102 protein-coding genes and 1 riboswitch (2 of these 103 only partly in view) are annotated in these 113,652 nt (G+C 73.1%); of the genes, 45 read left to right on the top strand and 57 right to left on the bottom strand.

The genetic code is table 11. The features are described 5' to 3' along the window. The 5 genes from ACGFZF_RS18945 to ACGFZF_RS18925 all read left to right on the top strand — a co-directional run. Positions 1–3,059: the 3' portion of a discoidin domain-containing protein gene (locus ACGFZF_RS18945; RefSeq protein WP_393555484.1), read on the top strand. The gene continues 1,228 nt to the left of window position 1, outside the view; the window shows 3,059 of its 4,287 coding nt (coding positions 1,229–4,287); the start codon falls outside the window, past its left edge; it ends in the stop codon at positions 3,057–3,059. Positions 3,060–3,684: 625 nt separating this feature from the next. Further along, entirely contained in the window at positions 3,685–5,100 is a 1,416-nt protein-coding gene (locus tag ACGFZF_RS18940) for an extracellular solute-binding protein (RefSeq protein WP_393555482.1), read from the top strand. Between the two features lie 123 nt (positions 5,101–5,223). Beyond that, the gene (locus tag ACGFZF_RS18935; protein WP_393555480.1) at positions 5,224–6,183 is read left to right on the top strand and encodes a carbohydrate ABC transporter permease; all 960 of its coding nucleotides are present in this window, start codon (positions 5,224–5,226) and stop codon (positions 6,181–6,183) included. 16 nt (positions 6,184–6,199) lie between these two features. After that, the gene (locus ACGFZF_RS18930) at positions 6,200–7,075 is read left to right on the top strand and encodes a carbohydrate ABC transporter permease (protein WP_393555478.1); all 876 of its coding nucleotides are present in this window, start codon (positions 6,200–6,202) and stop codon (positions 7,073–7,075) included. Positions 7,076–7,201: 126 nt separating this feature from the next. Further along, complete coding sequence (locus ACGFZF_RS18925; protein WP_393555476.1) at positions 7,202–8,806, top strand: glycoside hydrolase family 13 protein; 1,605 nt, start codon at positions 7,202–7,204, stop codon at positions 8,804–8,806. 106 nt (positions 8,807–8,912) lie between these two features. Here the strand turns inward: ACGFZF_RS18925 and ACGFZF_RS18920 are convergent, their stop codons facing one another. Then, positions 8,913–9,812, bottom strand: a complete 900-nt coding sequence (locus ACGFZF_RS18920) for a substrate-binding domain-containing protein (RefSeq protein ID WP_393555474.1) — start codon at positions 9,810–9,812, stop codon at positions 8,913–8,915. A 382-nt stretch (positions 9,813–10,194) separates the two neighbouring features. On the opposite strand from ACGFZF_RS18920, the gene ACGFZF_RS18915 reads away from it, so the two are divergent. Continuing rightward, positions 10,195–12,237 carry a glycosyl hydrolase family 28-related protein gene (locus ACGFZF_RS18915; protein WP_393555472.1) on the top strand — a complete coding sequence of 681 codons (2,043 nt, stop codon included), beginning with the start codon at positions 10,195–10,197 and terminating at the stop codon, positions 12,235–12,237. A gap of 80 nt (positions 12,238–12,317) precedes the next feature. Here ACGFZF_RS18915 and ACGFZF_RS18910 read toward each other — a convergent pair whose 3' ends face one another. Continuing rightward, entirely contained in the window at positions 12,318–13,925 is a 1,608-nt protein-coding gene (locus ACGFZF_RS18910) for an MFS transporter (protein WP_393555470.1), read from the bottom strand. Positions 13,926–14,062: 137 nt separating this feature from the next. Here ACGFZF_RS18910 and ACGFZF_RS18905 point away from each other — a divergent pair, with 137 nt between their 5' ends. From ACGFZF_RS18905 to ACGFZF_RS18895, 3 genes are all read left to right on the top strand, one after another. Next, positions 14,063–14,503 (top strand): MarR family winged helix-turn-helix transcriptional regulator, encoded by a 441-nt coding sequence (locus ACGFZF_RS18905; RefSeq protein WP_393555468.1) that lies wholly within the window; start codon positions 14,063–14,065, stop codon positions 14,501–14,503. Between the two features lie 96 nt (positions 14,504–14,599). Next, positions 14,600–15,067, top strand: a complete 468-nt coding sequence (locus ACGFZF_RS18900) for a PadR family transcriptional regulator (protein WP_393555466.1) — start codon at positions 14,600–14,602, stop codon at positions 15,065–15,067. 177 nt (positions 15,068–15,244) lie between these two features. Continuing rightward, positions 15,245–15,904 carry a DUF4232 domain-containing protein gene (locus ACGFZF_RS18895; protein WP_393555464.1) on the top strand — a complete coding sequence of 220 codons (660 nt, stop codon included), beginning with the start codon at positions 15,245–15,247 and terminating at the stop codon, positions 15,902–15,904. Between the two features lie 89 nt (positions 15,905–15,993). Here the strand turns inward: ACGFZF_RS18895 and ACGFZF_RS18890 are convergent, their stop codons facing one another. The 3 genes from ACGFZF_RS18890 to ACGFZF_RS18880 form a co-directional block, all read right to left on the bottom strand. Next, positions 15,994–16,542, bottom strand: a complete 549-nt coding sequence (locus ACGFZF_RS18890; RefSeq protein WP_393555462.1) for a GNAT family N-acetyltransferase — start codon at positions 16,540–16,542, stop codon at positions 15,994–15,996. Positions 16,543–16,610: 68 nt separating this feature from the next. Continuing rightward, positions 16,611–16,988: a toxin Doc gene (locus ACGFZF_RS18885; protein WP_393555460.1), complete on the bottom strand. Its 378-nt coding sequence runs from the start codon at positions 16,986–16,988 to the stop codon at positions 16,611–16,613. 4 nt (positions 16,989–16,992) lie between these two features. Further along, positions 16,993–17,244 (bottom strand): antitoxin MazE7, encoded by a 252-nt coding sequence (locus ACGFZF_RS18880; protein ID WP_393555458.1) that lies wholly within the window; start codon positions 17,242–17,244, stop codon positions 16,993–16,995. 296 nt (positions 17,245–17,540) lie between these two features. On the opposite strand from ACGFZF_RS18880, the gene ACGFZF_RS18875 reads away from it, so the two are divergent. Genes ACGFZF_RS18875 through ACGFZF_RS18855 form a run of 5 tightly spaced genes read left to right on the top strand, consistent with a single transcriptional unit; the run spans position 17,541 to position 24,518 of the window. After that, entirely contained in the window at positions 17,541–19,025 is a 1,485-nt protein-coding gene (locus ACGFZF_RS18875) for an aldehyde dehydrogenase family protein (protein ID WP_393555456.1), read from the top strand. Between the two features lie 16 nt (positions 19,026–19,041). Then, positions 19,042–20,562, top strand: coding sequence for a GMC family oxidoreductase (locus ACGFZF_RS18870; RefSeq protein ID WP_393555454.1), 1,521 nt, complete (start codon positions 19,042–19,044; stop codon positions 20,560–20,562). After that, positions 20,562–21,605 (top strand): glycine betaine/L-proline ABC transporter ATP-binding protein, encoded by a 1,044-nt coding sequence (locus ACGFZF_RS18865; protein WP_393555452.1) that lies wholly within the window; start codon positions 20,562–20,564, stop codon positions 21,603–21,605. Before ACGFZF_RS18870 ends, ACGFZF_RS18865 begins: the two co-directional genes overlap by 1 nt. Beyond that, on the top strand, positions 21,602–23,554 hold the full coding sequence (locus tag ACGFZF_RS18860) for an ABC transporter permease (RefSeq protein WP_393555450.1): 1,953 nt from the start codon (positions 21,602–21,604) through the stop codon (positions 23,552–23,554). The genes ACGFZF_RS18865 and ACGFZF_RS18860 overlap by 4 nt, the downstream gene beginning before the upstream one ends. Before the next feature lies 1 nt (position 23,555). After that, the gene (locus tag ACGFZF_RS18855) at positions 23,556–24,518 is read left to right on the top strand and encodes an ABC transporter substrate-binding protein (protein ID WP_393555448.1); all 963 of its coding nucleotides are present in this window, start codon (positions 23,556–23,558) and stop codon (positions 24,516–24,518) included. A gap of 66 nt (positions 24,519–24,584) precedes the next feature. On the opposite strand, the gene ACGFZF_RS18850 is transcribed toward ACGFZF_RS18855, so the two are convergent. The 14 genes from ACGFZF_RS18850 to ACGFZF_RS18785 form a co-directional block, all read right to left on the bottom strand. Beyond that, a complete protein-coding gene (locus ACGFZF_RS18850) occupies positions 24,585–25,838 on the bottom strand; it encodes a mannosyltransferase family protein (RefSeq protein ID WP_393555446.1) in 1,254 nt (417 codons plus the stop codon). A gap of 81 nt (positions 25,839–25,919) precedes the next feature. After that, positions 25,920–26,330: a hypothetical protein gene (locus ACGFZF_RS18845; protein WP_393555444.1), complete on the bottom strand. Its 411-nt coding sequence runs from the start codon at positions 26,328–26,330 to the stop codon at positions 25,920–25,922. Next, entirely contained in the window at positions 26,323–26,820 is a 498-nt protein-coding gene (locus ACGFZF_RS18840) for a SigE family RNA polymerase sigma factor (RefSeq protein WP_356604689.1), read from the bottom strand. Before ACGFZF_RS18840 ends, ACGFZF_RS18845 begins: the two co-directional genes overlap by 8 nt. Before the next feature lie 118 nt (positions 26,821–26,938). After that, positions 26,939–28,108 (bottom strand): PP2C family protein-serine/threonine phosphatase, encoded by a 1,170-nt coding sequence (locus tag ACGFZF_RS18835; RefSeq protein WP_393555442.1) that lies wholly within the window; start codon positions 28,106–28,108, stop codon positions 26,939–26,941. Between the two features lie 212 nt (positions 28,109–28,320). Further along, entirely contained in the window at positions 28,321–29,565 is a 1,245-nt protein-coding gene (locus ACGFZF_RS18830; protein WP_393555440.1) for a cytochrome P450, read from the bottom strand. After that, positions 29,562–30,791, bottom strand: a complete 1,230-nt coding sequence (locus ACGFZF_RS18825) for a cytochrome P450 (RefSeq protein ID WP_393555438.1) — start codon at positions 30,789–30,791, stop codon at positions 29,562–29,564. Before ACGFZF_RS18825 ends, ACGFZF_RS18830 begins: the two co-directional genes overlap by 4 nt. Beyond that, the gene (locus ACGFZF_RS18820; protein ID WP_393555436.1) at positions 30,788–31,417 is read right to left on the bottom strand and encodes an ATP/GTP-binding protein; all 630 of its coding nucleotides are present in this window, start codon (positions 31,415–31,417) and stop codon (positions 30,788–30,790) included. The genes ACGFZF_RS18825 and ACGFZF_RS18820 overlap by 4 nt, the downstream gene beginning before the upstream one ends. Beyond that, positions 31,398–31,751: a DUF742 domain-containing protein gene (locus ACGFZF_RS18815; protein ID WP_393555434.1), complete on the bottom strand. Its 354-nt coding sequence runs from the start codon at positions 31,749–31,751 to the stop codon at positions 31,398–31,400. The genes ACGFZF_RS18820 and ACGFZF_RS18815 overlap by 20 nt, the downstream gene beginning before the upstream one ends. Next, a complete protein-coding gene (locus ACGFZF_RS18810; RefSeq protein ID WP_030690508.1) occupies positions 31,748–32,149 on the bottom strand; it encodes a roadblock/LC7 domain-containing protein in 402 nt (133 codons plus the stop codon). Before ACGFZF_RS18810 ends, ACGFZF_RS18815 begins: the two co-directional genes overlap by 4 nt. Then, entirely contained in the window at positions 32,146–33,918 is a 1,773-nt protein-coding gene (locus tag ACGFZF_RS18805) for a sensor histidine kinase (RefSeq protein WP_393555432.1), read from the bottom strand. Before ACGFZF_RS18805 ends, ACGFZF_RS18810 begins: the two co-directional genes overlap by 4 nt. Positions 33,919–34,399: 481 nt before the next feature. Continuing rightward, a complete protein-coding gene (locus ACGFZF_RS18800; protein WP_393555430.1) occupies positions 34,400–35,050 on the bottom strand; it encodes a hypothetical protein in 651 nt (216 codons plus the stop codon). Positions 35,051–35,215: 165 nt separating this feature from the next. Continuing rightward, positions 35,216–35,644, bottom strand: coding sequence for a DUF6114 domain-containing protein (locus ACGFZF_RS18795; RefSeq protein WP_393555429.1), 429 nt, complete (start codon positions 35,642–35,644; stop codon positions 35,216–35,218). After that, positions 35,635–36,258, bottom strand: a complete 624-nt coding sequence (locus ACGFZF_RS18790; RefSeq protein WP_356604671.1) for a DUF6230 family protein — start codon at positions 36,256–36,258, stop codon at positions 35,635–35,637. The genes ACGFZF_RS18795 and ACGFZF_RS18790 overlap by 10 nt, the downstream gene beginning before the upstream one ends. A 164-nt stretch (positions 36,259–36,422) precedes the next feature. After that, positions 36,423–37,244 (bottom strand): MerR family transcriptional regulator, encoded by an 822-nt coding sequence (locus ACGFZF_RS18785; protein WP_393555427.1) that lies wholly within the window; start codon positions 37,242–37,244, stop codon positions 36,423–36,425. A gap of 249 nt (positions 37,245–37,493) precedes the next feature. Here ACGFZF_RS18785 and ACGFZF_RS18780 point away from each other — a divergent pair, with 249 nt between their 5' ends. The 3 genes from ACGFZF_RS18780 (at position 37,494) to gap (ending at position 40,528) form a co-directional block, all read left to right on the top strand. Further along, positions 37,494–38,276 carry an SDR family oxidoreductase gene (locus ACGFZF_RS18780; RefSeq protein ID WP_393555425.1) on the top strand — a complete coding sequence of 261 codons (783 nt, stop codon included), beginning with the start codon at positions 37,494–37,496 and terminating at the stop codon, positions 38,274–38,276. 105 nt (positions 38,277–38,381) lie between these two features. Further along, the gene (locus ACGFZF_RS18775; protein ID WP_393555423.1) at positions 38,382–39,338 is read left to right on the top strand and encodes a GlxA family transcriptional regulator; all 957 of its coding nucleotides are present in this window, start codon (positions 38,382–38,384) and stop codon (positions 39,336–39,338) included. A 191-nt stretch (positions 39,339–39,529) separates the two neighbouring features. Further along, positions 39,530–40,528, top strand: a complete 999-nt coding sequence (gene gap, locus ACGFZF_RS18770; RefSeq protein ID WP_356779064.1) for a type I glyceraldehyde-3-phosphate dehydrogenase — start codon at positions 39,530–39,532, stop codon at positions 40,526–40,528. Positions 40,529–40,724: 196 nt separating this feature from the next. On the opposite strand, the gene ACGFZF_RS18765 is transcribed toward gap, so the two are convergent. Further along, on the bottom strand, positions 40,725–41,609 hold the full coding sequence (locus tag ACGFZF_RS18765) for a LysR family transcriptional regulator (protein ID WP_393555420.1): 885 nt from the start codon (positions 41,607–41,609) through the stop codon (positions 40,725–40,727). 86 nt (positions 41,610–41,695) lie between these two features. Here ACGFZF_RS18765 and ACGFZF_RS18760 point away from each other — a divergent pair, with 86 nt between their 5' ends. Together ACGFZF_RS18760 and ACGFZF_RS18755 are read left to right on the top strand one after the other, a co-directional pair. Further along, positions 41,696–42,613, top strand: a complete 918-nt coding sequence (locus ACGFZF_RS18760; RefSeq protein ID WP_393555418.1) for an EamA family transporter — start codon at positions 41,696–41,698, stop codon at positions 42,611–42,613. 136 nt (positions 42,614–42,749) lie between these two features. Beyond that, positions 42,750–43,472, top strand: coding sequence for a nitroreductase family protein (locus ACGFZF_RS18755; protein WP_393555416.1), 723 nt, complete (start codon positions 42,750–42,752; stop codon positions 43,470–43,472). A gap of 176 nt (positions 43,473–43,648) precedes the next feature. Here ACGFZF_RS18755 and ACGFZF_RS18750 read toward each other — a convergent pair whose 3' ends face one another. Both ACGFZF_RS18750 and ACGFZF_RS18745 read right to left on the bottom strand, forming a co-directional pair. Continuing rightward, positions 43,649–45,202, bottom strand: a complete 1,554-nt coding sequence (locus ACGFZF_RS18750; protein WP_393555414.1) for a glycerol-3-phosphate dehydrogenase/oxidase — start codon at positions 45,200–45,202, stop codon at positions 43,649–43,651. After that, positions 45,199–45,798, bottom strand: a complete 600-nt coding sequence (locus ACGFZF_RS18745) for a TetR/AcrR family transcriptional regulator (RefSeq protein ID WP_393555412.1) — start codon at positions 45,796–45,798, stop codon at positions 45,199–45,201. The genes ACGFZF_RS18750 and ACGFZF_RS18745 overlap by 4 nt, the downstream gene beginning before the upstream one ends. 75 nt (positions 45,799–45,873) lie before the next feature. On the opposite strand from ACGFZF_RS18745, the gene ACGFZF_RS18740 reads away from it, so the two are divergent. From ACGFZF_RS18740 to tpg, 4 genes are all read left to right on the top strand, one after another. Next, positions 45,874–47,469 (top strand): FAD-binding oxidoreductase, encoded by a 1,596-nt coding sequence (locus tag ACGFZF_RS18740; protein WP_393555410.1) that lies wholly within the window; start codon positions 45,874–45,876, stop codon positions 47,467–47,469. A 50-nt stretch (positions 47,470–47,519) separates the two neighbouring features. Then, positions 47,520–48,401 carry a diacylglycerol/lipid kinase family protein gene (locus tag ACGFZF_RS18735; RefSeq protein WP_393555407.1) on the top strand — a complete coding sequence of 294 codons (882 nt, stop codon included), beginning with the start codon at positions 47,520–47,522 and terminating at the stop codon, positions 48,399–48,401. A 300-nt stretch (positions 48,402–48,701) separates the two neighbouring features. Beyond that, positions 48,702–50,996: a telomere-associated protein Tap gene (gene tap, locus ACGFZF_RS18730; protein ID WP_393555405.1), complete on the top strand. Its 2,295-nt coding sequence runs from the start codon at positions 48,702–48,704 to the stop codon at positions 50,994–50,996. A 6-nt stretch (positions 50,997–51,002) separates the two neighbouring features. Next, complete coding sequence (gene tpg / locus ACGFZF_RS18725; RefSeq protein WP_356604643.1) at positions 51,003–51,560, top strand: telomere-protecting terminal protein Tpg; 558 nt, start codon at positions 51,003–51,005, stop codon at positions 51,558–51,560. A 114-nt stretch (positions 51,561–51,674) separates the two neighbouring features. On the opposite strand, the gene ACGFZF_RS18720 is transcribed toward tpg, so the two are convergent. After that, positions 51,675–52,208, bottom strand: coding sequence for a hypothetical protein (locus tag ACGFZF_RS18720; protein ID WP_393555403.1), 534 nt, complete (start codon positions 52,206–52,208; stop codon positions 51,675–51,677). Between the two features lie 166 nt (positions 52,209–52,374). Between ACGFZF_RS18720 and ACGFZF_RS18715 the strand changes: the two genes are divergently transcribed. Both ACGFZF_RS18715 and ACGFZF_RS18710 read left to right on the top strand, forming a co-directional pair. Further along, on the top strand, positions 52,375–52,668 hold the full coding sequence (locus ACGFZF_RS18715) for a YkvA family protein (RefSeq protein WP_393555401.1): 294 nt from the start codon (positions 52,375–52,377) through the stop codon (positions 52,666–52,668). Positions 52,669–52,869: 201 nt separating this feature from the next. Continuing rightward, positions 52,870–53,712, top strand: a complete 843-nt coding sequence (locus tag ACGFZF_RS18710) for an endonuclease I family protein (RefSeq protein WP_393555399.1) — start codon at positions 52,870–52,872, stop codon at positions 53,710–53,712. Between the two features lie 98 nt (positions 53,713–53,810). On the opposite strand, the gene ACGFZF_RS18705 is transcribed toward ACGFZF_RS18710, so the two are convergent. The 10 genes from ACGFZF_RS18705 to ACGFZF_RS18660 form a co-directional block, all read right to left on the bottom strand. After that, entirely contained in the window at positions 53,811–55,172 is a 1,362-nt protein-coding gene (locus ACGFZF_RS18705; RefSeq protein ID WP_393555397.1) for an amidohydrolase, read from the bottom strand. Positions 55,173–55,357: 185 nt separating this feature from the next. After that, positions 55,358–56,644, bottom strand: coding sequence for an amidohydrolase family protein (locus tag ACGFZF_RS18700; RefSeq protein ID WP_393555395.1), 1,287 nt, complete (start codon positions 56,642–56,644; stop codon positions 55,358–55,360). 170 nt (positions 56,645–56,814) lie between these two features. Then, on the bottom strand, positions 56,815–57,492 hold the full coding sequence (locus ACGFZF_RS18695) for a GntR family transcriptional regulator (RefSeq protein ID WP_393555393.1): 678 nt from the start codon (positions 57,490–57,492) through the stop codon (positions 56,815–56,817). 291 nt (positions 57,493–57,783) lie between these two features. Then, positions 57,784–58,041, bottom strand: a complete 258-nt coding sequence (locus ACGFZF_RS18690) for a hypothetical protein (RefSeq protein WP_393555391.1) — start codon at positions 58,039–58,041, stop codon at positions 57,784–57,786. Further along, the gene (locus ACGFZF_RS18685) at positions 58,028–58,312 is read right to left on the bottom strand and encodes a DUF6400 family protein (RefSeq protein WP_393555389.1); all 285 of its coding nucleotides are present in this window, start codon (positions 58,310–58,312) and stop codon (positions 58,028–58,030) included. The genes ACGFZF_RS18690 and ACGFZF_RS18685 overlap by 14 nt, the downstream gene beginning before the upstream one ends. Before the next feature lie 236 nt (positions 58,313–58,548). Next, entirely contained in the window at positions 58,549–58,923 is a 375-nt protein-coding gene (locus tag ACGFZF_RS18680) for a PRC-barrel domain-containing protein (RefSeq protein WP_393555387.1), read from the bottom strand. Between the two features lie 207 nt (positions 58,924–59,130). Further along, positions 59,131–59,778, bottom strand: a complete 648-nt coding sequence (locus tag ACGFZF_RS18675) for an alpha-ketoglutarate-dependent dioxygenase AlkB (RefSeq protein ID WP_393555385.1) — start codon at positions 59,776–59,778, stop codon at positions 59,131–59,133. Between the two features lie 72 nt (positions 59,779–59,850). Next, positions 59,851–60,078, bottom strand: coding sequence for a hypothetical protein (locus ACGFZF_RS18670; RefSeq protein ID WP_147975991.1), 228 nt, complete (start codon positions 60,076–60,078; stop codon positions 59,851–59,853). A gap of 147 nt (positions 60,079–60,225) precedes the next feature. After that, a complete protein-coding gene (locus ACGFZF_RS18665; RefSeq protein ID WP_393555383.1) occupies positions 60,226–61,461 on the bottom strand; it encodes a nitric oxide synthase oxygenase in 1,236 nt (411 codons plus the stop codon). A gap of 168 nt (positions 61,462–61,629) precedes the next feature. Then, on the bottom strand, positions 61,630–62,952 hold the full coding sequence (locus tag ACGFZF_RS18660; RefSeq protein WP_393555381.1) for a diacylglycerol/lipid kinase family protein: 1,323 nt from the start codon (positions 62,950–62,952) through the stop codon (positions 61,630–61,632). Between the two features lie 475 nt (positions 62,953–63,427). On the opposite strand from ACGFZF_RS18660, the gene ACGFZF_RS18655 reads away from it, so the two are divergent. The 3 genes from ACGFZF_RS18655 (at position 63,428) to ACGFZF_RS18645 (ending at position 65,993) form a co-directional block, all read left to right on the top strand. Continuing rightward, the gene (locus tag ACGFZF_RS18655; RefSeq protein ID WP_393555379.1) at positions 63,428–64,255 is read left to right on the top strand and encodes a class I SAM-dependent methyltransferase; all 828 of its coding nucleotides are present in this window, start codon (positions 63,428–63,430) and stop codon (positions 64,253–64,255) included. Between the two features lie 267 nt (positions 64,256–64,522). Further along, a complete protein-coding gene (locus tag ACGFZF_RS18650; RefSeq protein ID WP_393555377.1) occupies positions 64,523–65,173 on the top strand; it encodes a hypothetical protein in 651 nt (216 codons plus the stop codon). Positions 65,174–65,324: 151 nt separating this feature from the next. Continuing rightward, on the top strand, positions 65,325–65,993 hold the full coding sequence (locus tag ACGFZF_RS18645) for a class F sortase (protein WP_393555375.1): 669 nt from the start codon (positions 65,325–65,327) through the stop codon (positions 65,991–65,993). A 348-nt stretch (positions 65,994–66,341) separates the two neighbouring features. Here ACGFZF_RS18645 and ACGFZF_RS18640 read toward each other — a convergent pair whose 3' ends face one another. From ACGFZF_RS18640 to ACGFZF_RS18630, 3 genes are all read right to left on the bottom strand, one after another. Next, a complete protein-coding gene (locus ACGFZF_RS18640) occupies positions 66,342–67,712 on the bottom strand; it encodes an NAD(P)/FAD-dependent oxidoreductase (protein ID WP_393555373.1) in 1,371 nt (456 codons plus the stop codon). Positions 67,713–68,008: 296 nt separating this feature from the next. Continuing rightward, positions 68,009–69,049 (bottom strand): serine hydrolase domain-containing protein, encoded by a 1,041-nt coding sequence (locus tag ACGFZF_RS18635; RefSeq protein WP_393555371.1) that lies wholly within the window; start codon positions 69,047–69,049, stop codon positions 68,009–68,011. Positions 69,050–69,165: 116 nt separating this feature from the next. Further along, a complete protein-coding gene (locus ACGFZF_RS18630; RefSeq protein WP_393555369.1) occupies positions 69,166–69,657 on the bottom strand; it encodes a GNAT family N-acetyltransferase in 492 nt (163 codons plus the stop codon). 536 nt (positions 69,658–70,193) lie between these two features. Between ACGFZF_RS18630 and ACGFZF_RS18625 the strand changes: the two genes are divergently transcribed. The 3 genes from ACGFZF_RS18625 to ACGFZF_RS18615 all read left to right on the top strand — a co-directional run bounded on the left by ACGFZF_RS18625 (position 70,194) and on the right by ACGFZF_RS18615 (position 73,699). Beyond that, positions 70,194–71,054, top strand: coding sequence for a hypothetical protein (locus ACGFZF_RS18625; protein WP_393555367.1), 861 nt, complete (start codon positions 70,194–70,196; stop codon positions 71,052–71,054). A 43-nt stretch (positions 71,055–71,097) separates the two neighbouring features. Continuing rightward, positions 71,098–71,769 (top strand): DUF2278 family protein, encoded by a 672-nt coding sequence (locus ACGFZF_RS18620; protein WP_393555365.1) that lies wholly within the window; start codon positions 71,098–71,100, stop codon positions 71,767–71,769. A 406-nt stretch (positions 71,770–72,175) separates the two neighbouring features. Next, complete coding sequence (locus tag ACGFZF_RS18615) at positions 72,176–73,699, top strand: AMP-binding protein (protein WP_393555363.1); 1,524 nt, start codon at positions 72,176–72,178, stop codon at positions 73,697–73,699. A gap of 158 nt (positions 73,700–73,857) precedes the next feature. On the opposite strand, the gene ACGFZF_RS18610 is transcribed toward ACGFZF_RS18615, so the two are convergent. From ACGFZF_RS18610 to ACGFZF_RS18575, 8 genes are all read right to left on the bottom strand, one after another. Then, positions 73,858–74,385: an NUDIX hydrolase family protein gene (locus ACGFZF_RS18610; RefSeq protein WP_393555627.1), complete on the bottom strand. Its 528-nt coding sequence runs from the start codon at positions 74,383–74,385 to the stop codon at positions 73,858–73,860. Positions 74,386–74,595: 210 nt separating this feature from the next. After that, on the bottom strand, positions 74,596–75,168 hold the full coding sequence (locus ACGFZF_RS18605) for a dihydrofolate reductase family protein (RefSeq protein ID WP_393555361.1): 573 nt from the start codon (positions 75,166–75,168) through the stop codon (positions 74,596–74,598). A 258-nt stretch (positions 75,169–75,426) separates the two neighbouring features. Next, the gene (locus ACGFZF_RS18600) at positions 75,427–76,455 is read right to left on the bottom strand and encodes a helix-turn-helix domain-containing protein (protein ID WP_393555359.1); all 1,029 of its coding nucleotides are present in this window, start codon (positions 76,453–76,455) and stop codon (positions 75,427–75,429) included. Positions 76,456–76,594: 139 nt separating this feature from the next. Beyond that, a complete protein-coding gene (locus ACGFZF_RS18595; protein ID WP_393555357.1) occupies positions 76,595–78,211 on the bottom strand; it encodes an ArnT family glycosyltransferase in 1,617 nt (538 codons plus the stop codon). Further along, on the bottom strand, positions 78,208–79,206 hold the full coding sequence (locus ACGFZF_RS18590; protein ID WP_393555355.1) for a glycoside hydrolase family 26 protein: 999 nt from the start codon (positions 79,204–79,206) through the stop codon (positions 78,208–78,210). The genes ACGFZF_RS18595 and ACGFZF_RS18590 overlap by 4 nt, the downstream gene beginning before the upstream one ends. After that, entirely contained in the window at positions 79,206–80,810 is a 1,605-nt protein-coding gene (locus tag ACGFZF_RS18585; protein ID WP_393555353.1) for a glycosyltransferase family 2 protein, read from the bottom strand. The genes ACGFZF_RS18590 and ACGFZF_RS18585 overlap by 1 nt, the downstream gene beginning before the upstream one ends. Before the next feature lie 363 nt (positions 80,811–81,173). Further along, positions 81,174–82,097 (bottom strand): NADP-dependent oxidoreductase, encoded by a 924-nt coding sequence (locus ACGFZF_RS18580; RefSeq protein ID WP_393555351.1) that lies wholly within the window; start codon positions 82,095–82,097, stop codon positions 81,174–81,176. 353 nt (positions 82,098–82,450) lie between these two features. Further along, positions 82,451–83,023: a TetR/AcrR family transcriptional regulator gene (locus ACGFZF_RS18575; protein WP_393555349.1), complete on the bottom strand. Its 573-nt coding sequence runs from the start codon at positions 83,021–83,023 to the stop codon at positions 82,451–82,453. Between the two features lie 140 nt (positions 83,024–83,163). Between ACGFZF_RS18575 and ACGFZF_RS18570 the strand changes: the two genes are divergently transcribed. Together ACGFZF_RS18570 and ACGFZF_RS18565 are read left to right on the top strand one after the other, a co-directional pair. Then, entirely contained in the window at positions 83,164–83,955 is a 792-nt protein-coding gene (locus ACGFZF_RS18570; RefSeq protein ID WP_393555347.1) for an SDR family NAD(P)-dependent oxidoreductase, read from the top strand. 196 nt (positions 83,956–84,151) lie between these two features. Further along, positions 84,152–84,655: a GNAT family N-acetyltransferase gene (locus tag ACGFZF_RS18565; RefSeq protein ID WP_393555345.1), complete on the top strand. Its 504-nt coding sequence runs from the start codon at positions 84,152–84,154 to the stop codon at positions 84,653–84,655. An 89-nt stretch (positions 84,656–84,744) separates the two neighbouring features. Here the strand turns inward: ACGFZF_RS18565 and ACGFZF_RS18560 are convergent, their stop codons facing one another. Further along, positions 84,745–85,161 carry an HGxxPAAW family protein gene (locus tag ACGFZF_RS18560; protein ID WP_393555343.1) on the bottom strand — a complete coding sequence of 139 codons (417 nt, stop codon included), beginning with the start codon at positions 85,159–85,161 and terminating at the stop codon, positions 84,745–84,747. A gap of 96 nt (positions 85,162–85,257) precedes the next feature. Between ACGFZF_RS18560 and ACGFZF_RS18555 the strand changes: the two genes are divergently transcribed. Further along, positions 85,258–85,737, top strand: coding sequence for a MarR family transcriptional regulator (locus tag ACGFZF_RS18555; protein WP_393555341.1), 480 nt, complete (start codon positions 85,258–85,260; stop codon positions 85,735–85,737). Between the two features lie 92 nt (positions 85,738–85,829). Beyond that, positions 85,830–86,465: a VOC family protein gene (locus ACGFZF_RS18550; protein WP_393555339.1), complete on the top strand. Its 636-nt coding sequence runs from the start codon at positions 85,830–85,832 to the stop codon at positions 86,463–86,465. Between the two features lie 77 nt (positions 86,466–86,542). Here the strand turns inward: ACGFZF_RS18550 and ACGFZF_RS18545 are convergent, their stop codons facing one another. Continuing rightward, positions 86,543–87,340: a DUF3626 domain-containing protein gene (locus ACGFZF_RS18545; RefSeq protein WP_393555337.1), complete on the bottom strand. Its 798-nt coding sequence runs from the start codon at positions 87,338–87,340 to the stop codon at positions 86,543–86,545. Between the two features lie 473 nt (positions 87,341–87,813). Here ACGFZF_RS18545 and ACGFZF_RS18540 point away from each other — a divergent pair, with 473 nt between their 5' ends. The 3 genes from ACGFZF_RS18540 (at position 87,814) to ACGFZF_RS18530 (ending at position 91,018) form a co-directional block, all read left to right on the top strand. After that, entirely contained in the window at positions 87,814–89,442 is a 1,629-nt protein-coding gene (locus tag ACGFZF_RS18540; protein ID WP_393555335.1) for a right-handed parallel beta-helix repeat-containing protein, read from the top strand. Positions 89,443–89,587: 145 nt separating this feature from the next. Then, positions 89,588–90,247 (top strand): TetR family transcriptional regulator, encoded by a 660-nt coding sequence (locus ACGFZF_RS18535; protein WP_393555333.1) that lies wholly within the window; start codon positions 89,588–89,590, stop codon positions 90,245–90,247. Positions 90,248–90,448: 201 nt separating this feature from the next. Beyond that, the gene (locus tag ACGFZF_RS18530) at positions 90,449–91,018 is read left to right on the top strand and encodes a hypothetical protein (protein WP_393555331.1); all 570 of its coding nucleotides are present in this window, start codon (positions 90,449–90,451) and stop codon (positions 91,016–91,018) included. A 46-nt stretch (positions 91,019–91,064) separates the two neighbouring features. On the opposite strand, the gene ACGFZF_RS18525 is transcribed toward ACGFZF_RS18530, so the two are convergent. Further along, positions 91,065–92,189 carry an alpha/beta fold hydrolase gene (locus ACGFZF_RS18525; RefSeq protein WP_393555329.1) on the bottom strand — a complete coding sequence of 375 codons (1,125 nt, stop codon included), beginning with the start codon at positions 92,187–92,189 and terminating at the stop codon, positions 91,065–91,067. 84 nt (positions 92,190–92,273) lie between these two features. Between ACGFZF_RS18525 and ACGFZF_RS18520 the strand changes: the two genes are divergently transcribed. The 3 genes from ACGFZF_RS18520 to tsaD all read left to right on the top strand — a co-directional run bounded on the left by ACGFZF_RS18520 (position 92,274) and on the right by tsaD (position 95,453). After that, positions 92,274–93,275, top strand: a complete 1,002-nt coding sequence (locus tag ACGFZF_RS18520; protein ID WP_393555327.1) for a helix-turn-helix domain-containing protein — start codon at positions 92,274–92,276, stop codon at positions 93,273–93,275. Between the two features lie 149 nt (positions 93,276–93,424). Continuing rightward, entirely contained in the window at positions 93,425–94,333 is a 909-nt protein-coding gene (locus ACGFZF_RS18515) for an alpha/beta fold hydrolase (protein ID WP_393555325.1), read from the top strand. Between the two features lie 49 nt (positions 94,334–94,382). After that, a complete protein-coding gene (tsaD, locus tag ACGFZF_RS18510) occupies positions 94,383–95,453 on the top strand; it encodes a tRNA (adenosine(37)-N6)-threonylcarbamoyltransferase complex transferase subunit TsaD (RefSeq protein WP_393555323.1) in 1,071 nt (356 codons plus the stop codon). Positions 95,454–95,579: 126 nt separating this feature from the next. Here tsaD and ACGFZF_RS18505 read toward each other — a convergent pair whose 3' ends face one another. From ACGFZF_RS18505 to ACGFZF_RS18480, 6 genes are all read right to left on the bottom strand, one after another. Next, a complete protein-coding gene (locus ACGFZF_RS18505; RefSeq protein WP_393555321.1) occupies positions 95,580–96,365 on the bottom strand; it encodes a sulfite exporter TauE/SafE family protein in 786 nt (261 codons plus the stop codon). A 241-nt stretch (positions 96,366–96,606) separates the two neighbouring features. Continuing rightward, positions 96,607–97,593 (bottom strand): methylmalonyl Co-A mutase-associated GTPase MeaB, encoded by a 987-nt coding sequence (gene meaB / locus ACGFZF_RS18500; protein ID WP_393555319.1) that lies wholly within the window; start codon positions 97,591–97,593, stop codon positions 96,607–96,609. Positions 97,594–97,597: 4 nt separating this feature from the next. Continuing rightward, the gene (gene scpA, locus ACGFZF_RS18495) at positions 97,598–99,772 is read right to left on the bottom strand and encodes a methylmalonyl-CoA mutase (protein ID WP_356609439.1); all 2,175 of its coding nucleotides are present in this window, start codon (positions 99,770–99,772) and stop codon (positions 97,598–97,600) included. Further along, complete coding sequence (locus ACGFZF_RS18490) at positions 99,772–101,589, bottom strand: methylmalonyl-CoA mutase family protein (RefSeq protein ID WP_393555317.1); 1,818 nt, start codon at positions 101,587–101,589, stop codon at positions 99,772–99,774. Before ACGFZF_RS18490 ends, scpA begins: the two co-directional genes overlap by 1 nt. A gap of 141 nt (positions 101,590–101,730) precedes the next feature. Beyond that, positions 101,731–102,288, bottom strand: a complete 558-nt coding sequence (locus ACGFZF_RS18485; protein ID WP_393555315.1) for a GNAT family N-acetyltransferase — start codon at positions 102,286–102,288, stop codon at positions 101,731–101,733. A gap of 154 nt (positions 102,289–102,442) precedes the next feature. Continuing rightward, a complete protein-coding gene (locus ACGFZF_RS18480; protein ID WP_393555313.1) occupies positions 102,443–102,733 on the bottom strand; it encodes a hypothetical protein in 291 nt (96 codons plus the stop codon). A gap of 41 nt (positions 102,734–102,774) precedes the next feature. Then, positions 102,775–102,957: riboswitch (cobalamin riboswitch) on the bottom strand. A gap of 222 nt (positions 102,958–103,179) precedes the next feature. On the opposite strand from ACGFZF_RS18480, the gene ACGFZF_RS18475 reads away from it, so the two are divergent. The 3 genes from ACGFZF_RS18475 to ACGFZF_RS18465 all read left to right on the top strand — a co-directional run bounded on the left by ACGFZF_RS18475 (position 103,180) and on the right by ACGFZF_RS18465 (position 105,927). After that, the gene (locus tag ACGFZF_RS18475; protein ID WP_393555311.1) at positions 103,180–103,557 is read left to right on the top strand and encodes a VOC family protein; all 378 of its coding nucleotides are present in this window, start codon (positions 103,180–103,182) and stop codon (positions 103,555–103,557) included. Positions 103,558–103,876: 319 nt separating this feature from the next. After that, entirely contained in the window at positions 103,877–104,989 is a 1,113-nt protein-coding gene (locus ACGFZF_RS18470; protein ID WP_393555310.1) for an ABC transporter substrate-binding protein, read from the top strand. Positions 104,990–105,231: 242 nt separating this feature from the next. Beyond that, positions 105,232–105,927, top strand: a complete 696-nt coding sequence (locus tag ACGFZF_RS18465; RefSeq protein ID WP_393555625.1) for an HNH endonuclease — start codon at positions 105,232–105,234, stop codon at positions 105,925–105,927. A gap of 155 nt (positions 105,928–106,082) precedes the next feature. Here ACGFZF_RS18465 and ACGFZF_RS18460 read toward each other — a convergent pair whose 3' ends face one another. Both ACGFZF_RS18460 and ACGFZF_RS18455 read right to left on the bottom strand, forming a co-directional pair. After that, complete coding sequence (locus ACGFZF_RS18460) at positions 106,083–108,845, bottom strand: tetratricopeptide repeat protein (protein ID WP_393555308.1); 2,763 nt, start codon at positions 108,843–108,845, stop codon at positions 106,083–106,085. A gap of 224 nt (positions 108,846–109,069) precedes the next feature. Further along, positions 109,070–109,495 (bottom strand): ATP-binding protein, encoded by a 426-nt coding sequence (locus ACGFZF_RS18455; protein ID WP_393555306.1) that lies wholly within the window; start codon positions 109,493–109,495, stop codon positions 109,070–109,072. 217 nt (positions 109,496–109,712) lie between these two features. On the opposite strand from ACGFZF_RS18455, the gene ACGFZF_RS18450 reads away from it, so the two are divergent. Continuing rightward, complete coding sequence (locus tag ACGFZF_RS18450; protein WP_393555304.1) at positions 109,713–110,138, top strand: DUF3592 domain-containing protein; 426 nt, start codon at positions 109,713–109,715, stop codon at positions 110,136–110,138. A gap of 328 nt (positions 110,139–110,466) precedes the next feature. Here the strand turns inward: ACGFZF_RS18450 and ACGFZF_RS18445 are convergent, their stop codons facing one another. Both ACGFZF_RS18445 and ACGFZF_RS18440 read right to left on the bottom strand, forming a co-directional pair. Beyond that, complete coding sequence (locus tag ACGFZF_RS18445) at positions 110,467–111,303, bottom strand: hypothetical protein (protein ID WP_393555302.1); 837 nt, start codon at positions 111,301–111,303, stop codon at positions 110,467–110,469. A 186-nt stretch (positions 111,304–111,489) separates the two neighbouring features. Continuing rightward, positions 111,490–113,652 carry the 3' portion of a serine hydrolase gene (locus tag ACGFZF_RS18440; RefSeq protein ID WP_393555300.1) on the bottom strand. The gene runs 99 nt beyond the window's last position, so the window shows 2,163 of its 2,262 coding nt (coding positions 100–2,262); its start codon lies off the right edge, out of view — the gene reads right to left on this strand; the stop codon is at positions 111,490–111,492.

Genomic DNA, 113,652 nt, shown 5'->3' with positions numbered 1-113,652 from the left:
CGCCGACCGCGCCGGCGAACCTCGCCCTCACCGAGCCCGCGTCGGGCCAGGTCAAGCTGGTCTGGAACGCCTCCTCGGACAACACCGGTGTCACCGGTTACGACGTCTACGCCAACAACACGCTGCGCGGCAGCGTCGCCGGCAACGTCACCACCTACACCGACACCCAGCCGGCCTCGGCCACCGTGACCTACCACGTGCGCGCGAAGGACGCCGCCGGGAACCAGTCGGCCGACAGCAACAAGGCGACCCGCAACGGCACCGGCGGTACCGGCTCCAACCTCGCGGTCGGCAAGGAGATCGCCGCCTCCTCCGTGGTGCACACCTTCGTCGCGGCCAACGCCAACGACAACAGCACGAGCACCTACTGGGAGGGTGCGGGCGGCAGCTACCCGAACACCCTGACCGTCAAGCTGGGCTCGAACGCCGACGTCGACAGGGTCGTCCTCAAGCTCAACCCGGACGCGTCCTGGGCGACCCGCAGCCAGACCGTCGAGGTCCTGGGCCGCGAGCAGAGCGCCTCCGGCTTCGGCGGCCTGGTCGCCTCGAAGAGCTACACCTTCGACCCGGCGAGCGGCAACACCGTCACCATCCCGGTCTCGGCCCGCGTGGCCGACGTCCAGCTCAGGTTCACCGCCAACTCCGGCTCCTCCGCCGGCCAGGTCGCCGAGTTCCAGGTGATCGGCGTCGCGGCGCCCAACCCGGACCTGGAGGTCACCGGCCTGACCGCCTCGCCGGCCGCGCCGGTCGAGTCGGACCCGATCACGGTCAGCGCCACCGTCCGCAACAGCGGCCCGGCCGCCGCACCGGCCAGCACGGTCGCGCTGCGCCTGGGCGGTACCAAGGTCGCCACCGCGCAGGTCGGCGCCCTGGCCGCCGGCGCGCAGACGACGGTCAGCGCCTCCGTCGGGGCGCGCGACGCCGGGAGCTACCAGCTCAGCGCCGTCGCCGACGAGGCGAACGCCGTCATCGAGCAGAACGAGTCCAACAACACCTTCACCAGCCCGACCGCTCTGGTGGTCAAGCCGGTGTCCAGCTCCGACCTCCTCGCGGCCGCGGTGACGACGTCGCCGTCCAGCCCGGCCGCCGGTGACACGGTCACCTTCAAGGTGGCGGTGAAGAACCAGGGCACCCAGGCCAGCGCGACGGGCAGCCACGGCGTCACGCTCTCCCTGGTCGACTCCAAGGGTGCCACCGTCAAGACGCTGACGGGGGCCCACTCCGGCGCCGTCGCCGCCGGCGCCACGGCCGAGGTGGCCCTCGGCCCCTGGACCGCGGTCAACGGCTCGTACACCGTCCGGACCGTCGTCGCCGACGACGCGAACGAGCTGCCGGTCAAGCGGGAGAACAACACCGCCACCCAGCCCCTCTTCGTCGGCCGCGGTGCCAACATGCCGTACGACATGTACGAGGCGGAGGACGGCACCGCCGGCGGCGGCGCCCAGGTCGTCGGCCCGAACCGGACCGTCGGCGACATCGCGGGCGAGGCGTCCGGCCGCAAGGCCGTCGACCTGGACGCGACGGGCGAGTACGTCGAGTTCACCACCCGCCGTCCGACCAACACCCTGGTCGCCCGCTTCTCCATCCCCGACGCGCCGGGCGGCGGCGGCATCGACGCCACGATCGACGTGTACGTCGACGGTGTCCTGAAGAAGGCGATGCCACTGACGTCGAAGTACGCCTGGCTGTACGGGGCCGAGACCGCCCCCGGCAACTCCCCGGGCGCGGGCGCCCCGCGCCACATCTACGACGAGGCGAACCTGCTCCTCGGCGAGACGGTTCCCGCGGGCTCGAAGATCAGGCTCCAGAAGGACGCCGCGAACACCTCCACGTACGCGATCGACTTCGTGAACCTGGAGCAGGTCGCGCCGGTGGCCAACCCGGACCCCGCCACCTACACCGTGCCCGCGGGCTTCACCCACCAGGACGTCCAGAACGCGCTCGACAAGGTGCGGATGGACTCCACCGGCACGCTGGTCGGCGTCTACCTGCCGCCGGGTGACTACCAGACGGCGAGCAAGTTCCAGGTGTACGGCAAGGCCGTCAAGGTGGTCGGTGCCGGTCCCTGGTACACGAGGTTCCACGCGCCCTCGACGCAGGACAACACCGACATCGGCTTCCGGGCCGAGGCGGCGGCGAAGGGCTCGCTCTTCAAGGGCTTCGCGTACTTCGGCAACTACACCTCGCGCATCGACGGTCCCGGCAAGGTCTTCGACTTCGCCAACGTGTCCGACATCGTCATCGACGACATCTGGAACGAGCACATGGTCTGCCTGTACTGGGGCGCCAACGCCGACCGGATCACGATCAGGAACTCCCGGATCCGCGACATGTTCGCCGACGGCATCAACATGACCAACGGATCCACCGACAACCTCGTGACCAACAACGACGCCCGGGCCACCGGTGACGACAGCTTCGCGCTGTTCTCGGCGATCGACGCCGGCGGCGCGGACATGAAGAACAACGTCTACGAGAACCTGACCTCGACACTGACCTGGCGGGCCGCGGGCGTCGCCGTCTACGGCGGGTACGACAACACCTTCCGCAACATCCACATCGCGGACACCCTCGTCTACTCCGGGATCACCATCTCCTCACTGGACTTCGGCTACCCGATGAACGGCTTCGGCACCACGCCGACGACCTTCGAGAACATCTCGATCGTGCGGGCCGGCGGGCACTTCTGGGGCTCGCAGACCTTCCCGGGCATCTGGGTCTTCTCCGCCTCCAAGGTCTTCCAGGGGATCCGGGTCAACCACGTCGACATCGTCGATCCGACCTACAGCGGAGTGATGTTCCAGACGAACTACGTCGGCGGGCAGCCGCAGTTCCCCATCAAGGACACCGTGTTCTCGGACATCTCGATCACGGGCGCGCGCAAGAGCGGTGACGCCTACGACGCCAAGTCCGGCTTCGGGCTGTGGGCCAACGAGATGCCCGAGTCCGGACAGGGCCCCGCCGTCGGGGAGGTGACCTTCAACGGCCTGAGGATGAGCGGCAACGCCGTCGACATCCGCAACACGACGTCCACCTTCAGGATCAACGTCAATCCGTAGCGGCTCACCGGGGGGAGCCCGTCCGCGCGCGGTGAGGTCGGTGCCGGTGGCTTGCAGCTGCTTGCACCGGCCTTGCGTGACTGTGTGTGCCCTCGTACGCGCCTTCGGGGGTGCCGTGACGGGGTCGGGACCCGTCATTCGACGGCCGCGGGCCACCGAGGCGCCCCAGGGGGCCTCGTCGGGCCCTGGCCGACGGGGCGGCGCCGCGGCCGAGTTGGGGAGGCCGGTGGGGCCGCCGGTGTGTCCGGGCACCGGGGCGCCGCCCCGGGAGGGGTGCGCCGTACCGGTTCCAGGTGTGCCGTCGTGCTGTGGCGGGAGCGGGGCCGGCGGGCCCCGCTCCCGCTTCGTCGTGAAAGGCAGGTCTCCGGCCCCGACGGCCTCTGTTTCCGGGGGTGTACGGCCCGCTCCGCCCGTGGAACGGGTGGGTGCTCCCGTTCGTCCGGCCTGCCCTCGTGCTGTCTGCTTCGTAAGCCGTGATCCGCGCTGTCCTGCTGTCGACTGTCAGGCAATTACGAAATCAGCGCGATATCTTGCGTTCACTTGTTGGGGATGGTTGAGTGTGCGGCGCCCCACAACGCACCGGCGGTGGGGTGACCTCCACGTTCATGCCCGAAGGGGACCACCCATGAGAAGTGCCCGGTTCCGCCGTACGCGCCGCGCCAGCGCGGTCACCCTCGTCTCCGCGCTCACGCTGACCGCTCTGGCCGCCTGCGGCACGAGCAGCAGCAACAACGGCAGCGGCGGTTCCGAGGGCGGCGGGTCGTCCGACCCGGCCGCCCCGCTGGACCCGAAGACCAAGGTGACGCTCACCATCGACTGCATGCCTCCCACGGCGAAGGCGGCCGAGCTCAAGGAGTGGAAGGAGGACGTCGCCGAGTTCAACAAGACGTACCCGAACGTCACCATCGAGGGCCGCTCCACTCCCGGCCAGTGTCTGGAACCCCCGCGCTTCACCGCGATGCTCAAGGCAAAGTCGCAGCCGGACGTGTTCTACACGTACTTCACCGACCTGCCGCAGGTGCTCGACAACAACGGCGCCGCGGACATCACGGCGTACGTCAACGACAAGAGCGTCCCGCTCCTGAAGGACATCGACCCGAACGTCCTGGGCTCCCTCAAGCAGGACGGCAAGCTCTACGGCCTGCCCACCAGCAACTACACCATGGGCCTGCTCGTCAACCGCAAGCTCTTCCAGCAGGCCGGCCTGAACCCGGACATCCCGCCCCGCACCTGGGACGAGGTCCGCTCCGCCGCCAAGAAGATCGCGGGCCTGGGGAAGGGCATCGCGGGCTTCGGCGAGTACAGCGCCGGCAACACCGGCGGATGGCACTTCACCGCGCAGATGTACAGCCGCGGCGGCGAGGTCGTGGACGCCGGTGGCAAGAAGGCCGCGTTCAACAACGAGATCGGCAAGGAGGTCGCCGAGAACCTCCACGCCATGCGCTGGGAGGACGACAGCATGGGCAAGACCCAGCTGCTCCAGTGGGGCGACCTCCAGAAGCAGATCGCCACCGACAAGCTCGGCATGTTCCTCGCCGCGCCCGACGACATCGCGTACATGGTCCAGCAGTTGGGCGCCAAGTACGAGAACTTCGGCATGGGCCCGATCCCCGGCGAGAAGAGCACGCTGGCCGGCGGCAACAACTACATGATCAAGCAGGGCATATCCGGCGACAAGATCAAGGCCGCGGTCGCCTGGCTGAACTTCAAGAACCTCACCGTCGGCAAGGGCCAGTTCGCCTGGTCCCGCACCAAGCAGGACGGTCTGCCCGTCGGCGTTCCGCAGCCCAACTTCTGGCTGAACGAGTCCAAGACCACGGACGACGCCGCACGTGTCGAGCACGCGACGATGCCGGTCGCGAACTTCAAGTCGTTCATGGACAACCCCGTCCCGGGCAAGGCCGAGCCGCCGAAGGCCCAGGAGGTCTACAAGGTCCTGGACAACGTGATGTCGGGGATCCTCACCAACAAGAACGCCGACATCGCCAAGCTCCTCTCCACCGCCGAGACGCAGGTCAACCAGGTCCTCGCCAACGGGTGACCGGACACCGGCGGCGGGCGGCCGGTCCCGCCGCCCTCCGCCGGTCCGCCGCCCCGCAGGGGGCGGCCCGCACCCCGACCTCCGCACGACGACAACCCGGCAGACCAGCACCAAGGAGCGACGATGTCGGCCCCCAGCCTGACCCCGAGCAAGACGGGATCCCCCCGCCACTCCCCGCCGCGCGAGGCGGGCCCCGCCCCCACCGGCGGGCGGTTCGCCAAGAGCCTGCGGCGCAACCTCACCGCGCACGGATTCCTCATCGGTGCGGTCGTCTGCTTCGCCGTCTTCTCCTGGTACCCGATGGTCAGGGAGTTCTTCCTGGCCTTCCAGAAGACCGAGAGCGGCCGGACCACCTGGGTCGGACTGGACAACCTCACCACCGTCTTCAACGACCCGGCCTTCTGGCAGGCCTGGCGCAACACCCTGCTCTTCACGGTGCTCGCACTGGTCTTCGGCTTCGCCGTCCCGTTCGTCGTCGCCCTGGTCATCAACGAGTTCCACCACGGCAAGGGCTACCTGCGGCTCCTCGTCTACCTGCCGGTCATGCTGCCGCCGGTCGCCTCGGTCCTCCTCTTCAAGTACCTCTACGACCCCGGGTACGGCCTGCTCAACGAACTGCTCCGGTTCCTCCACCTGCCCGAGCAGCAGTGGCTCCAGGACCCCGACCTCTCGATGCTCTCCGTCGTCATCGCCTCGACCTGGATGAACATGGGCGGCGCCGCGCTCATCTACCTCGCGGCCCTCCAGGGCATCCCCGGGGAGCTGTACGAGGCCGCCGAACTCGACGGCGCGGGCATCCTGCGCAAGATCTGGCACGTCACCATCCCGCAGACGCGCCTCATCCTCTCGCTGATGCTGCTCATGCAGATCATCGCCACCATGCAGGTCTTCGTCGAACCGTTCCTGCTCACCGGCGGCGCCGGCCCCGAGGGATCGACCACGACCGTCGTCTACCTCATCTACCAGTACGCCTTCAACTTCAACAACTACGGTGCCGCCGCGGCGCTCGGCCTGCTCCTGCTCGTACTCCTCGCCGGATTCTCGGCGGCGTACGTCAAGCTCAGCCGCGCCGAGGACGAGTAGATCCGGGGAGACCAGCATGTCCACACGCACACTCATCTCACCGGCGCAGCTCGCCCGCCCCCGCGGCAAGGCCGTCTACCGGACCGTCTTCACCCTGGTCGTCGGCGGCTTCACCCTGGCGTTCCTCGGCCCGCTCTACTGGATGGTCTCCAGCGGCTTCAAGGACACCCAGGAAGTCGTCCAGACACCGCCGACCCTGGTCCCCGGATCGTTCGCGCCGGAGAACTACAGCCGCGCCTGGGAGGTCATGGACCTCTCCACCCTGCTGTTCAACACCCTCTACTACGCCTTCGGGGCACTGGCCTTCCAGCTCGTCCTCGACGTCGCGGCCGCCTACTCGCTCTCGAAGCTCCGGCCCGTCCTCGGCAAGGCCGTGCTCGGCATGATGCTCGCGACGCTGATGATCCCCGCGACCGTCCTCGTCGTGCCCCAGTACCTGACCGTGCTCGACGTGCCGATCGTGGAGCGCAACCTGCTCAACACACCCTGGGCGATCTGGCTGCCCTCGGTCACCAACGCCTTCAACATCTTCCTGCTCAAGCGCTTCTTCGACTCCATCCCGAAGGAACTCCTGGACGCCGCGTCCATGGACGGGGCGTCCCCGATGCGCACGCTGTGGTCGATCGTGCTGCCCATCTCGCGGCCGATCCTGGGAGTGGTGTCCATCTTCGCGGTCGTGGGCGTCTGGAAGGACTTCCTCTGGCCGATGCTCACCCTGCCCGACCCGTCGAAGCAGACGCTCAACGTCGGCATCTACTCGCTGTCCAACGGCGTCCCGGTGAACGTCCTGATCGCGGCCCTCACCATCGCCTCGCTGCCGACGCTGCTCATCTTCCTGGTCTTCCAGCGCAACATCATGAGCGGTCTCACCGCCGGCGGTCTCAAGGGCTGACCCGGCGCACCGCGCCGCAGCCGACACCGCCTCCGCACCCAGAAGCCTTCGCCGCCGGCCCGTCCCATGCCCCGCAGCAACCGGGCCGGCGGCGAAGAACCCCGACCTGCCCGAAAGGACCGTCACGTGGCAGCCCCTCACTCGTCCCGCACCGAAGACTGGTGGCGCGACGCCGTCATCTACCAGGTGTATCCCCGCAGTTTCGCCGACGGTGACGGTGACGGAACCGGGGATCTCGCGGGAGTCCGGGCGAGACTGCCCTACCTCGCCGAACTGGGCGTCGACGCCGTCTGGTTCACCCCGTGGTACCTCTCCCCACTGGTCGACGGCGGGTACGACGTGGCCGACTACCGCACCATCGACCCCACGTTCGGCACACTGGCCGAGGCGGAGAAGCTCATCGCCGAGGCCCGCGGACTCGGCATCCGGGTGATCGTCGACATCGTCCCGAACCATGTCTCCGACCAGCACGCCTGGTTCCGCGCGGCGCTGGACGCCGGCCCCGGCAGCGCCGAGCGCGAGCTGTTCCACTTCCGGCCGGGCCGCGGCGAGCACGGCGAACTGCCGCCCAACGACTGGCCCTCCCAGTTCTCCGGACGGACCTGGACCCGCGTCGATGACGGGGAGTGGTACCTGCACCTCTTCACCCCCGAACAGCCCGACCTCAACTGGGCCCACCCGGCGGTCCGCCGTGAACACGAGGAGGTCCTGCGCTTCTGGTTCGAGCGCGGTGTCGCCGGCGTTCGGATCGACTCCGCCGCGCTGCTCGCCAAGGACCCGGCACTGGCCGACTTCGAGGAGGGCGTCGACCCCCACCCGTACATCGACCAGGACGAACTCCACGACATCTACCGCTCCTGGCGCGCGATAGCCGACGAGTACGGCGGCGTGTTCGTCGGCGAGGTCTGGCTCCCCGACTCCGAGCGCTTCGCCCGCTACCTGCGCCCCGACGAGCTGCACACCGCCTTCAACTTCAATTTCCTCTCCTGCCCCTGGGAACCGGACCGGCTGCGCCGGACCATCGACGACACCCTGGCCGAGCACGCCCCGGTCGGCGCCCCCGCCACCTGGGTGCTGTGCAACCACGACGTCACCCGGACCGTCACCCGATACGGCCGCACCGACACCGGCTTCGACTTCGCCACGAAGACCTTCGGCACGCCCACGGACCTCGGCCTCGGCACCCGCCGCGCCCGCGCCGCGGCCCTGCTCACCCTCGCCCTGCCCGGCTCCGTCTACGTCTACCAGGGCGAGGAACTGGGCCTGCCCGAGGCCGAGATCCCCCTCGACCGCATCCAGGACCCCATGCACGCCCGCTCCGGCGGCACCGACCCGGGGCGCGACGGCTGCCGGGTCCCGCTGCCCTGGTCCGCCGAGGCGCCCTCCTACGGATTCGGCGCGACGACCGAGCCGTGGCTGCCGCAGCCCGCGGACTGGGCCGAATACGCCGTGGACCGCCAGCACACCGACCCGGACTCGATGCTCACGCTCTACCGCGAGGCCCTGCGGCAGCGGCGCAGCGGCGCGGGGTTCGGGGACGGCCCGCTGAACTGGCTGCCGGCCCCGGACGGCGTCCTCGCCTTCGCCCGGACCGACGGCCTGGTCTGCGTCGTCAACCTCGTCGCGAGCCCCGCGGACCTGCCGCCGCACGACGAACTGCTGCTCGCCAGCGGTGCGCTGGACGCCGACGGACGGCTGCCCGCGGACACGGCGGTCTGGCTGCGCAGCTGACCCCGGCCGCCCGCCACCGCTCCCTTCGTCCTCCCGCCCTGCCCGCGCCTCCCGACAGGGGCGCGGGCAGGGTTTCGGCGTGCCCGGCGTGCCCGGCCGTTCGGCGTCAGGCGGCGGGAGCCCGGGGGCGGCCGGTGGACTCACGGACGATCAGCTCGGGATCGATCACGGTCTCGTCCGCGGACGCCGTCGGCGTGTCCATCTGCGCGCAGAGCAGGTCCACGGCCGCGAGCGCCATCACCTCGACCGGCTGCCGGATCGTCGTCAGCGGCGGGCTCGTGCACTTCATGTACAGGGAGTCGTCGTAGCCGACCACCGACACGTCGTGCGGGACGTGCAGCCCGGCCCGCCGTACCGCCCGGATGGCGCCCAGGGCCAGCGGGTCGCTCGCGCACAGCACCGCCGTGACACCCGCCCGCAGCAGCGGCGCGGCCACGGCCTGACCGGCCTCCAGCGAGAACGCCGTCCGCGCGACGAGGGACGGGTCGACCCCGAGCTCCCGGGCCCGTACCGCCTTGCGTTCGGAGGGCAGATGACTGCGCGGGCCCAGGATCAGCCCGATCCGCTCGTGGCCGAGCGAGGTCAGGTGCCGCCAGCCGAGTTCGGTCGCGGTCTCGTCGCAGCACACCACCCGGGGAAAGGGCAGTCCCGGCACGCCGGCGTTGAAGAGTGCCACCGGCAGGCTGAGCCGGGCGAGTCGGCGGTAGTGCTCGTGCGGCGCGTCCGCGAACGCGTAGTGCCCGCCGGCGAAGACGATCCCGGAGAACCGCTGTCGGAGCAGGAAGTCGACGAACGCGGGCTCGGAACTCCCGCCGCGCGACTGCGCGCACAGGACGGGGGTGAAGCCCCGCCGGGTCAGTTCGGAGCTGACGGCCTCGGTGATCGCCGGGAAGACGGCGTTCTGCAGGTCCGGTGTCACGAGCCCGATCAGCCGGGGGCCGGTGGGACGGTGACGTGTCATCGCGGTCGCACGGATCGGCCGCAGGCGCGGTCCGGGAAGGGTCATGGGGAGTCCTTGCGGCGGGGAGCGGGAGCGGGAGCGGGAGCGGCGAGCCGGGCCGGAGAGAGCCGGACCGTTCGGGCGGGGCGGGTGACGGGCGGGACAGCGAGGCCGGGGCCCTTTCGTACGGGAACGGGGCGACCTCGGCCCCCGACGGGGGCGCCCGGCGCCTCAGCGGTGGAGGAGGGCGAAGAGCCCGCGGCGGGAGCGAATGCCGTACGAGCCATCGATGGCTGCAACAGTGATTCACTATGCCGCAGAATTCTGCTGTGGTTACGCAATTTTGCGACCAAAGTCTTGTGGAGTGCGAGGCGCGGCCCTAATGTCCCAACGCCGCCGGTGTGCCGTACGCCGCGCGATCCTCACCGCCCGACAGAAGCGAGCCCCGATGTTCCCGAGCCGCGCCCCCTCCCGCGCCCGCACCGGCAGGAGAACCACCGTCCTCGTCTGCGCTCTCCTCGTCCTCGGGGTGACGGTCGACGGCGTCGCCACCGCCTCGTCCACGCCCCGCCCCGGATCACCCGCGGGGACGGGACCGGTCGTGACCCGGGCGGCCCTCGACCCGGCCCTGGTCGAAGGACGCGGCGCCGACGTCGCCTTCGACGAGCAGGAGGCGGAGAACGCCCGGACCGACGGCACCGTCGTCGGACCCGACCGGACGCCGTACACCCTCGCCTCCGAGGCGTCCGGCCGCACAGCGGTCCGGCTCACCCCGGGCCGGTACGTCGAGTTCGTCCTGCCCCGTGCGGCCAACGCCCTGACGGTCCGTTACAGCATCCCGGACGCCCCCGAGGGCGGCGGCATCACCGCGCCCCTGGACGTCACGGTGAACGGCGGTCACCGCCGGGTCATGACCCTCACCTCCCAGTACTCCTGGCTGTACAACCAGTACCCCTTCACCAACGACCCCCGCGCGGACCTGCTCCACCCCGACTGGTGGACCACCGAGTGCTCCTGCGTCCCGGCGGCCACCTCGCCGACACCGGCCTTCGGCAAGCCCTTCCGTCCCACGCACTTCTACGACGAGCAGCGTCTGCTCCTGGGCCGGACCCACCGCGCCGGAGATCGCGTACGCCTGACCGTCCCCGAGGGGAGCCCCGCCGCCTGGACCGTCATCGACCTGCTCGACACGGAGCTGGTCGGACGCCCGCACGTCGACCTCCGCGCGGTCGACGTCCGCGCCTTCGGCGCCGACCCGACCGGCCGGCGCGACGCCGCGCCCGCCATCGAACGGGCCATCGCCTTCGCCAAGCGCACCGGGAGGAGCGTTCACCTGCCGCCCGGCACGTTCCAGGTCAACCGCCACATCGTCGTGGACGACGTCACGATCACCGGCGCCGGCAGCTGGTACACCGTCGTCAAGGGCCGCCAGGTCGCCCTGGACCCGCCCGCCCCCGACGGCTCGACCCACACCGGGGTCGGCTTCTACGGCCGGAGCGCGGCGGAGGGCGGAAGCCGCGACGTCCACCTGTCCGGCTTCGCGATCGAGGGCGACGTGCGCGAGCGCGTGGACACCGACCAGGTCAACGCCATCGGCGGGGCGATGAGCGACTCGACCGTCGACGGCCTCTACCTGCACCACACCAAGGTCGGCCTCTGGTTCGACGGCCCGATGGCGCGGGTGAAGGTCACGAACAACGTCATCGCCGACCAGATCGCCGACGCGCTCAACCTCCACACCGGCGTGACCGATTCCGAGGTCCGCAACAACTTCGTCCGCAACACCGGCGACGACGGCCTGGCCATGTGGTCGGACCGGACAGCCGACGCGAACAACACCTTCGCCCGCAACACCGTCCAGTCGCCGACCCTCGCCAACGGGATCGCGATCTACGGAGGCCGGGACAACACCGTCAGCGGCAACCTGGTCGCCGACCCGGTCCGCGAGGGCAGCGGGCTGCACGCCGGCTCCCGCTTCGGCGCCGAGCCCTTCACCGGGACCCTCCGCTTCACCGGCAACACCGCCGTGCGGTCCGGCACGCTCGACCTCAACTGGAAGATCGGCCTCGGCGCGATCTGGTTCTACGCCCTCGACCGGAGCATCGACGCCGACGTCCGGGTCACCGGCGACCACTACCTCGACAGCACCTACAACGCGATGATGCTGGTCAGCGAGTTCGGCGTGAAGGACGAGGTCGACATCCCGGCCGTCCACTTCAAGGACGTACGCGTCGACGGAACCGGCACCTCCGTGCTGAGCGCCCGGGTCAAGGGCTCCGCCACCTTCGAGAACGTCGACGCGCGGGGCGTGGGCGCCGTCGCCGTCAACAACTGCGGCTCGTTCAACTTCCCCGCCACCGGGTCGGAGTTCGGTCTCACCGACCGGGGCGGCAACGACGGCGGCTGGCTCGCCGACCGGCTGCTGCCCAACACCATCACCTGCGACGACCGCCCGCCCGTGGTGGTGCCCCCGCCGCCGTCCCGCTGGTGAACCGCACGCGGGCGCCCCGCCGGAGCATCTCCGGCGGGGCGCCCGCGTCCTGCTCGGTCCCCTCGTCCCCGGACCGCAGGTCAGCGCACCGAGGCCGCCCCGGCGGGCTCGGCCGTTGCGCCGGCCCCGGCCGGATCACCGGTCGCGGCCGTCACGGCGGCGACGTCCTCGCCCTCGGCGCCGTCCGTGGTCTTCGTACCCTCCGTGTGCCGCGCGCTCGCGGCGACGGGAGTCGGCGCGGCGGTGGCCTCGGCCCGGGGGCCGTGCTGCCCGCGCAGGCCGAACCGGGCTATCACCGCGACGAGCGCGAAGGCGACGGCCCCGATGCCGAACGTGAGCGTGAAGCCGGACTCGGCCGGCAGCGGCGGTACGCCCGCGGGCAGGTGCTCGACGGTCTTCGAGGCCAGGATCGTGGTGACGACGGCGCTGCCGATCGCGCTGCCCGTGGAGCGGGAGATCGAGTTGATGCCGTTGGCGATGCCGCTCTGGTGGTGCGGGACGCTCGACATGATCACGGCGGGCATGGCGGCGTAGCCGAAGCTGACGGCCGCGCCGACGACGAGACCGGCGCCGATCACCGAGAAGGTGTGGCCGTGGTCGAGGGCGAGCCAGGCGAAGCCGACCGCGCCGAAGGCGGCGGCCAGGCCGAGCGCGAACCGGGGACCGCGACCGCGGACGATCCGGCCGCCGACGGGGGAGGCGAGCAGCGAGACGATCGCGCCCGGCAGCAGGAACTCCACGGAGGCCCGCAGGATGGACGCGTCGAAGCCGAAGCCGGTGAGCGCCTGGGGCATCTGCACGAGGTAGGAGACGCCCAGGAAGTTCGCGAACATGCCGAAGCCGACGAGGATGCCCGCGAGGTTGGCCATCAGCACGGGGCGGTGGACGAACATGCGCATGTCGACGAGCGGCTCGCGGACCTTGCGCTCGACCAGGACCCACAGGGCGGTGACCACGACCGCGCCGGCGAAGCTGCCCAGCGTCCGGCCGGAGGCCCAGCCCCACTCGTGGCCCTGGGAGATCGGCAGCAGGAGCAGCAGCAGCGCGACGCCGAGCGTCAGCGCGCCGAGGAAGTCCGTGCGGCCACCGGTCTTGTGCCGGGTCGCCGGGACGAGGAAGAGGACGGCGAGAAGGGCCAGGACGGCGAAACCGGTCGCCATCCAGAAGGCGTCGCGGTAGTCGGCGCCGGCGCCGGAGGTGAGCAGGCCGGTCGCGACGAGGGCCAGGCCGCTGCCGAACGCGAGTGTGCCGCTGACGAGCGCCATGGCTCCCGGCAGCTTCTGCGGGCGGACCTCCTCGCGCAGGACGGAGAGGGCCAGCGGGAAGATCGCGGTGGCGGCGCCCTGGAGCACCCGGCCCAGGACCAGCAGGGGCAGGGACGTCGCGAGCGCGGCGACGACGGATCCCGCCACCATCACCACGAGCACGCCGACCAGGGTGGGCTTCTTGCCGTGCTGGTCGCCGAAGCGGCCGAGCAGCGGCGTGAAGACCGCCGCGGACAGCAGCGTGGCGGTGGTGACCCAGCTGACCTCGGCGGTCGAGGCGCCGAGGTCGTCGCGGATCAGTCCCAGGATCGGGACCGGCAGGGTCTGCATCATCGACACGACCATGGCGGCGAGGCTCAGGGCGAAGACGACGATCGTCTCGCTCCTGCGCCCGGCGGTGACGGAGGCGGAGGCGGGGCTCATGGCGGAGGGGACCTTCTCGAAGATTCAGGGCGTAGATGTTTGAGAACATCAAGTACTTCGTCGACGGTAGAGGTCGATAGTTAAGGAGGTCAAGTAAACAATTGATAATGTGAAGCATCGGTCGTACCCTTGCCCGTATGAGCGCCACCGCCCCGCAGGCCCCGACCAAGCTCCAGCTCCTGGAACTGCTCGCCGTGATCGGCACCGCGCAGTGGCGCGACTTCGCGACCGCCGCCGCCCGCCACGGCCTGACCTCCACCCAGGCCAAGGTCCTCGCGCAGCTCGACGGCCCGGTGCCCATGCGCGGCCTCGCCACCCGGCTCGTGTGCGACGCGTCCAACGTCACCGGGATCGTGGACCGCCTGGAGGCCCGCGAACTGGTCCGGCGTGAGGCCGACCCCTCGGACCGCCGTGTGAAGAACGTCGTCGCCACCGACGCCGGCCGCGACGTCATCCGCCGCGTGCGCGAGGAGATGCAGGCCACGCACACCGCGCTCGACACCTTGGACGAGGCCGAGAGCGCCACCCTCCACGCCCTGCTGGAGCGCCTGCGCCCCACGATGGAGAAGAACGCCTGAGCCGTCCGCCGGCGGCACCGTCCGCCGCGGGCCCGGCCCACCCCTCGTCCGACCGTGCGCGCCACCGCGCCGGCGGCGCCGCGATACGGTCGCCGCATGCCCGAAGCCCGGTTGACCACGCCCTCGTTCCTCGTCCTCGGCATCGTCGACAAACCGGGTGAGGCGAGCCCGTACGACGTCAAGGTCGAGGCCGCCCGGACCGTCGCCCCGTTCTGGTCGATGCCGCACGCGCAGGTGTACACGCAGTGCGACCGCCTCCTGGAGGCGGGCCTGTTCTCGGAGACCCGGCAGAGCGGCGGGCGCAACCGGCGGCTGATGCGTCTCACCGACGCCGGCCGCGCCGCGTTGCGCGGCTGGCTCGACGACCCCGCCTTCGTGCCCGTCGAGGCGCGCGAACGCGGCATCCTCAAGCTCTGGTTCGGCGCGCGCCCGCAGGACCTGGCCCCGTGCAGCTCGACGAGCACCGCCGCACCCTGGCCGCCTACGAGGAACTCGCCGACGAGGTGGGGGAACTGCTCACCTCGGGGCAGCGGGGCGCGCTGGAGTAAGGCGGCCGGGAGCTGACGGCGGGGGCGGCCCTGCTGTCCGCCGTCGTGCCATGGCCGGCCCGGGGTGTGACGCGCGGATGACCGTGGTGATTTCGGCAAGACATCGTCACCAACCTGTGAAGTTTCTGCGGGACGCTGGAGCTCAGCTCGGCTCCATCGCGCAGTTCGCGCTTCACCATCGGGGGACACCATCATGAGCACCGTTCGCAGAGCAGCCGCAGTCCTCGTCGCCGTGTCCGCGCTCGCCCTGACGGCCTGTGGGCCGACCGACGACGGCGCGGCCGGCTCGGGCGGCGGAGCCGGCAGCCCGTCGGTGACGCCGACGAAGACCGCGACGCCGACGAAGGCCCCGCTCCCGTCGAAGCCGGCGACCCCCTCGGCGACCCCGGACAAGGGGACGTCCGGGGGCGGCGGCGGATCGTCCACCGACCCGGACTACGACGTCTTCCCGTGCAGCACCTTCGACGTGACGTTCACCGCGAGCCTGGCGGAGCCCACGACCAGCAGCTACCTGCTGAAGATCACCAACAAGGGCGGCAAGCCGTGCCGGGTCCTGGGCCACCCGGTCGTCACCTTCGGCGACCTGGACGGCCAGGCCACCGAGCGGGGTACGGCCCCCGGGATCGAGGAGGCGATCAGGCTCGCGCCCGGCCAGTCCGCCTACGCCGGCCTCATGGGCGGCCCCAAGGACGGCAAGGGCAAGACGGTCGACTCGATCCGGATGACGATGACCACCGACTCGGACCTGGAGCAGAAGCCGCTCAAGGCGTCGACCCCGGGTCTGAACGTCTCGCCGGACAAGAACTCGGTGACGGCCTGGATGACGAACGCGGAGGACGCGCTCAGCCTCTGAGCACCCGCGGGGCCGCCCCGGTGCGGGCTTCGGTCCGTACCCCGCCCGGGGTCGAGCCCCGCGCGGGCGCGCGGCCCCGGCCTCCCGCGTCACGCCCCCGCGATGGCCGGCCGGTCGATGCGGTAGACGTAGTGCAGCCGGTCGTCGACCGGGTTGTCCGGTTCCAGCTCGCCCTCGGCGACCCGGACGAAGCCGGCCTTCTCCAGGGCCCGCCAGGACGCCCGGTTCGCCGCCACGACGGGGACGACGACGGCGGGGCACTGCGGATGGTCGCGCCAGGTGCGCGCGACCATGGCCCGGACGATCCGGGGGCCGAGGCCCTGCCCGGTGCACGCCGGGTCGCCGATCAGATAGTCGACGGTCGCCGCGGCCGGCGGCACCTCCATCACCCCGGCCATCTCCTCCAGGTACTCCGGATAGTCGCCCCACAGGCACCGCTGCACCAGGCCCACCGGGGTGCCCTCCAGCAGGGCGAGCCAGTCCTCGGCGGGCTCCTCCCCACGGGCGACCGGCCCGAAGTCGCGGGCCACGGCGGCGGCGGACGTCTCGTGGTTCCACCAGCGGGCGACGTGCGGCTCCGCCAGCCACCGCCGGAGCAGGGGGAAGTCCGCCTCGGTGACCCGGCGCCAGGTGATCATGACGACTCCTCGGACATCGACACTCCTCCACGGCGGTCGCCGCAGGGCTTCCGGGCGATCCGGATCTCTCAGGGCAGGCGCCAGGACCGGAGGCGGTCGGCCACCCCGAACACGTCCAGGCGCAGCGCGCGGATCTCGTGGATCAGGTCGCGCCACGGCTCGTAGGCGGTGTCGACGCGTTGCCCGGAGGCCTCCAGGTAGGCGACGGCGAGACCGTAGCCGTACAACTCGTTGCGGGCGGGCAGCGGCCGGAGCAGGACGCACTCCTCCAGGAACACCGCGGCCCGCCAGAAGGCGTCCGGGTCGGCCCGGTCCAGGCGCGGCGTGTTCACCCGGTGCCGGGTGGCCATGCCGACCAGCACCGACAGGTCGTCCACGGTCAGATCCGCGCGGAGGATGTCCTCCTGGCGGGCCAGGAGCCAGCGGTGGTCGACGAGCAGCTCCACCGGATCAGGCCGCCCGGGAGACCGGGTGGCCGGCGGCCTCGGGGAGCCCGCCGAAGTCGGTGTCGAAGCGGTCCGCGACCCCCGGCGCGGCGATGGCGCGACGGAACGCGGCGGTCGCCGTGTCCAGCTGCCGCTCCTGCTCCTTCTCCACGGCCAGCTGCGCCAGGTAGTCCTTCATCGACATGCCCGCGCCGTCGGCCAGGGCCTTGAGCCGGTCCCGCGTCGCGTCGTCGATCTTGACGGTCGTGTCAGCCATGAGCCGAGTATGCCGCGCGGTATACGGGCGCGGCTACCGCCTTCGCCGCTTCACTCCGGCCACCGGGCCCGACCCGTCCTGGCCCCCCGCCCCGACCGTCACCCCGCCCCGGCCGGTCCGGGGCTCTCGGCCCCGGCCCGCACGTCCGCGCCGCCGTCCTCGCCCCGGCTACCCGGAGTGACGAACGCCACGTTCGCCGAGTCGTCGCGCATGGATCCCGGCCCCAGGGGCAAGCGCCCCCGGTCGCCCACCCGCACTGGTGGGGGACGTAACGGGAACGGAAGGCAGAACGCGACGTGTCGGACCAACGAACCATCCACATCGACGGAGAGTGGCGAGCCGCCGCCTCCGGCGCCACGCGAGAGATCCTCGACCCGGCCGACGCCACCACCCTCGCGGTCGTGGCCGAGGGCGGGACGCAGGACGCCGACGCCGCGATCGCCGCCGCACGGAAGGCCTTCGACCAGGGCGCCTGGCCGCACACACCCGTCGCCGAACGCGCCGCGCTGCTGCGCCGCGTCGCCGACCTGCTCCAGCGCGACCGGGAGAGCATCGGTCTGCTGGAGAGCCGCGACGCCGGAAAGACCCTGGAGGAAGGACGCGTCGACGTCGACTGCGTCAGCGACGCCTTCCGCTACTTCGCCGACCTGGTCATCGGCGAGGGCGGCGGCCGGGTCGTCGACGCCGGCTCGCCCGACATCCACAGTGTCGTCGTCCACGAACCCGTCGGGGTGTGCGCCCTCATCACCCCCTGGAACTACCCCCTGCTCCAGGCGAGCTGGAAGATCGCCCCGGCGCTGGCCGCGGGCAACACCTTCGTCGTGAAGCCGAGCGAGCTCACCCCGCTCACCACCGTCGCGCTGCTCGGCCTGCTCGCGGAGGCCGGCCTGCCGTCCGGCGTCGCCAACCTCGTCACCGGCCCCGGGGGCACCGTCGGCGCACGGCTCGCCGAGCACCCCGATGTCGACCTCGTCTCCTTCACCGGCGGACTGGTCAGCGGCACGCAGGTGATGCGTGCCGCCGCCGACGGCGTCAAGAAGGTCGCCCTGGAACTCGGCGGCAAGAACCCCAACGTGGTCTTCGCCGACGCCTGCACGACCGACGAGGGCTTCGACACCGCCGTCGACCAGGCCCTCAACGCCGCGTTCATCCACAGCGGCCAGGTCTGCTCGGCCGGCTCCCGCCTCATCGTCGAGGAGTCGCTGCGTGAGCGGTTCGTCGCCGAACTCGCCCGCCGCGCCGACCTGATCCGCCTCGGCCGCGGCACCGACCCGGGCGTCGAGTGCGGCCCCCTCGTCTCCGTCCGGCAGCTCGCCCGGACCGAGGAGTACGTCGCCTCCGCCCTCGCCGAGGGCGCGGTCCTGCGCGCCGGCGGCCGGCGCCCCGAGGGCCCCGGCCACTTCTACCGCCCGACCGTCCTCGACCACTGCCACCGCGGCATGCGCGTCGTCCGCGAGGAGGTCTTCGGCCCGGTCCTGACCGTCGAGACCTTCCGCACCGAGGACGAGGCCGTCGAACTCGCCAACGACACCGAGTACGGCCTCGCCGGCGGCGTCTGGTCGGCCGACGCGGCCCGCGCCCGCCGCGTCGCCGGCCGGCTGCGCCACGGCACCGTCTGGATCAACGACTTCCACCCCTACCTCCCGCAGGCGGAGTGGGGCGGCTTCGGCAAGAGCGGCATCGGCCGCGAACTGGGCCCCGCCGGGCTCGCCGAGTACCGCGAGACCAAGCACGTCTACCAGAACCTCGCCCCGCGCCCCGTGCGCTGGTTCGCGGGCTGAGCCGGGAGAGCACACCATGAGCACCACGTACGACTACGTCATCGTCGGCGGCGGCACCGCCGGGTCCGTCCTGGCCCGCCGCCTCACCGACGACCCCGACGTCACCGTCGCCGTCATCGAGGGCGGCCCCTCCGACGTCGACCGGCCCGACGTCCTGACCCTGCGCCGCTGGATGGGCCTGCTCGGCGGAGACCTCGACTACGACTACCCCACCACCGAACAGCCCCGGGGCAACTCGCACATCCGGCACAGCCGCGCCCGGGTGCTCGGCGGCTGCTCCTCGCACAACACCCTCATATCCTTCAAGCCCCTGCCGTCCGACTGGGACGAATGGGCCGAGGCCGGCGCCGACGGCTGGGACGCGCAGGCCATGGAGCCGTACTTCGACCGGCTCCTGAACAACATCGTCCCGGTCGACGAGAACGACCGCAACGCCATCGCCCGCGACTTCGTCGACGCCGCGCAGGGTGCCCTCGGCGTGCCCCGCGTCGAGGGGTTCAACAAGGCCCCCTTCCACGAGGGAGTCGGATTCTTCGACCTCGCGTACCACCCCGAGGACAACAAGCGCTCCTCCGCCTCCGTCGCCTACCTCCACCCCGTCATGGACCGGCGCCCCAACCTCCGCCTGATGCTGGAGACCTGGGCGTACCGCCTGGAACTCGACGGCACCCGGGCCCGCGGCGTCCACGTGCGCACCCAGGACGGCGCGGAACTCCTCGTCGAGGCGCGCCGCGAGGTCCTCGTCTGCGCCGGAGCCGTCGACACCCCGCGGCTGCTCCTCCACTCCGGCATCGGCCCCAAGGCGGACCTGGAGGCGCTCGGCATCCCCGTCGTGCACGACCTGCCGGGCGTCGGCGAGAACCTGCTCGACCACCCCGAGTCGGTCATCGTCTGGGAGACCCACGGACCCATCCCGGAGAACTCCGCGATGGACAGCGACGCCGGACTCTTCGTACGGCGCGACCCCGCGTCCCCGGGCCCGGACCTGATGTTCCACTTCTACCAGGTCCCCTTCACCGACAACCCGGAGCGGCTGGGCTACGAGCGGCCCGCCCACGGCGTGTCGATGACCCCGAACATCCCCAAGCCGCGCAGCCGCGGCCGGCTCTACCTCACCAGCGCCGACCCCGAGGTCAAACCCGCCCTGGACTTCCGCTACTTCACGGACGAGGACGACTACGACGGCCGCACCCTCGTCGACGGCATCAAGATCGCCCGCGAGATCGCCCGCAGCGAACCGCTCGCCGGCTGGCTCAAGCGCGAGGTCTGCCCCGGGCCCGAGATCACCGACGACGAGGAACTCGGCGCCTACGCCCGTCAGGTCGCCCACACCGTCTACCACCCCGCCGGCACCTGCCGCATGGGCGCCACCGACGACGCACAGGCCGTGGTCGACCCCGACCTGAAGGTGCGCGGCCTCGACGGCCTGCGCATCGCCGACGCGTCCGTCTTCCCGACGATGCCCGCCGTGAACCCGATGATCGGCGTCCTCATGGTCGGCGAGAAGTGTGCCGAACTCCTGGGAGGTCATGCCTGATGAACACGCCGTCCGCCTTCTCCGTCCAGAACCTCTGGAAGGTCTTCGGACCCAGGGCCGACCGGGTCCCCGGCTCCGAACTGGCCGCCCTGCCGCCCGCCGAACTCCGCGAGCGCACCGGTTGCACCGCCGCCGTCCGGGACGTCTCCTTCGACGTCCACCAGGGCGAGGTCTTCGTCGTCATGGGCCTCTCCGGCTCCGGCAAGTCCACCCTCGTGCGCTGCCTGACCCGGCTCATCGAGCCCACCTCCGGCAGCGTCGCCATGGAGGGCGAGGACGTCCTGTCCATGGACAGGTCCCGGCTGCGCGAACTGCGACGCCACCGCGCCTCGATGGTCTTCCAGCACTTCGGCCTGCTGCCGCACCGCTCGGTGCTCGACAACGTCGCCTACGGCCTGGAGATCCAGGGGATGGGCCGCGCCGAGCGCCGCGCCAAGGCCGCCGAGGCCGTCGACAAGGTCGGCCTCGGCGGACTGGAGGACCGCAGGCCCGGCCAGCTCTCCGGCGGCCAGCAGCAGCGCGTGGGCCTCGCCCGGGCGCTCGTCGTCGACCCCGAAGTGCTCCTGTTCGACGAGCCGTTCAGCGCGCTCGACCCGCTGATCCGGCGGGACATGCAGGAGGAGGTCGTCCGCCTGCACGGCGAGGAGGGCCGCACGATGGTGTTCATCACCCACGACCTCGGCGAGGCCCTGCGCCTGGGCACCCGCATCGCCCTGATGCGCGACGGCCGCATCGTCCAGCTCGGCACCCCCGAGGAGATCGTCGGTTCGCCCGCCGACGACTACGTCCGCGACTTCGTCCGTGACGTCCCGCGCGAGCAGGTCGTCACCGTCCGCAGCGCCATGCGGCCGCCCTGCGGCGACGAGGCCGACCACGGCCCCGCCCTCGCCCCCGGCGCGACCGTCTCCGAGGCCATCGAGGCCGTCGCCCGCAGCGGCGGCCCGGTCCGGGTCCTCGACCAGGGCCGCTGCGTCGGCATCGTCGACGACAGGGAACTGCTGTCGGTCGTCGCCGGTGTCCCGACCGGGAAGGCGGCAGCATGACCGCAGCCGTCAGTGCGCCCCTGCGCGAGTCGGGCGCGGTCTCCCGCGCCGCCCTCCGCAGGTACCTGCCCCTCGCCGTCGCCGTCGTCGTGCTCGTCCCGCTGGGCGTCCTGCTCGCGGGCGGCGGCAGCTGGCCCGCCTCCCTCACCGTCGACCTGTCCGGCCCGCTCGGCCGGACCGGCGACTGGATCATCGACAACCGCGACGACCACCCCGTCTTCCTGTACTTCCTCGGCCACGTCAGCAACGGCGTCGTGCTGTCCGTCCGCGGCGTCTACCTGCTCCTGCTCGCCGCCGGCTGGGCCGGCGTCACCGCGGCCGGCGGCCTCATCGCCTGGCGCGTCGCCGGACCGCGGCTCGCGCTCACGACCGTCGGCGCCTTCGCCGTCTGCGGCCTGCTCGGCATGTGGGTTCCCACCATGCAGACCCTGGCCCTCATGGTCGTCGCGGTCGCCGCGTCCGTGCTGGTCGGCGGCGTCCTCGGACTGGCCGCCGGCCTCTCCGACCGGACCTTCCGCGCCCTGCGCCCGGTCCTGGACACCATGCAGGTCCTGCCCGCCTTCGCCTACCTGCTGCCGGTCGTCCTCGTCTTCGGCATCGGCGTCCCCGCCGCCGTCCTCGCGACCGTCGTCTACGCCGCCCCGCCGATGGCCCGCCTCACCGCGCTCGGCCTGCGCGACGCCGACCCCGGCGTCCTGGAGGCCGTGGACTCGCTCGGCGCGACGGGCCGTCAGCGGCTGCTCAGCGCCCGGCTCCCGCTCGCCCGCAAGGAACTCCTCCTCGGCGTCAACCAGTCGATCATGATGGCGCTGTCGATGGCCGTCATCGCCTCCGTCATCGGCGCCGGCGGACTCGGCGACCGCGTCTACCAGGCCCTCGCCTCGGTCGACGTCGGTGCCGCCCTCGCCGCGGGCATCCCGATCGTGCTCCTCGCCGTCGTGCTCGACCGCACCGCCGGCGCCGCCGGCGCCCGGATCGGCGCCGCACCCCGCACCTCCGCCCTGCGCGGGTGGCGCGGCTGGGCCGTCGCCGCCGGCGCCGCGACCGCGGTGGCCGTCGCCGGCCGCCTCGCGGGCCGCGCGACCTGGCCGGGCACCTGGCACCTCGACATCGCCGAACCCGTCAACAGGGTCGTCGACTGGATGACCGCCCACCTCTACTCGGGTGTCCCGGTGATCGGCGGCACCGCCGACTGGGCCGCCCACTTCACCCAGTGGGTGCTCGACCCGCTGCGCTCGGGCCTCCAGGCACTGCCCTGGTGGGCGGTCCTGCTGCTCGTCGGCGTGCTCGCCCTGCTGGTCGGCACCTGGCGAACCGCCCTGACCGCCGTCCTCGCGATGGCCGGCATCGGCGTCCTGGGCGTGTGGGACGCCTCGCTCGACACCCTCTCCCAGGTGCTCGCCGCCGTCGCCGTCACGCTGGTGATCGGCTTCGCCGTCGCGATCGCCGCCGCCCGCAGCACCCGCGTCGAACGCGCGCTGCGCCCCGTCCTGGACGTCTTCCAGACCCTGCCGCAGTTCGTCTACCTGATCCCCGTCGTCGCCCTCTTCGGCGTCGGCCGGGCCCCGGCGATCGCCGCCGCCGTCGTCTACGCGCTGCCCGCCGTCGTCCGCATCACCACCCAGGGACTGCGCGGCGTCGACCCGGTGGCCCTGGAGTCCGCCCGCTCGCTCGGCGCGACCGGATTCCAGCAGCTGCGCCAGGTCCAGCTGCCGCTCGCCCGCCCGGCCCTGCTGCTCGCCGTCAACCAGGGTGTCGTCCTGGTGCTCGCCGTCGTCATCATCGGCGGCCTGGTCGGCGGTGGCGCCCTCGGCTACGACGTGGTGTTCGGCCTCGCCCAGGGCGACCTGGCCACCGGGCTCGTCGCGGGTGCCGCGATCGTCTGCCTGGGCCTGATGCTCGACCGGGTGACCCAGCCGACCCGGACCACCCCCGACAAGGAGGCCTGACATGCGACTTCCGATCATCGCCGGAGCCGCCGGACTCGGCCTGCTCGCCGTCGCCGTGACCGGCTGCGGCGCGGCCGACATGACCAAGCAGGCCTCCCCGTACGCCGCCGCGCAGGGCGCCCGGACCGTCACGCTCTCCACCCAGTCCTGGGTGGGCGCGCAGGCCAACGTCGCCGTCGCGCAGTACCTGCTGGAGCACGAACTGGGCTACCGGGTCGACACCGTGCAGGTCGACGAGGTCCCCGCCTGGGACGCGCTCAGCCAGGGCCGCGTCGACGCGATCCTGGAGGACTGGGGCCACCCGGACCAGGAGAAGCGCTACGTCGACGACAAGAAGACCATCGTCCGCGGCGGCGACCTCGGAGTCACCGGCCACATCGGCTGGTTCGTCCCGACGTACTTCGCCGAGGCGCACCCCGACGTCACGGACTGGAAGAACCTCGACAAGTACGCCGACCGGCTCCGCACCCCCGAGAGCGGCGGCAAGGGCCAGCTCCTGGACGGCTCTCCGTCGTACGTCACCAACGACAAGGCGCTGGTGAAGAACCTGGACCTGGACTACCAGGTCGTCTTCGCCGGCTCGGAGGCTGCGCAGATCACCCAGATCAAGCAGTTCGCCAAGGAGAAGAAGCCGTTCCTCACCTACTGGTACAAGCCCCAGTGGCTGTTCCAGAAGGTGCCGATGACGGAGGTGAAGCTGCCCGCCTACAAGGAGGGCTGCGACGCCGAGCCGGACAAGGTGGCGTGCGCCTACCCGCACACCCCGCTGCAGAAGTTCCTCAACAGCGGATTCGAGCGGAACGGCGGGAAGGCCGCGGCGTTCCTGAAGAACTTCCGCTGGACCACCGAGGCACAGAACGACGTCTCCCTGATGATCGCCGAGGAGAAGCTGTCGCCCCGGGAGGCGGCGAAGAAGTGGGTCGAGGCCAACGAGTCGACCTGGAAGGCATGGCTGCCGAAGTAGCCACGCACGGGTGCGTGCCCGGCCGCGACCGGCCGGGCACGCACCCGTGCGCCGTACCGCCCTGGCCTATCCGGCCCAGCGCCCCGACATGAACGCGACGGCGTAGACCACGGACAGCGGCACCGTCAGACACAGGTACACGACGGAGAACCGCGGCCGCCGGTACGCCCATCCGGCCAGCGCGATCCACAACGGCCACCACAGGAGGCTGGCCCGCGGCACCGACGTGTACCAGTACGAGGTGCCGAGCGCCCAGAGCGTGAGGGCGACGTACAGCGCCTCGGGCCAGCTCCGCCGCCGCACCAGCAGCCCCAGCAGCGCGAGCCCGACCAGCATCGCGGCCAGCTCCGCCTGGAACATGAACGCGTAGGGCGTGGTCATGGTCTGCCCGAACGCCCCCTCCCAGGTCTGGGACCACGCCGACCAGGGGGAGTGGAAGTCGCGGTACCAGCCGCGCTCCTGCGCGTGCTTCCACGCCATCCAGTCGCCCGTCTCGGCGTGGAGGTACCACGTGTACAGCGCCGCGGGCACGGCCGGCAGCACCAGCCACGGCGCCCGGCGCCGATGGCGTCCGTCGGCCCGCGCCACGAGCAGGAAGTGCAGGGCGATCCCGGCGGCGAGGAACAGCCCGCTGACCCGGACCGTCGTCGCCAGCGCCGTCAGCACGGCCGCCACGGCCCACCGGTGACGCTGCGCGGCCAGCCACGCGGGCAGCGCCAGCGCGAGGAACAGCGCCTCGGTGTAGCCGACGGCCAGGAAGATCCCGCAGGGCGAGGCGAGCAGGAACAGCACCGTCCGACGCCCGCCCTCGGCGTCGGGCAGCCACGGTCTGGCCAGCCGGGCCAGGGCGACCACGGCCACGGCCCCCGCGGCGAAGGAGATCAGCAGGCCGGCCGCGGTCCAGTCGCCCACGACGACGTGCACCGCCCGCAGCAGCAGCGGAAGACCGGGGAAGAACGCCTCGCGGTTGTCGCCGCCGCCGGGCCCCGGGTCGGCGGGGAAGTAGCCGTCGCGGGCGATGTGCAGATAGTGGCCCCAGTCCCAGTGCTCGAAGGGAGCCAGGAGCCCGGCCGGGACACGGCTCCCGGAATCGGCGGGGAACAGCAGGCGCGTGCAGTGGGCGACCACCCAGACACCGGCCCGTACGGCCAGATACAGGGTCAGCACCTCGCCGTCGCCTGGCTGGAGCCGGAGGACGCGGCGGACGTGTCCGGCGGTACGCCCGGCCGGCCGCGCCGCCGGCGCGGGAGCGGACCTCGGGGGCCGGAGGGGGGTGGCGGCGGGCGTGCGCGCACGCGTTCCGGGCGGGTGGAGCGTCATCGGGAGGGGCTCTCTCGGGTGTCTGCGGGCATGCTCGACCGCCCCGCGTGCGGGGTGGACGAGCATGCCGGGTGAGGGGGGTCAGGGCCGGGTGGTGACGGAGCCGCCGGGCGGCGGCTGGGTCCGCGTACCGGAGGGAACGCCACCGGGCGGCGTCGTGCCGGGCGTCGTGGAGTTGCCGGTGGCGGGCGTGTCCGGCGGCGCGGAGGCGGTCGCGGACGGTGCGAAGGTGGGCAGCTCCGACTCACCGGGCGACGGGGTGGTGGCGGGCACCACCGGCGCCGGCCGGTTCGTCACGAGTGCGGCCGTCGCGGCGCCGCCGCCGGCCAGGACGAGACACGCCGCCGCGGCGACTCCGGCGAGCCGGCGCCGCCGGGCGCGCCGGCCCCGCTCGGCGATGTGCCCGAACGGCGGGGCGGCGGCCCTCGCCTGCCCCGAGTCGGCCGCCTGCCGGAACAGCTGCCGCAACGGGTCGTGATGGGGCTCAGGCACCGGGGGCCTCCTCGATACGCGGGTCCTGCAGACGATCGGCCAGCGCGGTGCGGGCGCGGCCCAGATGGGTCTTGACGGTGCTGGCGGACATGCCGGTCTCGGCGGAGATCTGCTCGACGGTCAGGTCGCACAGGTAATGCAGCGTCACGGCCCGGCGCTGCCGGTCCGGAAGCCCGCGCAGAGCGTCGACCAGCGCCACCTGCTCGGGGCCCGGCCCGGCGACCTCCACCGGAGCGTCCCGGCGCCGCCAGGCGTCCGCCGACCGCCGCCGGACCCGCCACCGGCTCACCGCGAGCCGCCAGGCGACCGTCCTGATCCAGGCCTCCGGCCGCCCGTCCCGATCCAGCTGCCGCCGCCGTCCCCAGCCCCTGACGAACGCCTCCTGCACGACGTCCTGGGCCTCGTGCAGGTCACCGAGCATCACGTACAGCTGGCCCGTCAGACGGGCCGCCGTCTGGGCGTAGAACTCTTCGAACTCCTCGACGGTCAACAGCCACTCCCGGATCTCTCTTGCTTCACCCCGCATACGCCCCTGCCACGGCGTCCGGTCGACACGGACGAGCGAGAACGTCCGTGATGCCCGTCACACCCGGCCCCGGGCGCCCCGGTCACGTCTGGGGGTGCCACTCCGCGAGCAGGATCGTGGCGTCGTCCATGAGATGGCCGTTCTGGTGGCCGAGGATGGCGCGGATCAGCCGGCGCAGCGCCTCGGGCGCCGGCTGGCCCGCCGCCGCCGCCCGGACCACGGTGTCGACCAGGCGTTCCTCGCCGAACAGCTCGCCCCCCTCGGAGCGGGCCTCGGTGACGCCGTCGGTGTAGATGAGGATCTGGTCGCCCGGTTCGAGCTGCGCGTGGTGGAGCGTCGGGGGAGTCCACGCGGGGTGGGGCCCCAGACCCAGCGGCAGGTCGGCCTCACGGGTGAGGGCGCCCGCCACGATGTGCTGGTTGCGGATCAGCAGCGGTGCCGGATGTCCGCAGTTGACCCAGGAGAAGCGCCCGGTGGCGACGTCGAGATCGGCGAAGACCGCGGTCAGCAGCCGCTCGGGGACCCAGCGGGTGAGCGTCCGGTCGACCGCGGCGGTGATGTCGGTGAGTCTGCGGCCACGGCGGCGGGTGGAGCGGCAGCCCGCCAGGGCGAGTGCCGCGGACAGCCCCGAGGCGGCGTCGTGACCCATGGCGTCCACGACCGTCAGGTGCAACCGCCGCTCGCCCAGGGCGTGGTCGAAGGCGTCACCGCCGATCTCGTACGCGGGCTCCATGACGGCGCTGGACGTCACGGCGCGGGTGCCGACGGTCCGGGGCGGGGTGAAGGCCCACGCGAGCTCGGCCTGCAGGGTCATCGGACGGGTCCGCACCAGCCGCTGGAGGGTGTCGCTGAACGTGCTCTTGGAGACGACCAGCAGCGCGGTGACGGAGGCCAGCGACCGCCCGTGCGCGAGGTCGGGCACGTCGGTGCCGGTGCCGGTCAGCCGCAGCACGCCGATCCGCTCGACGCCGTCGATGAGCGGCAGCCACAGACACGCGGGGTCGCTGCCCGTCTGGGGTGTCTCGGTGCTGTAGGCCCGTCCGCCGAGCGTGCCCTCCACCCCGAGGCGCGGCGCCTGGACGTCGAGGGGCACGAGATGGGTCTGCTGGACGTCCGCCAGGTAGACGTCGGCGGCCTGGAGCCCCATGGCCAGCGCCACGTCCCGCAGCAGCCGGGCGATGTCCCCCGGGGCGGTGTGGTGCGACTCCTCCAGGAGACCCGCGAGGAGCGCGTGGAAGCCGGAGTCGTCCACGGACCCACCTCCTCGGCCGCGCCGGGCGGGCGCACTGCGGGTGCCTTCCCGACCCTACGCGGGCCCGACCGCGGCCGCACTCCTCCGCGGCCACGCGGGGGGCGCCGGGCCGGGGCCGCCCGCACCGTACGCGCCACCACCACCGCCCGCGCCCCGGAACCGCTCCGGGGCGCGGGCGGCCGTGTCGGACCGCCGGGGGTCCTGCGCCGAGGTCAGGTCAGGACGACCGGGAGGTCGAACAGGTCGTTCTGCGTGACGACCGGCTTGTTCCGCAGTTCCTCGCGCGGCACGGCCAGTCGCAGCTCGGGGAAGCGGGCGTACAGCGCCGGCAGCGCCACCGACGCCTCCAGCCGGGACAGCGCCGCGCCCGGGCACACGTGCGGGCCGTGACCGAAGGAGATGTGCCGGTTCGGCGTACGGGTCACGTCGAAGGAGCCCGCCGTCGGGCCGTGCTGGGTCTCGTCCCGGCCGATCGCGCCGAACGAGACGATCAGGGCCTCGCCCTCGGGCAGCACCCGGTCCCCGACCTCGATGTCCTCGGTGGCGAACCGGAACAGGACGTGCGAGGTGGGCGTGGACCAGCGCAGGGTCTCCTCGATCACGTTCTCCCACGGCACCTCGCCCTTGAGGACCAGGGCACGCTGCTCCGGGTGCGTCTCCAGGGCCACGACGGCGTTGACGATCAGGCTGATCGTCGTCTCGTGCCCGGCCGCCACCATCAGCTGGAGGGTGTTGGTGATCTCCTCCGTGGTGAGCCGGTCGCCGCCCTCGGACGCCTCGATCAGCGCACTCGTGAGGTCGTCACCGGGCGCTTCGATCTTGCCCGCCACGATCCCCGCGAACAGGGTGCCCAGGTCCGCCATCATCTGCGGTACCTCCTCGGGCGGGGTCTGCGTCGAGAAGAACTTGTCGAACAGGGCCTTCATCCGCGGGTGGTCGGCGCTGTCGACCCCCATCAGTTCGCCGACCACGTTCATCGGCAGCGGGTACGCGAACTCGGCCTTCAGGTCCACGACGTCACCCGCCGGACGCTCCGCCAGCCGGTCGAGCATGCCCTCGGTCAGGGCCTCGATGCCGGCCCGCAGACGCTCCACCCGGCGTGCGGTCAGCGCCTGCGCGACCAGCGAGCGCAGCCGCCGGTGCTCGTCGCCGTCGACGGTCAGCATCGACCTGCCGGGGTTGGCGAGACCGATGAGCGGCCAGTCGAGGGGTATCTCGCCGCGCTGCCAGGCGCCCCACACGTCGATGTCCTTGACCAGCCGGGAGTCGGTGAGCAGCCGCCGCGCCTCGGCGTGGTGGGTGACCGACCAGCAGGCCACCCCGCCGGGCAGGACGACGCGGGCCAGCGGCCCGGCGGCGCGCAGCCGGGCGCTCTCGCCGTCGAGGTCCGCGACGAACGGGTCCAGGGTGAGTGCGTCGGTGCCGGACGCGGCGGTCGGGTCGTACGGGCAGCTCATCTCGATGCTCCAAGGGCGGGAGTCGGGGTGTAGGTCACGGGGAGCGCGGTCAGGCCGCGCAGCCAGGGGGAGGGGCGTCGGCTGAGGGCGTCCGCGGAGACCGCCAGGTCCACGTCCGGCAGCCGGTCGAGCAGCACCTCGATGCCCGTCCGGGCGATCGTCTCGGCGACCTCCTGGGCGGGGAACGGGCAGCGGTGCTCGCCGTGGCCGAAGGAGAGGTAGGCGTTGTTGCCGCCGGTCAGGGCCCCGGAGTCGGTCCGCACGTGCGGGTCCGAGTTGGCGGCGGCCAGGCCCAGCAGCAGCAGGTCGCCGCGGCCGATCCGGCGTCCGCCGAGCCGGGTGTCGCGCGAGGCCCAGCGGCCGGCGACGTTCTGGGTCGGCGTGTCCTCCCACAGGACCTCGTTCATCGCCTCGCCCACGCTGTGCCGGCCGCCGGCCAGCGAGGCGGCGAACCGGTCGTCGGTGAGCATCAGGCGCAGGGAGTTGCCGATCCAGTCGGCGGTGGGCTGGTGCCCGGCGGCCATCATCACCATGAGGTCCTGGGCGACCTCCTCCACCGTGAACCCGGACCGGTTGCCGAGCATCCGGGAGGCCACGTCGTCACCCGGCGCCTCGGCCTTGGCGGCGAGCAGCGCGAACATCGATCCGGCCAGGTGGCGCTGGCCCTCCAGCGCCCCCTCCTGGCCGTTGATCATGTCGTTCATGGCCGTGACCAGCCCGGGGCCCTGCTCGTCGGCGAAGCCGTAGACACTGGCCAGCACCCGTACCGGCAGCAGCATCGCGTACTCGGCGATGATGTCGCACGAGCCCTTGCCGCACAGCCCGTCGATGAGCTCGTCGGCGAAGTGCTCGGCCCGCTCCCTGAGGACGAACGGGTCGATCGCCTCCAGCGCCCCGGAGACGACCCCGGCGCGCTCGCGGTGGCGCTCGCCGACCGTGTACAGGATGGACGGCTGCTTGCGGCCGATCATGGGCAGCAGGGGCCAGTCGTCGGGGATGGCGTCCCACTGGTTCCACAGCTCGGAGTCGCGGGAGTAGAGCACCGGGTCGCTGGTGACCTGGTGCAGTTCCCGGTACCCGAGGACCAGCCAGGCGGGGACGTCCCCGTCCAGCACGACGGGGGCGACGGTCCCGTGGTCGCGCCGGATCTGCCGGTACAGCTCGACCGGGTCGGTCTGGAACCGGGGCCCGCTCAGCGGGACGGGCGGGGCGTCGGGAAGGGTCACGGGGCGGGCTCCGGGATCGGCTGGGGGGTCGGCTGGGGGTCCGAGGCGATGACGGTCCGCAGGTGTTCGAGGAGCGAGATCAGGACCTGCTTGCTGGACTCGCGGGAACGCGCGTCGCAGAAGACCAGGGGGACCCCGTCGGCGAGGTCGAGGGCCTCGCGGATCTGGGCCGGGGTGTGGGCGGGGCCACCGAAGTCGTTGCAGGCGACGACGAACGGGGTGCCGTGGTGCTCCAGCCGGTCGATCGCGTACCAGGAGTCGGCGAGCCGCCGCGTGTCGACGAGCACGACCGCGCCGAGGGTGCCGGAGAACAGCCGGTCCCACAGGAACCAGAACCGCTCCTGGCCGGGCGCGCCGAACAGGTAGAGGACGTTGCGGGCGTCCAGCGAGATCCTGCCGAAGTCGAAGGCCACGGTGGTGGCCGTCTTCTCGGTGACGCCGGCGGTGTCGTCGACGCCCTCGCCGGCCTGCGTCATCGTCTCCTCGGTGTTCAGCGGACGGATCTCGCTGACCGAGCGGACCATGGTGGTCTTGCCGACTCCGAAACCGCCGACGACGACGATCTTCAGTCCGTTGTCGGCGGTGCTGTGCAGGGTCTGGCGCTGTTCAGAGGTTACGGAGTCCAACGAGCACCTGCTCCAGGATGTCGGGATCGGGAAGGCGGTACGAGTCGCGGGGATGCCGTGCGCTGATCCGGCCGGTGTCGTGGAGGTCGGCCAGCAGGATCCGCGTGATCGAGACCGGCAGGCCCAGTCCGGCCGCCACCTCCACCACGGCCGTCGGGAAACGGCACATGCGCAGGATGCCGGCGTGCTCGGACTGCATGCCGGGGACGGGGTCGCTCTCGGAGACCACGAGGGTCACCAGGTCGAACGCGTCGGATCCGGCGCGGCTGCGGCCGCCGGTCAGGGTGTAGAGCCGGTCGGGGGAGTCGTCCCGGCCCGGTCTGCCGCCGCTCATCCCCGGGGCCTCGCGACGAGGTACTCGCCCAGCTGCTCGACCAGCTCCGACATGTTGTGGCCCACCAGCCCCGCGTCGGCGTCCTCGTCGGCGACGAGGGCGAGATGGGCGCCTTCGCCCGCCTCCACGATGAAGAGGATGCCGCCGTAGAACTCGGCCATCGCGGAGCGGACCCCGCCGGTGCCGTCGCCGAACTCCACGGAGGCACCGTGCGACAGGCTCTGGATCCCCGCGGCGATCGCGGCCAGCTGGTCGGCCTGGTCGACGGAGAGCTCGGGGGTGCGGCAGAGCTTGAGGCCGTCGCGGGAGAGCACCAGGGCGTGACGGGTGCCCGGGGTGCGTTCCAGCAGGCCCTCCAGGAGCCAGCTGAGCTTCTCGTCGGTGGTGGTGCCGGTCATTGCGGATTGCCTTCCGGGAGCGAGGAGTTCGAGGACGTCGGCGTCTGCGGGGCGGACGTCCGGACGGCCTGGTCGGAGGATGCGGACGGGCTGGCGGCGCTTTCTTCGGCCGCCGGACCGGCCGGGGCGCGACGGGATCCGGCGACCGAGGAGGTCTCCTCGGTCCGGGAGGCGTCGACGGGCCCGGAACCGGCTGCGGTACGGGAGGAGTCCTCGTCCGACGGGAGCCGGTCGGCCGAGGTGCCCGGCTCGGCCGCGGTGCCCCGGACCGCACGGCGGAAGGTGCCGAAGCGCGTCGCGGCCCCGGCGGCGGCGGCGCCGCGGGATCCCCCCGAGCGGGCCTTCTCGGCGGCGGCCTCCGGCCCCTCGGGGTGGGCCTGCGCCAGCGCCCGTCCGCGACGGCGCTGTGGCAGGCCGCTCTCGCCGAACCGCGGATGGTCGCCCGTGCTCTCGGACGCCGTGTCGTGGACGGTGTCGGGCTCGGAGTCCGCGACGGGGGCGGTGGCGTGCGCGTCGTGCCCCGTCGGCGGCGTCGGGGCGGGGGCCGGCTCGGTCGCCTGCCTCGGGAGTGCCGCGGAGGCCGACACCGCCCGGCCGGACACCGGGGGCAGGGCGTCGGCGGGGGAGGGCTCCAACGGCAGCCGGGTGATGAGTTCCTGGGGGAGCATCAGCAGCGCGCCGGTCCCGCCGCGGGCCGAGGGACGGAACGACACGGTGAGGCCGTGCTTGCGCGCGAGGCGCCCCACCACGGCCAGGCCGAGCCGCGTGCCGGACAGGCCGGCCAGGTCCTGGGTCTCCGCGCCGACCGCTGCCTCCGCGCGCCGCAGCTGCACGTCGCTCATCACCAGGCCGCTGTCCTCGACGGCGACGATGATCCCGGCCGGGACCTCCTCGACGTAGACGTGCACCTCGGCGGTGGGGGGCGAGAAGTTGGCCGCGTTGTCCATGAGTTCGGCCAGCGCGTGCATGACGCCCTCGGCGGCGTGACCGGCGACGGCCGCGTCGCTGCTGGAGTGGAGCCGGACGCGCTGGTAGCCGCCGATCCGCCCCATCGCGCCGCGCAGGATCGACTCCATGACGATCGGGCGGGCCCAGCGCCGGCCGGAGCGGGCGCCGGTCAGCACGGCGATGGAGTCGGCGAGCCGACCCGCCTGGGCGGTGCGGTGGTCGAGGTGGAGCAGGTCCGTCAGCACGTTCTCGTCGGCGTGCCGGTGTTCCATCTCCCGCAGGTCGGCCAGCATGCCGGTGGCGAGTGCCTGCATCCGCCCGGCGGCGTTGGCCGCCGCCGCCATCGCGGCGGACCGGCCGGACTCCGCACGGCGTAGCCGCGACTCCAAGCGCTCGACCTCGGCGGTCCGTTCGCCGGTGAGCTTCTCGATCGCGGTCGTATGGGCGCGGACCAGCTCCTCCGCCTGCGCGGCCCGGGCCGCTTCCGAGGCGGCCGCCTCCGCCGCGTACCGGGCTTCGAGGGCCGCCGTCGTCCGTTCCAGGTCGCTGGTGCGGCGGCTGAAGTACGCGTCCCGGGAGGCGATCTCGGCGGCGAGGGTCTCGGCCCGCCGGCTCAGCGTGCGGGAGGTCCGCCCGTACCAGGTCACGGCGAAGGCCGCGGCGGAGAGCAACAGGACCCCGCAGGCGGCGAACCAGCCCACCGCGGGACGGACCTCGGCCGGTGCCGCGGTCGCCGCCGCCGTGGCGAGCGCACCACCCGCGGCGGCCGTCAGCAGGGAGGCGATCAGGGCAGGGCGGAAGGGAGTGGACGACGCCGACATCAACCAGACTCTCGGGAGCGGGCACACACGGGAAGGAGGCCTGACGACGGCACTATAGGTGAGTAGTTGATCAGGTGAGAACTCTCCTGACCGGATCGGTATTCATTCCTGGGCATACTTTGCCGCAGGTGTGAGCAAGTGGGTCCGAATGCGCTCACGCCGGGGCGACGCGGTGCGGATCGCCCGATTCGCAGGCCATCCGGCGGGCTGCCGAGGCGCTCTGATGCACCGTCATCACGAGGCCGAAGCTGATGCTCCGTCATCACCGGTGTCCGTCCGGGCAGGTCCGGGCCCGGGGGAGAACATCGCGGACGCCCGGGCCCGCGCCGGCGCCCCGCGACGCGCGGGTGTCATGCGCGGTACGCCAGCGGGCACGCCGTGCGCCGTCGTACGGCCCCGTTCCCTGACCGCACGACGGCGACGTGCCCGCCCTGCTCCCCGACCCGGTGCCGGAGTCCCGCTCCGGCCGGGCCGAGGAGTCCTACGGGGTGACGGTGATCTGCTGCGTCGGGTCGGTGGTGTCCGTGACCTTGTAGACGGCGTTGAACGTGGAGGTCGTCGCGCTCGTCGGGCAGCCGAACCCGCCGGTGACCGTGACCGGGACCGAGGCGTTGGTGAAGGTCAGCGTGGACGGGGAGCCGTTGGCCCAGGTCCCCGGCACGCTCGCCGCCGCGGTGGGGGCGGCCACGACCGTACACGAGGCCAGGCCGGAGGTCTGGACCACGAGGCCGCCGGTGGGGACGGACATGGTGGCCGTGACGGGGGCGCCGTCCTGCATGGAGACCGCCCAGCCGCCACTGGTCGTCACGGTCGGCGTGACGCCGGGCAGGCTCGCGGTGCAGGAACTGTAGGTCGGGGCGGAGATCGGTGAGGAGACCGGGCCGGCGGGGTTGTGGTTGCCGGGGGCGGCCGGGACGGAGCCGGTGGAGACGGAGACCGTGCAGGTCACGGTGACCGACCCGGCCTTGAGGGTGGCCTTGCCGCTGAGGGTGGCCTTGAACGCGTGGCCGGCCGGGGTCACGGTGGTCGGGCCGGCCAGCGGTAACGGGGCGGCGGTGGCGGAGGCGGCGCCGAGCGTCAGCGTGCCTGCGGCGATCAGTCCGAGGGCGAGGGACGTGTGCGTGCGGCTCATGAGTGTGCTCCTTGGGGATGGTCGTGCGGTGTGGGGATGGTTGCGGTGCGGATGCGTACGGGACCCTCGTCGGGCCCGGCCCCGCCGCCCGCGGCGGAACCCGATGGCGGCTCGGGTTCGCGTGCCGGTGTCCGGACGGACGCGGATCCCGGGCCCTGACACCCCCTAGGACACCGAGGTCGGATCGGACTCGGCCTGGGCGGCGGACCCGGCCGGGGTGCCGGGTGCGCCGCGCCCGGGGACGCGCGGCTGCCAGGCGAACATCAGGCCGCCGCCGAGGATCCCGAGCAGCGTCCCGATCAGGAAGCCGCCCAGGTTGGAGAGCACCAGCGCGGCGGTGGCGATGAGGGTGGTGACGATCCCGGCGAGGGCGCGGTAGTGCGGAGCGAACCAGACGGACACGCCCAGCACGATCATCACGAGACCCATCAGGACGGACGGGATCCCCGCGACGCCCTGGGTGAGCATGACCTTCAGGGGGGCGAGCGGCAGGGCGCAGATCTCGGCGCCGGCGAGTGCGGCGACGAGACCGCCCCAGAACGGACGGCTGCGGCGCCACCGCCGGAACCGCGTCCGCAGGGGCGTCAGAAGCATTCCTTCTTGCCCTTGCTGATCTTCAGGTCCAGGCCGGAGAGGGTGAAGGTGCCGGCGTTGGTCGCCCACGCCGTCTGCCGGAGATCGGTGATGCGCACGGTGTCGGCCTGCTGCGAGAACAGGTCCTGCATGCCCTGCGCGTCGTCCGGCCCCTTGTCGAGGGTGGACGCGTCACGGCCGATCTCGATGTTCGTGAAGCTCGCGTTGCCGGAGAGCTGGGTGGCGTCGACGAAGAGGTTCGTCGCCTCGACCGGGGTCTTGCGGCCGGCCGTCAGATTGAGCGAGACGTCGCCGATCACCGGGAGCGAGGTGACCACCGACTGGCACAGGCTGTTGAGTTCGGCCTTCTTGATGGCGGTGACGGCGACCGGGATGAGTTCGTCGCGGGCGTTGACGTCCACGCTGCCGTACTGGACGAAGCCCTCGCCGTCCAGGCTCTCGGCGGAGACCTTGAACTGCTGGCCGGACACGGCGAAGGAGGCGGCCAGTGCCCCCTGGGCCAGGGCGATGCCCAGGCCGGCGGTGACGGCGACGGCCGGGACGGTCAGGACGGCGAAGCGCCGCCATCTGACTTTTCCGTCGCCCGAGTCGTGCTCCGCTAAGTCGTGCTCCATGTCGGATCCCCTCGCGTGAGTGGGTGCAGTGGAGTGCGAACCGGTCGGCACGGGTGTGATCACGGCGTGCGTGATCGTTACTCGCCGGTATGACCGTGGAGTTGAATGTAAGAGTGCCAATGGTGGTTGGCAAGGTTGCGCGAGCGCCCCCTTTCGGCCAAGTCCTACTGCTCCGTACGCAGGAGCGCGGCGACCTCCGCCTCGACGCGGCGGGCCATCGCGCGCGCGAACTCCGCGGCCACGACCTCTCCCGCCACCGGGCGCAACGCCCCGGCCGCCTCCGCGACGTGATCCAACTGGGCGGCCGAAAGCCGCTCCAGTCCTTCCGGGCCGATGACGTGCCGCCGGAAGAGCGCGACGAACCGGTCCGCGAGCGCCGCGGCCTGTGTCTGCACGAAGTCCCCGGCGTCGAGGATCTCCGCCAACGGCACCCCCTGCCGCACCAGGGTCAGGGTCGCCTCCAGCAGGCGCCGGCTCGGGAACGTGACGGTGTCCCCGTCGACCCGTACGTACTCCAGGGCCGCGGCCCGCCGGGTGTCCTGCGGCGTCGCGGCCGGGCCGAACATCTCACGCAGCTCGGCGAGACCGACGGTGACCGGTTCCTCCTGCACCCAGTCGCGCGTCATCTCCCGCTCCACGCCCAGCAGTTGGCTGATCCCGCCGCCCTGCTCCCAGGCCGCCAGCAGCTCGGCGATCCCGTTCACCGTGTACCCCCGGCCGAGCAGGTCGTCGATCAGCCGGAGCCGGGCCAGATGGTCCTCGGAGTACCACGCGATGCGACCCTCGCGCCGGGGCGGGGGAAGCAGACCGCGCTCCTGGTAGTACCGCAGGTTCCGGACCTTCACTCCGGCCGCTGTGGCCAGTTCCTCACGGCGGTATCGCGCGCCGCACACGCCCCGGTCGGCCTCCGCCGTCCCCGTCTCCGCCCCGGCCCCCGCGCCCGCCGTGCCGTCCGCCGTGGTCCGACCTGCCAGTTCGCTGCTCACCCCGCCGAGCCTAGTGCCGCGGGGCGGGCGGCTGCCGACGGATTCGGCCGATGACATCCGACCCGCGTGATCCGGCCTGCGTGGCCGACGCGCGCCGGTCCCCGCGGACGCCTCGCGAACCGGCCCGGTACGCCCTCGCACAACGCCCTCTTCCAGGATCGCGCTCCGTCCCCCGCCGACCCGGTAAGGGGCGTCCGGGGGTTGAAATGCGCTTGCGTCGCCGGGAGCGGTCGCGAACGATCCCGTGCCATGACGTCCTTTCAGGAACAACAGCACGCGGAGGCACGGCCGTTGGCGCTGATCACCGGCGTCGGCCGCAGCGTCGGCATCGGCGCGGCCATCGCCCGGCGTCTCGCGGAGTCCGGCTGGGACATCGCCTTCACCTACTGGACCCCGTACGACGCGCGCATGGCGTGGGGCGTCCAGCGCGGTGCGAGCGAGGCGATCTCCTCGGACCTCGCCGAGGCCGGCGCGGCCACCGCCGCCGTCGAGGCGGACCTGGCGGACCCGGAGGCGCCCGCCCGTGTCTTCGACGAGGCCGAACGCCGCCTCGGACCGGTCACCGCACTCGTGATGTGCCACTGCGAGTCGGTCGACTCGGGCCTGCTCGACACCACGGTCGAGAGCTTCGACCGCCACTTCGCCGTCAACACCCGCGCCACATGGCTGCTGATCCGCGAGTACGGCCGGCGCTTCAGCGGCCCCCACGGCACCGGCCGCGTCGTCAGCCTGACCAGCGACCACACGGTGGGCAACCTCCCCTACGGCGCGAGCAAGGGGGCCCTGGACCGGATCACCCTCGCCGCGGCGCACGAGCTCGCCCACCTCGGTGTCACCGCCAACGCCGTCAATCCGGGGCCGGTGGACACGGGCTGGATGAGCGACGACCTGCGCGACGTGGTCCGCCGCCGGACACCGCTCGACCGCCTCGGCACCCCGCGCGACACCGCCCACCTGGTCGACTTCCTGTGCTCACCGCAGGGTCAGTGGGTCAACGGACAACTGCTGACGAGCAACGGCGGACTCTCCTGACCGCGTCCGGCCGGGCGGCCGCCCCTCCGACCCCTCCGTGACCTTCGACGGCGACCCGGGGCGGCTCGGGGCGCGCCGCGGCGCGGGCTGCGTAGGCTTTCGCTCGTGTCCGACTCCGACTTGTTCCGTGTGGCCGTCCTCGTGCTGGAAGGGGCGAAGCCGCTGGACGTGGGTATCCCGGCGCAGGTCTTCACGACCCGCGGGAGCATGCCCTACGAGGTCCGGGTGTGCGGGGCCGCCCCCGGACTGGTGACGGGCGGCGACGGCCTGTCGTACGCGGTCGCGCACGGCCTGGAGGCCCTCGCGTGGGCGGACATCGTCTTCGTGCCGGGATACCGCTTCCCCGACCGGGACGATCCGCCGCCCGCCGTGGTGGCGGCACTGGTCGCCGCGCACGAGCGGGGCGCGCGGCTGGCCGCGATCTCGACGGGCGCGTTCGCCCTGGCGGCGACCGGCCTGCTGGACGGGCGGCGCGCCACGACGCACTGGCACTACACGCGGGCGCTGGCGGCGCGGTATCCGCAGGTCCGGGTGGACGAGAACGTGCTCTTCGTGGACGAGGGCAGCGTACTGACCTCGGCCGGCGCCGCTTCGGGCATCGACCTGTGCCTGCACATCCTGCGCGGGGACCTGGGGATCGCCGCGTCGAACCACACCGCCCGCCGCCTGGTGGCGGCTCCGTACCGCAGCGGTGGCCAGGCGCAGTACGTGCCGCGCAGTGTTCCGGAACCACTGGGGGAGCGGTTCGCGGCCACCAGGGAGTGGGCCCTCTACCGGCTGGGCGACCCGCTGACGCTGGAGGTCCTGGCACGCCACGCCGGGGTGTCGGCGCGGACGTTCTCCCGCCGGTTCGTCGAGGACACCGGGTACACGCCGATGCAGTGGGTGATGCGGGCGCGCGTCGACATGGCGCGCGAGCTGCTGGAGCGGTCCGAGCGCGGCGTCGAGCAGATCGCCGCGGACGTGGGACTGGGGACGGGCGCGAACCTGCGGCTGCACTTCCAGCGGATCCTGGGCACCTCACCCAGCGAGTACCGGCGCACCTTCGCCCGCGGCGAGTAGGGGGTGACCCGCCCCGCCGGCCTCACGGCCGCGCGGATCGGACAGGACAGCCCCTGGCCCCGCCCGCCCGGACGAGCGCCACGGCGCACGCCGCGAGGCTGGCGCGATCCTTGCGGAGGGTGGCGATCTCGCCGCTGTCGGGGAGGGCGCGGGCGCGCGAGGGTGGTGGTCGAACCGAAGGGACACCGCTCATGACTCGCATTGCCATCAATGGATTCGGCCGCATCGGACGCAACGTGCTGCGAGCGCTGCTGGAGCGCGACAGCAGCCTCGAGATCGTTGCCGTCAACGACCTGACGGAGCCTGCCGCGCTGGCACGGCTGCTCGCCTTCGACTCGACGTCCGGCCGGCTGGGCCGCCCGGTCTCGGTCGACGGCGACACCCTGATCGTCGACGGGCGCCGCATCAAGGTGCTGGCCGAGCGTGAGCCGGCCCAGCTGCCGTGGGCCGAGCTCGGTGTCGAGATCGTGGTGGAGTCGACCGGCCGCTTCACGTCCGCCAAGGCGGCCCGCGCCCACATCGACGCCGGTGCGAAGCGGGTGCTGATCAGCGCCCCGGCCGACGGCGCCGACATCACGCTCGCGTACGGAGTCAACTCCGACGCCTACGACGCCGACCTGCACACCATCGTCTCCAACGCCTCGTGCACGACGAACGCGCTCGCGCCGCTCGCCTCGGTGCTGGACGACCTGGCCGGCATCGAGCACGGCTTCATGACGACGGTGCACGCCTACACCCAGGAGCAGAACCTCCAGGACGGCCCGCACCGCGACCCCCGCCGCGCCCGCGCCGCCGGTGTCAACATCGTGCCGACCACGACCGGTGCGGCCAAGGCGATCGGCCTCGTGCTCCCCAACCTCGACGGCAAGCTGTCCGGCGACTCGATCCGCGTCCCGGTGCCGGTGGGCTCGATCGTCGAGCTCAACACGACGGTCGCCCGCGACGTGACGCGCGAGGACGTGCTCGCCGCGTACCAGGCGGCGGCCGAGGGCCCGCTGAAGGGCGTGCTGGAGTACTCGGACGACCCGCTGGTCTCGTCCGACATCACGGGCAACCCCGCCTCGTCGATCTTCGACTCGGCGCTCACCCGCGTCGAGGGCCGCCACATCAAGGTGGTCGCCTGGTACGACAACGAGTGGGGCTTCTCCCACCGCGTCATCGACACCCTGGAACTGCTCGCCGGCCGCTGACGCGAGCCCGCGGCGCCGCCCTCGGGGCGTGGCCGCGTGCGGTGGTCCCCCCCGTGTGCTCCGGCCGGTTCCCGGCCGGAGCACACGTGCGTGAGGGCGGGCCCCCTCGCGACGAGCGCCCGTCGCGACGCGGCGTGCCCCTCACCGCGGGCCCGCCCGCGCCGGCCGCCCGCCGCCGGGTCCAAGCCCGCGCCGGTCACTCCACGGCGGGTCCCGGGATGCCGAGAGCGGCGAGGAACGCGCTCGCCGCGGGGGTGCGGCCGGCGCGGCTCCACACGACGTGCTCGACCCGGGTCGGCGCGTCGGTCACCTCGATGGTGGTGACGCCCGCCAGCCGGCGGACGAAGGCGTGCGGGAGCATGGCGATGCCGAGCCCCTGCCCGACGAGCCGGGCCAGGAAGTCCGCGTTCGTCACCTCGTAGGCGACGTCGCGGCTGAGGCCGGCGGCCGAGAAGGCCAGGTCGGACTGGACGCGGCCGGCCGTCCCGGCCGGCAGGTCCACGAACACCTCGCGGGCGAGACGGCGCAGGTCGACCGCCGTCTCCCCGGCCAGCGGATGACCCGGCGCGACGACCGCCACGAGCCGGTCCCGGGTGAGTTCCGTGGAGTCGACGCCGTCGAGCCGCGCGGTGGTGGGGAGCCCGAGGAAGGCCACGTCGAGGTCGCCCTCCTCGACCTGGTGGGTGAGTTCGTCGCTCGCACCGACGCGCAGACTGATCCGGACGTCGGGGTACCGCTCATGGAAGTCGCGCAGGGCGCCCGCGATGTCCACGGCCGTGACCGTCGGGATCAGGCCCACGGCGAGCCGCCCGCGGACCACTCCGACCGCCGCGGCCACCTCGGCCGTCGCCCGCTCGGCCGCCTCCAGGCACTGGCGGGCGGCGGGGAGGAACGCCTCGCCCGCCGGTGTCAGCCGCACGCGGCGACTGGTGCGTTCGAAGAGCCGGGCACCGAGTTCCCGTTCCAGGCGGGCGACTTGGTGGCTGAGGGCCGACTGGACCACCAGGCACCGTTCGGCGGCCCGGGTGAAGCTGTTCGTCTCGGCCACCGCGATCACGTACCGCATCTGCTGAAGCTCCATGCAGGCATCATCCATCGCGGATCGCGATCGATGTGCTGACACACATGTGTTGGACTCATCGATCACCGCGGATCGAGACTGCGAGCATGACGAGCCCCACCACCCCGCAGCTCCTCGGCGCCGCTGCGCGAGCCGATCTGCCGCGCACTCTCCTGACGGCGCTCGCGCCCCTGACCTGGGGCACGGTCTACGTCGTGACCACCGAGCTCCTCCCGCCCGGGCACCCGTTGTTCGCGGGACTCGTGCGCGCCCTGCCCGCCGGCCTGATCGCGCTCGCCCTCACCCGGACGATGCCGAGCGGAGCATGGTGGGGCAAGGCCGCGGTGCTCGGCGTCCTGAACATCGGGCTGCTCTTCCCGCTCCTCTTCGTCGCGGCCGAACGCCTGCCGGGAGGTGTCGCCGGCACCCTGGCGGCGGCGCAACCGCTGATCGTCGTCGTCCTGGCCGTGGCCGTCCTCCACCAGAGGCTGTCCGCGTGGCACCTGCTCTGGGGCGCGGTGGGCCTCGCCGGGGTCGGTCTGGTGGTGATCGGCCCGAGCGCGGCGTTCGACACCGTCGGGGTGTCGGCCGGCCTGGGGAGCGCGGCCACGATGGCGCTGGGGGTGACGCTCACCAAGCACTGGGGGCGCCCGGCCGGGGTCACTCCCACCACCTTCGCGGGCTGGCAACTCACCGCGGGGGGAGTCTTCCTGCTGCCCCTCACGTGCTTCGTCGAAGGGGCGCCGCCCCCGATCGGGCCGGCCGCCGCGCTGGGCTACCTCTGGCTGGGTCTGGCCGGCGGGCTGATCTCCTTCGTCCTGTGGTTCCGCGGCATCGCCGCCCTGCCGGTCACCTCGGTCGCGGTCCTCGTCCTGCTGTCACCGCTCGTCGCCACGATCCTGGGGGCGGTTCTGCTCGCCCAGACCTTCGGCCCCGTCCAACTCGTGGGCTTCGCGCTCTCGCTCGCCGCGATCGTGGCGGGGCAGCTCCCCGCGGCCACCGCCGGCCGCGGACGCTCCTCGTGACGGTCGCCGGCATCGGCACCGCCACGGGACGCTTCGGCTGAACAGGTGTCAAAGAGGTTCAGGGCTCTAGTAGTCGGTGCTGTCGACGGTCGATCACCAGTACCCAGAAACCACTCACGCTCGTACACTTTCGATCATGAACTCCCCTCTCCCTGTCGACGAGTCGACGGACCCGGCGCTCTTCGCCACCATGTCGACCATGCGGGCGATGCGCCGCCTCAAGCCCGAACCGGTGCCGGAGGACCTGCTCGACCGGCTGATACAGGCAGCCGTCTGGGGCCCCAGCGGGGGCAACATGCAGCGCTACGAATACGTGGTCGTCACGGATCCGGCTGTCATGGCCTCCCTGGCGCCGCTGTGGAAGCGGTGCGTGGACGCCTACCTCGCGACGACGGGGAAGTACGCCCCCGACGGCATGGACGAGGCCGCCTACGGGCGGATGGTCGCCGCCATCGAGTACCAGCGCGACCACTTCGCCGAGACGCCCGCCCTGATCATCCCCTGCTACCGGTTCCCGGAGCCGAGGATCGAGCAGGAGGGGCTGCTGCGCTACGCCGAGGAGCTCGGCGCGGAGGCGACGGCCCGGATGGGGAAGACCCAGGAACGCTTCGCCGCGCTGGCCGAAGGATCCTGTGTCTACCCCGGCGTGCAGAACATGCTGCTCGCCGCCCGGGGCCTGGGGCTCGCCGCCAACATCACCATCTGGCACCTGATGCTGGAGGAGGAGTGGAAGGCGGCCCTCGGCATCCCGGAGGACATGAACACCTTCGCCGTCATCCCGGTCGGCCGGCCCCAGGGCAGGTTCGGCCCGGTCAGCCGCCGCCCCGTCGCCGAGGTCGTCCACCGGAACCGCTGGTAGCCGCGGAGGCGCCGGGCCCCGGGCGCGGGCGGGCGGTGCCCGCGCCCAGGGTCCTCGCGTACCTCCCCGGGCGACGAGCGCCCAGGGGGTGTCTCGCCGGTACCGCCGGGTTCACGGCGTGAGCGACAGGACACCCCCGGGTCCGGTCCGGGCGGTCTTCGAGGACCGGCACGCGGTCAGGACGCGAGGACGTCGAGCGCCGCCTTCTCCGCGACGGTCCGGTCCTCCGCCACGAGGCCGATGCGGGTGCGCCGGTCGAGGAGGTCGGACACGTCGAGCGCGCCTTCGTGGCGCACGGCCCACACCAGCTCCGCGACGGTGACGGGGTGGCCGGGCACGACGGGACGGGCCAGCTCGGGGTCCGCCGCCCCCAGCGCGTGGACGGCGGGTGCCTCGGTGCCGTAGCGGCGTACGAGCCGGGCCGGGACGTCGAGCCGGGCGAGCCGCGCGGGGCGGTCGGCGCCGACGAGGGGGACGGACGTGGTGCGGCAGGGGCGCGCGTCGAGACCTCGTGCCTCCACGACGGCGTCGACCACGTCCTGGGCCATCCGCCGGTACGTCGTCAGCTTGCCGCCGACGATCGTGACGACGCCGTCCGGCGAGGTGAGGACGGCGTGCCTGCGGGAGATGTCGGCGGTGCGCCCGCCCGGGCCCTGCGTGTCGAGGAGGGGGCGCAGACCGGCGAAGGCCCCGACCACGTCGCCGCGGTGGAGGGTGACGTCGAGCGCGGAGCCGAGGACGTCGAGCAGGAAGCCGATGTCGGTCTCGGGGACCTCCGGCACGTCCGGCACGTCGCCGTCGACGGGCTCGTCGGTGAGACCGACGTAGACGCGGCCGTCCCCCTGCGGCAGGACGAGGACGAAGCGGTTGGCTTCGCCGGGGATCGGGATGTGCAGGCCGGCGGAGAGCCGGCCGAGGTCCTCGGAGCGCAGCACGAGGTGGGTGCCGCGCGAGGGCCGCAGCCGTACGTCGTCGACGAGGCCGCCCGCCCAGACACCCGTGGCGTTCACGACGGCGCGGGCGCGGATGCGCAGCTCCTCGCCGGTCGTCTCGTCGCGCACCAGCGCGCCGTCGCCGGTGAGTTCGAGCGCGCGGGTGCGGGTGAGGATGCGCGCCCCGTGGGCGGCGGCGGTGCGGGCGATCGCCGTCACCAGACGTGCGTCGTCGGTGAGTTGGCCGTCCCAGGAGAGCAGTCCGCCGCGCAGCCCGGTGGGGCGCAGGGCCGGGGCGAGGTGCCGGGTCTCGACGGCGGACAGCGTGCGCGGCGCGGGAAGCGTGGCGCGCGACGTGCGGGCGGCGACCCGCAGCATGTCGCCCGCGACGAAGCCGGCCCGGGCGAGGGCGGCCTGGCCGCGGCTGACGAGCGGGGTGAGCGGCAGGACGAAGGGCTGCGCGCGGACCAGGTGGGGGGCGGTGCGCTCCATGAGGACACCGCGTTCGACGGCGCTCTCGTGGGCGACGTCGAGCTGACCGGTCGCCAGGTAGCGCAGGCCGCCGTGGATCAGCTTGGAGCTCCAGCGGGACGTGCCGAACGCGAGGTCGTGGGCGTCGATCGCCGCGACGCGGAGCCCGCGGGTGGCCGCGTCGAGCGCGGCGCCGGCGCCGGTCGCGCCGAGTCCGACCACCAGGACGTCCACCTCCGCGCCGTCGGCGAGTCCGGCCAGCTCGCGGCTGCGGCGTCCGGCGTCCAGCGAGGAACCGGGCAGGGCGGGGCTGCTCGTGGGGTTCATGGGCTGAGGGTCCTCTCCAGCAGGGTGCGCAGCTCTCCGAGGAAGGCGGCTTCGCTCAGTTCGGGATCGGTCTCTTCGGTCATCGTGCGCAGCGAGAGCGTGAAGGACTGGACGACGAGCAGGAGGGCCCGCGCCTGGAGGTCCGTGTGCGCCCGGCGTACGGAACCGTCCTCGTGGCCTTCGGTCAGCGCCGTGACGAGGAGGTCGAGAAGGGCCTCCTGGCTCGCGCCCCGGCGGTCGAGGATGTACGGCAGCAGCAGTTCGGGGTCGACGTCGAGGATCTTGTGGAAGAGCGGGTGGGCCCGGAAGGCCGCGGCTCCCGCGACGAGTCCGTCGACCATCCGCTCCAGGACGGGGCGGCCGTCGTCGGAGCCGGGCATGGCGCCGGCCGCCACGGCGATCCACTCACGGGTCATCAGGTCGCCGACGAGGCTGCGCACGTCGGGCCAGCGCCGGTAGAGCGTCATCCGGGACACGCCCGCGCGCCGGGCGACGTCGGTCAGGGTCGTGCGCCGTACGCCGACGGCGAGCACGCAGTCGCGTGCCGCGTCGAGCACGGGATCTGCATCCGAGTGGTTGTGACGAATGGGCGTCATCTGTCACAGTGTAATGCCAGTGCGGGCCGAGCGGCAGCACCCGTCCGTGAAACAGACCGTGAGGAAGTTCTCGAAGTGGACATGTTGTGGAGTGGCTGGGGCGACCCGGCCAAGGCGGCCCCCCTGCCCGACGCGGTGACCGGACTGTTGCGCGACCTGCTCGGCGTCACCCCCCGCGAGGACGGCCCTTCGGTCCTCGACGCGATCGACGTCCCCGCTTCGGCGTTGACCGACAAGGCGCGGGACGCGCTGCGGGAGGCCCTCGGCGCGCAGGACGCCCTGCGCGAGGACGCCGAGAGCCGCATCCGGCACACCCGCGGCAAGTCGACGCCCGACCTGCTGCGCATCCGCGCCGGCGAGGTCGACGACATCCCGGCGGCCGTGGTCCTCCCGGACAGCCACGACGAGGTCCTCGCCGTCCTGCGCGCCTGCGCCGCGCACGGCCTGTCCGCCGTCCCCTTCGGCGGCGGCACGTCCGTCGTCGGCGGACTCGCCCCCGACACCGAGCGGCCCTTCGTCGCGCTCGACCTGCGCCGCCTCGACGCGCTGCTGGCGATCGACGAGGTGTCCCGTACCGCGACCCTGCAGCCCGGCCTGCGCGGACCGCGGTGCGAGGAACTGCTCAACGAACAGGGCTGGACCCTCGGCCACTTCCCGCAGTCCTTCGAGTGGGCGACCGTCGGCGGCTTCGCCGCGGCCCGCTCCAGCGGCCAGGCCTCCGCCGGATACGGCCGCTTCGACGAGATGGTCCTCGGCCTGACCGTCGCCACCCCCGAGGGGACCCTGGAGACCGGCCGGGCCCCCCGCTCCGCCGCCGGCCCCGACCTGCGCCAACTCGTCCTCGGCTCCGAGGGCGCCCTCGGCGTCATCACGGCCGTGACCGTGCGCATCCGCCCCCTCCCGGCCAGGCGGGTCTACGAAGGCTGGCGCTTCGCCTCCTTCGAGGCCGGGTCCACCGCACTGCGCCGCCTCGCCCAGGACGGCCCGCGCCCCACCGTGCTGCGGCTGTCCGACGAGACCGAGACCTTCATCGGCCTCGCGCAGCCGGACGCCATCGGCGCCGCCGACGCCCCGCAGAGCTCGGGCTGCATGGCGATCGCCGGATACGAGGGCACCGAGGAGGAGACGGCGGCCCGCCGCGCCGCCGCCCGCGAGATCCTGCTCGCCTGCGGCGGCGAGTACGTCGGCGAGGAGCCGGGCGACCGCTGGGAGCACGGCCGGTACAACGCGCCCTACCTGCGCGACGCGCTCCTCGACGCCGGCGCGTTCGCGGAGACGCTGGAGACCGCGGGATTCTGGTCCACGCTGCCCGGGCTCTACGCGTCGGTGCGCGAAGCGCTCACCCGCACGCTGACCGAGGCCGGCACCCCGCCCCTGGTCATGTGCCACATCTCGCACACCTACGAGAACGGCGCGTCGCTCTACTTCACCGTCGTCTCGGCCCAGGGCGAGGACGCCGTCGCGCACTGGGAGCCGGTGAAGCGGGCCGCCAACGACGCCATCCTGGCGGCCGGCGGCACCATCAGCCACCACCACGGCGTGGGCACCGACCACCGCGACTGGTACGCCCGCGAGATCGGCCCCCTGGGGATCCGCATGCTGCAGGCCGTCAAGGCCGAGGTCGACCCGTCCGGCGTCCTCAGCCCCGGCGTCCTCATCCCCGTCCGCTGAGCCGCCCCGCCCGTCCGCCGATCCCCATCTCCCGTCCGGAGGCTCGATCCATGCGACAGTTCACCGCCGTCGTCAACCCCACCGCAGGGGGCTCCAGCGGGACGGCCGCCCTGCTCCCGCTGGCCCGGCTGCTGCGCGAGGCGGGCGCCCGGCTCGACACCGTGTACAGCCGCAGCCTGGACCACGCGCGGGAACTCGCCCAACGGGCGGGAGAGCAGGGGCACGTCGTGCTCGCCGTCGGCGGCGACGGGATGGCGGGCTGCGTCGGTGGCGCGCTCAGCGGCACCGACACGGTGTTCGGCCTGGTGCCCGCGGGGCGCGGCAACGACTTCGCCCGCGCCCTCGGGCTGCCCACCGACGCCCCGCGACTCGCCGAGGTCCTGCTCCACGGCACGCCGCGGGCCGTCGACACCATCGAGGTGGAGTCCGCGGCGCACGCGCGGCTCTCCGTCCTCGGAAGCGTGTACGCGGGCGTCGACGCGGTCGCCAACCGCCATGCCAACGCCTCCCGTCTGCTGCGGGGCGCGGCGTCGTACTACGCGGGCGGCCTGCGCGCCGTCCTCGCCTGGCGGGCGGCCGGGTACCGCATCACCGTCGACGGAGAGGAGTACGAACGTGCCGGCTACACCGTCGTCGCGGCGAACTCCGGCTACTACGGCTTCGGCAGGAACGTCGCTCCCGGCGCGCGTCTCGACGACGGAGTGCTGGACGTCGTCGTGATCGGCGACGCCCCCAAGCGGCACTTCTTCGCGACGATGAACGAGCTGAAGACGGGCGCCCACGTGCACCGTCCGCAGGTCGAGATCCTGCGCGGCAAGGAGATCCGCATCGAGGCGGACCGCCCGATCCCGTACGGCGCGGACGGCGAGGTCGACGCGACCCTGCCCGTGACGGTCCGGGTCCAGCCGGGCGCGCTGCGGGTCCTGGCCTGACGGACCCGCCCGCGGCCGACAGTTCCCCCCACGGGACCGGCCTCCCGTCCCCACGGACGGGAGGCCGGCGTTCCACGGCCACGGACCACCCCGGGAGGCCACCGCGCGTACCGGGCGATGACGTACGTCCTCCCCGAGGACCGAGGCGACGGACCTCGGCGCCGCCCGGGGCGGCCGTGCCGCACCCGGCGCACCCGGACGGCGGAACGGATTCCTCCACGACAGGTACGGATGGCGTACGCCCCGCGTACGCCATCCGTACGGTCGGAGGGGTAGGGTCACGCCTCAGGAGGTGCTTACGTGTCCGAGTTGTTCGACGCGGTCGACGCACTGGTCGCGTCCCGCTCCCCGCTCCCGGCACCGGGGGAGCGCAGGCGGCTGCGCCTGGCCCACGGTCTGACGCTGGACGAGGTGGCCGCGGCCCTCCAGGTCCGCCGGGCCACGGTCAGCGGCTGGGAGGCCGGCAGGACCGAGCCGAGGCCGCCGGAACGAGACGCGTACGCCCGCCTCCTGGGCAGCCTCGCCCGGCTCTACCCCGCACCCGACCCCGCGGCCCCCGCGCAGGAGCCGGAGCGCCCGCCGGCCGCCGAGGCACCCGCCCCGTCGCCGGCGTCCCCGACGGCGGCCGCGCCCCCCGCGGTCGAGCCCGGCCCCGGGCCGGTCCCCGCCGCCGAGGAACCCGCCACGTCCGGGTCCGATCCCGCCGCGCCGGCGGCCGCTCCTCCGGCGCCCCCCGCCGCCGTCTCGCCGCCCGCCGAGGCGCGGCCGTCCGCGCCCGCGCGCCGAACGCCCCCGCCCCGCCCGGCCGAGAGGCCGCGGACCGCGAAGTCCGCCCCGCGGACCGCCCCCGCCGGCGCCGGTGACGACCCCCGGTTCGCCCACGGACCGCTCGCGGTCCTCGACGCCGACGCCGACGGCCGGGTGTCGGCCTACTGCGTGGGGGGTCTCGTCCTCGACGTCCCCGCGGGTTCCCTGCCGTCCCTGGTCGAGTGGACCCTCGCCGAGGCGCGGCTCGGCCAGCCCCGCCTCTCCGGGCCGGGCCGGGACGCCGACCCGCTCCTCGTCCTGACGCGGTCCGCACTCGAACGCTTCGGTCTGCCGACGGAACTCACCGACGAGGAGCGGCTGGCCGGACGGCTGCCGGAAGGACACCAGGCCGTCGGTCGACTGGCCCGTGCGGACTGGAAGCTGACCCGGCGGGGCTTCGGGCCCTGGGCACGGATCTACCGCCCCGCACAGGGCTCGACCCGCGCCTGCGTGCAACTGTGCATCCCCTCGTGGGACGCGCTCGACCCGCGCCACTGGGGCGACGCCGCCGATCTGCCCCCGGCCGAACTCGCCCAGCTCCTGGGGATCTACGCGTCCCGCGTCATGACCCCGCGCGGCTCGACGGCGGTGACCGGCCTGGAACTGATGACCGCCGTCCACCCGCCGACCCGCGCCTCCGCCCCGGACGCCGCCGGCGTGCGGCACCGCGAGCACAACCCCGGCTCGCTGGGCACGGAGCCGGTCGACCCCGCGCCGTGCGAGGCCCCCGACGGACACCCGCTGCTCGCCGACCTCCCCCGGTTCCACCAGCGGACCGCCGCCGAGACCCTCAGGGAGGAGGCGTACGACTGGGCCCGCCCGCTCACCGACGCCGAGTGCCTGCGCCGCAACCTGGTGGGGATCGACGTCAACATGGCCTTCGCCGCCGGTGCCAACGGCCTGGTCGTCGGTCTCGGCGCGCCGACACACGTGCGGCGGCCGCCGTTCGACCCGAAGCTGCCGGGTTCGTGGCTGGTCGACCTCTCCCATGTCGACCTGTCCAGGGTGAGGTCGGGCAAGGAGTGGGTGGAACTCGACGGCGCCCTCCTGCCCAGCCCGTTCACGCCGACCGGCGAGCACCCCGAGGGGCCGGCCTGGTACGCGACGCCCACGGTCGCCTACGCCGTCGAACTCGGCTACGAGGTCTCGCCGGTCGAGGCCTACGTCCGGTACGACAACGGCCGCTATCTCGACGGCTGGTACGGCCGCCTGCGCGACGCCTACGTCGCCACCATGGCCGACCTCGGCGTGCCGGCGGACGCGTCGCCGGCGGAGTTCCTGACCGCGATGGACGGCCACCGCCTGCGCGACCCGCAGCTCGCCCTCGCGGTGTCCGCGATCAAGGCCACCGTGAAGGGCGGCATCGGCAAACTCCGCGAGCGCCCGCGCGGCGAGGGCTGGACGCCCGGCAAGCCGTGGCGCGCCCTCGCCCGGCCGACCTGGCGCCCCGACATCCGGGCCGCCGTCATCTCCCGTACGCGCACCAACATGCACCGCAAGATCGTCAAGCACGCGGCGTTCACCGGGCAGTACCCGGTCGCCGTCCTCTCCGACTGCGCCGTCTACGCGGTCGACGGCGAAGGGCCGCTGGACTTCCTGCCCTACCGCGAGGGCAAGCCGCTGCCCGGCGGATGGCGGCTCGGCGTCTCACCCGGCATGGTCAAGCACGAGGGCACCCAGAGCGTGCTGTGGGGCGAAGGGATCCGCGAGCAGTACGACGCTCCGGAGCTCAACCTCGCCCGCTACATCAAGGACGGCACCGTCACCGGCACGGACAACGGGGAGTAGAGCGCGATGAGCATGTTCGGCGACGGCCTGGACAAGGCGGTGCAGTCGGCGTTCACCCGCCCCGCTCCCAAGTCGGCGGGCGCGCAGATGCGTTACCTGGTACGACAGCTCAAGGGCACGCGGGCCGTCGCCGCGCTCCTGGCCGTGTCCCAGCGCCAGGTCGAACGGTACGTCGCCGGCACCGCGAAGCGCCCCCGGCCCGACCTCGCGGCCCGACTGGAGGCCGAGGTCAAGGCCCGCTGGCAGCCGCAGATCCGCGCCAAGGCCCGGCAGCAGGCCGCCACGACCACCGGCATCGTCCTCGACACCCGCGCCCGGCTCGGCTACACCGCCCCGATCGGCTCCACCGACCAGGACCGCGTCCGCCATCTCACCGTGGCCCTGCCCCCGCAGCACGCCGCCCGCCTCCTCGACGCCCAGGACCAGGGCGCCGGCGACGAGCAGCTCCGCCGGATCGCGGCCGAGGCACTCAAGGAGGTCTACTTCCAGGACGGCGGCCGCCGCGCGGGCTCGCTCGAAGAGGTCCGGTTCACCGACATCCAGCACCTCGAGTTCGGCCTGTGACCCGCAGGGGCGACCGCCGTCGGCTCCGTCCGGGTGCGCCGCGGACCCCGGAGGAGGAGACCGCGAGGAGCCCGCGCGCCCCTCGGCGTGCTCGGCGGATCGCGGCCGGTTCGGTCAGTGCCCGGCGGAGGCCTTGACGAGCGCGACCGCCAGCCCGATCGCCGCGTCGACGGCACCGCCGAGCAGGGCGAAGGCGGCGCCGCTGCCCATCCGGAGGCCGCCGTACCAGCCCCAGACGAAGAGGCTCGCGACGCTGACGCCGGCGGACGCGACGAGGGCGGTGTCGAGCGACATCACGTCCAGGGCCGCCGCGCCGACGAGTACGAGCGGCCCCACCGCGGACAGCAGCAGGGGGCTGTCGACCCACAGCATCCGCCGCAACTCCGCGCCGGAGGCGAGCCGGCCGTGCACCACGCGGTGCGCCTGCTGATCGGCGACGAGCGCCGCCAGCCACAGGCCCACGGCCGCCGTCGCCACGGTGGCCGCGGCCCCGGCGGTCGAGGGGTGCTCGGCCACGGACAGGCCGATGACCACGGAGATCATCGTGATGGTCGCGTACAGCCGCTCCTTGAGCCGCTCGGCAGCGGCCTGCGGGTCATCGGCCGGGACGGACGCGTGCCCGGTCCCTTCGATGTCGTCCTGCTCCATCCCGTCAAGGTAGGCCGTCGCCCCGACTCGCCCTGACGTCGTGTCGGAGCGTGTCGCCGGCACGGCGGCGGGTCCGCGCCGGTGGGGCTCCCGGCTCCGGCCTGATCGGCAAGACACCGACACCCCCCAGGGCGCTGGCCCGGCCGCGACAGGGTAGAAGTGCGCCATGGACAGTGAAGTCTGGCTCATCGTGGCCGTGGTTCTCGCGCTCGTGACGGCGGGGTTCGCGGCCGTCCTGCTCGTACGCGTCTTCCGCGCCCGCAGGCTGCTGGTCGACGCCGGCGTGCCGCTGCGCTCCAAGGCGTTGTTCTGGACGGCGGTGCTGTACACGATCTCGCCGGTCGACCTGATCCCCGACCCGGTCTACCTGGACGACATCGGCGTGCTCCTGGTGGCCCTGCGGGCCCTCCACTCGGCCGCTTCCGGCGTGCGGTCCACCGGCAGGGACCTGCCGGGCTGACCGTCCCGGGGTGTGTGGCGGGGCGTTCACGGTGTCGGCACAGGATGGGTGCGGACCGTCCACTCGCGGATGGTCGGGACATGCCAAGCTCGATGGCTCGAACGTTCCGTCATGATCCGCCTGCCGGGCACCACGTGGAGGTCGGCCGCGCCGACACCCGAACGAGGTGCCCGCCGAGAGGGAGAGGACACCCCCCACTTCATGTCCGCTCACCACAAGCACCGCCCCTGGCGGCGCCCCGTCCTGGCCGTCGTCGCGGCCGCGGCCGTCGCCGTACCCGCCTCGGCCTTCGCCACCGGCGCTCCGGCCGGCGCCTCCCCGTCCGGTGGCCGCGCGGCCCCGACGGCGGCCGAGGCGCTGGACGACAGCTACTACGAGGGCGCCGTCGGGAAGACCGGCGACGAGCTGAAGACCGCCCTGCACGCGATCATCAGCCAGCAGACCAAGCTCTCCTACGACGAGGTCTGGGACGCGCTGCAGACCACCGACGAGGACCCGGACAATTCCGGCAACGTGCTCCTGCTCTACTCCGGTCGCTCACAGGCGAAGGCCGCGCACGGCAGCGGCGCCGACGACTGGAACCGCGAGCACGTCTGGGCCAAGAGCCACGGCGACTTCGGCACGGCGACCGGACCCGGCACCGACATCCACCACCTGCGCCCGGAGGACGCCTCCGTCAACGCCACCCGCGGGAACCTGGACTTCGACAACGGCGGCGACCCGGTCGAGGAGGCCCCCGGCAGCAAGGTCGACGGCGACTCGTTCGAGCCGCGCGACGCCGTCAAGGGCGACGTCGCCCGCATGATCCTCTACATGGCCGTCCGGTACGACGGATCCGACGGCTTCCCCGACCTCGAACCCAACGACCGGGTCGGCAACGGCAGCGCGCCCTTCATGGGCAGCCTGACGGCCCTGCGGCAGTGGAACGACGCCGATCCGCCGGACGCGTTCGAGAAGGCGCGCAACGAGCGGATATTCGGCATACAGAAGAACAGGAACCCCTTCGTGGACCATCCCGAATGGGTCGCCGCGATCTGGAAGTAGTCCGCACGGCCTGACGCGCACCCGGTCCCGGCGGTCGTCCGCCACGACCGGGTGCGCGCGGTCCTCCGTCCGGGGCCCGGGCCCGGACAGGACACCCCCTAGTCCAGGAACGCGCCGTCCCGGGCCACGACCACGCCGCCGTGCACGACCATGTCCCTGCGGGGCATGTCGACGACGACCTGAGGCAGGCACTCGCCGCGCACGAGGACGAAGTCGGCCGGCGCGCCGGGTTCGAGGTCGGCGTGGGCGAGGCCCATGACGTCCGCGCCGCCGTGCGCGGCGACGCGGTAGCAGTCCGGCAGCTCCTCGTCGAGACGCACGTCCGTCACCCACCCGAGCAGCTGCGCGCGGTGCAGCATGTCGGCGTTGCCGAACGGGCTCCAGGAGTCGCGCACCCCGTCGGAGCCCAGACCGACCCGCACCCCGTGCTCGCGCAGCCTGGCGATCGGCAGGACCAGGGAGTCGGACGGTGCCACCGTGGTCAGCGCGATGTCCTGCTCGCCCAGGTCCGCGGCGATCGAACCGAGTTCGCGGTCCGACAGGCCGGGCAGGCAGAACACGTGGCTGACGGTCACCTTGCCGGCGAGGGACAGGGCGCGGGTGCGCGCGACGATGCCCCGCATGGCCGCCATCCCCTTCTCGCCCCGGTCGTGCAGATGGATGTCCACACCGATGCCATGGCGGTCCGCGATGCCGAAGACGAGGTCGAGCTGCTCGTCGAGGGCGTCGTCGAAGCCGATCGGGTCGATGCCGCCGATCATGTCGATGGCGCCCGTGCGCGCCGCCTTCTCCAGCAGCTGCGCCGTGCCCGGGGTGCGGATGACGCCGTGCTGGGGGAAGGCCACGATCTGGACGTCGAGCGCGTGACGCAGCCGTTCCCGGGCGTCCGCCAGGCCCTCCACCCCGGCCAGCCCGTAGGCCGGGGCCACGTCGGCGTGGGCGCGCATCGCCCGTGTGCCGCGCGTGACGGCGTGGGCCATCAGACCGTACGCGCGCTCCGCGACGGGGCGGCGCTGGCTGTGGAACAACTCCACGTCCTGGGCGACGTAGTCGGCGATCCCGCTCGCCGGCCGGCGCGAGACCCAGGAGCCGCCCCAGGTCGTCTTGTCGGGGTGGATGTGCGCGTCCACGAGGGACGGAAGGGCGATCCTGCCGCCACCGTCGACGATCTTCGCGCCGCGCGGCGCGGGGGAGTCCGAGACACGGCCGTCGACGACCACGAGGTCACGGGCCGTCGCCGTGCCGAACGGGCGGACGTCGCGGAAGACCACGGCCTTGGCGGGGCGCCCCGCGTCCCGGGACGCCGCCGCTGTCGTGGTGCCGGCCACGGCCGGAGCGTCCGCGGCCTGCGCGGTGGTGGCGGTGGCGGCCGTGGTGGCCGTCGTGCCGGCGAGGGCGGCGGCGCCGGCCAGCACCGTGCGACGGGAGAGGGCGCCGGGGAAGGCGGAGGACTGCTGCATGGAGGCTCCTTCGGCGGAGGGTGTGCGGGGGAGGGGGAGGGCGGAGGCGGTGCGCGTGGGGGAGGGCCGGGGCTCGGGTCGCATCGCGGCGAGGCCGCGGGGGTCCGCGGGTACGGGCCGCCTCGCCCTGACCGGGCCGGGCCGGGGTGCCGGCCGGTGCGGTGTCGGTGGAGCGCCGCGCGGGATCAGACCGCGGTGCCGGCGCGTACGACTGTGACCGGCCGCTGGAGCACGGAGACGTCGGCCAGCGGGTCGCCGTCCACGAGGATCGCGTCGCCCGCGAAGCCGCGCGCCAGCCGGCCCACGGTGCGCTCCACCCCGAGCAGGCGGGCGGCGCCGGTCGTCGCCGTGCGGATCGCGTCCAGCGCCGGCAGGCCGGCGGCGCGCATCAGCTCCACCTCCCGGCCGATGGGACGCACGGTGCCGCCGGAGGAGTCGGTTCCCGCGGCGAGCGGGACGCCCAGCTCGTGGGCGGCCAGGACCGCGCGCTTCAGGACGGGGAGGTAGGAGCGCCCGCGCTCGGCCAGGACCGGGTTCGCGGACTCCGCCAGGCCGGCGATGGCGGTGAGGGTGGGCGTGAAGTACGTGCCCCTGCGGCGCATGACGTGCAGCGTGCGCTCGCCGACGAACGCGCCGTGCTCCAGGGAGCGGATGCCGGCGGTCACCGCGTCGTGGCAGCCCTGCTCGCTGTAGCTGTGGCACAGTACGCCCTTGCCGCCTCGCCGGGCGGCGGCGACGATCTCGGCGAGCTGCTCGTGCGAGTAGACCTGGGTGAGCGGGTCCTGCTCGGGGAGTCCGGCCCGCTCGTTGACCCGGGTCTTGATCACGTCCGCGCCGCGGGCGAGGTTCACCTCGACGACGCGCCGCAGCGCCTCGGCGGAGCGGACGCCCTCCCGGAGGCGGGCGAGCGGGGTGAGGTCGGGGTCGGCGAGCACCGTCTCGCCGAGGTCCGGGGTGACGAAGACGCCGGCGGCCGTCAGCCGGGGCGCGAGGCCGGGACTGTGACGGGCCAGCTCACGGACGGCGATGTCCTGGTAGAACGAGGTCGATCCGCTGCGCGCGCTGGTCGCGCCCTTCCGGACGGCGTCACGGGCCTCGGCGGCGGTGCTGAGGTGGATGTGCGCGTCGACCAGTCCCGGCAGGATCCATCGGCCGTGGGCGTCGAGGACCTCGGCGTCCCGCGGTACGGCGACGGAGCCCTGGCGTCCGGCCGCGCGGACGGTCCCGTCCCGGATGACCACGACGGCGTCCTCGGTGACCTCGCCGGTGGCGGGGTCGAGCAGGGTGCCGTTCCTGATGACGAGGTGCCCGCCGCGCGCCCCCGCGGTGCGGTCGCCGCCGGCCGCCGCCTCATGTGCCGTGGCCCCCGCCGTACCGGCCGCGGCCACGGTTCCGGCGAGCGCGGCCGCTCCGGCGAGGATTCCGCGACGGGTGAGCCTGGCGGGGGGCGGCGGTATGGCTGCGACGCACATGGGAGCTCCTGGGGGAGTAGGCCGACGGCTCCCCGTTTTGTATACCAACCCGAAAGCGCGAGGCAAGGATGATCAGCGGTGGCGCCCGAAATGCCGCATCCGAACCCGCTCGTAGGCGTCGGGGGTATCGAGATCGATGCGCATCGCCGCATCCTGGTATACAAAGAAGGTCAAGCGTCGCCGAAGAGCGAGCACAGGGCCACGGCCCTGCTGTCCCGTACGTGCAGCAGCGTGCTCGCGGCCGCCGCCTCCGGGTCGCCGGAGGCGATGTGCCGGTACATCTCGGCGTGCTGCGCCCGCATGTGCGCGGGCTCCTCGCGCAGCCCGAAGAGGAGGCGCAGCTGCCAGCTGAGCTGCTCCATCGTGCGTACGAGCAGGGGGTTGCCCGACATGGCCACCACCCCTTCGTGGAACGCGGTGTGAGCGGCCACCTCGCGTCGGCCCTCGTCCGCCGCTGCCGCCGTCTCGGCCTGGCGCAGGGTCGTCTCCAGGGCCGCGAGCCCGCTGGTGTCACCGTGCGCCGACGCCCGCGCCGCCAGTCTCGACGCCTGCACCGCCAGCGGCTCCCACACCTCGTAGAGGTGCTCCACATCGGCGCGTTCGAGTCGGCGGACGCGGACGCCGCTGTGCGGCAGCAGTTCGAGGAGCCCTTCCGCGACGAGCGCGCGCAGCGCCTCGCGGACCGGAACGCGGGACATGCCGAGTTCCTCGGCGACCTCCCGCTCGACGAGGCGGGCGCCCTGCGCGTAGCGCCGGTCGACGATGCGCTGGAGGACGGCCTCGCGTGCTCGCGCACTGAGCGGGGTCGCGGCGGACGCCGCAGGGGCGGTGCTCGCGCCCGCGGTCACGGGCGTCCCTGCCGGGGCCGGCGTCGTGGTGGTTCGCCGCGAGCCGCCGGCCGCGTCCGCCCGTCCGTTGCTGTTTCCGTCCGCCACCTGTTCCGCCCTCGTCCGTCCCTGCGTTCGGCGTGCCCCGGGCGAGGATACGTCCGCCGGCGGGCGTGCCGCGGGTTCCCGGGGCAGGGCGGACCGTTCGGCCTCGTCGCGCGGGACCGCCGCGGCAGGTGCCGCCGGTGTCAGGGGCCGGAGGCGGCGTGCGACGGCGTGCCGGACGACCTGTGAGCGGCGCCCGGCGAGGACTCAGGGGCGCGGCCGGCCGCTGGTGATCCGGTGCCAGAAGGAACGGGTGGCGCCGAAGCCGCTCTCGTGCGCCCACACGTGGGTGCACGACGGACACTGGAGGTGCAGCAGGCTGCCCTTGTTGGTGAGCAGGTAGCGCCAGTGTTCGGGGCACGTACGACCCTGTTCGCACGGCGCGCAGCCGCGGCTGTCGTCGCACTCCGGACAGGCCACCCAGGCGCGTCGCCCGCGGTCCGCCTGCGGGTCAAGCGGGAGCATGGCCGCCGCCGCGCCGGGGCAGTACGCCGGACGCGACGAGCTCGTCGTACAGGCGCTGCTGGTCCGCGTCGAGCCCTGAGTAGAGGAGGTCGTACGCCGCCTCCTCGCCGTTCATCACCTGGAGCGGGTCCCAGTGGGGGCCTATGGCGTCCAGCGCGAGGACCTGGCGCTCGGCCTCCTGGGCGGTGAGGTCGACGGTGAAGTCGACCAGCGCGGACTCCGGGCGGCCGGAGCCGTCCGGGGCGGGGGACGCGGGGACGTGAGAGGTCATGGAGGGAACTTAGGTAACCCTTCCTTGATCCGGCAAGGAGGGGTGGGAGATGTCACAGCCGCCGGCACGCCGAGTCCGTCGCCCCGCGGAACGCCCCGCGGTCGCGGCGAGCACCGCCGTGACCGCCCCGGCGGCGCTCGCCGCGGCGCGACTGTCCGGCCCGCGGACCGGGCACGCGAGCGGCCCCGGCCCGAAGGGGCAGGGGCCGCTCGCGTGCCGTCGGGGCGGGTGCCGCCTCAGGCAGGCCGCGATCCACCCGGGAACGGGCCGCCCGTGCGGTAGTACTGGGCGATCTCCTCCCGGTACTGCTGGTCGGCGAGGTGCTTGTCGGAGTGGAACTCCGGCGAGTCCTTGATCTGCTCCTTGCTGAGCCCGATGTGGACCGTGTGCTCGTCCAGGTCGATCCGGGTCACCGTGCTGGCGGGGAGCAGGACTTCCTTGCCGAAGATCCACACGCCCGTGTCGACGACCAGGTAGGCGTCGTTGACCTCGTCCGAGTGCTTGTCGACCTTGCCGATGTGGCCGTCGGTCGCCTCGACCCTCCATCCGATCAGGTTCGTGCCCGTGAGGTGACCCGTCGTCGTTCCGTAGCTCCACGGGTTCTCGGTCATGGCGTCACTCCTCTGATTCTCGGAACCGTCCGATACGTGTTCTCGGCCGCTCGCCCCGGCCGGTCGGCACGTCGGCCGCCCCGCCGGAACGGTGCCGGGCCCACCGGCCCATGACCCTCCGCCTGCCCGGGTGTTCCCGATCCACACCTGCGCGCTGGGGCTCGCGACCGCCCCGGACGGCACCCTCAAGGTCCTGTCCGGGCGGACCTAGTTCACGCCCCGGGTGCGGAACTGCACGCTGATCCGGGGGCCCACCGCGCGGGTCGTCTTCGGGACGGCGTGCTCCCAGGTCCGCTGGCAGGAGCCGCCCATCACGACCAGGTCGCCGTGGCCCAGCGGGAGCCGCAGGGCGACGGCGCCGCCGCCCCGAGGGCGGAGGGCGAGCGCCCGGGGATCGCCCAGGGAGAGGATGGCGACCATCGTGTCCTGCGTGGCCGAGCGGCCGTTGCGGTCGCCGTGCCAGGCGACGCTGTCGCGGCCGTCCCGGTAGAGGCAGAGGCCCGCGGTGACGAAGGGTTCGCCGAGTTCGGGGGCGTAGTGGGCGCTCAGGGTCTCGCGCGCGTCCAGCAGGGCGGGGTGAGGGAGTTCGGCGCCTTCGCGGTAGTACGCGAGGAGGCGGGGCACGGCCACCACGCCGTCGTACATCCGGCGCGTCTCCGCCTGCCACGGCACGCGCGCGGCGAGGTCGTCGAACAGTGCGTCGGCGCCGTCGAACCACCCGGGCAGGTGGTCGACCCAGGCTCCCTGGCCCAGTGCGGTCCGCCGGACGCCGTCCAGCGCCCCGGGCCCGATGTCCGCGCCCTGGTCGAAGAGGGACCCCTGGAAGCCCGGGATGTCCGTACGTGCTGCCGTCATGGAGTCCAGCATAGACACCCGACCGAACATGTGAGCGATTTGGTGAGGGTGTCGGCGCGGAGGCCGGGCCCTTCAGAGGATGTGGATGCGCTCCAGGGTCCCCTCGGCGTCGCGGATCATGAGGTCGTGCCCCTTGGCGCGCTCCCGCTCGACGTACCCGAGGAGCAGGATCGCCCGGTTGATGACATCGGCCTTGCTGACGCCGCTCGCGGCGACCAGCTCGGAGACGGCGGTCACCGCCGGCGGGCAGAGCGTCACGGAGAGGCGCTCGCTGTCGGGGTGGGAGGGGAGGCGGCTCATGGTGCGGCCTTTCGGTCCGGTCGGCGTGGGCGCGTTCAGCATGCCATCAGTGGTGCGAATCCGCACCACATTTACACCAGACTGAAAGCCCGGGTCGACCCTGTCGCCGTACTGCGGCGGACGCGGCGGACGCGGGGGCCGCCGGGATCAGGTCTCGCGCGCGACGAAGGCAGGCCGCAGCGAGGGGTCGACGGGGTCGTAGTACCGGTGGAAGACCGGGGTCGCCGAACCGGAGACCGGCGGGACGATCCAGCTCCAGTCGGCGGGCGTCGGCCTCCCCAGGCGGCTCTCCTGGGCGATGTGACGGAGGAACCGGTCCGACTCGGTGTGGTGGTCGCTCATCGTCACGCCGGCCTCCTGGAAGGAGTGCAGCACCGCCACGTTGAGCTCGACCAGCGCCCGGTCCCGCCACAGCGTGCGCTCCGAGGAGCGGTCGAGCCCCAGCCGCTCGGCGACGACCGGCAGCAGGTCGTAGCGCTCGGCGTCGGCCAGGTTCCGGGCGCCGATCTCGGTTCCCATGTACCAGCCGTTGAACGGCGCCGTCGGGTACCGCACGCCGCCGATCTCCAGGGTCATGTTGCTGATCGCGGGCACGGCGTACCAGCGCAGCCCCAGGTCCGCGAACCACGGGTGGTCGGGGTGGCTCAGCGCCACCTCCAGCACGGCGTCGTCCGGCAGCTCGTACCAGCGGGGCGCGGCGTCGGGGAGCTGTCGGACCATCAGCGGCAGTGTCTGGAAGCGCGCTTCCTCGCGCTTCCAGCCCAGGTCGCGGGCCCGGGAGGTGAGATCGGCGCCGTGCGGGTCGCCGATCCAGCGGCCGTCGGGCCCGGGGTGTCCGGCGTACCGCACGAGCTGGTCGTTGACGATCCGCGGCGCGGGACGGCCCGGCGCGTCCGGCGCGAAGACGGAGATCACCGGACGGATCCGGCCCCCGTTGGCGGCCGACCGCAGATGGTCGAAGCACTGTGCGGCGATGTCGTCGGCGGATGTGACGTGCCGCAGGTCCCGCACCACCAGACTGCGCCAGTAGAGCCTGCCGATGCACCTGGCCGCGTTGCGCCATGCGACGCGGGCGCCGAAGGAGAGTTCGGCGGGGGAGTGGGTGTACGTGCCGGTGCGGTCGATCTCCTCCAGTACTTCGCGGACCCTCCCGTCCACGTCGCCGGCGGCGCGCGGCTGCTCTTCGTGGAACTGGCGGACGAATTCCTCCGCCTGCTGCCGGTCCGCCGCGTCGGGCGCCGGATCCGGTCCGCGCGGCACGCGCACCGCCGGAGCGGCGTCTCCGCGCGCGTCGTCGGACGTGTGGGGGCAGGCGCTGTTCCTCGGGACCAGCTTCCAGCGGCGGCTCAGACTGAAGACCACGGTGTTCCCTTCCGTGGTCATGACTACCGGAAGGAAGCGTCCGAGCGCGGAGAGTGAGTGAATCTCCGTCAGGGGAGGCGTTCCTCTTGGTAGGGTGCCGCCCGCCGACCCGAGGCCGAGCTCCCCATGCCCGTCCGGGCGGCATTCGCAGGCCCGCGACGACTGCCCGGACGGAACCCCGGGCCGCCCTCAGCGCGCGCGGCCCACGGCCAGCGCGGTGATCCACCGCCAGTTCAGGGGCGAACTCGGGGCGGCGGTGCCGGGCCGGTTCCGGGGCACGAGGACACGAAGGGCGCGCGGGCGCAGAGTGCAGACGACCGGCGTGGGCAGCGTCAGCGCCTCGCCGTCCACCGCGACGGGGATGGTGTCGGCGTCGGCCGTGACCTCCACCCCGCGCGCCGTCAGGACGCTGAGCCCCGACGAACGCGTCCCCCGCACGGCGAGGTCGGCGGCCTGCCCGGCGGTCTCCACCCGAAGGCCGATCACACCGAGCTTCCCCCGGTCGAGGCGGGCTCGGAGGCCGGAGGCCATCGGATCCGGCGCGGCGTAGGGGTTGTTGCTCACCAGGATCGCCTGCTGGTCGAGGAGCCGCTTGTCACCCGCCGTCGCGTCGAGGCGCCGGCTGCTGTCCCCGAGCAGGTCGGGCATCAGGTCGAGCGCCGTTCCGGCCTTGGCGTCCCGGTACTCCGGACGCTGCACGATGTCCGCGTAGACCCCGAACGACACGGTGTTGACGAAAGGCCGGCCACTGACCGAGCCGAGGTCGACCCGCACCTCCTCGCCGTCCGTCAGGGCGTCCAGGCACCGGGCCGGGTCCGTACGGTCGAGTCCGAGATCCATCGCGAAGTGGTTGCGCGTACCGGCGGAGATCACGAGGAACGGCAGGTCGTTGTCGGCCGCCACCCGGGCCACCAGGGCCTGCGTGCCGTCACCGCCCGCCACCCCCAGCAGGTCCGCCCCCGCGGCCACGGCCTCGCGCGCCAGCGCCTCCACATCGGTCCCGGCCTTCGTGTCCAGCAGGTGCACCTCGGCACCGAGCTGCTCGGCCCGCTCCACGAGCCCGAAGCGGCCGACCTTGCCGCCGCCCGACTCCGGGTTCATGATCAGCACGGGCCGCCGGGGAACCGGCCTCGTCCTGCCGCGCATCACGTACGCCTTCCCCGTGGCACGCACGGCCGCCCGCGCGCACAACAGGGCCACCCCGTACAGGCCGATGGCCAGCAGGGCGTTGCCCCACACGCCCTCCGACGTGAAGTGGAGCAGCACCCCGACGGGTGCGCCGACCGCAAGGAGGACGCCGGCCACGCGCAGCAGTCCACGCCGGGCCACCAGCCACCACAGACCCACCGCCGAGACGACGATGCCGCCGATCCCGCTCACGAGCACCAGCGGCCCGGCCGTGCCCACCACCAGCAACACGACCAGGACCGACGCCACCAGCAACAACAGGGCGCAGCGGGCCAGGAGCCGCGCCGCTCCCCGCCTCCTGCCCGAACCATTCAGCGGTTCCACGTCCGGCCCCAGCCTTTCCCACTCGGCCTCGTGAGGCGTCGCTCCCCACCAGGCCATGATGCGCCCCGCTCGCCCGGGCCCGAACCCCCTACCCAAGCGTCGCCCGGGGACGAGGTCAACCTGCCACCGACCAGCGAGCCGAGCAGCGAGAGGCGGATGCGCCGGGCCGCGCCGGCGGCCGCCCGCGGGACGGCCGCCTCCCCGTCCGACCCCGCCTCGCCGTAGGGGGTGTCCTGTCCGCCGGATCCGCCCGCCCGTCCCCGTCGCCGCGGCACCCGCTTGGGCCGATCGGCGCAGGCCCGGCGCGCCTCGCCGGGGCGGGCGACCCCCCGTGGAGGATCGGTGCGGCGGGCCCGGCACGGGCCGCCGGATACCGCACCAGCGCGCGAAGAGGTCCGGCCATGAATATGTTCGACGACCCGCTGCCCCGACCGGTGGGGCCGCACGATACCCTCGGCGCCCCGCAGGCGACGACGTGACCGCCGTCCCGCGCGGCGAGGCGCCCGGCGGCGGCCGCTACGGCGAGGCCGTCTTCCGCCCCGAACAGGCGGGCGAGGGCGAACGCATCGACTTCGGTGCCCTCGCCTACGACGACATCACCGTGGCGCGGCTGCTTGCCCTGGGAGCCGGTCCGGGGTGGCACTGCCTCGACCTGGGCGCCGGCACGGGCACCGTCTCCCGCCGCCTGCTGGCCGACGCCGAGGTGGCGAGCGTCCTCGCCGTGGACCGCGACGTACGGTTCCTCGCCGAGCGTCCCGTGCCCGGGCTCGACGTGCTGGAGGCCGACCTCACCGCCCCCGACTTCGACCCCGGCCGGTTCCGGCTCGTACACGCGCGCTTCGTCCTGATGCATCTGGCCGAGCGCGAACAGCTGATCACCCGGCTCGCCGAACTCGTCGAACCCGGCGGCGTCCTGGTCCTCAGCGACGCGGTCGACCTGACGAGCGACCGGGCCCCCGACACGCCGTACACCACGGCGATGCGGGCCATGTGGCAGGGGTTGCGGGCCACCATCGGCACCGACGTCTCCGGCGTGCCCTCCTACCCGCACCTGCTGCGCGCGGCGGGACTCGACCAGGTCGCCGCGGAGATCCACGTGCCGCCCCTGGTACCGGGCAGCCCCATCAGCCGCTTCTGGGCGGACACATGGGACCGCGGCAGAGCGGCGATGACCGCCACCGGCCAGGTCGACGACGAGGACGTCGACGCGGCGATCCGGTACCTGGACTCCGACGCCTGTGCCGCGCTGTCCGCCGGCATGCTCACCGTCTGGGGCCGCAAGCCGGACGAGCCGAAACGATGAGCCGCCCCGGCCCGGGCCGGCCCACGCCCGGCGCCACGGTTGTTCGACATGCCGACCCGCACCGCCTGTCGCCCCGTCAAACACCGCCACGGTGTGGCGTACCGCCCAACGGATGACCGACGGCGAAGCACCACTCGTTGAGCCCTGTCCCGGGCGTCCCCCGGTGGCGCCACCTCACTGGGGATTCGACGGTGGTTCAGTCGCCGCCGCGTAGAGAAAGAGCCGACGAACGGTCAGCTGACGCCGCCGGCGACGAAAGGAAAGATCATGCGCTCAGCCCGCATCCTTCTCGCCGCCACCGCCACGGTGGCGCTCACGATCGCCGGCCCCACGGCGATCGCCGCACCCCTCGGAGACTGGGACAAGGACGACTCGTCGCACAGCAAGGAGCACGACAAGGAGCACGACAAGGACCACGGCAAGGACCACGGCAAGCCGCACGGTGGTGTGCACACCGGTGGTGGTGCGCTGTCGCTGGTGGGCGAGGGTGACTGGGACAAGGAGAAGGACAAGGACGGGAAGTGGTCGAAGGACCACGGCAAGCCGCACGGTGGTGTGCACACCGGTGGTGGCGCGCTGTCGCTCGTGAACGACGGTGACTGGGACAAGGAGAAGGACAAGGACGGGAAGTGGTCGAAGGACCACGAGAAGCCGCACGGTGGTGTGCACACCGGTGGTGGCGCGCTGTCGCTCGTGAACGACGGTGACTGGGACAAGGACAAGCGCGCCGCGGACCCGTCCGACAAGAAGGAGCACCCGAAGAAGGAGCACGAGAAGCCGCACGGCGGCGTGCACACCGGTGGCGGCGGCCTCGCCGACTCCGGTACCAACGTCGCCGCCGCGAGCCTGCTGCTCCTCGGCGGTGCCGGCGCCGGCGTCTACCTGCTGCGCCGCCGCCGGGCCGGTGCCACGGCCTGAGCTTCCCCCAGGTAGGACACCCCTGCGATGAGCAGGGGCAGGCGGTGGCCGCCGTCCGGCGACGGACAGCACACGGCGGCCACCGCCCCCACACGAGCGGTCGGACGGACTCGGACCGCACTCGATGCTGTGCGCGCCGCGGAGGTGGCGGATGTCCCGGAAGACGGTTCCCCTCGGAGAGAGCCGCGGTCGGCGACGGAAGATCGCCGCGATCCTGTGGCCCCTGGGCCTGGTGGTGCTCGCACTGAGCCTCTTCGGGAGGCTGCCGACACCGGACCCGGTCGTGCCACCGGCGCCGGCGCCGCCGGTCTCGGCACCACCGGCCCGCGCCTCCGAACGTCCCGCGGAACCGCTCTCGCTGCCCCGCTCGGCGCCGGTACGGCTCGTGATTCCCCGGATCGGCGTGGACGCTCCGTTCACCGATCTGGCGATCGACTCCGGAGGGCAACTCGAAGCCCCGCCCGCGAACGACACCAACCTCGTCGGATGGCATGCGGACGGCACGAGCCCCGGGGAGAGCGGCACCGCCATCGTCGCCGGCCACGTGGACACCAAGACGTCCGCCGCCGTCTTCGCCCGACTCGACAGGCTGATTCCGGGCGACCGCTTCGACGTCCGGCGGGCCGACGGCCGCACGGCCACCTTCACCGTCGACACGCTCGAGACCTTCTCCAAGGGCGCCTTCCCGGACGACCGGGTGTACGCCGACACCGACCGGCCGCTGATCCGCCTCATCACCTGCGCCGGCGTGTACGACAAGAAGGCCCGCGACTACAAGGACAACCTCGTCGTCTTCGCCCACCTCGCCGCCGTCACCTGAGGCCCGGCGCCGGCGGGGGGGCCCCCGGGGGGGGGGGGGGGGGGGGGCCCGCCCCCCCCCCCCCCGCCCCCCCCCCCCCCCCCCCCCCCCCCCCCCCCCCCCCCCTGCGGCCCGGCGCCGGGGGGGCACGCGGGAGGGGGGCGCGGCCTGTGCCGCGCCCCCTTCCGTCGTGCACCGGCCCGGACGAGGAATCCACGGGAGGCCGTCGGCGGCGCGTCGGACCGGGTGTGTTGCGGCGCGGCGGCGGCGTGCCCACGTGCGGCCGCCGCCCCCCTCGCACCGGCGGCCGGCCCCGGGATCGACCCGGAGCACCGGCGGGTCGCCCCGGCACCCCGGATCACCAACGGATCACCCGCGGCGCGACCCCTCGACGTGCTCCCGCACCTGGTCCGGCGTCAGGTAGCTGTCGGTGTACTCGAAGTCCTTCAGCTTGGCGGGCTTCCGGGCCTGGAAGCCGGTGCGGACGAAGTCGTCGCCCGCGACCGCGTTGAGCAGCCAGTTCGTCGCCACCCGGGCCTTGGCGACGCCGGTACGCAGCGCCGACCAGTGGTAGCCGCGGGCCACGACCTGGGCGGGCAGGCCGCGCAGCTCCACACCGAGCGGCTTGGACACGGCGTCCTTGCCTCCGAGGTCGACGACGAGTCCCAGGTCCTTGTGGACGTACGGCTTCAACGGCTGCTTGCGCAGGGCCGCGATGACGTTCTCGGCGACGTGCCGGCCCTGCCGCATCGCGTGCTGTGCGGTGGGCGGGCAGATCGCGCCCTCCTCGTCCTTGGCGAGGTCGGGTACGGCGGCGCAGTCGCCGAGGGCGAAGACGCCGTCGTCGCCCGGCAGGCACATCTCGGGAGTCACCGCGAGGCGTCCCCTGACCGTCTCGGCGCCCAGCGTCGCGATGAGCGGACTCGCCACCACACCCGCGGTCCAGATCAGCGTGCGGGTGGGCACCACCCGCCCGTCCGTGAAGGTGACCTCCTCGGCCGCCGCCTTGTCGATGGACACGCCCAGGGAGACCTCGATGCCGCGCCGGTGGAGTACCTCCTGTGCGCTGCGGCCGAGCTTGTCGCCGAGTTCGGGCATCAGCTTCGGCGCGATGTCGATCAGGTGCCACTTGATCAGCTTTGGATCCAGCCGCGGGTATCGCTTGACCGCGGCGTGGGTGAGCCGCTGCAGGCAGGCCGCGGTCTCGGTGCCCGCGTAGCCGCCGCCGACCACCACGAACTGCAGGCGCGAGGCGCGCTCGGCCGGGTCCTTGCTGGCGTCGGCGAGGTCGAGCTGTGAGATCACGTGGTCGCGGATGTACGCGGCCTCGGCGAGCGTCTTCATGCCGAACGCGTGGTCCGTCAGGCCGGGGATGTCGAACGTCCGGGTCACGCTTCCCGGGGCCAGCACGATGTGGTCGTACGGCTCGTCGACGATCTCGTCGGTGATCGTGCGCACCACGCACACCTTGGCCTTGAGGTCCACCCCGATGGCCCCGCCCGGGATGATCCGGGTGCGGTACTTGCTGCTGCGCCGCAGCGAGAGGGCGATCGACTGGGGCGTGAGCACGCCGGAGGCGACCTGGGGCAGCAGGGGCAGATAGAGCTGGTAGGCGAACGGTGTCACGAGGGTGACGTCCGCCTCGCCGGGGGAGAGCCTCCGCTCCAGCCGACGGACGCACTCCACGCCGGCGAAACCTGCTCCGACCACGAGGATCCTGGGTCGTGTCATGGTCTTCATCCCTCTCTGCGGCTCCGAGCGGTCTGCCGCGATCACTGTTCGCCTGCCCCTGGATCGCTGCTTCGCACCCTGCCGATCCCATCGTGTCGGCGGCGTTCGGGCGAGCCGGACGCGGCAGCCGGGCGACGGACGGGGCGCGCGGCTTCCCTTTCGCCCGGCGCCGGGGCCGCCTCACGGGGGCGCCGCGGCCTCGGCGGCCCGTCGCTCCCGCAGGCTCCGGCAAGGCTGCCACCGTTCCCCGCCGCTTCCGGCTGTCCCCGCCGGCTCCTGCCGGCTTCCGCCGCGTGCGGCTCCGCTCAGGAGCGCGCGGCCTGCAGTTCGCGCAACAGCCCGAAGGCCGGCGCGTCCACCGAGTGCCGCGTGTTGCCGAGGACGACGACGCCCGTCCCCGTCTCCGGGTCGAAGCCCACGAAGGAGCTGAACCCGCCGGTGCCGCCGTTGTGCCAGATCTGCAGACGGGCACCCTGGCGGGCGTGCAGGCGGTGCGCCATCCAGCCGAGGTGGATCCATGCGAAGGGGCTCCTGCGGTGCTCGACCTCCCGGCTGAGCCTGATCGCCTCCGCGAGCTCCGGCGGGCCGCCGTCCAGCTGGGCGCGGACATAGGCCACCAGGTCGGTCGCGGTCGACCGCAGGGCGCCGGCGCCGGCCAGGGCGGCCAGGTTCCACGGCGGGGTGGGCCGCCGCCTGCCGTCGTGCCCACCGGCCGCCCGCACCGCGCGGGCGGCATCCACCGTCACGGCGGTGTCGGTCATGGCCAGCGGGGCGCAGATCTGCTCCGTGATCAGCTGCTCGTAGCCCGTGCCGGCCCTGCGGGCGAGGCCCAGCCCGAGCAGTCCGGCTCCGAGGTTCGAGTAGCGGACGCGCTGCCCGGGCGTGGCACCGAGGCGGGTACGGGCCAGGCCGGACAGCAGGACGTCGGCGGTGCAGCCCGCGTACGGGTCCGGGGTCCCGGGACGCAGCAGCGCCCGGAGCAGCATCCCCTTGGGCAGCCGCGGCAGACCGGAGGTGTGGGTGGCCAGATGCCGCAGGGTGATCTGCCGGCCGCCCCGGGACGGTACCGCCGCGCCGTCGGGCAACAGCCCGGCCAGCGGATCGTCGAGACGCACGGTGCCCGCGGCCGCCATCCGCGCGAGCGCCAGCGCCGTGAACGTCTTGGTCACCGAACCGATCTCGAACAGGGTGTGCGCGTCCGGTGTTCCGCCGGTGTCGCCGCCGGTGCTCCCCGCGCCCCTGATCTCCACGTGGCCGCCCGCGACGGCGGCCACCACGACCCCGACCTGCCGTTCGGCGAGCCGGTCCGCGGTCCGTTGGGCGAGGATGCCGATGTCTGCTGCCATACGCGCCATCATCACGTCGCCCGCGCACCCGTTCATGCGCCTCGATGATGATTTCCACCGCACCGGCGTGCGACATGAGCAGGAGGACCGGGCGAGCCCGTGTCGTCCGCCGGTGCTCAGCCGGTCGCCGGAGTGTCCGCCTCGTACCGCAGCCAGACGTAGGCGGTCGGCTGGGCGGCGTTCCAGGTCGCGGCGAGATCGGCGTCGACGGTGACGAATCCGGCGCCCCGATAGCAGCGCAGAGCCGCCGCGTTGAGGGGGTGGACCCGCATGAAGACGTCGGCGTGGCCCGCGGCGACCGCGTGCGCGAGAAGCCCGCGGACGAGAGCGCGGCCCCATCCCGATCCGCGGCGGCCCGGAGCCACGATGATCCGGGCGAGCTCGACCTCGTCCTCTTCGGCGTCGAACCACAACTCGCCGTACCCGACGACGTCCGCACCCACCACGAGGACGTGCGCCCGCACGTCCTCGTCCCGCTGCCACTCGGCGACCGTCCGCGCGGCCAGCGGGAACTCCTGCCGCCCGCACCACATGACGACCTCCTGGGCGGAGACCGGCCAGCCCGCCACCGTGTCGGCGTGCGCCGCGGCGAAGGGGAGCAGTTCCATACGAGTCCGTCCGTTCACGACGCCGGTCCACGACGCCGGTCCGTTCCGATGCCACACGCGGCCGCCGGCGACCCGCGCGGCGCGCGCGGGGCCGACCTTATGCCGTCCGGGCACGCTGCCGCACTCCCCGTCGTCGCGCGCCCCCGAGACGAAGCCGTCGGCGAGAACTCCCGCGAACCGAGTGCGCGTGAACTGAGTACGCCGGCCCCGGAATCCGTATCGGTGGCCAGACCGGCCGTGCCCGCACCACGGCCAGGAAGGAGGGGAGACGCGACACCGGACGCCACGTCCGCCGAGGCTACCGGCGGACGTCGAGCGCGTACGGGCCCGGCCCCGGTGGGGCGCCGGAGTCGGGCCCGCATCCGCCCGTCCTTCCCACTCGACCCTCGGAGGAGCCGCATGGACGCCGCCGTACGCACCGGGCCGATCAGCCGCATCGGCACCGCCCTCGCCACCGACCACGCCGGCCCCGGCGCGTGGCCTGCTCGCCTCCGGGCAGGCGTCCCCGGGCCCGCCCGTCCCGCCGGAGGGTCCTGATGACCACCTCGCTGCGCCGCAGCTCCGCCCGGGCCCGGCTCGTGGCCCTCGTCGCCGACGCCACCGCCCGCGTCACCGCCGCCTGGCGGATCCTCACCACGGCGCAGTCGCGGCTCCTGGCCGCGCTCGCCGTGATCCGGCCCGGCCGCAGCGCCCTCGCCCTCACCCGCGCCGCCGCCCTCGCCTTCCACCAGGCCGTCGCCTCCTTCGACCGGGCCGTCGCCGGATTCACCGAACGCTGGGCGGCCACCGACCTGCCCGCCGCGTATCGCGAGGGAGCGCTCGCCGTCCTCCACCACGTGGACCGGCCCCAGCGCTCCTGGACCTGGACGGCCCGTCACCAGACCGCGCTCACCACCCTCACGGCCCGGTTCCACGGCGACCTCACCGCACGCCACGTCGAAGCCGTGCGGCGCGCCCGCGCGTTCCTCCGCGCCGCCCTCGCGGTCGCCCGTGCCCGGGCCGACGGGTTCAGCGTCCCCCGCTTCGACGGGAACAACCTGCTGCGGGAACACCCGCTGGACACCGTCGCCGACGCCGACGGCGTCCGCCGTCCCGTGGAGTCCTGGGCCCGCGACGCCCTCTCCTGGCAGGCACTCTCCACCGCTCACACCGGCGCGCTCCACACCGCCGCCGGCGACCTGCACTGCACCTGGATCGAGGTGTACGACGGCCCCGACTGCGGGTGGGCCGGCCACGACGACCCCGACCGCGCGCACGGCACCCTCCGTACCGTCCGGGAGGCACTCGACCATCCCCTCGCCCACCCGCACTGCCGACGGGAGTTCTTCCCCCGCCCGGACATCACGTCCCCGCCCGGTCGCGACTTCGCGGACGACCGCAGCCGCCACGGAACGTGATCATCGTCGGGCGGAGCGTCGTCGTCGGTGGTTCACTGGCGGTATGCCTTTCGCACGCTACGGGGTGCTCGCGGGGACGCTCCACGGGTACCACCGCGATCAGCCGGACAGCCAGGGCCGTTGGTTCCACGTCAACCTGGACGTCGACGCGCCCGCCGGGCGCTACCACTGCGCCGTCGACGTCGACAGCCACAAGTCCAACGTGGGTGTGCAGTGGAAGGCGTTCACCCTGGACGCCGCCTCCCTCGGTCCGGCCGCGGCCCTCGCCCCGGGCTACCACGACCTGGCCCGCACCCCGGATTCCGGAGCACTGGACTACCTCCGCCACCCGGCGCTGGTGGACCACTCCGGCGTACTCTTCCGGCGCCGCCCGCCGGACTGGCTGCAGGAACTCCTCGGCCTGTTCGGCTCGCGGCCGTGGCACGCGGGCTCCAACGTCGACGCCGCCGCCGCACTGGAGGAGATCCTGGAGGCGGGGCGGCGCATCCTCGTCTTCGGCGAACCCTTCGACGACGACCCCGAAGGCGACCTGGGCATGCACAACGTCCACCAGAACCAGGGAGACCCGACGGGATCCCAGTGGTGGGCGGAGAACGGCATCTGGCAGGACGGCGCGACGGTCACCCAGCGCACCGACGGCCGGTACGACGTCTTCCTGAACAAGTTCTCCAGCCAGGCGGACCGCACGGACGGCGCGGGCCACCCCACCACCTGACCACGCCCGCCGACGCGGCCCCGCCGAGGACCGGACGCCGGGTCCGGGGCGCTTCGCGGCAGCGCGGCTCCCTCCGCCGGGCGCCCGGTCCCTGCCCGACGACCCCGCGCGGACCGGGGACATCGTGCCTGTGCACCAGTACGATGCCGAACTGTTCGACGCCGCGGTCGCCACCGCCGCCGCCGAACGGAACGCGAGACTGCTCGCCTCCGTGACCGCGCACCGGGGGCCTCCGGCGGTCGGGCCGACCGACGGGGGGCGAAGTGGGCGACGGAGCAAGGCTGTTCGACGCGCTGTGTCATGCCGTCGCCTGGACGCGAGGCGTCCTCGGCGAGGCTGCGCCCGCCCCCACCGACCCGGCAGCGCTTCCGGCGCGTGCCCGAAGGCAGCCCCAGGGGGACCGTTCATGAGCACCACCCTCTACCGGCTGGTCGCCGGTACCGCGGAGCGGCTTCCGGAGGCGCCCGCCCTGGAGCTGCCCGGCAGAACGGTGAGCTACCGCCACCTGCTGACGGCCGCGGAGGCCCTCGCGGAGCGGATCCGGCGGATCGCGGACACGGCGGGACCGATCGCCCGGGTGGGCCTGTTCGCGCCCAGGGGAGCCGTAGCCTGCGTGGGCTACCTGGCCGCGCTGCGGCTCGGAGCGGCCGTCGTACCCCTCAACCCCGCCTATCCGGCCGCCCGCATCCACGACGTGCGCGAACTGGCGGGCGTGGACCTGGTGCTGGCCGACGCGACGGTGTGGCCGGACCCCGGCCCGGACTGGGCGGCCGGCCTCCCCACTCTGACGCCGACGCCCGACGAGGCACTCGCGGCCACGCCCCGGGGCGACCTCCCCCCGTACGCGGCGGAACCCGACCGGCTCGCGTACGTCCTGTTCACCTCGGGAACGACCGGCCGGCCCAAGGGGATTCCGGTCAGGCACCGCAACGTCGTCCCGTTCGTCGAGCACAACATCGCCCGGTACGGCATCGGCCCCGGCTGCCGCATGTCGCACACCTTCGACCTGACCTTCGACGCCTCCGTCTTCGACCTCTTCGTCACCTGGGGCGGCGGCGCGACCCTCGTGGTCGCCGACCGGTCCGAGATGTTCGACCCCGCCGAGTACCTCGGGCGCAGAAGCCTCACGCACTGGTTCTCCGTACCCTCGGCCATCTCGGTGAGCGCCCGGTTCGGCACCCTGCCCACCCGGCCGGTGCCCGCCCTGCGCCAGAGCATGTTCGGCGGGGAGCAGCTGACGCGTGAACAGGCGGCCCTGTGGCACACGGCGGTGCCCGACTCGCTGATCGACAACGTCTACGGGCCCAGCGAGCTCTCCGTGGGCTGTACCGGCTATCGGCTGCCCCGGGACCCCCGCCGCTGGCCCCGCACGGCCAACGACACGGTGCCGATCGGCCGCGTCTACGGCAGCCTGGAGCACCTCGTCACCCCGGACCTGAACGAGCTGTGCGTACGCGGCCCCCAGCGTTTCGACGGGTATCTCGACGCGGCCGACGATGCCGGCCGCTTCCTGGGCCACACCGGCCCCGGCCGCCCCGACCCCTCCCGCCACTACCGCACCGGGGACCGCGTCGGTCTGGAACAGGGACAGCTGGTCCATCTGGGCAGGCTCGACGACCAGGTGAAGATCATGGGCTTCCGGATCGAACCGGGCGAGATCGAGACCGCTCTGCGCCGTCTTCCCGACGTGGTCGACGCCGTCGTGATCGTCGACGCACGCGGAGAGGCCGCCGAACTCGTCGCCTGCTACACCGGCCGCCCCGTGCACCGGCGCGACCTCGTCCGGGCACTGCGCCTCACGCTGCCCGTGCACCTGCTGCCCCGGCGCTTCGTGCACCTGGAGTCGCTGCCCCGCGACACCCACGGCAAGACGGACCGGGCCGCCCTCCGCCGGCTCGCGACGCAGGCGCCCGCCCCTGCCGCTCCTTGAGCCCGGAACGCGTCGGCGCTCACGGCGCCGTACGGCCGGCCGATCGGGACCGGCCCGGGGAAGGCCACCCGTACGCGACGCACCTCGTGTCCGCGTGCCCGCCGGCCCCGCGCGGGCGACCCCGCGGAAGGGCGTCGCCCGCAGGATGCGTCACGGCGTCAGTACGTGTGTCCCACGTGCGCGAGAGCCTGCTTCAGCAGTACGCCGTGGCCGCCGGGCATCTCGCTCTGCAGGGCCTGCGAGGCCGCCTCCTGCGGCGTGATCCAGACCAGGTCCAGGGCGTCCTGCCGGGGTCGGCAGTCGCCGGTCACCGGCACGACGTACGCCAGGGACACGGCGTGCTGGCGCGGGTCGTGGAAGGCGGTGATGCCCGCCGTGGGGAAGTACTCGGCGACCGTGAACGGCTGGAGGGAGGCGGGGATCCGGGGCAGGGCCACCGGGCCGAGGTCCTTCTCCAGATGGCGCAGCAGGGCGTCGCGGACGCGTTCGTGGTGCATGACGCGTCCGGAGACGAGCGTGCGGCTGATCCTGCCCTCCGCACCGATCCGGAGGAGAACACCGATGCTGACGACCTCACCGCTGTCGTCCACGCGTACGGGTACGGCCTCGACGTAGAGGATGGGCATCCGAGCCCTGGCGCTGCTCAGTTCGTCCGTGCTCAGCCAGCCGGGCGTGGTGTCGGTCAAGTCAGACATCGCTTGATCATACTTCCTGGACCGGGTCCCGGCCCAGGTCGCGTGTCTGCCGGCCGGGTGGACTTCGGGCGGCGGCCGCACGCCCCCGCCCGAGCGCCGGCCCCTGTCGGTGCGCCGTGCGCCGGACGTCCGGCGGTGGTTGAGCTCCCCGACCGCCGGGCGGCGCGTCCCCGAGCGCCGGAGCACGTCCCGGCCGCGGGGTCAGCGGACCACGTCGAAGACGTTCTTCTGCAGGCCGTTGGCGTACGCCTCGTGCTCGACCAGCTTCAGCTTCTGGGTGTCCTTGTCCGTGGCGCTGAAGAGCCGCTTGCCGGCGCCGAGCAGGAGCGGGAAGACGAGCAGGTGGTAACGGTCGATCAGGCCGGCGTCGGAGAGGGACTGGTTGAGGGAGGCACTGCCGTGGACGATGATCGGGCCGCCCTCGGTCTCCTTCAGCGCGGCGACGTCGTCGAGGGAGCGCAGGATCGTCGTCTCGCCCCAGTTCGACACCAGGTCGTCCTCGGTGAGGGTGGTGGAGACGACGTACTTCGGCATCACCTTGTAGTCGGCGAAGTCCGCCATGTCGGGCCACACGGGGCTGAAGGCCTGGTAGCTGGCGCGGCCCATGAGCATGGCCGCCGCCTCCTTCTGCTCTCGGCCCTTGATCTCGAACGCCTCGGGGAGGAACTCGACGTCCTTGAAGGTCCATCCGGAGTTCCGGTATCCGGGCTCGCCGCCCGGGGCTTCCACGACGCCGTCGAGCGAGATGAAAGCGGTGGTGATCAGAGTACGCATCGCGGGATCCTCGGTCTTCCGTGTTCGTCGGTCCGTCTGCGGCCCGCCCGTCCGAGCGGGGGGCCGGTGGTGCATCCTCGGCTTCGGGCACCAGCATGATCTAAGACCGACGTCCGCGGGGAAACTCATCGCCGTGCGCTCGGCGATTCTTCGGCGGTCCCGGCGGGTCCCGGCAGCGGCCCACCGGTGGGCCTGCTTCCGTGCGGGGTGAGGGGAACGCCGCTCCCCTGCTGCGGCGTTCCTCCCCGAGCCTCCAACCTAGGGCGTCGAACCGGGGGTCGCTGTGCGGGGAGTGCGGGACTTCTCGACATCGCGTGCAATCCCGGACGGGCAGGCGCCGGCCGCGCGACGCTCGGTGGGAGTGGTGCCGTAGTGCTCGCGGAAGGCCCTGCTGAACGACGTCGCACTGGAGAAGCCCCAGCGGGCCGCGATCGTCTGCACGGGCTCGCCGGCGAACTCCCGGCGCCCGAGGTCGGCGTACGCGCGCTCCAGCCGCCCCTGGCGGATGCGGGCCGCCACGCTGAGGGGACGGTCGCGGAAGAGGGAGTGGAGGGTGCGCAGGGAGATGTTGTGCCGCTCGGCGACGGCCCGGGGCGTCAGGTCCGGGTCGCCGAGGTTGTTGTCGATGAAGCCGGTGACGCGCCGGTACATCTCCTGCGCCCGTGCCTCGGCCGGCGCCGTGTCGGGACTGCCGAGCTGTCGGGCCAGGCAGGCCGTCGCGAGGTCGAGGGCGACGGAACCCAGACCGGCCAGCTCCGCGGGTTCGCAGTCCGGGCCCTGGGCGTGCACGCTGCCCAGGAAGGCGCCGAGGATCGCTCCCGTTCCCCGGTCGGCGGGGATGCGCCGCGCCACCATCCGGTCCACCTGGTCGTGCCGGAGCGGCAGGACCGCGCGGGGGATCTGCAGGATGAGCGCCGTGGCGCGCTCGTCCCCGCTCCACCCCTCGCTCGGCTGCGAGGTGTCCGTCAGGATCAGATCTCCGCTGACGACCGCATGGTTGTCGCGCTGGGCGATCCGGAAGGCGCCGCCGGTCACCAGGGCCAGCTGGTACTGCTCCGGGTCGCCCTGCCGCACGTGCGCCGGAGTCCGGCGCGACAGGACCGGCGAGTAGGTGATGGCCGAGAGCTGCACCGGACCGAGGTCCAGGGCGCTGACCTCGGCGTGGAAGTCCTGGACGTGGTCGGTGCTGAGGCTCACCGGCATCACGTGGTCCGACACCGCGTCCCGGAACCACTCGAACCGCTCCGGCGGGGCCATGCCGTCGTCACCGTGACCTGCCGAACTCATGGACGTCCCCCCGTTCCTGTGGTGCGTCGGCGATTATCCGTCACGGCCGTCGTCGCACGTCAGGCGGGCCCTCCGGCCTGTGCCGGCGACCCCGGCGAAGGGGACCGCACCCCGCACCGTCCGTCCACGGGAGCGGTCGTCAGTGCTTCACCCAGATCCGGTAGCGATGGTGCCGTTGGTCTCCGCTCGGGGAGGCGGGCCTCAGGTGGGCGAGCAGCCGGTAGTGCGGGTTGTCACGCAGCGACTCGGTGATGACGCGGTCCACGCGCGGGTTGGTGAACCCGTCGAGCACGACCAGGTCGAACGCGCCGTCGCGCACGGCGGCCCGGTAGGCGTCGTCCCCGGTGAACCAGTGGCCGCTCGGGTTCGTGTAGTCCATGCCGAAGACGCTTCGCCACCGGTCGGGCGACGTCCTGTCGCGCAGGTAGTACACGGGTACCTCAGGGGTCGAACTCAGGTAGAGACCGCGGTCGTTCACCTCCGAGGCGATCGTCCGGACCATCCCGGTGGAGTCCGGCCAGTTGCCGAAGCGCCCGTCCGCCTGCGAGATGCCGAGGCACACGGCGGCCGTCCACAGCGCGATGCCGAGCTGCGGGTGACGGAAATGTGCGCCGACCAGCCTGGTCAGGCCGACGCCGGCCATCGGGGCGGCGAACAGGAGACCGAACCCGACGTGCTTGAACAGCGACACCATGGTCCCGAGGTGCACCTGGTACGCCGGGGCGAGCAGCGCCGTGGCGCACAGCAGCAGACCCAGGAGGGCCCGGCGCCGGCGGCCGGGTCCGCCCAGGCGCCACGCGGTCGGCGACTCGTGCAGGCGGCCGTGCCGGGCGTACGAGACCGCGCCGCCGACCGCCGTCAGGAACATCAGGCCGCCCCACTCGGCGGACCGCCCGAGCAGGAGCGCGGCCCCGTCGCTGCCGTGGTCGCGGTCGGTGGTGGTCTGCTGCACGCCGGCCAGCAGATCCGTGCCGTGGATACCGAGCGCCACCAGAACACCCGTGGCCGCCACGAGGAGCAGCGGACGCAGGAGTGCCTTCGCGCCCCGGCCCGGCCACGCCGTGAGCAGCGCCAGGGCGACCAGGGTCGGCAGGTACAGGCCGGCGGCGTACTTCACGCCCACGGCGAGGACCATGACCGGCGCGGCGAGCAGCACGGCCGGGGCGGCGGCGCGGGCCGTGCGTACGACGATCCAGGCGGCCAGCGCCAGCAGGAACACGGCCGGCGCGTCGTAGGTGGCGAAGTACCCCATGACCACGGTCGACTGGAGCACGGCGAACAGGGCCGCGGCGGCGAGCCCCGTCCGTTCGTTGAACAGCCGCCGCGTGAACGAGTACAGCAGTCCGGTGGCGCCGAGCATGAAGCACAGGCTCAGCAGGCGCGCGCCGTGGAGTCCGAACCGGCTGTCCACGAGGGCGGCGAGCACGGGGTACAGCTGCGGCGAGCCCGAGAAGTAGGCGGCGTAGTGCCGTGGCGCGGGAGCGCCGTGGAACAGGTGGTCCAGCTCGGCGTGACCGGCGGTCAGGTACAGCGCCTCGTCCTGGAACGCCGTGTTGGACAACCGGAGGGACAGCGCCGCCTGCAGGGCCAGGACGGCCAGCAGGGCCGCCCGGCTGACCCAGGTGCGCCGCCGGCCCCCGGCATGGCTCCAGGCGGACTCGGGCATCTCGGCGAGGTGGTAGGCGGGGGCCCGCTGGTCGCCCTGCTGGGCCGGCAGCGGGGCGGCGGTCCGGAGCGTGGGTTCCGCGGGGGTCATCGCACTCTCCGTACGTCGAAGCCGTAGAGGTCGTTCGCGGCGAGACGACGGAACTCGGCGACCCCGTCGGTGCTCACGGCCAGCCGCCAGTCGGCGCGCGCCTTGCGGTCGAACCAGGCGAAGCCGACGATGTCCGGGGCGGCGGTGACGCCGTCGAACAGGGCGCGCACGTCGTTCCTGCGGTGCAGTCCCGGCATGGCGCCCGTCTCCAGCAGGAGCCGGGGCTTGCGGCTGAACCGTTGGACCTCCGCCAGGGTCGACCCGAAGAGACCGTCGAAGGTGTGCGGATCCCACCGGGTGAAGTAGCCGACCAGGCCGACCCAGTCGACGTAGCCGTCGCCCGGGTAGTAGCGGCTCAGATCCTCCTGGGTCTCCGGCTCGATGATGTTCGGCGACCACACCCAGATGACGTTCGTGGCGCCGACGTCCTGGAAGACGTCGTGGACGTGACGCCAGGCCCGGACGTACTCCTTCGGTGTCGTCCCACGGGTACCCCACTTCTCCCAGTCGCCGTTCATCTCGTCCGCGAAGCTGATCCCGATCGGGAGGTTGAGGTTGCGGACCTCTTTCGCGAACCCGCGGAGGTAGTCGTCGGTGGATCCGTCGGCGATCCGGGAGAGAGTGGTGTTCTGCGGCTCCCAGGAGACGACGGTCAGCGCCCCCGCGCTCCAGGCGTTGCGGGTGCCCGAGGCGTCGAAACCGTCGCCCCAGGCCGCGTAGTAGGCGATCAGGTTCGGGTCCTTGCCGACCAACTCGGCCCAGTCGCGTGCCGGCTTCATCGAATGCGGCGCGCCGGGCCGGGAGACCCCGAGGTACTTCTTCTCCGGCCGCAGCAACGGGCGCACGTCGTACGGGACACCCCCGGCCGCCGGCGCACCGGCGGCGGGCCGGCCACCGGACCCCTGTGAGCATCCGGTCAGGGCGGAGCCGGCGACGAGGACGACGAGGACGACGAGGGAGGAGAGCAGAGCGGCAGAGGCACGGGTCGCACGCATCAGCGGGCACCTTTCGCGCGGGGGAGCAGCAGGACCCTCGCCACGATCAGCGCGTAGAAGAGTCCGGAGCACAGCAGGAGGGCGAAGTCGACGGGGTCGAGGGTGAGCGTGCGCCAGAACGCGGCGGCCACCCAGACCAATGCGGTGCCGCCGCCCCACAGCCACACCGCGGCCCGGTGCCGGGTGGCCCCGCTCCGCCGGGCCGCTGAGGAGCCGGTCGCCTGCCAGCCCATGCGCCGCCCGCGGAGGGCGTCCCAGATCGCGAACACGTGGGCCCAGCCGTACATCATGCGCACCGCCCACGCCTCCAGGCGGTAGGGGACCCGATGCCACGACGGGAACACGATCGTGGTGTAGAAGACGCTCGGCAGGACCAGCCACAGACTGTCCACGCTGGCCTTCTCGGGGAACGCCAGCAGTAGGAGCAGCGGGACCAGGGGCGCCACGAAGGTGAACAGGGCGGTGTGGACGTAGTAGAAGAAGCCCGACAGGTAGCAGAGCCTGCTGGTGGCACGGAGGTCGGTCCGCCGGAACTTGGCGCTGCCGAGCAGGCTCATCGAGCCGGCGCACCAGCGGTACTGCTGGTTGAAGAACGCCTGGGCGCTGTCGGGGCACACGCCCGCCGACAGGGCGAGCGGCACGTACCGCAGGTCCCAGCCGAGGCGCCGGAGGTCGAAGCCGGTGTGCACGTCCTCCGAGTGCTCGATGAGGGTGGTACCGCCGTTCTCCTCCAGGGCGGTGCGCCGGTAGACCGCGCAACTGCCCACGCAGATCGCCCCGTCGTTGCTCTGCCGGGACACCTGGACGGCCCGGTAGAACAGTTCCTGGACGGCGCCGGCCCCGCGCTCGATCCAGTTCTGCGCGTCGAGGACCCGGAAGTACTGCGGGGACTGGACGATGGCGAGCCGTGCGTCCGCCTCCAGGTAGGGGAGGAGTTCGTGCAGCAGGTCCGCGCGGGGCGCGAAATCGGCGTCGAGGACGAGGATGTACGTGCCGTCGGTCCGGTCGCAGCCGAAGCGGAGGTTGCCTGCCTTCTTGAACCAGCCGCGATCGGCGCGGGCGGCATACCCGAAACCGAAGTCGGCCGCCATGGCGCGCAGGGCCGGGTCGGCCGAGTCGTCCAGGACCAGGGGCAGACAGACGCCCGGGTAGTGGTCGGCGAGCGCCCGCACGTGGGTCCAGGTGTTGTGCAGCAGCTCGATCGGTTCTCCGCACACCGGGAGGAGGACGTCGACGGTGGGAGGGGTGGCCGGACGCCAGCCGTCGACGAGCGTGCGGTGCGACGACAGGTCGAAGTCGCGGCTGAACAGGTTGGTGTGCAGCGAGATCAGGTAATAGAAGGCGGTGAGTACCAGGAACGGGGCGAACCCCCACAGGGCCGGTGTGGAGGCGATCAGCCGGTACTGACTCACGGCCAGGCAGCCGACGCTCACGAGCGAGGTGAGGGTCAGGCACCACAACCGGCGCCGGACGTACCCGTACTTCTCGGCGTCGGACGGCGGTACGGGCAACAGGCCGCCTCGTATCGTCCCGTCCGGCCGCCGTTCGCTCTGTCGTCGCCGCACGCCCGGCGGCACCGCGCGGGTGGTGTCGACTGCACTCATAAGACCCTCCGGACCTGCCCGCCTCGAACGGATCGAGGCGATATGTCCGGAGAATGTAGGCCGCGTTCACGGGGGGAAGGGGGTGACGCGATCGACCGCGCCTGTGGTTGACCCGAATTGACGACCCGTCCGCCCGTCCGCCGGGGAGACGGCACGCGTCACCCGGCGGGCGGTCCCGTTCCCGGAGGGCCGGCAGTGCCGGGCCACCGCCCGTACGGGCCGACGCCGGGCACGCCCGGACCGGTGGAGCGGGTCGTGGCCCGCGCGCGCGGGCGCCGGCGTGCGCCCGGACCGGCGGCCGGGGAGTCGGGTCCGCTTCCTCCTCGGCCTGCCGGTGCGCCGTGCGGCCTCGCGAGTGCCGGGTCAGGCGACCGTGAGGACGATCTTGCCGGTGGTGCGGCCCTGCTCACCGACGCTGTGGGCCTTCGCCGCTTCGGACAGCGGCAGGACGGTGTCGACCACGGGCTTGAGCCGGCCGCTCTCGACGAGGGCGGTGATCTCGCGCAGGCCCAGGTGGTCGGGCTCGACCAGCATCCACTGGGCGTGGACGCCTTCCGGGGCGGTGGGGACGTCGTCGGGGCCGGGGAGGGTGACGAGGCGGCCGCCCGCGCGAAGGACCTTCAGCGAACGCTCGGCGGTCTCGCCGCCGAGCCCGTCGAGGACGACGTCGACGTCGGCGACGACGTCCTCGAAGCGGACGTCGCGGTAGTCGACGACCTCGTCGGCGCCGAGCGAACGGACCAGGTCGTGCTTGGCCGCGCTGGCCGTGCCGATGACGTGGGCGCCGCGGGCCTTCGCGATCTGGACGGCGAGGTGACCCACACCGCCGGCCGCGGCGTGCACCAGGACGCGCTCGCCCGGCCGGACGTCGGCCGTGTCGACGAGTGCCTGCCACGCGGTCAGCGCGGCGAGCGGCAGCGCCGCGGCCTCGACGTGGCTGAGGGAGGCGGGCTTGGGGGCGAGGTGCCGGGCGGGGGCCACGACGTACTCGGCGTAGGCACCGGCCTGACGGGGGAAGAGCGGCATGCCGAAGACCTCGTCACCGGGCCGGAAGACGCCGACACCGGGACCGACCGCCTCGACCGTGCCGGAGACGTCCCAGCCGACCACGGGGGCCGCGCCCCATTCGATGAGGGCGCCGCTGGCGCGGGTCTTCCAGTCGACCGGGTTCACACCGGCCGCGTGGACCCGTACCAGCACCTCGTTCAGGCCCGGCACCGGGCGCTCGATCTCCCGCTCGACCAGGGTCTCGGGTCCGCCCCACTGCTCCACGACCACCGCGCGCATGCTGTCCGCCTCGTTTCCGTTCGATCTCTGTGGTTCTCGTACCGGGGGACTCCCGGCGCGACGTGGTCAACGATCCGGCAGTCCGGCGCGCAGCGGTATTGGCTGTCAGGCCACTACATCACAGGATCTGGCCACGCGGTGAGGTGTGGCGGAGGAGGGGTGCTCCCGGCCTGCCACCCGTGCGGCGGTCAGGCCCCGGGGGGTCCATGCGTCACGGAACGGTCGAGGGCGCTCGCTCCCGGTGACGCCCGCCCGGCCCGTTCGGCCCGTGGCCTGCGGGCACCCGCCTCGGCGGGCCCGAGCGCACGGCGCCATGGCGCGGACGGACGGGTGGCCGACGTCGGGCCGAGGTCCTACGACACCTGCGGCGGGGCGAACCTGGTCAGTATCAGCAGGGTGTCGACGAGGTCCTCGGCCGGGGCGCCGGTGGCCAGACGGCGCAGCTGCTGGCCGAAGACCAGGGCCACGGCCGCGCCCGCCAGGCGTTCGGGGTCCGGCACGCCGAGCTGGGTCAGGATCCGGGTGGCCAGCAGGTCGTACGCGGCGAAACACTCGGCCGCGGCGGCGCGCAGCCGTTCGTCGCGGCCCGCCTGGACGTACAGCTCGAACGGCGCGATGTGGCGGCTGTCGAAGGCGTTGCCGCCGGCGACCTGTGCCACGACCTCGGCCGCCTGTCCGATGTCGAAGGGCTCGTCGGTGCACGCGTCGGCGAGCGCCGTGAAGTGCCGGGTCTCCTCGGCCACGAAGTGCAGCAGGCTCTCGCGCAGCAGCTCGTGCTGGGTGGCGAAGTGGTAGGTGACCGAACCGAGCGAGACGCCGGCCTCCTTGGCGATCAGCCGGTTGGTGACGGCGGCGATGCCGTCCTGCCCGATGATCCGCAGCACGGCGTCGATGATGCTCTGGCGGGTGTCGGAAGCGTGGGGCATGTCGGCATTCTGCCCCATCGCGCGGCCCGGCCGGCCGGGCCGGATCCGGTGGTCGGGCGGCCCGGGGTGTGGACAGTGAGGCGGGGCGATCCCTACTGTTCGTTCGAACGAACAGTTGCGGCAGCCGTACGGGAGTCATCGTGGACATATCCGGATCGAACGTTCTGCTCACCGGCGCGACCGGGGGCATCGGCGCCGCTCTGGCGGCGCGCCTGGCGGCCCAGGGGGCCCGTCTCACACTGACCGGCCGCCGGGAGGAGGCGCTCAAGGCCACCGCGGACGCCTGCGGGGCCCGCACCGTGGTCGCCGACCTGGCCGTCCGGTCCGACGTCGTCCGGCTCGCCGAGACCTGCGCCGAGACGGACGTCCTCGTCGCGAACGCCGCCCTGCCCGCCAGCGGCGACCTCCTCGACTACAGCGAGGAACAGCTCGACCGCGCCCTCGACGTGAACCTGCGCGCGCCCGTCCTGTTGTCCCGGCTGCTCACGGCTCACATGGTCGACCGAGGGCGCGGCCACATCGTGCTCGTCGGTTCCATCTCGGGCAAGGCGGCGACCAAGTCGACCTCCCTCTACAACGCGACGAAGTTCGGGCTGCGCGGATTCGCCCTGGCCCTGCGGCAGGAACTCAGGGGAACCGGTGTGGGGGTGTCGCTCGTCCAGCCCGGCTTCGTCCGCGACGCGGGGATGTTCGCGGACACGGGCGCCGCACCGCCGAACGGCATCCGGACGGTGACGCCCGGCCAGGTCGCCGACGGCGTCGTACGCGCCGTGCACCGCGACCGGTGCGAGGTGAACGTGGCGCCGCTGGAGCTGCGGCTGCTCAGCGCCATCGCCGGCCAGTTCCCCGGCTTCGCCGAGCGGGTCCAGGCCCGGGCGGACGTCGACGGCTCCGTACGGCAGATCGTGGAGGCCCAGCGAACCCGCCGATAGCCGCCGCCCACCCGCAACCCCTGCCCCTCGACGGCCTCTTCGCGGCGCCCCGCCGCCGCTCTCCCGCCATCGGCATCACGGGCACGCCCGACGGATCCGCCCAGGTCGTGGCCGTCGGCCTCGACGGCCGGATCCGGCCGCTTGGCGCCCCCATCGCCGTGGTGCGCGGAGACACGCCTGAGGCAGAGTAGGGGCCATGTCCACATACGAGACGATGTCGTTCCACCTGGAGACCGAGCGGCTGATCCTGCGGCCGTGGGCCGCCTCGGACGCCGCCGAGTTCTGCGCTCTCCTCTCCGAACGCGGCAACGGCACGCCCCCGGTCGAACGTATCCAGTCGTCCATAGCGGAACTGCTCGCGGCGACGGAGAAGACGGGGATCGCCCTGCTGCCCATCCAGCGCCGTGACGAAGGGGACTTCATCGGCTATTGCGGGTTGATCATCGGCCGCGCCACGCTGGAGGAGCCCGAGATCGCGTACGAGCTGTTCCAGCGCGCGCACGGTCGCGGCTATGCCACCGAGGCGGCCGCCGCGGTGCTCGAAGCCGCTGCCGCGACCGGGCGGAAGCGGCTCTGGTCGACCGTGGGCGTCTGGAACACCCCGTCGCTCCGTGTCCTGGAGAAGCTCGGGTTCGAACGGGATCACGTCTCCACCGAAGAGAACGGTGAAGTCTTCTGGCTCACCCGTTCGTTGCCGTGACCCGGCGTCGCGCTCCCGGGGTCTCCCTGTCGCGCCGGGAAGGTGTGGGCGAGCGGGGCCGGGGTGATCCGGCGGGTCCTTGAGGTCCGTCAGCGGCCCGCGTGCACCCGTGGTGCGCGCGGGCCGTCCTCGACGCCGGCGGGCGAGCCGGAGAGGGGCACGGGCACGGGGGAGGGGTGAGGGCGCGCCGCCTCGCGGGCCGCGCCTCGCCGCCCCGCGAGGCGGCAGCCCACGCATCCCGGGTGACCGTGCCGCGCGCCGGCGTCCCGGACCCGCCAGTCCCACTGATCGGCCGGGCGGGGGCCGGAGGGCTTGCCCCACCCCGTCAGGTGCAGGATCCAGGTCGCGAGGACGGCGGCGACCAGCAGGAGCGCGCCGAGCCACACGCCCCGGGCCAGGCCGAGGCACAGCCCGGCACCTGTCGCGGCGCAGCCCACCCCGGCCAGGGTGGTTCCGGTCCAGCCGGCCACCGTATGGCCGAGATCGACGTCGCCATGGACGCTCATGGATGCTCCCGAGAGTGATGTGAGCAGGCAGGATGAGGCTCGGAAGAGAACTTTTATCTCACGAGCTAAGTAACTTAGATGCTAAGGAGTCTTCGCGTGCAGGGCAACACCCGCCCCCCGGTCACCGCCGGCGAGGCGATCCAGCGCATGGACGCGTACGTGGCTCTCGGTCTCATCGGCCAGCAGGAGGTCGCCCAGGCCCTCGGGCTGAACGTGACCGACCTGACCTGCCTCGGCCACATCCTCGGCGCGGGCGACCGGCCCCTCGCGGCCGGCGACCTGGCCGAGCGCGCGAACCTCACCACCGGCGCCGTCACCGGAGTCCTCAACCGCCTGGAGAAGGCCGGCTACGCACACCGGGTCCCGGACCCCGGCGACCGGCGCCGCGTGCGGGTCGTGGCCGATCCGGACGCCGCCGCCCGGCTGGTCGAGCTCTATCAGCCCTTCTACGCCCGGCTGGAAGCCATCCTGGCGCGCTTCACCCCGGAGGAGACGGCGGTGATCGCCGACTGGTTCACCCAGGCCGCCGACGCCGCCCGCGCCCACCTGGACACCCTGCGGGCGCGCGAGCTCTAGGGGTCCCGGCCTTCCCGGCAGGACGGCAGACGCGGCCGGGGCGGCGGGCGTGGCGTCGGGATTTGTACCGGTTGTCGGGTGATGATGGCGCAGTGCGACTTGATCACGTGTCCTACGCGGTGGCCCGCGACAGCTTCGTCTCGACCGTCCAGTGGATCGGATCGGCCCTCGGCGCCGGGTTCGTCGACGGGGGCGTGCACCCGCGATTCGGCACCCGCAATTTCATTCTCCCGCTGAGCGGGGGCGCCTACGTCGAGGTCGTCACCACGCTCGACCACCCCGCCGCCGACCGCGCACCCTTCGGCCAGGCGGTCGCGCGCCGCGCCGCCGAGGGCGGCGGCTGGCTCGGTTGGGTGGTCTCCGTCGACGACATCGCCCCGGTCGAGGCCCGCCTCGGCCGCACCTCGGCCGAGGGCCACCGTGTCCGCCCCGACGGGTTCGACCTGAGGTGGAAGCAGATCGGCCTGCTGGAACTCATGGAGGACCCGCAACTGCCCTACTTTCTCGAATGGTTGGTCCCGATCGAGGAGCGCCCGAGCGCCGACCCGCGCACCTCCACCACCATCCATGGGGTCTCCATCGCCGGCGACGCCGCTTCCATCGCCGAATTCCTCGGCGAACCGGCCGACCACCCCCTCGACCAGATCGACGTCACCTGGGTCGAGGATGAGGAACCGGGCCTGGTCTCGGTCGAGTTCGCCACCGCCCACGGCCCCGTCACGATCTGACCAGGGCCCGACTGCCCCGCGGGAGCAGCCGGCCGGGGTCTCCTGGCCGGCGCGTGCCTCTTCGAAGGGTTGGTCGGTCAATCGAATGTGTCTGTCCGGTCAGTGATCACTGAGGCGATGGCGCCGAATCGCGCCAGGTAGTGCCACACCTTCTTGACCGCCTGGGGGTCATGGAGGCCGGCACGTGCAGCGTCTCCGACGATCCGGGGATCGAGCATGCCGTCGACCGCGATCCGCGTGCCCAGGTCGACGTATTCCTGACCGCGGTAGCCGGGGTGACGTCGGAGTTCTTCAACCCCGAGTCGGAAGCCGGGGTGCCACTCCACCGGGCAGCCGAGACGCAGAGCCGCGTGCTCGACCGCCGTGCCTCGGTAGCACGGATCCAGGACCAGCGCCTCCACATGGCAGCGCAGCCGGACCGGTCCGTGCACCTGGGCCTCGATGTAATCGTCCAGCTGGTCCTGGCGATCGGCGAGAGCGAGCGCGATGAGCCCCATGCGGGTCGCGACACCGAAATCCGACGGTTCGAGGAAACTGTCCGGGTAGCAGAACGTGCTGCGCGTCAGCGTCCGGGTCGTCAGCCGGAAGTGCGCCGAGCCGAACCGAGGCGCCCCGCCGACCGGTTTGCGACGGAAGTTCAACGCGCCGTAGACGGGCCGCTCATGAGCGGTCGCTTCGTCGTACGCCCCGTCGAAGATCCGGCTCTCCCAGCGCCACCGGTCGCCGCCCGGATGCGCGGTCAGGCCGCCGTTGCCGGTCCCGGTGACGAACTGTGAGTGGTAGACGCCGTCCTCGGCCATGGCGTCGAGGATCGGCCTGCCGTGCAGCAGACGGTCCGGGTGGAAGTTGAGGGTCACCCGCAGTGCCGGGTCCATCGGAGGACCCGACGCCAGTTCCGCGACATGCCGAAGGGCCCGTTCCTGCGCTGTCCGGGAGGCTGCGGAGCTCATCGGCACAGTGTTCCCCACCCCGATCGCCCGGTGCACGCGGATTGTCCACCGGCACCTGTGCGGTGGTCCGCCCGCCCGCCCGGGCAGCAGCGGTGATCCGAGCGGGCACCGTTCGGGGCACTTACCTGATAGGTTGTCAGAAAGTTTACAGATAGTCCGGGGTTGCATTCGATTTTTGGGTCTGCGACTGTCACTCACGCAACTCGCCCCCCACGCAGCGGACTTCGGAGCGCAGCTGCATGCCGCGCCCTCGGGACCGGCGCCTCGACCCGGCGTACGGCCCCGGCCGCGGGCGTCTCCTGCAGCCTCAGCCCTGCGCCCATCTTCCTGCGCAAGGCTGCTCGGCCGACGGGGGACGTGGACCGCTTCGTCCGGACAACCTCGGAGACCACGCAACAATGAAACGCACGCACACCCTCGCCGTCACCGCAGCACTTGTCGCGTCATCAGTCCCGCTCGGCGTCGTCGCCCTCGGGGCCGGCACGGCCCACGCCGCGGACCGCACCTACTTCGTGAGCCCCGGCGGCGACGACAGCAATCCGGGAACCTCGGCCGGAGCGCCCTTCCGCACCATTCAGAAGGCCGCGGACAGCGCCGGTCCCGGCGACACGGTCTCGATCATGAACGGCACCTATTCCGAACGCGCCGCAGGCTCGAACGTGGTGACGGTCAAGCGTTCGGGCCGCCCCGGCGCGCCCATCACCTTCACCGCACATCCCGGCCACCACCCGGTGATCCACCCGGTGAAGGCATGGAACGGCATCAGCGTCCACGGCGCGTCCTACGTCACCATCAGGAACCTGGAGATCAAGGGCAACAACGCCGCCCTGAACCTGACCCGGGCCGAACGGGAATCCAGGAAGGGCGACCCCACCTACAACACCAACTGCATCTCGGTGGAACGCAACAGGTCCACGGGCGCCCTGCCGCACCACATCGAGGTGACCGGCAACGAGGTGCACGGTTGCGCCGGCGGGGGCATATCGGCGATCGACGCCGACCATGTGACCATCTCCCGCAATCACGTGTACTCCACCTCCTGGTACACGGTCTACGCGACCAGCGGCATCTCCGTCCTCACCCCGCGTGACGTCGGTGGCGCCGACGCCAGGACATACAAGATCCGCATCACCGGCAACCGCGTCCACGACAACGAGACCAAGATCAAATGGGAGAAGTGCCGCTGCTACTCCGACGGCAACGGCATCATCATCGACACCCTCAAAGGCGACGCCGGTCATCCCGCCTACGGTGGACGCGTCCTGGTCGCCGACAACATCTCCTACGACAACGGCGGCTCAGGAATCCACGCCTACAAGAGCGGGCACGTCGACATCGTCCACAACACCGCGTACATGAACGGCCGAAGCACTCGTATGAAGAGCTACGCCAACATCTACGCCCATGACAGCACCGATGTCCGCCTGCTCAACAACATCGCGTACGGCCGGCCCGGCCAGGCGACGAACAGCACGTCTCGCAATGTCGACGTGACCTACGACTACAACGTCTACTTCGGCGGCAAACCGCCTGAGGTCAGGGGCCCGAACGACATCGTCGCCGACCCCGAGTTCGCCGACGCCGGCACTGCGGCGGACGCCGACTTCAGGCTCGGGGACGGCTCTCCTGCCATCGGCTCGGGCACTCCGTTCGCCGCTGTCCCCACCGGCCTCCGCCGGGCCGGCGGCGCACCCGACCGTGGCGCCTTCAGTTTCGCGGCCGGCGCCGGCGCAGATCACGAGACGCAGGGGGATTCCGAACCCGGCGCCGACGAGTCCACCTCCACCGGTCGGCAGCCTGACGCCCGGACCGGGGGAGCGCAGCCCGGCGGAACCGGCGCCTCGCGCAGCGGGGAAGGACCGGACGGAGCCGACGGCGACAGCGGCTCCGACCTCGAGGCCGGCGGTGGAGACGGTCCGCTCGCGCAGACCGGCGGCTCCGATCCCCTGCTCCCCGTCGGCGTCGCGGCAGTGGGTCTGGCCATCGGCGGCGGCCTCCTCGTCGCTGCCCGCCGCAGGCGTTCCTGACGGTCCGGGCCGTCCGGACCCCCGGACGTGGTGCCGACCTCGTTCCCCCGTATCAAGGGGTCGGCACCACCGCGTGCTCATCCGCCGTCAGGCCGCGGATCCACTCCCGCTCCGGCGCCTCGAACCCCCTGACAGACTGGCTGCCATGGCAATCGAACAGTGGCGCGGAACGGAATACCTCGCAGGTGAACCAGCACCCGACCCCCCACGGATCGCCTGGCGCAAGCAGATGAGAATACGCGTCCTGGATGCCGCCCGCGACCTGACGTGCGAAGCCGGTTGGGACCAGGTCAGCCTCTCGGCCGTCGCGGCACGTGCTCAGGTCTCCCGCCCGTCCGTCTACAAGGAGTTCGGCAACCGAGCCGGTCTGGGCCGCGCACTCGTCGTCCGTGAGACCCGGCAATTCCTCGCCGGTGTGGCCGACACACTCCACCCCGGCCTCCCCGACTCCCGTGCCTGTCTCGAAGCCGCAATCCTGTACGTGCTCAGGGAGGCTGAGAGTCAACCCCTCATACGGGCCGTCATAGCAGCCGCCCGCCACGGCTCCGACAGCCTGCTCCCCTATCTCACCGCCCGAGCGGACCCCATCTTCGACGCGGGCCAGAGCCTGGTGAAGGACTGGCTGGGCACGCGGTACCCCGAGCAGGGCACGGAGACTCTCGAGATGACGGCGGACGTCATCGTGCGCATGACGATCAGCCATCTCATCCTGCCCGCCGACGCACCACGGATCACGGCACGAAGACTGGCCGACGCCGCCCTGAAACTGCTGGATGGGCCGACCAAGGAAGGAGGAGTGCGGTAACCGATCACCCATGCGACCACTCGCCATCCGCTGGGTGCGTCGCCGTGCGGACGACCGGGCGGCCGCCCGGACTCCGCCGCGCGCTCTCGGCCCGAGGCATCCCGGCAACGCCCGCCCCCGCGGCGCCCGGCCGGTTCCCGCTTCGCCGGCCGGACGTCATACTCGCTCGTACCGGCAGCGGCGATGCCCGAGGGGGGCGGCATGGGCGGCGACGAGAGGGACCCGGTCCTCGAAGGCCGAGGCGCGGTGATCCTCACCGAGCCGCGCCGGCCGATCCTGCGCCCCCGGCACGGGCCGCGGATGCACCTGCTGGCCGCGGACGGCACGGTCCTGGCGCATCTCCACGAACCCGTCGGCTTCGGGTACGTCCTTCGGGACCTCGCCGACCGCCCGGTCCTGGCCGTCGACCTGGTCTCGGGAAAGGGACTCGCCCGGCCACGCTTCCAGGTCAGCGACCCCGGCGGAGCGCCGATCGGCGAGGTCCGCTCACCACACCGCTACAGCCACACGCGACTGCTGGAGATCCGGACCGAGGACGGCACCGGCACCCTGCGCGTCACCCGGAACGCCCTCATGGGCCGCACCTGGTCGGTGAGGGACCGACACGACGGTGAGACCGGCCGGCTGACGGTCTCGACCGCCCGCGCGTTCGACGGTCTCCAGCAGTACCGCGTGGAGCTGGACAGGCACGCCGACCGCGAGCAGCGACTGCTGGTCGTGGCCGCCGCGGTGTGCCTGCAGGTGATCCGCCGCTGGCTGGCCGGCCCGTGAGACGCCTTCCCGAGGTGCGGCCTCCGGCCCCGTCCCCGGCGCCGGCTCACCGGCGCAGGTGGGCGGCGAAGAACGACCGCAGCAGGGTGCGTACGGCCGGCACGGTGTCGCGGGGTGCGGCGCGGCCGACCATGGCGGTGCGACCGGCGGTGGTCATCAGGCCGGCGTGGTGGAGCTGGGGGACCAGGGCCGCGTAGTCGGTGAACACCCAGTGCTGGGCGTCGTCGAGCTGCCGTCGGGTGACCGGGCCGCCGTGGCGGAGCAGCGTGTCCCAGGACCGGTCGAGCCGGGCGTCGCGGAACCCGTCGGTGCCCGCCAGCAGCAACGGCCGGTCCGTCCCGAACCGGGCCACCGGCAGCGGTTCACCGTCCATCAGGTCCAGGTATCCCTCCAGGTTCGCCGCCGCGGCGATGCGCCGGTCCTCGTGCAGGGCCTGGGCGACCGCCGTGCCGCCGGCGGAGTGACCGTACATCCCGACGCGTTCCAGGCGGAGTTCGTCGAGGACGAAGCGGAGGTCCGCGACCCGGGTGTCGAGCATCGTGCGGAACGTGGCCGCGTCCGGCGGGCCGAACAACGTGGTCGGGCGGACCCGGGCCCTGCCCGGCCGGTCGCAGGGGAACTCCACCTCGCTCGCGTCCCCGGGGTGGTCGACGGTGAGCACCGTCCAGCCGTGCGAGGCGAGGTCCACGGCCAGGGCGCTGCCCATCGCGCGGGCGTCGCCGCCGCCGGGACTGTAGAGCAGCGTGGGCCGCCGGCATGACAGGTGCGGAGCGCCGACGCGGGCATGGGTGAGGGTGGCCGCCCAGTCGACACCCGTCGGCGGCAGCGGCGGATGGATGAGTGGCCCGTAGGTCGCGAACTCCGCCGCGGCGGCGGGTGTCAGCTGCGGTGCGCGCGGAAGTCGGCGGTCCGCGGTGGCCGGTTCCAGGACCGTGACCATGAGTTCGCGTACGCCGACCCCGGGCTCCCACGGGTCGTTGCGGGAGGAGTCGACGAGATACAGCGTCCTGGCTCCCACCGTGTGGGGCCCGCTCGGTGCCGGCAGGCGCAGCAGCGGCGGTGTGCCGTGGGATGCGGCGCCGGCCGGGGTGGCGCCGCACAGCAGGCCGATCGCGCCGGCGACGGCGCCCTTGGTCAGGGAACGGCGTGCGGGTGTGAAGGAAGGGGTCATGGGAGGCATCCTCGAAGCCGGTCGTACGGCGGAGCTAGCCTTGTGGCCTGGGCCGAAAGGCCGGCGCGGGGCGGGGGGACGTGCATGATCCGGATCCATTTCACGTGGGACGACTTCACGCGTGTGCGGTTCGCCGCGCGGCCTTCGCCGTTGCCGGAGCTGCACGCGGCCCTGATGACGCTGGTCGCCCCGCACGAGGAACCGCTGCTCGGGCGCTGGCGGAACAGGATCGCGCGCCATCTGCCGGCGGCGGTGGAGCCGCTCGCCGATCTGGTGCCGGCAGGGGTGGCGCCCGCGTTCCTCGACGTCCTCGGCGACACGCCGGACGAGGGGTTCGCCCTGATCAGGGCGGCAGGCCCCGCGTCCGTACGGGCCGGGATCGAGCAGGTGTACGCGGGACGACGCCTCGTTCCGCCGTGGATCCGTGCCCTGCACGCCGGGGACGCCGACGCCTGGCGGACACTCGGTCGGGCCCAGCGGGCGGCCCACGAGACGGTCCTCGCGCCGGTGTGGCCACAGGTTCAGGACCTGCACCGGAACGAGTTCGCCCGCCATGCCCACGCTGTCGCGGAAGGGGGCCTGGGCGCCGCGCTGACCCGTCTGGCCTCGGGGTCACGGCTGCACGGCGGAGTGTGGGAATGGCCGCGGCCGGACACGACGGGCATCCGGGAGATCCGGCTCGCCGGACGCGGGGTGGTCCTGCGACCCACCTTCCACTGGCGGGGCGGCCCGCTCGTCCAGGATCTCCCAGGCCGCCCGGTGGCGCTCGCCTATCCGGTCGCCCCGGGGCTGCCCCTCCTGCCGGCGGGGCCCGGCGCACCGGACGAGGCGCTCGCCGGAGTCCTCGGCCGGACCCGGCTCGCTCTCCTGCAGGCGCTCGACGTGGCCCGGACGACGACGGGGCTCGCGCGACGCATCGGCGTCAGCGCCGCGACGGCCTCCGCCCACGCCTCGGCGCTGCGTGCCGCCGGGCTCGTCACCACCACCCGCACGGGCCGGTCCGTGCACCACACGCGTACGGCGCTGGCGGAGCTGCTGCTCGGCGGCGGCGCGGCCGACGGCCGGGGCGCGGCGGACGGGCCGTGATCCGCTCGCCCGCGGGGTGCGGCGACCGGTCCGGTCTGCGGGTGTCCCGACACGCGGGCACGGTTCGGCTTCCGGGTGCCCCGACGTACGGGCACGGTCACACTGGGGCCGGAGACGAGAGCCGGAGCGTGCGGAGAGGAGCGGCGGCGATGGCCGAGCGCCTGATCGACGTGGACGGCATCGGCCTGTGCACGGAGACGTTCGGCGACCCGCGGGATCCCCCCGTCCTGCTCGTCATGGGCGCGGGTGCTTCGATGCTGTGGTGGGAGGAGGACTTCTGCCGGCTGCTCGCCGACGGCGGACGCCTCGTGATCCGCTACGACCACCGTGACACCGGCCGTTCCGTCACCTACGAGCCGGGTCACCCCGGCTACACCAGCGCCGACCTGGTCGCCGACGCCGCCCGCGTGCTCGACGCCCACGAGATCACCGCCGCACACGTGGTGGGTGTCTCGGCCGGTGGTGCGTGCGCGCAGCTGCTCGCCCTCGGCGACCCCGGTCGCGTCCTCTCCCTCACCCTGATCAGCACCTCCTGCGCCGTCCCCGTCGGGCGGGAGCTTCCCGCGCCGACGCGGGAGTTCATGCGGTTCGTCTCGGCCGCGCACGTCGACTGGGCGGACCGCGAGTCGGTGACCGGCCATCAGGTCGCGTACGCGCGGATGCTCGCGGGCGGCCGGCGCCCGTTCGACGAGGCGGCCGCCCGCGACCTCGTCCGCCGCGACATCGGGCGCGCCCACGACGCCGCCGCCGCGCGCAACCACGACTCGCTCGCGGACGGCCCGCTGCCCCGCGCCCCGCTCACCTCGATCGCCGTGCCCACGCTCGTCGTCCACGGCGCCGCCGATCCGATGTTCCCCCTCGCGCACGGCGAGGCACTCGCCGAGGAGATCCCGGGTGCGCGCCTGCTGGTGCTGGAGGACGCCGGCCACGGCGTCGAGCGCGCCGACTGGCCGACGATCGTCGCCGCGATCCTCGACCACACCGGCACGGGCACGAGCACGAGCACGAGCCGCGGCCCCGGCGATGAGGCGAACAGGCGAGGGCGAACCTCCTGGTAGCTCTTCTTGCACATATATTGCAGTTGCAGATGGGCAAGAGGAGTGCGTCATGAGTGGACCGGTGGTACTCGGGATCGAGTCGTCGTGCGACGAGACCGGCGCGGGGATCGTGCGCGACGGCGAGCTGCTGGCGCACGTCGTGGCGTCGAGCATGGACGAGCACGCCCGGTTCGGCGGTGTGGTCCCCGAGATCGCCGCACGCGCCCACCTGCAGTCGTTCAACCCCGTCGTCCGGCGGGCCCTCGATCAGGCCGGACTGGGACTCGGTCGGATCGACGCCGTCGCCGTCACCACCGGGCCCGGCCTCTCCGGAGCCCTTCAGGTAGGACTCGCCGGCGCCAAGTCCCTCGCCTACGCGGCCGGGGTGCCCCTGTACGGGGTCCACCACCTCGCCGGCCACGTCGCCGCCGACACCCTGGAACACGGGCCGCTGCCCACCCCGTGCGTCGTGCTGATCGTCTCCGGCGGCCACACGTCCCTCCTGCTCGTCCGGGATCTGGTCCGCGAGCCGATCGTGCATCTCGGGGACACCCTCGACGACGCGGCCGGAGAGTGCTTCGACAAGGTCGCCCGCATCCTCGGACTGCCCTATCCCGGCGGGCCGGCCATCGACCGGGCGGCACGCGGGGGAGACCCGCGCGCGGTCGTCTTCCCTCGCCCCCTCACGCGCCCCGGCGACGACCCGTACGCCTTCTCCTTCTCCGGCCTCAAGACGGCGGCCGCGCGGTGGGTCGAAGGGCACCGGCTGCGCGGCGGGGAGCCGTCCGTCGCCGACGGGGCGGCCGCGCTCCAGGAGGCCGTCGCGGACGTGCTGACCCGCAAGGCGCTCGGAGCCTGCGCGGCGTACGACGTACGGACGCTGATCGTGGTCGGCGGTGTGGCCGCGAACTCGCGCGTCCGCGCGCTGGCCGAAGAGCGATGCGCGAGGAACGGGATCGAGCTCCGCGTCCCGCCGATGACGCTCTGCACGGACAACGGGGCCATGATCGCCGCCGTCGGCGACCTCCTCGTACGCTCCGGGGCCGAGCCCGCGCCGCTGAACGTGTCCGTCGACCCGTCGGCGCCGCTGGAGTACGCCTCCCTCACCCCGATCCCGGCCCCCTCGCCCCAGGCCGCCTGAGGTCCGCGGCCGCCGGGCAGGACTCCGCGCGGTCCCCCTCCCGTACGCCGACGAGGTGCGGGCCGCGCACGCGGACACCGGCCCGGTGGACGGGGATTCGCCGGGCGCCGGCAGGCGCGGCGTCGCTCAGCCGAGACCCTGCACGGCGTAGAGCGCGCCCAGCGCGGTGGCGAGCGTGCCGAGGAGGAGGCGCAGGGCCCGATCCGGCAGGCGCGGCTGGAGCCGGGCGCCGAGGTACCCGCCGACGAGCCCGCCCACCCCGCACGCCGATCCCAGCCACCAGTCCGGCGCGACGTCGCCGGTGCTCGCGAGCGACAACAGCGCGAACGCGACGGCGCCGACGATCGACGTGGCGAACGTCGTCACCAGCGCCGCCGGCGCCACCAGCACCATCGGCAGGCCGCGGGCGGCGAGCACCGGGCCGAGCAGGGAGCCGCCGCCGATGCCGTAGATCCCGCCGATCACCCCCACGGAGAGGGCGAGCGCGGTGAGCGCCCCGGGCGAGGGTTCCCGCGCCTCGGCCGGCCGGCCGAGGCCCGGGGCCAGGGCGCGGACGCACAGCCACAGACCCAGCGGCAGCATCAGAACGGCGATCAGCACCCGGAAGACCCCCGGGCCCGGGAGGACGAAGACGCGCAGGGCGGCGCCCGCGACCACGCCGGGCAGCGTGCCGGCGACCAGACGCCGGGCCAGGCCGCTGCGCAGGGCCCCGTCGCGGCGGTAGCGCCACAGCGCGCCGGGCCCGGCCACCACGTTGAACAGCAGGTTCGTCGGGGTGATCGCCGGGTTCGGCACGCCGAGGACGCTCAGCTGGACCGGGAGCAGGAACACCGCGCCCGACACCCCGACGGGAGCGGTCACCAGCGCGATCAGTAGACCGGCGGCCAGGCCCGCCCCCACCGTCCAGTCCACCCTGCTCCCCGTTCCCCGTTCCCCGCCCCTCGCCGGTCCGGTGAGTATCGCCGACGACCCGCCGACGCGACGACGCGGCAACACGAAGTTCACGGGCAGCCCCGCGGCTGCCCGCTGAGCGGTCACGCCCGCCCCGCCCGGGTCCGCCCCGCCCGGGTCTGCCCCGCCCGGGTCCGCCCCGCCTCCGGTCCGGCCGCGGCGCGCGGCCGCCGCCGCCCCGGCGGGAGGGCCCGCGTACGCCTCAGCCCTTTCCGTCCCCGAGTACGCCCAGGATGCGCTCCGCCGCCCGGGTCGCGGTCAACTCACCGGCCCGGACCTGCCGTTCGACCTCCGGGGTGAGCGCCCGTACGGCCGGGTCGGCGTGCAGCCGCGCGAGCAGTTCGTCGCGGACCATCGTCCAGGCCCAGTCGACCTGCTGGTCGCGGCGCCGGGCGTCCAGTCGGCCGGCCGCGTCGAGGAGCGTGCGGTGCTTCTCCAGCCGCCCCCACACCTCGTCGAGGCCGGTCGACTCGCGCGCGCTGCAGCTGAGGACCGGCGGTGTCCAGACCGCCTCGCGGCCGTGCATCAGCCGTAGCGCGCCGGCGAGTTCACGGGCGGCGGCGCGGGCGTCGGTCGCGTGCGGGCCGTCCGCCTTGTTGACCGCCACGACGTCGGCGAGTTCCAGGACGCCCTTCTTGATGCCCTGGAGCTGGTCGCCCGTGCGGGCCAGGGTCAGGAGCAGGAAGGAGTCGACCATGTTGGCGACGGCCGTCTCCGACTGGCCGACGCCGACCGTCTCCACCAGGACCACGTCGTAGCCGGCGGCCTCCATCACCACGATCGACTCGCGGGTCGCCTTGGCGACCCCGCCGAGCGTGCCGGCACTGGGGGAGGGGCGGACGAAGGCCGACGGGTCCACCGCCAGGCGCTCCATCCGCGTCTTGTCGCCGAGGATCGAGCCGCCCGTGCGGGTGGACGACGGATCGACGGCGAGCACCGCCACCCGGTGCCCGAGGCCCGTCAGCATGGTGCCGAAGGCGTCGATGAAGGTCGACTTGCCCACCCCGGGCACGCCGCTGATCCCGATCCGCCGCGCCCGGCCGCTGTGCGGCAGCAGCCGGGTCAACAGCTCCTGGGCGAGGGCCCGGTGGTCGGGCCGGGTGGACTCGACGAGGGTGATGGCGCGCGCCACGAGGGCGCGCTTCCCGTCCCGTACACCCTTCTCGTAGATGTCGATGTCGATGGCCATGGGGTCAGAGATCGTGCCCCAGGTCGGCGCCGAGCCGGCGCACCAGGTCCGCGGCCGCGTCCGGGATGACGGTGCCGGGCGGGAAGACCGCGGCGGCGCCCATCTCCAGGAGGGTGGGCACGTCCTGGGGCGGGATGACACCGCCGACCACGATCATGATGTCCTCCCGGCCCTCCGCGGCGAGCTCGTCCCGCAGCGCGGGGACGAGCGTGAGGTGACCGGCCGCCAGCGACGAGACGCCCACGATGTGCACGTCCGCCTCGACGGCCTGCCGGGCCACCTCGGCCGGGGTCTGGAACAGCGGGCCGACGTCGACGTCGAAGCCCAGGTCGGCGAAGGCGGTCGCGATCACCTTCTGGCCGCGGTCGTGGCCGTCCTGGCCCATCTTCGCGACCAGGATGCGGGGGCGCCGGCCCTCGGCCTCCTCGAAGGAGTCCACCAGCGCGCGGGTGGAGTCCACGGACGGGGACTCGCCTGCTTCGTTGCGGTACACGCCGGAGATCGTACGGATCTGGCCCGCGTGCCGCCCGTACACCTTCTCCAGGGCGTCCGAGATCTCACCGACGGTGGCCTTCGCGCGGGCCGCCCGCACGGCCAGCTCCAGAAGGTTGCCCTCACCGCCCGCCGCCCGGGTGAGGTCCTCCAGCGCGTCCTGGCAGGCCCGCTCGTCCCGCTCCGCCCGCAGCCGCCGCAGCTTCTCGATCTGCTGCGCGCGGACGGAGGAGTTGTCGACCTTCAGCACGTCGATCTGCTCGTCGCCGTCCACGCGGTACTTGTTCACACCGATGACCGGCTGGCGGCCGGAGTCGATCCGGGCCTGCGTGCGGGCCGCGGCCTCCTCGACGCGCAGCTTCGGGATGCCCGCGTCGATGGCCTGCGCCATGCCGCCGGCCGCCTCGACCTCCTGGATGTGCTGCCAGGCCCGGCGCGCCAGGTCGTAGGTCAGCCGCTCGACGTAGGCGCTGCCGCCCCAGGGGTCGATGACCCGGGTGGTGCCCGACTCCTGCTGGATGAGGAGCTGCGTGTTGCGGGCGATGCGGGCCGAGAAGTCCGTCGGCAGCGCGAGGGCCTCGTCGAGGGCGTTGGTGTGCAGCGACTGGGTGTGGCCCTGGGTGGCCGCCATCGCCTCCACACACGTCCGCGTGACGTTGTTGAAGACGTCCTGCGCGGTCAGCGACCAGCCCGAGGTCTGCGAATGGGTGCGCAGCGACAGCGACTTGGAGTTCTTCGGGTCGAACTCCCGGACCAGCTTGGCCCACAGCAGGCGGGCCGCACGCAGCTTGGCGACCTCCATGAAGAAGTTCATGCCGATCGCCCAGAAGAACGACAGGCGCGGCGCGAACGCGTCCACGTCCAGGCCCGCTTCGCGTCCGGCCCGGATGTACTCGACCCCGTCCGCGAGCGTGTACGCCAGCTCCAGGTCGGCCGTCGCGCCCGCCTCCTGGATGTGGTAGCCCGAGATGGAGATGGAGTTGTAGCGCGGCATGTGCTGCGAGGTGAAGGCGAAGATGTCGGAGATGATCCGCATCGACGGCTTCGGCGGGTAGATGTAGGTGTTGCGGACCATGAACTCCTTGAGGATGTCGTTCTGGATGGTCCCGGCGAGCTTGTCGGGGGAGACGCCCTGCTCCTCCGCCGCCACGATGTAGAGGGCGAGGACGGGCAGCACGGCGCCGTTCATCGTCATCGACACCGACATCTTGTCCAGCGGGATGCCGTCGAAGAGCTGGCGCATGTCGTAGATCGAGTCGATCGCCACGCCGGCCATGCCGACGTCGCCGGTCACGCGCGGGTGGTCGCTGTCGTAGCCGCGGTGCGTCGGCAGGTCGAAGGCGACCGACAGGCCCTTCTGGCCGGCGGCCAGATTACGCCGGTAGAAGGCGTTGGACTCCTCGGCGGTCGAGAAGCCGGCGTACTGGCGGATGGTCCACGGCTGGTTGACGTACATCGTCGGGTACGGGCCGCGCAGGTACGGCGCCACGCCCGGGTACGTACCGAGGAAGTCGACGTCCTCCAGGTCACGGCCGGTGTACAGCGGCTTGACCGCGATGCCCTCGGGCGTCTCCCAGAGCAGGTCGTCCCCGCCGGACGCCCGCTTGACGGCGGCGCGCCACTCCTCGGCACTGCCGGCCGGAGAGGGGGATCCGAGGTCGATCCCGGTGAAGTCGGGGATTCCCATCAGGACACTCCCATGCGGTCGAGGGTGGCGGAGAGGACGGCGATCGCGTCGCATCCCGCGAAGACATAGCTGTCGACGCCGGCGTACGAGCCGGGCCGGCCGGCGAGGGTCACGTGCCGGGCGCCGGCGGCGAGCAGGGCCGCCGCCTCGGTCTCGGCCCGCTCCTCGTACAGGGCGTCGCTGGAGCAGAGGCAGACCTCCGTGGCGCCGCTCTCCTCGAAGGACCCGTCGGTGACGGGCTCGATGCCACCCGCCTGGTAGAGGTTGGCGGCGAACGTCAGCCGGGCCGTGTGCGCGGCGGCCGGGCCGAGGGCCACCAGGTGGACGCGCGGCCGCGAGCCAGTCGCCGCCAGGTGGGCGTCGGAGCGGGCGCGCAGCGCCTCGTAGGCCTCGTCGCGCCGGACGCGGGGCAGGCCCCCGTCCGGCTCGGCGGGCGCCGGCTCGCGCACCACCGGCTTCTCCGCCAGGTGCGGGAACTCGCTGACGCCGGTGACCGGTTCGCGGCGCTTGGCCAGCGCCCTGGAACGCTCGGCCCAGTTCGCGGCGAGCCGCTCCTTCAGCGTGCCCGAGCGCAGGGCAGCCGCCTGGCCGCCCGTCCGCTCGATCTCCTGGAAGAAGTCCCAGGCGGCCTCGGCGAGTTCGTCGGTCAGGGCTTCCACGTACCAGGAGCCGCCGGCCGGGTCGATCACCCGCGCCAGGTGGGACTCATCGATGAGGATGCTCGAGGTGTTGCGGGCGACGCGGCGCGCGAAGGCGTCCGGCAGGCCCAGCGCGTGGTCGAAGGGGAGGACGGTCACCGACTCGGCGCCGCCGACTCCGGCCGCGAGGGTCGCGACCGTCGTCCGCAGCATGTTCACCCACGGGTCGCGCGCGGACATCATGACCGGCGAGGTCACCGCGTGCTGGAGCTGGGCGCCCGCCGCGGGCGATCCGCACGCCTCCGCGACACGGGCCCACAGCCGGCGCGCGGCCCGCAGCTTGGCGATGGTGAGGAACTGGTCGCCGGTGGCCGCGTAGCGGAACTCCAGCTGCCCCAGCGCCTGCTCGATCGTGAGGCCGCCGTTGGTGAGGGCCCGCAGGTAGGCGACGCCGGTGGCGAGCGAGCTGCCCAGCTCCTGCGCCGCCGAACCGCCGGCCTCGTGGTACGGCAGGGCGTCGACGGTCAGGGCGCGCAGCCCCGGGTACGACTCGGCGCTCAGCCGCGCGAGCGCGACCGTGGCGGCGAACCCGTCACCGTCGTAGGCGGAGCCGGTGCGGGCTTCCGTGCCGAGCGGGTCGGCGCCCAGGTTGCCGCGCGCCGCCTCGGGGGCGACACCGCGGCTCGTGTAGAGCCCGAGCAGTTCCTGCGCCGCGGCCGCCGTCTCGGCACCGGCGTCCAGGACCATAGGGGCCAGGTCGAGGTAGACGCCCCGGAGAGCCCGGTCCAGCTCCGTCACCGGAATGCCGGCCGGACCCACGGACAGCCACAGCGACGTGACGCCGTTCTCCAGGTCCGTGAGGACGGCATCGGGATCGGCGGTCCGGTGGCGCTGGCGCACGTCCCAGCCGCCGGCGGTGTTGCCCTCGGCCCGCCCGCCTCGGACGAACGGGGCGAAACCGGGCAGGCCGGCGTCGGCGGCGGGGCTGTCCGCGGTGTAGAGCGGACGGGCCCGCAGGCCGTCCTCCAGCGCCGTGGACAGCGCCTCCTCGGCTTCGGTATCGGGGACGTCCTTGCCCGACCTGCTCAGTACGCCCGCCACGAGGCGCTGCCACTGCGCATGGGTCGCTGCGGGGAAGTCGGCGGCCAGCACGAGGCCGTCCTCAGGCAGCACAGTCATGTCCGGATGCTAGGCCAGGTGCACAAAGGAGCAGCAGGGTGATCAGCTGTGACCTTGACCTCTCCGGGACGCTCTTGATCGCGAACCGCCTCCCGTGCTGGTCGCCCGATCCGCCGCGCGGAGACGGCGCGGCGGCGCACCTCAGCAGCCCATCACGGGCTTCCCGGCGAGCGAAGGGTGACGCGGCCCGAGGAACAGCGCGCGCGACGGGCCCGCGCCCGGACCGGGGAACACGGTCTGGCGCCAGCCCCGGTGACGGAAGAAGGCCAGCGCCGCGCCGTCCCGGTGGTCGGGCGCCACCCAGACCCGGTCGTCGAGCGCCGGCACCGTCAGCGTGTCCAGGATCCGCGTGGCGACGCCGCGGCCCCGGGCCGCCGGGGCGACCACCAGGTCGGACACCTGCACGGCTCCGGCGAGCCACTCCTGCGCGCGGTGGTCCCCCGGCAACAGGTCGCCGGCATACGGCACCGGGGTGCGGGTGGCCGTGCCGAACCCGCACAGCAGGCTGTCCGCCCGCGCCGTCACCGCCAGGAAGCCGGGCGTCCGCGCCTGCTCGGCGATCCGGGCCCGCAACTCCCTGGCGTGCCGGTCGTCCTGCTCGGGCACCCGTCCGCGCGCGGCGAGCCGGCGCAGATGGTCGAACTCGTCCACGAGACGGAGCGCCGCCTCGCCGGGGTAGACCTCTGTGGTGATGTCCATGAACCGCGTCCTTCTGTCGTGGGGGTCGGTCGACGTCGCGCACCGGGCGGGGGCCGCCCTCGTGCCTCGGGAGGCGCGCCGGGCCGCCCGGAAGCAAGGGCGCCGGGGGCCGGGTCATCCGCGCCCGGGCCCGCGCCGCGGGGCGGCCGGGCGCTCAGGCGCGGCAGGCGCGGCAGTCGAGGAAGCCGGTGACGACGGCGGTCCGCCGGCCGGGCCGGGAGATTCCCGCGAGGATGCCGCCGCGCGTCACGGCGTCGGGCCGGGTCCCGTGCGGCGCCCGGTCGACGCCGACCCGCCCGGCCTCCCGGGTCGCCCCGGTCCGCGGCGCGCCGCCCGCGCCCACGGCGCCGCGGGCGGGGAGACAGGCGGGCGAAGCCCCGGCCGAGGGCGCGGCCGTGAGGCCGGCGGGGGCAGGGGCACGACTCGTGTCGAGGGTCGCGGGCATGGCGAAGTCACCACTCTCCTCCGGGGAGATCCGCCCCGGTGTCGGCGAGATCGCGACGACGTGAGTCTCCTGGCTCCCGGATCGACACTCCTCCCGGCCTTCCCGCCCGCGGACGGTGACCACGCATGGAAGTCGCTCCCCGGTCACAGTGGCGGGACCGCACCGGATTCACACCGGATTCCTCGGTCGCCATCGCTCGGGCGGCGTCATTCTGTCAGGACGCGAACACCCCGGACAGGCGGAGGCGGTGTGACGGCGGTCTCCGCGGAGAGGCCGATCGCGCCCCCGGGCGGGATGCCCCTCCCTGAACCGCAGCGGGAGGGCGCGCTGCCCCGCCGGTCGCGGTGCCGTCGTGAGCGGCTGCCGGTCCGCCCCCGCGTCACGGCGCGATCAGCCCGCCTCCAGCGCCTCGCCCGCCCCGCGGCCGCCTCCGTACACTGGCCCGCATGGCATGCCGAATCAGCGAGTTGGTCATCGATGCCGCCGATCCCGAGCGGCTCGCCGTGTTCTGGAGCGAGGTCCTCGGCTACGTCGAACTGGACAGAGAGGACGACGGGAGCATCGAGATCGGGCCGCCCGGCGACGGTACCGGCCTGCCCACCCTCGTCCTGAGCCCCAGCAGCGCCCCACGGGTCGGGAAGCTTCCCCTCCACATCGACGTCAACGCCACCGATCGGGACCAGGACGCCGAGCTGGAGCGGCTGCTCGCACTCGGCGCCGAACCGGCCGACGTGGGCCAGACCGGTGACGAGAGCTGGTACGTCCTGGCCGACCCGGAAGGCAACGAGTTCTGCCTCCTGCGTTCCCGGCTGCGGCCCCTGTAGGCACGAGCCGCCGCGAGCGGAGCGCACGGCCCGGGGGACGAGCCGGGTCGGGGCGGGGACCCGCGGCACCGGCCTCTCCGGTCGCGAGGCCGGGCCGCGTCGGACGCCGGAGAACGGTCGCCGGTCAAAGGACCTGTGCGGTACGGCAGTTCGGCGGACGAGTAAAGGGGTTGCCGAGACGCGAGGACGGTGGATGCAATGTCCGCCGTGATCGTCCAGCTGCGCGCCCGCCACGGTCGGCCGGAACGAGCGCGGACGACCAGGCCCTGCCACCACGCCATCCGGGCACGACCGCATCGCCACAGGGAGACGCCGACGCATGAACACGCCACCATCGACGCCCGGCCGGGAGCACGCGGACGGGCCCTCCGTCCTGATCGGCGTTCTCGTCCCGCTGTCCCGGCCCGGCTGGGCCGAGGCGGGCAGGCACGTGCTCGCCGGACTCCGACTGGCCGTTCGCGACGCCAACGACGCCGGCGGGATCGGCGGAAGGCCCTTGGAGCTGCTGGTCCGGGACACCGCGGCCGACCCGGAGAAGGCAGCGGCGGCCGTGGAGGAGTTGGCGGACCTCGGCGTGGTCGCCCTGGCGGGGGAGTACCACAGCGTCGTGGCTCGCGCCGCTGCCGCCCGGGCCGACGCCCTCGGCCTGCCGTTTCTCTGCTCGTCGGCGGTGCTCGACGCGCTCACCGACCGGCCGACGGAACGGGTGGCGCGCCTCGCCCCGGCGCAGTCCCACGGCTGGCGGATCTACGCGGACTTCCTCCTCGGGGCGGGCCACACGCGCGTCGCCGTAGCAACCCAGCCGAGTGTCTACTGGGCCTCCGGCACCCGCGTTCTGCGTGACCACCTCGCTCCGCACGGCGGCGCCGTCGTCGAACTGGACATGGGCTCGCTCGCCGCCGCCGACGTCTGCGACGCCCTCGTCGACGCGCGTGCGACGGCCCTCCTCCTCCTGGTCGGCCACCCGGACCCGGCCGTGCCGATCGTCCGGGCCGTCCGCGGCGACCGACGCCTCACCGACCTCCTGATCGGCGCTCCGGCCGGGCAGCCGGAGTTCACCGAATGGGCGGACCTGCTCGGCGACGACGGCACCGCGATCCCCTTCCTGCGCTACCTGCCCGAGCGCCTCGGCCCACTCGGCGCACGCGTCGAGAAGGCCCTGAGCGAGCAGCTGCCCGAAGCGCCCTCCTTCGTCGCCTTCGAGGGCTACGACACGGTGACCGTCCTCGCCGCCGCGCTGCGCTCGCACGGCACGGACCGGTCCGGCCTCGCCGGCTCCTGGCCCCACCTCGCCGTCGAAGGCACCCGCGGGCCGATCCGGTTCTCCCGCCCGCCGGGCGTCGACGTCTGGCAGTGGGCCTGGCCACCCGTCCAGGTCGTCGACCGCGACCCCCGGCGACCCGATCGCTTCCGGATCCTCCACACCGGCTGAGCGAGCACGGAGGACCGGACTGCCGAGGTCCGCGGAACTCGGCAGCCCGGGACCTCTCGTCCACCCTCGCTCCACGGTGCCGCCGGGTTCAGCGCCTCCGGTTCCGGCAGGTCCCGGCCCTGAGAGCAGGCGCCGGGCAGCGCCGGGCTGGAACGGTTCTCCGGTGAACGCGCTCCTCCGGATGGCCGACCGGCCGCCCGGGCGCTCCACGACGTGGAGCAGGGCGCGATATGCCTGAGGCCATGATCAAGAACATGGCTCACGGCTTCGTCGCACTCGCTCTCGCCCTGCCCCCGCTCGCCGCGCCTTCCCCCGCCTTCGGGGCCCCGGCCCCCGAGCCCGCGGCGGAGGTGATGAAACTGTCCCTCGCGCTGGACCGGCTCACGATCGCGGAGGAGTCCCGCGCGGGATACACCCGCGACGCCTTCACCTACTGGAACACCGGCCTGGACCCTGCCGACGGCTGCGACACCCGGGCGGAGGTCCTGCTGGCCGAGGCGACCGAGGCGCCGCCCGTGGCCGCGGGGTGCAAGCTCGGGGAGGGGGAATGGCTGTCCTACTACGACGGCCAGGAGGTGACCGACCCCCAGTCCCTCACCGTCGACCACCTGGTTCCCCCGGCCGAGGCATGGGATTCCGGCGCGTACGCCTGGACCGCGTCACGCAGGGACGCGTACGCGAACGACCAGGGCGCGGCCGCGAGCCTGGTCGCCGTCACGGCGCGCGTGCAGCGGTCGAGGTCGGACCGCGACCCACGTGCCTGGATGCCGCCGTCGCCGGACGCGACGTGCCGCTACGTCGCCGAGTGGACCGGTACGAAGCTCCGCTGGGGCCTGAGCGCGGACCAGGCCGAGGCCGACGCGCTGAACGTGTACGCCCAGGGCCCGTGCCAGAACGCCGTCGTCCACTACACCCCGGTCCGTAGCGGCTCGGCGTGATCCGTCCTGCGACGAGGGCGGTGATCCCTGTCAGGAGGCGAGATGCCGCGAGATGTCCGAACCGTGACCCGGCCGCACGCGATCTTCCAGCGTCGAACAGAAGAAGCAGTCGAACAGAGAGAAGCAGTCCGTCGTCGCCCCTGCGCCCGGGCGCGCTACTCCCGCAGTTGGCTCCGTCGGTGCGACAGCGCCCGGTGGTAGCCGGCAACACGGTCTCGCTCCATCGAGGTGCCGAGTATGAGGTCATCGAGGAACCCGACGGCGTCATCCGTGACGTCCGAGCTCGGCTCCTCGAGAATGAACCGCTGGAAGGCGATGCGTGATTGCCCCGGACTTCCGGTGATCAGCGACGCCAGGAAGGCGGCGAGCAGGTCGTACGCGTCTCCGAGGTCGCCCTGGCGCTCGGCCAGCGAACGCCAACTGTCGGAGGCGGCACGAAGTCCTTCGGTCGTGCTGGTGAGGATCGCCTTGTTCAGGAGGTACTCCGCCTTGTCCGGATCGATCGTGAGGGCACGTTCGAAGTCCGAGCGTGCCTGGCCGTGCCGGCCCGTTCTTCGGTGCACATGACCTCGGTTCACGATGGCCCACCCGAATCCGGGGTCGAGCTCGATGGCGTGGTCGAGGTCGGTGATGGCTCGGTCGTCATGGCCGGCCAGCCGATGCGCCACTCCTCGGTTGGCGACGGCCCACGGGTAGTCGGGATCGATGCCGGTGTCGTGGTTGCTGTTCCACATCAGATCGTGGCGGCCTGACAACTGGTGCACATCGCCTCGGTAGGTGGCGCCCCATGCGTCGTCGGGGTCGAGTGCGATGGCGTGGTCGAGGTCGGCGATGGCCTGGTGGTAGCGGCCGGCCAGGCGATGCACTTCGCCTCTGTTGGCGATGGCCCATGCGTAGTCGGGGTTGAGTGCGATGGCGTGGTCGAGGTCGGTGATCGCCTCGTGGTAGCGGCCGGCCAGCCGATGGGCCAGCCCTCGGTGCGCAAAGGCCCATGCGTCGTCGGGTTGGAGTCCGGCGGCGCGGCCGAAGTCGACGACAGCCTCTTCGTAGTGGCGGTCCAGGCGGTGTGCCACGCCGCGTCGGGTGAAGGCCCATGCGTCGTCGGGATGGAGTTCGATGGCGCGGCCGAAGTCGACGACAGCCTCTTCGAAACGTCTCAGCCAGGTCAGCGCGGTGCCTCGGTCGGAGTGGATCGCGGCGATCGCAGGGTCCAGGGTGCGTGCTGCATCGAAGTCGCAGAGAGCAGCCCCGTGGCGGGCGGCACGCATGTACTGCCGGCCCCGCAGCTGGTGGGCGCGGGCCCGTGCAGTGGGCCCCAGCGAATCAGTGGTGATGAGTGCGGTGAGGGTGCTGGTGATGGGGTCCCGACCGAGGGCGGATTCGAGGCGTCGGCCCCAAGCGGTGAGTGACTCGGAGGCGCAGTCCTCGCCGGCTCGAGACAGTACGTTCACCCATTGCCGCACCACCGGCAGGCCTTCGGCGCATGCTTCGACCAACTCTTCGAGTGTGCTTCCGAGGAAGTGCGGGGAGGCACACAGACGGTGGTAGGTCTCGTTCAGACGATGTTCCCGCCAGTCGCTGTTCGTCCACCTGCGGCCGGGATCAAGTGTGCGTTCGAGGCGAGAGCGCCATCGGGCATGGGCCTCGGCGAGGCGGGTATGGCGTTCGGACCAATCGTGCGGAGACCGGGTGCGCTGGAAACGGAGCATGCTGGCGCGTACGACGTCGTGATAGCGGCAGCGGCCGCCCTGTCCGGAGACGAACGGGAGCCCGTGCAGCCACGCGTACTCGGTCCCGACTTCTTGCGGCGCGACGGCGCGGTAGACGTCCTCGTTGACGTGGAGGGGCAGGGCGCACGCCAGGACGGCGGCTCGCCGATGCGGGTCGCTCACCCAGTGGAGGAAGCGGTCGACTGCGGTTTCCGAGGCGTCCTCCAAGCCGTTCGCGCTTGACGGACGGACGCGTGCGAGGGTGTCGAGCAGCACGGGCAGACGTCCGGACATGCGCAGGATCGACGCCGCCAGAGCCTCGTCCGTGACGCCGCGGGCCGTGAGCAGCGTACGGGCTTCCGCCTCGGTGAAGGCCTCCAACTCGATGTCGACGACCACGTCGCGGTACTCGGACCACTCGCGTGCGACGGGGGCGGCCTGACCGGATATGACCACGATGACGTTCACCGGAAGGTCACCGTGGCTGTCGCTCAACACCAAGCTGCGCAGCCAGGCATCCAGAAAGGGTTCGGTGCGTTCCCAGGTGTCGAAGAAGAGCACGATCCAGGAGTGGTCCTCGGCCGCCTCCGCCAGATCTCGCATGAAGACAGGGGTGAGGACGCGCAGGGGGTGCAGAACGAGCTCGACATCCTGGTGATTGCGCAGACGGCTGCTGATCGCGGCACGCAGCCGGTCCGTGCCGCGTGCCAGAGCCTCCGGGTCCAGCCCCGCCGAGACGGGACCGATGAGGGGCGCCAAGCTCAGGGCGCCTATCCCCAAGTGGGCGGCCGTGCGACTCGACGCGGACGCGGATCCGTTCTCGGATGCCCCGGCCGGGCCGGCAAGGGCTGCGTCGGCTTCGTGACGGTGCTTGCGGTAGCGCTCGGTGGCAGCGTCGAACTTCCCCAGTACCCGGCCCTGTCGCGCCAATTGGGCGCTGATGGCCTCCATCGCTTCGACGGGGTCGTTGACGTCTTCATTGACGACCGCAGTGAGCGCACCGACGCCTCGGGCGGTCCCCTCCCAATGGCGCACAAGCGACGACTTGCCCACCCCAGCCACTCCATGCACATGGAAGAGATAGTGTGCCTCCCCGGCATTGAGGCACAGGTTCGCATGGAAGGACTGGCGCTCCGTATGGCGGCCGATGAACCCGTCACGCCTGCGCGCTCGGTTCAGCTCCTGCCGTGACTGCCGACGCTCACCCATGCTCCACCCCCAGGATCAGGTTGCCGCACTCAGGAGGGGCGGGGAAGCCCCCGACGATGCTTGGGGGCCACACGATTCCGGCGACCCCTTCGCTCCGGCGCCGGGAGTGGAGTGACGCGGCACGCCGACGCATTCGCTGCCCACCCGGACTTCGTCCTCGGGTTGGCGACAGGGCGTGTGCGGAGGGGACGGGGGCAGCCGGCGCTCTCCGAGCAGGACGGCTCTCACGCCGGGCAGGCGGGCGGAGCCGGTGGTTGGAAGCATGCGGTGACGTCCTTGCCACGAGGGCAGCGGCGGGCCTGCCAGTCGTCGGCAAGGGCATCGATCAGCAGCATCCCGCGGCCTCCGAGGGCCTTGTCGTCCGCGTTTCGCTGCTCCGGCATTTCCATGGACGAGTCGTGGACGGTCACGTGCAGGCATTCCTCGTCCCAGGTGAGGATGAGTTGCGCGGCACTGTGGGCGTGGACGTGCGCGTTGGTGACCATCTCGGACACGGTCAGCACGACCGAGTCCACCAGGTCCGGTGCCGTCCGCGACCAGCCGAGTGTCGTGAGGTGCTCCCGCGTCCAGTCCCGTGCCGTCTTCACGCCGCTGCTGATCGGCAGCGAACGCGCCCACCCGACAGCTCTCAATGAAGGATCCTGTGTCATCGTCTCTCCTCCGGCCGACCACCCTGTGCGTCTCGTCTGCCCGGCAGACGGCAGACAGAACGCGAGTCGAGGGCGGCGTTCCTCCGGGGCCTCGACGTCGGACACGGGCTCCTCGCCCCATGCGCCTCGCCAGGACGCTCCCGGCCAGTGGGGGCGACCACGTCACACCGGGCCCGTACGACGCAACCGACACCCCCACGCATGCGTCGCACCACACATGGAACGTGACTGGCTCTTCTCGCTGATCCCGCTGTTCGTCGGCGTGGTCTTCCTCTGCTTCGGGGTGTACGGACTCCGCCGGGCCGAAGCGCTGCGCCGGACCGGGGTCACCGCGCGGGGACGGATCGTCCGCCATGACGTCAGGCGCGACGACGAAGGCGCCACGTTCCGCTACCCGGTCGCGGCCTGGACGACGCCGGACGGCCACACGTGCGAACACCCGTCCCGGTTCGGCCGCGGTCGGATCGCGAGTGGCTTCGGCGTGGGCACCACGGTCACCGTCCGGTACGACCCGGAGGACCCTCGCCGCTTCGCGATCCAGGGCTGGGACACCGCGGCGGTCGACCTGGTGTTCACCGTGGTGGGGGCGGTGTTGTCCGGGGGCACGTTGGTGGCCCTGCTCGTCCGCCTGCTCACCCTGTGACTGCCTGCCTGACTGACTGCCTGGTCCTCGCCGGTCAGGGAGCATCGGGAGGGGCGGCGCGGTGGAGCCTGCCGTGTGCGGCGGTCGTCGGCGGTGACGGCTGACCCTCGGTCAAGGGGTGCCGAGGGTCAGCTGGACAGCACTGCTCAGGTGTCGTCGCGGAGGGCCAGCCTCATGATCGTGGCCCACAGCGCCTTGACTGCGAGCGCGACCGTGAACCGTGAGGTGCGAGGCCGCGATCCGCGAGGGCGGTCGTCCCATGCGGCGCGTCGTGGGGTGGTCGGCGAGAGATCCGCCGGGGCCGTGGCGACTGCCCTGGGGTGACCGGTCAGGGCCGTTCGTAGTACTGCAGCACTCCGCCCGCGGAGAAGCACGCCGCGCCCAGGAGCGTGCACCAGTTCGTGACGGCCACGCTGACCAGGGCACCGGTCGAGGGCCGGACGAAGGCGGTGATCGCCGAGACCATGAAGAGGACCGAACCGAGCTGGTTCACCGCCACGATCCACCAGCCGAGGTCCCGCACGAGCAGCCGCGGCCGACCATGGCAGACCTCGACCAGCGCGAGGTGACCGGAGATCAGGAACAGTGCGCAGCCGACCATGTCGGGTGCCCAGATCAGCCGGTTCACCTGCTGCGTCGAGAGCCCGTGCAGCAGGGAGCCCACCAGATTGATGCCGAACACGAGCGTGCCGGCGAACAGCACGAAGGTGCTGAGCCAGTCGATCCGAGCGGGTTCGTAGCTCCACCAGCGCCAGCGCCGCGTGGCCAGCCGGCCCGTCCGGCCGTCCCGGTGGGGTGTGTTGATCGCCTGGAGCAGGGACGCGTAGCCGCCGGTGTTGAAACACAGCCCGCCGGTGAAGTAGATCCACGCGCTGGTGATGTCGCCCGGGCCGAACTGCGCCAGCCCGGCACCCAGGGCGAAGAGCGCGCCGCCGACCGTGAACGCGGCCGCGGCGATGGTGTTCAACCGCCGCGCACGGGCGACGGACAGACTGTCCGCCGTCCTCGGCCGGGGCTCGGTGTCCCCCTCGGCGTGAACCGTCAGGCGGGCGCGCTTCCGCGCGAGCCGCGACTCCCAGACGGCGATGCCGCCGCCCTCGGGACCCCAGGTGACCCGCGTCGTGAACGGGCCCGCTCCCTCAGAGTGCTCCCTCGTTTCGGCCACCCGCCGACTGTATCCCTTAGGTGGCGGAACATGACGAATGACCGCTCTGTCCGGAGTGGGTGAGGACTTCGAGCGCCGCCGTGCCCTCCGCCGGATCCCCTCCGGATCCCCTCCGGGGGGCCCGGCGGAGGGGACGACGATGCCGCCCGAGCCCGGCCCCCCCCGTGTCGAGGGTGCCCGGCGCTGTCAGCCGAGGCGGGTCAGACGGGTGCCGAACGAGGGCTCTGCCAGGTTCTCGCCGAGTGCGACCGGTACGCTCCTGGCCCCGGCTCCCTCGCCCACGGTCAGTACGCCGACCTGGGTGCCGGCCGTGGCCGTGTGCGGAATGGGCGCATCCGATCCGCCCTTCGCGGCGGCTCCGAGAACGAGTCGAAGACGCTGGCCGGGTGTGGCCACGACGTTGAGGTCCGCCGTCGCCACCAGGGGGGTGCGTCCGCCGAGCCCGTCGTCGACGTGTCCGACCGTCCGGCCTCTGCGGACCACCGGCTCGGCGGTCAGCGCTCCGCGGACCGACTCGATGACCTTCCGGCTGTTGGCCAGCACCAGGGCCAGGCTGCGGGTCGCGTTCGGGTCGGGTCCGTCCGCGTGCTGGTCCATGAGCGTTCCCAGGATCAGTGGAGTCTCGTCGCCGACGGACTTGTAACCGGCCCACATGAGCGCGCCGCCCGCCGGGGTGCTGGACCCCGTCTTGATGCCTCGGATGCTCAACTCGTGCGCGTTGAGAAGGGTGTTGTTGTTGATCAGCCGCTGGGAGAGATCCTTGATCTCGGCGTCGGGCAGCGAGACCACGGAGCGGAACACATCGTTCTTCATGACCGCCTCGGCGAGCTTGAGCTGATCGACGGCGGTGCTCACGGTGCCCGCGTCCAGGCCGCTGGGGTCGGTGTACCTGGTGTCGGTCATGCCGAGTTCGCGGGCGCCGGCGTTCATCTTCTCCACGAAGGCCGCTTCGCTGTCGCTGCCGGTGTCCCAACGCGCCAGCAGCCGGGCGGCATTGTTGCCCGACGGGATCATCAGCATCTTCAGCATGTCCAGCTGGCTGTACGTGCTGCCCTCGGTGAGTCCCTCGATGCGGGACTCGTTCGCGGAAGCGCCCTCGGCGACGGCCTTGGAGTCGATCGTGATGGTGGGACCGGCCTCGCCCTTGCGCAGCGGGTGGTCCTTGAGCACCACGTACGCCGTCATCACCTTCGCAACACTGGCCGTCGGGACCGGCTTCTGAACGCCGAACGTGCTGATGGTCCCGGAGCCGGCGATGCGCACGGCCCCCTGACCCTTCGCCGGCCACGGAATGTCGAGGCGCCCCTCCACGGTGTGCGTCTGTTCGGACGCGACGAGTCGTGGCTCGGGCAGCGGGCGCAGCATCTGCGCGCCGATGACCGCCCCGGCGAGGAGCAGCAGGAGGGGCGTCCACACCTTGAGGCGGCGCACCGAGGTGCGGCGAAGGGTCTCGGCCGGGGGAGGGGTGTTGGTCAGCTGGGCGAGGAGGTCGAGCGGGGCCGCGGCGGGATCCGCGGGGGCGGCGGGCGCGCCGGCGGGAGCCGGGGACTCGGTCGATGCCGGTGCCCCGGGAGCCACGGGCTGGGCCGAGACCCGGGAGGCGGCCGGTGGAGTGGCGGCAGTGGCGAAGTTCGCCGTGGGGGTGTCGAGATCCTGCGGCGCGGCGAGCGTGCGGGTGCTCTGGGCGTCGGTCTCGGACCGCGCCCACGAGGGCGTGGGCCGACGCGGCCCGACCGGGCCCGGTTCGGCCGGTTCGGCTGTCCGGGGCTCTTCGTCCCGTCCGTCGATCGGGGGCAGCTCGTCCAGTGCGGTCGTCGCGGGCCCCGTGCCCAGGACGGTCGTCCCGGGCTCCTCATCCGGTCCGGACGTCGATGTCCCTTCGTCCGCCGCGGCCGCCGGGGCTTCCTCGTCGGGGACGGGCTCCGAAGGCTCGCCGTCCGGCGCTGCCGCGTCCGGCCCTCTCCGATCAGGAACGGCGACAGCGGCCTCCGTCTTCGCGTCCGGCGCATCATCTGCCGCCTCTTCCGACGCACCCGCAGCCGATTCCGCGGCAGGGCTTTCGGAGGACGGGTCTTCAGCGGGCGCCTCCGGGACCGTGCCGTCCGGTGTCTCGCGCTCGTCCTCGGTCTGCGAGGTCGGTCCGGACGGCTCGTCCGCAGCGGTGCGTGCGTCCGCGTCGTCCTCCTCCGTCGCGTCGGGGGCCGCCGACGCATCGCCGGTCTCGGCCGCGGCCTCCGGCTCGGCGGAGTCGCCGTCTTCGGGCGATCCGGCGGGTTCGGCCGACGCCTCCGGCTCCAGTGCCTCGGCGTTCTCGCGGGCCGGCGCCTCTTCTGCTGTCCGGTCGTCCGA

The sequence above is a fragment of the Streptomyces sp. NPDC048338 genome, from assembly GCF_043201055.1.
GTDB lineage: Bacteria > Actinomycetota > Actinomycetes > Streptomycetales > Streptomycetaceae > Streptomyces.
This window is presented reverse-complemented; position numbering and strand designations above follow the sequence as displayed.

Coding starts and splice junctions, on each gene's coding strand:
- ACGFZF_RS18565 (WP_393555345.1), top strand. CDS start 84,152: ATGTCCACATACGAGACGATGTCGTTCCACCTGGAGACCGAGCGGCTG.
- ACGFZF_RS18795 (WP_393555429.1), bottom strand. CDS start 35,644: ATGCTTCTGACGCCCCTGCGGACGCGGTTCCGGCGGTGGCGCCGCAGC.
- ACGFZF_RS18520 (WP_393555327.1), top strand. CDS start 92,274: ATGATCCGGATCCATTTCACGTGGGACGACTTCACGCGTGTGCGGTTC.
- gap (WP_356779064.1), top strand. CDS start 39,530: ATGACTCGCATTGCCATCAATGGATTCGGCCGCATCGGACGCAACGTG.
- ACGFZF_RS18585 (WP_393555353.1), bottom strand. CDS start 80,810: ATGAGTGCAGTCGACACCACCCGCGCGGTGCCGCCGGGCGTGCGGCGA.
- ACGFZF_RS18640 (WP_393555373.1), bottom strand. CDS start 67,712: ATGAAGACCATGACACGACCCAGGATCCTCGTGGTCGGAGCAGGTTTC.
- ACGFZF_RS18590 (WP_393555355.1), bottom strand. CDS start 79,206: ATGCGTGCGACCCGTGCCTCTGCCGCTCTGCTCTCCTCCCTCGTCGTC.
- ACGFZF_RS18935 (WP_393555480.1), top strand. CDS start 5,224: ATGTCGGCCCCCAGCCTGACCCCGAGCAAGACGGGATCCCCCCGCCAC.
- ACGFZF_RS18760 (WP_393555418.1), top strand. CDS start 41,696: ATGACGAGCCCCACCACCCCGCAGCTCCTCGGCGCCGCTGCGCGAGCC.
- ACGFZF_RS18830 (WP_393555440.1), bottom strand. CDS start 29,565: ATGAGCTGCCCGTACGACCCGACCGCCGCGTCCGGCACCGACGCACTC.
- ACGFZF_RS18910 (WP_393555470.1), bottom strand. CDS start 13,925: ATGAGCCCCGCCTCCGCCTCCGTCACCGCCGGGCGCAGGAGCGAGACG.
- ACGFZF_RS18450 (WP_393555304.1), top strand. CDS start 109,713: ATGGAACGTGACTGGCTCTTCTCGCTGATCCCGCTGTTCGTCGGCGTG.
- ACGFZF_RS18525 (WP_393555329.1), bottom strand. CDS start 92,189: ATGACCCCTTCCTTCACACCCGCACGCCGTTCCCTGACCAAGGGCGCC.
- ACGFZF_RS18470 (WP_393555310.1), top strand. CDS start 103,877: ATGAACACGCCACCATCGACGCCCGGCCGGGAGCACGCGGACGGGCCC.
- ACGFZF_RS18575 (WP_393555349.1), bottom strand. CDS start 83,023: ATGCCCCACGCTTCCGACACCCGCCAGAGCATCATCGACGCCGTGCTG.
- ACGFZF_RS18580 (WP_393555351.1), bottom strand. CDS start 82,097: ATGCGCGCGGTGGTCGTGGAGCAGTGGGGCGGACCCGAGACCCTGGTC.
- ACGFZF_RS18595 (WP_393555357.1), bottom strand. CDS start 78,211: ATGACCCCCGCGGAACCCACGCTCCGGACCGCCGCCCCGCTGCCGGCC.
- ACGFZF_RS18755 (WP_393555416.1), top strand. CDS start 42,750: ATGAACTCCCCTCTCCCTGTCGACGAGTCGACGGACCCGGCGCTCTTC.
- ACGFZF_RS18675 (WP_393555385.1), bottom strand. CDS start 59,778: ATGACGGCAGCACGTACGGACATCCCGGGCTTCCAGGGGTCCCTCTTC.
- ACGFZF_RS18870 (WP_393555454.1), top strand. CDS start 19,042: ATGAGCACCACGTACGACTACGTCATCGTCGGCGGCGGCACCGCCGGG.
- ACGFZF_RS18865 (WP_393555452.1), top strand. CDS start 20,562: ATGAACACGCCGTCCGCCTTCTCCGTCCAGAACCTCTGGAAGGTCTTC.
- ACGFZF_RS18855 (WP_393555448.1), top strand. CDS start 23,556: ATGCGACTTCCGATCATCGCCGGAGCCGCCGGACTCGGCCTGCTCGCC.
- ACGFZF_RS18605 (WP_393555361.1), bottom strand. CDS start 75,168: ATGCGTACTCTGATCACCACCGCTTTCATCTCGCTCGACGGCGTCGTG.
- scpA (WP_356609439.1), bottom strand. CDS start 99,772: ATGGGAATCCCCGACTTCACCGGGATCGACCTCGGATCCCCCTCTCCG.
- ACGFZF_RS18930 (WP_393555478.1), top strand. CDS start 6,200: ATGTCCACACGCACACTCATCTCACCGGCGCAGCTCGCCCGCCCCCGC.
- ACGFZF_RS18540 (WP_393555335.1), top strand. CDS start 87,814: ATGAAACGCACGCACACCCTCGCCGTCACCGCAGCACTTGTCGCGTCA.
- ACGFZF_RS18490 (WP_393555317.1), bottom strand. CDS start 101,589: ATGACTGTGCTGCCTGAGGACGGCCTCGTGCTGGCCGCCGACTTCCCC.
- ACGFZF_RS18790 (WP_356604671.1), bottom strand. CDS start 36,258: ATGGAGCACGACTTAGCGGAGCACGACTCGGGCGACGGAAAAGTCAGA.
- ACGFZF_RS18460 (WP_393555308.1), bottom strand. CDS start 108,845: ATGGGTGAGCGTCGGCAGTCACGGCAGGAGCTGAACCGAGCGCGCAGG.
- ACGFZF_RS18475 (WP_393555311.1), top strand. CDS start 103,180: ATGGCATGCCGAATCAGCGAGTTGGTCATCGATGCCGCCGATCCCGAG.
- ACGFZF_RS18800 (WP_393555430.1), bottom strand. CDS start 35,050: ATGAGCCGCACGCACACGTCCCTCGCCCTCGGACTGATCGCCGCAGGC.
- ACGFZF_RS18920 (WP_393555474.1), bottom strand. CDS start 9,812: ATGACCCTTCCCGGACCGCGCCTGCGGCCGATCCGTGCGACCGCGATG.
- ACGFZF_RS18685 (WP_393555389.1), bottom strand. CDS start 58,312: ATGACCTCTCACGTCCCCGCGTCCCCCGCCCCGGACGGCTCCGGCCGC.
- ACGFZF_RS18720 (WP_393555403.1), bottom strand. CDS start 52,208: ATGGAGCAGGACGACATCGAAGGGACCGGGCACGCGTCCGTCCCGGCC.
- ACGFZF_RS18815 (WP_393555434.1), bottom strand. CDS start 31,751: ATGAGCGGCGGCAGACCGGGCCGGGACGACTCCCCCGACCGGCTCTAC.
- ACGFZF_RS18485 (WP_393555315.1), bottom strand. CDS start 102,288: ATGGACATCACCACAGAGGTCTACCCCGGCGAGGCGGCGCTCCGTCTC.
- ACGFZF_RS18530 (WP_393555331.1), top strand. CDS start 90,449: ATGGGCGGCGACGAGAGGGACCCGGTCCTCGAAGGCCGAGGCGCGGTG.
- ACGFZF_RS18700 (WP_393555395.1), bottom strand. CDS start 56,644: ATGTGCGTCGCAGCCATACCGCCGCCCCCCGCCAGGCTCACCCGTCGC.
- ACGFZF_RS18515 (WP_393555325.1), top strand. CDS start 93,425: ATGGCCGAGCGCCTGATCGACGTGGACGGCATCGGCCTGTGCACGGAG.
- ACGFZF_RS18625 (WP_393555367.1), top strand. CDS start 70,194: ATGACCACCTCGCTGCGCCGCAGCTCCGCCCGGGCCCGGCTCGTGGCC.
- ACGFZF_RS18545 (WP_393555337.1), bottom strand. CDS start 87,340: ATGGACCCGGCACTGCGGGTGACCCTCAACTTCCACCCGGACCGTCTG.
- ACGFZF_RS18480 (WP_393555313.1), bottom strand. CDS start 102,733: ATGCCCGCGACCCTCGACACGAGTCGTGCCCCTGCCCCCGCCGGCCTC.
- meaB (WP_393555319.1), bottom strand. CDS start 97,593: ATGGCCATCGACATCGACATCTACGAGAAGGGTGTACGGGACGGGAAG.
- ACGFZF_RS18905 (WP_393555468.1), top strand. CDS start 14,063: ATGAGCGCCACCGCCCCGCAGGCCCCGACCAAGCTCCAGCTCCTGGAA.
- ACGFZF_RS18680 (WP_393555387.1), bottom strand. CDS start 58,923: ATGACCGAGAACCCGTGGAGCTACGGAACGACGACGGGTCACCTCACG.
- ACGFZF_RS18810 (WP_030690508.1), bottom strand. CDS start 32,149: ATGACCGGCACCACCACCGACGAGAAGCTCAGCTGGCTCCTGGAGGGC.
- ACGFZF_RS18690 (WP_393555391.1), bottom strand. CDS start 58,041: ATGCTCCCGCTTGACCCGCAGGCGGACCGCGGGCGACGCGCCTGGGTG.
- ACGFZF_RS18765 (WP_393555420.1), bottom strand. CDS start 41,609: ATGGAGCTTCAGCAGATGCGGTACGTGATCGCGGTGGCCGAGACGAAC.
- tpg (WP_356604643.1), top strand. CDS start 51,003: ATGAGCATGTTCGGCGACGGCCTGGACAAGGCGGTGCAGTCGGCGTTC.
- ACGFZF_RS18915 (WP_393555472.1), top strand. CDS start 10,195: ATGTTCCCGAGCCGCGCCCCCTCCCGCGCCCGCACCGGCAGGAGAACC.
- ACGFZF_RS18650 (WP_393555377.1), top strand. CDS start 64,523: ATGCGCTCAGCCCGCATCCTTCTCGCCGCCACCGCCACGGTGGCGCTC.
- ACGFZF_RS18560 (WP_393555343.1), bottom strand. CDS start 85,161: ATGAGCGTCCATGGCGACGTCGATCTCGGCCATACGGTGGCCGGCTGG.
- ACGFZF_RS18715 (WP_393555401.1), top strand. CDS start 52,375: ATGGACAGTGAAGTCTGGCTCATCGTGGCCGTGGTTCTCGCGCTCGTG.
- ACGFZF_RS18745 (WP_393555412.1), bottom strand. CDS start 45,798: ATGACGCCCATTCGTCACAACCACTCGGATGCAGATCCCGTGCTCGAC.
- ACGFZF_RS18615 (WP_393555363.1), top strand. CDS start 72,176: ATGAGCACCACCCTCTACCGGCTGGTCGCCGGTACCGCGGAGCGGCTT.
- ACGFZF_RS18940 (WP_393555482.1), top strand. CDS start 3,685: ATGAGAAGTGCCCGGTTCCGCCGTACGCGCCGCGCCAGCGCGGTCACC.
- ACGFZF_RS18665 (WP_393555383.1), bottom strand. CDS start 61,461: ATGACCACGGAAGGGAACACCGTGGTCTTCAGTCTGAGCCGCCGCTGG.
- ACGFZF_RS18780 (WP_393555425.1), top strand. CDS start 37,494: ATGACGTCCTTTCAGGAACAACAGCACGCGGAGGCACGGCCGTTGGCG.
- ACGFZF_RS18900 (WP_393555466.1), top strand. CDS start 14,600: ATGCCCGAAGCCCGGTTGACCACGCCCTCGTTCCTCGTCCTCGGCATC.
- ACGFZF_RS18880 (WP_393555458.1), bottom strand. CDS start 17,244: ATGGCTGACACGACCGTCAAGATCGACGACGCGACGCGGGACCGGCTC.
- ACGFZF_RS18805 (WP_393555432.1), bottom strand. CDS start 33,918: ATGTCGGCGTCGTCCACTCCCTTCCGCCCTGCCCTGATCGCCTCCCTG.
- ACGFZF_RS18750 (WP_393555414.1), bottom strand. CDS start 45,202: ATGAACCCCACGAGCAGCCCCGCCCTGCCCGGTTCCTCGCTGGACGCC.
- ACGFZF_RS18600 (WP_393555359.1), bottom strand. CDS start 76,455: ATGAGTTCGGCAGGTCACGGTGACGACGGCATGGCCCCGCCGGAGCGG.
- ACGFZF_RS18620 (WP_393555365.1), top strand. CDS start 71,098: ATGCCTTTCGCACGCTACGGGGTGCTCGCGGGGACGCTCCACGGGTAC.
- ACGFZF_RS18860 (WP_393555450.1), top strand. CDS start 21,602: ATGACCGCAGCCGTCAGTGCGCCCCTGCGCGAGTCGGGCGCGGTCTCC.
- ACGFZF_RS18735 (WP_393555407.1), top strand. CDS start 47,520: ATGCGACAGTTCACCGCCGTCGTCAACCCCACCGCAGGGGGCTCCAGC.
- tsaD (WP_393555323.1), top strand. CDS start 94,383: ATGAGTGGACCGGTGGTACTCGGGATCGAGTCGTCGTGCGACGAGACC.
- ACGFZF_RS18455 (WP_393555306.1), bottom strand. CDS start 109,495: ATGACACAGGATCCTTCATTGAGAGCTGTCGGGTGGGCGCGTTCGCTG.
- ACGFZF_RS18535 (WP_393555333.1), top strand. CDS start 89,588: ATGGCAATCGAACAGTGGCGCGGAACGGAATACCTCGCAGGTGAACCA.
- ACGFZF_RS18465 (WP_393555625.1), top strand. CDS start 105,232: ATGATCAAGAACATGGCTCACGGCTTCGTCGCACTCGCTCTCGCCCTG.
- ACGFZF_RS18670 (WP_147975991.1), bottom strand. CDS start 60,078: ATGAGCCGCCTCCCCTCCCACCCCGACAGCGAGCGCCTCTCCGTGACG.
- ACGFZF_RS18890 (WP_393555462.1), bottom strand. CDS start 16,542: ATGATCACCTGGCGCCGGGTCACCGAGGCGGACTTCCCCCTGCTCCGG.
- ACGFZF_RS18635 (WP_393555371.1), bottom strand. CDS start 69,049: ATGGCAGCAGACATCGGCATCCTCGCCCAACGGACCGCGGACCGGCTC.
- ACGFZF_RS18850 (WP_393555446.1), bottom strand. CDS start 25,838: ATGACGCTCCACCCGCCCGGAACGCGTGCGCGCACGCCCGCCGCCACC.
- ACGFZF_RS18630 (WP_393555369.1), bottom strand. CDS start 69,657: ATGGAACTGCTCCCCTTCGCCGCGGCGCACGCCGACACGGTGGCGGGC.
- ACGFZF_RS18710 (WP_393555399.1), top strand. CDS start 52,870: ATGTCCGCTCACCACAAGCACCGCCCCTGGCGGCGCCCCGTCCTGGCC.
- ACGFZF_RS18645 (WP_393555375.1), top strand. CDS start 65,325: ATGTCCCGGAAGACGGTTCCCCTCGGAGAGAGCCGCGGTCGGCGACGG.
- ACGFZF_RS18895 (WP_393555464.1), top strand. CDS start 15,245: ATGAGCACCGTTCGCAGAGCAGCCGCAGTCCTCGTCGCCGTGTCCGCG.
- ACGFZF_RS18705 (WP_393555397.1), bottom strand. CDS start 55,172: ATGCAGCAGTCCTCCGCCTTCCCCGGCGCCCTCTCCCGTCGCACGGTG.